Annotated in this window: 105 protein-coding genes (1 of these 105 running past the window's edge); 48 read left to right on the top strand and 57 right to left on the bottom strand. The window is 63.7% G+C overall.

Annotated elements, in window-relative coordinates; all coding sequences use genetic code 11:
- A protein-coding gene (locus NCR93_RS25090; protein WP_175980559.1) for a non-ribosomal peptide synthetase crosses the window boundary here: on the bottom strand, positions 1-8,768 show its 5' portion. 775 nt of this gene lie to the left of the window's left edge; only the first 8,768 of its 9,543 coding nucleotides appear in the window; its start codon is at positions 8,766-8,768; its stop codon lies beyond the left edge, outside the window.
- Positions 8,769-8,977: 209 nt separating this feature from the next.
- Here NCR93_RS25090 and NCR93_RS25085 point away from each other — a divergent pair, with 209 nt between their 5' ends.
- Positions 8,978-10,720, top strand: a complete 1,743-nt coding sequence (locus NCR93_RS25085) for a cyclic peptide export ABC transporter (RefSeq protein ID WP_175980557.1) — start codon at positions 8,978-8,980, stop codon at positions 10,718-10,720.
- Between the two features lie 30 nt (positions 10,721-10,750).
- On the opposite strand, the gene NCR93_RS25080 is transcribed toward NCR93_RS25085, so the two are convergent.
- The 7 genes from NCR93_RS25080 to NCR93_RS25050 form a co-directional block, all read right to left on the bottom strand.
- The gene (locus NCR93_RS25080; RefSeq protein ID WP_051996440.1) at positions 10,751-11,704 is read right to left on the bottom strand and encodes an ABC transporter substrate-binding protein; all 954 of its coding nucleotides are present in this window, start codon (positions 11,702-11,704) and stop codon (positions 10,751-10,753) included.
- Entirely contained in the window at positions 11,701-12,459 is a 759-nt protein-coding gene (gene fhuF, locus NCR93_RS25075) for a siderophore-iron reductase FhuF (protein WP_175980555.1), read from the bottom strand. The genes NCR93_RS25080 and fhuF overlap by 4 nt, the downstream gene beginning before the upstream one ends.
- A complete protein-coding gene (gene fhuB, locus NCR93_RS25070; RefSeq protein ID WP_175980553.1) occupies positions 12,456-14,540 on the bottom strand; it encodes a Fe(3+)-hydroxamate ABC transporter permease FhuB in 2,085 nt (694 codons plus the stop codon). Before fhuB ends, fhuF begins: the two co-directional genes overlap by 4 nt.
- Before the next feature lie 94 nt (positions 14,541-14,634).
- Positions 14,635-15,450: an ABC transporter ATP-binding protein gene (locus NCR93_RS25065; RefSeq protein ID WP_175980551.1), complete on the bottom strand. Its 816-nt coding sequence runs from the start codon at positions 15,448-15,450 to the stop codon at positions 14,635-14,637.
- The gene (locus NCR93_RS25060; protein ID WP_008347633.1) at positions 15,447-16,445 is read right to left on the bottom strand and encodes a TauD/TfdA family dioxygenase; all 999 of its coding nucleotides are present in this window, start codon (positions 16,443-16,445) and stop codon (positions 15,447-15,449) included. Before NCR93_RS25060 ends, NCR93_RS25065 begins: the two co-directional genes overlap by 4 nt.
- Complete coding sequence (locus NCR93_RS25055) at positions 16,445-16,690, bottom strand: MbtH family protein (RefSeq protein WP_008347630.1); 246 nt, start codon at positions 16,688-16,690, stop codon at positions 16,445-16,447. Before NCR93_RS25055 ends, NCR93_RS25060 begins: the two co-directional genes overlap by 1 nt.
- A gap of 37 nt (positions 16,691-16,727) precedes the next feature.
- A complete protein-coding gene (locus tag NCR93_RS25050) occupies positions 16,728-17,423 on the bottom strand; it encodes an RNA polymerase factor sigma-70 (protein ID WP_008347629.1) in 696 nt (231 codons plus the stop codon).
- A 297-nt stretch (positions 17,424-17,720) separates the two neighbouring features.
- On the opposite strand from NCR93_RS25050, the gene NCR93_RS25045 reads away from it, so the two are divergent.
- A complete protein-coding gene (locus NCR93_RS25045) occupies positions 17,721-18,866 on the top strand; it encodes a GGDEF domain-containing protein (protein ID WP_175980549.1) in 1,146 nt (381 codons plus the stop codon).
- 3 nt (positions 18,867-18,869) lie between these two features.
- Here NCR93_RS25045 and NCR93_RS25040 read toward each other — a convergent pair whose 3' ends face one another.
- The 6 genes from NCR93_RS25040 to NCR93_RS25015 all read right to left on the bottom strand — a co-directional run bounded on the left by NCR93_RS25040 (position 18,870) and on the right by NCR93_RS25015 (position 26,661).
- Positions 18,870-19,847 carry a peptidoglycan DD-metalloendopeptidase family protein gene (locus NCR93_RS25040; RefSeq protein ID WP_239294882.1) on the bottom strand — a complete coding sequence of 326 codons (978 nt, stop codon included), beginning with the start codon at positions 19,845-19,847 and terminating at the stop codon, positions 18,870-18,872.
- Between the two features lie 287 nt (positions 19,848-20,134).
- Positions 20,135-21,220 (bottom strand): lipocalin-like domain-containing protein, encoded by a 1,086-nt coding sequence (locus NCR93_RS25035; RefSeq protein ID WP_175980547.1) that lies wholly within the window; start codon positions 21,218-21,220, stop codon positions 20,135-20,137.
- Positions 21,220-23,763: an FtsX-like permease family protein gene (locus tag NCR93_RS25030; RefSeq protein ID WP_175980545.1), complete on the bottom strand. Its 2,544-nt coding sequence runs from the start codon at positions 23,761-23,763 to the stop codon at positions 21,220-21,222. Before NCR93_RS25030 ends, NCR93_RS25035 begins: the two co-directional genes overlap by 1 nt.
- Entirely contained in the window at positions 23,760-24,449 is a 690-nt protein-coding gene (locus tag NCR93_RS25025) for an ABC transporter ATP-binding protein (protein WP_008347621.1), read from the bottom strand. The genes NCR93_RS25030 and NCR93_RS25025 overlap by 4 nt, the downstream gene beginning before the upstream one ends.
- A 54-nt stretch (positions 24,450-24,503) precedes the next feature.
- Positions 24,504-25,079: a DUF1993 domain-containing protein gene (locus NCR93_RS25020; RefSeq protein ID WP_008347619.1), complete on the bottom strand. Its 576-nt coding sequence runs from the start codon at positions 25,077-25,079 to the stop codon at positions 24,504-24,506.
- A gap of 61 nt (positions 25,080-25,140) precedes the next feature.
- Complete coding sequence (locus NCR93_RS25015; RefSeq protein WP_235366245.1) at positions 25,141-26,661, bottom strand: outer membrane protein assembly factor BamB family protein; 1,521 nt, start codon at positions 26,659-26,661, stop codon at positions 25,141-25,143.
- On the opposite strand from NCR93_RS25015, the gene NCR93_RS25010 reads away from it, so the two are divergent.
- The 8 genes from NCR93_RS25010 (at position 26,648) to fnr (ending at position 31,319) form a co-directional block, all read left to right on the top strand.
- Positions 26,648-26,995, top strand: coding sequence for a hypothetical protein (locus NCR93_RS25010; protein ID WP_235366246.1), 348 nt, complete (start codon positions 26,648-26,650; stop codon positions 26,993-26,995). The two genes, NCR93_RS25015 and NCR93_RS25010, sit on opposite strands and share 14 nt — an antisense overlap.
- Positions 26,996-27,233: 238 nt before the next feature.
- The gene (locus tag NCR93_RS25005; protein ID WP_250532299.1) at positions 27,234-27,461 is read left to right on the top strand and encodes a hypothetical protein; all 228 of its coding nucleotides are present in this window, start codon (positions 27,234-27,236) and stop codon (positions 27,459-27,461) included.
- 94 nt (positions 27,462-27,555) lie between these two features.
- Entirely contained in the window at positions 27,556-27,783 is a 228-nt protein-coding gene (locus NCR93_RS25000) for a hypothetical protein (RefSeq protein WP_008347615.1), read from the top strand.
- Between the two features lie 84 nt (positions 27,784-27,867).
- The gene (locus NCR93_RS24995; RefSeq protein WP_008347614.1) at positions 27,868-28,098 is read left to right on the top strand and encodes a hypothetical protein; all 231 of its coding nucleotides are present in this window, start codon (positions 27,868-27,870) and stop codon (positions 28,096-28,098) included.
- A 45-nt stretch (positions 28,099-28,143) separates the two neighbouring features.
- Complete coding sequence (locus NCR93_RS24990; RefSeq protein WP_239294880.1) at positions 28,144-29,226, top strand: PAS domain-containing sensor histidine kinase; 1,083 nt, start codon at positions 28,144-28,146, stop codon at positions 29,224-29,226.
- An 84-nt stretch (positions 29,227-29,310) separates the two neighbouring features.
- Positions 29,311-29,778, top strand: a complete 468-nt coding sequence (locus NCR93_RS24985) for a universal stress protein (RefSeq protein ID WP_008347612.1) — start codon at positions 29,311-29,313, stop codon at positions 29,776-29,778.
- Positions 29,775-30,422, top strand: coding sequence for a response regulator (locus NCR93_RS24980; protein ID WP_008347611.1), 648 nt, complete (start codon positions 29,775-29,777; stop codon positions 30,420-30,422). The genes NCR93_RS24985 and NCR93_RS24980 overlap by 4 nt, the downstream gene beginning before the upstream one ends.
- Positions 30,423-30,584: 162 nt before the next feature.
- Positions 30,585-31,319: a fumarate/nitrate reduction transcriptional regulator Fnr gene (gene fnr, locus NCR93_RS24975; RefSeq protein ID WP_051078981.1), complete on the top strand. Its 735-nt coding sequence runs from the start codon at positions 30,585-30,587 to the stop codon at positions 31,317-31,319.
- Here the strand turns inward: fnr and NCR93_RS24970 are convergent.
- From NCR93_RS24970 to NCR93_RS24955, 4 genes are all read right to left on the bottom strand, one after another.
- Entirely contained in the window at positions 31,295-31,600 is a 306-nt protein-coding gene (locus tag NCR93_RS24970; RefSeq protein WP_008347608.1) for a DUF1488 family protein, read from the bottom strand. The genes fnr and NCR93_RS24970 overlap by 25 nt on opposite strands.
- 94 nt (positions 31,601-31,694) lie before the next feature.
- Positions 31,695-32,006 carry a hypothetical protein gene (locus NCR93_RS24965; protein WP_239294878.1) on the bottom strand — a complete coding sequence of 104 codons (312 nt, stop codon included), beginning with the start codon at positions 32,004-32,006 and terminating at the stop codon, positions 31,695-31,697.
- Between the two features lie 52 nt (positions 32,007-32,058).
- Positions 32,059-32,505 carry a universal stress protein gene (locus NCR93_RS24960; protein WP_008347606.1) on the bottom strand — a complete coding sequence of 149 codons (447 nt, stop codon included), beginning with the start codon at positions 32,503-32,505 and terminating at the stop codon, positions 32,059-32,061.
- A 42-nt stretch (positions 32,506-32,547) separates the two neighbouring features.
- The gene (locus NCR93_RS24955; RefSeq protein ID WP_008347604.1) at positions 32,548-33,585 is read right to left on the bottom strand and encodes a zinc-dependent alcohol dehydrogenase family protein; all 1,038 of its coding nucleotides are present in this window, start codon (positions 33,583-33,585) and stop codon (positions 32,548-32,550) included.
- A gap of 151 nt (positions 33,586-33,736) precedes the next feature.
- Between NCR93_RS24955 and NCR93_RS24950 the strand changes: the two genes are divergently transcribed.
- Positions 33,737-33,931: a hypothetical protein gene (locus tag NCR93_RS24950; protein ID WP_175980540.1), complete on the top strand. Its 195-nt coding sequence runs from the start codon at positions 33,737-33,739 to the stop codon at positions 33,929-33,931.
- Positions 33,932-33,950: 19 nt separating this feature from the next.
- Here NCR93_RS24950 and NCR93_RS24945 read toward each other — a convergent pair whose 3' ends face one another.
- From NCR93_RS24945 to catA, 7 genes are all read right to left on the bottom strand, one after another.
- Positions 33,951-35,291, bottom strand: a complete 1,341-nt coding sequence (locus NCR93_RS24945; protein ID WP_008347599.1) for an MFS transporter — start codon at positions 35,289-35,291, stop codon at positions 33,951-33,953.
- Positions 35,292-35,436: 145 nt separating this feature from the next.
- A complete protein-coding gene (locus NCR93_RS24940; protein ID WP_033536407.1) occupies positions 35,437-35,844 on the bottom strand; it encodes a RidA family protein in 408 nt (135 codons plus the stop codon).
- A gap of 19 nt (positions 35,845-35,863) precedes the next feature.
- Complete coding sequence (benD, locus tag NCR93_RS24935) at positions 35,864-36,640, bottom strand: benzoate diol dehydrogenase BenD (RefSeq protein WP_008347595.1); 777 nt, start codon at positions 36,638-36,640, stop codon at positions 35,864-35,866.
- Positions 36,637-37,665, bottom strand: a complete 1,029-nt coding sequence (gene benC, locus NCR93_RS24930) for a benzoate 1,2-dioxygenase electron transfer component BenC (protein WP_008347593.1) — start codon at positions 37,663-37,665, stop codon at positions 36,637-36,639. The genes benD and benC overlap by 4 nt, the downstream gene beginning before the upstream one ends.
- Positions 37,666-37,700: 35 nt before the next feature.
- Entirely contained in the window at positions 37,701-38,189 is a 489-nt protein-coding gene (gene benB / locus NCR93_RS24925) for a benzoate 1,2-dioxygenase small subunit (protein ID WP_008347590.1), read from the bottom strand.
- Positions 38,186-39,544, bottom strand: a complete 1,359-nt coding sequence (locus NCR93_RS24920) for a Rieske 2Fe-2S domain-containing protein (protein ID WP_033536408.1) — start codon at positions 39,542-39,544, stop codon at positions 38,186-38,188. The genes benB and NCR93_RS24920 overlap by 4 nt, the downstream gene beginning before the upstream one ends.
- A 105-nt stretch (positions 39,545-39,649) precedes the next feature.
- Positions 39,650-40,585 carry a catechol 1,2-dioxygenase gene (catA, locus tag NCR93_RS24915; protein ID WP_175980538.1) on the bottom strand — a complete coding sequence of 312 codons (936 nt, stop codon included), beginning with the start codon at positions 40,583-40,585 and terminating at the stop codon, positions 39,650-39,652.
- Between the two features lie 177 nt (positions 40,586-40,762).
- On the opposite strand from catA, the gene NCR93_RS24910 reads away from it, so the two are divergent.
- The 4 genes from NCR93_RS24910 to NCR93_RS24895 all read left to right on the top strand — a co-directional run bounded on the left by NCR93_RS24910 (position 40,763) and on the right by NCR93_RS24895 (position 44,429).
- On the top strand, positions 40,763-41,686 hold the full coding sequence (locus NCR93_RS24910) for a LysR family transcriptional regulator (RefSeq protein WP_008347585.1): 924 nt from the start codon (positions 40,763-40,765) through the stop codon (positions 41,684-41,686).
- A gap of 105 nt (positions 41,687-41,791) precedes the next feature.
- Positions 41,792-42,919 (top strand): muconate/chloromuconate family cycloisomerase, encoded by a 1,128-nt coding sequence (locus NCR93_RS24905; RefSeq protein WP_008347583.1) that lies wholly within the window; start codon positions 41,792-41,794, stop codon positions 42,917-42,919.
- A 38-nt stretch (positions 42,920-42,957) separates the two neighbouring features.
- Positions 42,958-43,236, top strand: a complete 279-nt coding sequence (gene catC / locus NCR93_RS24900; RefSeq protein ID WP_175980536.1) for a muconolactone Delta-isomerase — start codon at positions 42,958-42,960, stop codon at positions 43,234-43,236.
- Positions 43,237-43,244: 8 nt separating this feature from the next.
- Complete coding sequence (locus tag NCR93_RS24895) at positions 43,245-44,429, top strand: benzoate/H(+) symporter BenE family transporter (RefSeq protein WP_175980534.1); 1,185 nt, start codon at positions 43,245-43,247, stop codon at positions 44,427-44,429.
- Between the two features lie 376 nt (positions 44,430-44,805).
- Here the strand turns inward: NCR93_RS24895 and NCR93_RS24890 are convergent, their stop codons facing one another.
- The 3 genes from NCR93_RS24890 to NCR93_RS24880 form a co-directional block, all read right to left on the bottom strand.
- Positions 44,806-46,359, bottom strand: coding sequence for a class I adenylate-forming enzyme family protein (locus NCR93_RS24890; RefSeq protein WP_175980532.1), 1,554 nt, complete (start codon positions 46,357-46,359; stop codon positions 44,806-44,808).
- A 67-nt stretch (positions 46,360-46,426) separates the two neighbouring features.
- The gene (locus NCR93_RS24885) at positions 46,427-47,632 is read right to left on the bottom strand and encodes an amino acid aminotransferase (protein WP_175980530.1); all 1,206 of its coding nucleotides are present in this window, start codon (positions 47,630-47,632) and stop codon (positions 46,427-46,429) included.
- Positions 47,633-47,643: 11 nt separating this feature from the next.
- Positions 47,644-49,017 (bottom strand): amino acid permease, encoded by a 1,374-nt coding sequence (locus NCR93_RS24880; protein ID WP_175980528.1) that lies wholly within the window; start codon positions 49,015-49,017, stop codon positions 47,644-47,646.
- A 135-nt stretch (positions 49,018-49,152) separates the two neighbouring features.
- On the opposite strand from NCR93_RS24880, the gene NCR93_RS24875 reads away from it, so the two are divergent.
- Complete coding sequence (locus NCR93_RS24875; protein WP_175980527.1) at positions 49,153-49,626, top strand: Lrp/AsnC family transcriptional regulator; 474 nt, start codon at positions 49,153-49,155, stop codon at positions 49,624-49,626.
- A gap of 23 nt (positions 49,627-49,649) precedes the next feature.
- On the opposite strand, the gene NCR93_RS24870 is transcribed toward NCR93_RS24875, so the two are convergent.
- From NCR93_RS24870 to NCR93_RS24840, 7 genes are all read right to left on the bottom strand, one after another.
- Positions 49,650-50,447 (bottom strand): ATP-binding cassette domain-containing protein, encoded by a 798-nt coding sequence (locus NCR93_RS24870; protein ID WP_175980525.1) that lies wholly within the window; start codon positions 50,445-50,447, stop codon positions 49,650-49,652.
- Positions 50,444-51,226 carry an aliphatic sulfonate ABC transporter permease SsuC gene (gene ssuC, locus NCR93_RS24865; RefSeq protein ID WP_008347569.1) on the bottom strand — a complete coding sequence of 261 codons (783 nt, stop codon included), beginning with the start codon at positions 51,224-51,226 and terminating at the stop codon, positions 50,444-50,446. The genes NCR93_RS24870 and ssuC overlap by 4 nt, the downstream gene beginning before the upstream one ends.
- The gene (ssuD, locus tag NCR93_RS24860) at positions 51,223-52,371 is read right to left on the bottom strand and encodes an FMNH2-dependent alkanesulfonate monooxygenase (RefSeq protein ID WP_175980523.1); all 1,149 of its coding nucleotides are present in this window, start codon (positions 52,369-52,371) and stop codon (positions 51,223-51,225) included. The genes ssuC and ssuD overlap by 4 nt, the downstream gene beginning before the upstream one ends.
- A 138-nt stretch (positions 52,372-52,509) precedes the next feature.
- On the bottom strand, positions 52,510-53,496 hold the full coding sequence (locus NCR93_RS24855) for a sulfonate ABC transporter substrate-binding protein (protein WP_250532298.1): 987 nt from the start codon (positions 53,494-53,496) through the stop codon (positions 52,510-52,512).
- A 151-nt stretch (positions 53,497-53,647) separates the two neighbouring features.
- Positions 53,648-53,842 carry a hypothetical protein gene (locus NCR93_RS24850; protein WP_008347565.1) on the bottom strand — a complete coding sequence of 65 codons (195 nt, stop codon included), beginning with the start codon at positions 53,840-53,842 and terminating at the stop codon, positions 53,648-53,650.
- Between the two features lie 209 nt (positions 53,843-54,051).
- Positions 54,052-54,747, bottom strand: coding sequence for a CBS domain-containing protein (locus NCR93_RS24845; protein ID WP_033536426.1), 696 nt, complete (start codon positions 54,745-54,747; stop codon positions 54,052-54,054).
- Positions 54,748-54,884: 137 nt separating this feature from the next.
- A complete protein-coding gene (locus NCR93_RS24840) occupies positions 54,885-55,724 on the bottom strand; it encodes an alpha/beta hydrolase (RefSeq protein ID WP_033536427.1) in 840 nt (279 codons plus the stop codon).
- A gap of 540 nt (positions 55,725-56,264) precedes the next feature.
- Here NCR93_RS24840 and NCR93_RS24835 point away from each other — a divergent pair.
- On the top strand, positions 56,265-59,402 hold the full coding sequence (locus tag NCR93_RS24835; RefSeq protein WP_175980521.1) for an acetoacetate--CoA ligase: 3,138 nt from the start codon (positions 56,265-56,267) through the stop codon (positions 59,400-59,402).
- Positions 59,403-59,456: 54 nt separating this feature from the next.
- Here NCR93_RS24835 and murJ read toward each other — a convergent pair whose 3' ends face one another.
- On the bottom strand, positions 59,457-60,827 hold the full coding sequence (gene murJ, locus NCR93_RS24830; protein ID WP_008347555.1) for a murein biosynthesis integral membrane protein MurJ: 1,371 nt from the start codon (positions 60,825-60,827) through the stop codon (positions 59,457-59,459).
- Between the two features lie 292 nt (positions 60,828-61,119).
- On the opposite strand from murJ, the gene NCR93_RS24825 reads away from it, so the two are divergent.
- Both NCR93_RS24825 and NCR93_RS24820 read left to right on the top strand, forming a co-directional pair.
- Positions 61,120-62,169, top strand: coding sequence for a glycosyl hydrolase family 28-related protein (locus NCR93_RS24825; RefSeq protein WP_144403709.1), 1,050 nt, complete (start codon positions 61,120-61,122; stop codon positions 62,167-62,169).
- 144 nt (positions 62,170-62,313) lie between these two features.
- Positions 62,314-63,348 carry an SGNH/GDSL hydrolase family protein gene (locus NCR93_RS24820; protein ID WP_008347551.1) on the top strand — a complete coding sequence of 345 codons (1,035 nt, stop codon included), beginning with the start codon at positions 62,314-62,316 and terminating at the stop codon, positions 63,346-63,348.
- Positions 63,349-64,194: 846 nt separating this feature from the next.
- Here the strand turns inward: NCR93_RS24820 and NCR93_RS24815 are convergent.
- Positions 64,195-64,506: a hypothetical protein gene (locus NCR93_RS24815; protein ID WP_175980520.1), complete on the bottom strand. Its 312-nt coding sequence runs from the start codon at positions 64,504-64,506 to the stop codon at positions 64,195-64,197.
- A 498-nt stretch (positions 64,507-65,004) separates the two neighbouring features.
- On the opposite strand from NCR93_RS24815, the gene NCR93_RS24810 reads away from it, so the two are divergent.
- Positions 65,005-65,574 carry a PAAR domain-containing protein gene (locus NCR93_RS24810; RefSeq protein ID WP_175980519.1) on the top strand — a complete coding sequence of 190 codons (570 nt, stop codon included), beginning with the start codon at positions 65,005-65,007 and terminating at the stop codon, positions 65,572-65,574.
- Positions 65,575-65,578: 4 nt separating this feature from the next.
- Positions 65,579-66,343 carry a peptidoglycan recognition protein family protein gene (locus NCR93_RS24805; protein WP_175980518.1) on the top strand — a complete coding sequence of 255 codons (765 nt, stop codon included), beginning with the start codon at positions 65,579-65,581 and terminating at the stop codon, positions 66,341-66,343.
- Between the two features lie 585 nt (positions 66,344-66,928).
- Here NCR93_RS24805 and NCR93_RS24800 read toward each other — a convergent pair.
- The gene (locus NCR93_RS24800; protein WP_175980517.1) at positions 66,929-67,378 is read right to left on the bottom strand and encodes a hypothetical protein; all 450 of its coding nucleotides are present in this window, start codon (positions 67,376-67,378) and stop codon (positions 66,929-66,931) included.
- A 46-nt stretch (positions 67,379-67,424) separates the two neighbouring features.
- Here NCR93_RS24800 and NCR93_RS24795 point away from each other — a divergent pair, with 46 nt between their 5' ends.
- The gene (locus tag NCR93_RS24795) at positions 67,425-68,207 is read left to right on the top strand and encodes a bestrophin-like domain (RefSeq protein WP_008347548.1); all 783 of its coding nucleotides are present in this window, start codon (positions 67,425-67,427) and stop codon (positions 68,205-68,207) included.
- A gap of 1 nt (position 68,208) precedes the next feature.
- Here NCR93_RS24795 and bktB read toward each other — a convergent pair whose 3' ends face one another.
- From bktB to NCR93_RS24780, 3 genes are all read right to left on the bottom strand, one after another.
- Positions 68,209-69,393: a beta-ketothiolase BktB gene (bktB, locus tag NCR93_RS24790; RefSeq protein ID WP_175980516.1), complete on the bottom strand. Its 1,185-nt coding sequence runs from the start codon at positions 69,391-69,393 to the stop codon at positions 68,209-68,211.
- A 32-nt stretch (positions 69,394-69,425) separates the two neighbouring features.
- The gene (locus NCR93_RS24785) at positions 69,426-71,228 is read right to left on the bottom strand and encodes an acyl-CoA dehydrogenase (RefSeq protein ID WP_175980515.1); all 1,803 of its coding nucleotides are present in this window, start codon (positions 71,226-71,228) and stop codon (positions 69,426-69,428) included.
- A 163-nt stretch (positions 71,229-71,391) separates the two neighbouring features.
- Positions 71,392-72,396: an AraC family transcriptional regulator gene (locus NCR93_RS24780; protein WP_081851888.1), complete on the bottom strand. Its 1,005-nt coding sequence runs from the start codon at positions 72,394-72,396 to the stop codon at positions 71,392-71,394.
- Between the two features lie 228 nt (positions 72,397-72,624).
- On the opposite strand from NCR93_RS24780, the gene NCR93_RS24775 reads away from it, so the two are divergent.
- A complete protein-coding gene (locus NCR93_RS24775; protein WP_051079011.1) occupies positions 72,625-73,122 on the top strand; it encodes a hypothetical protein in 498 nt (165 codons plus the stop codon).
- 7 nt (positions 73,123-73,129) lie between these two features.
- Here the strand turns inward: NCR93_RS24775 and NCR93_RS24770 are convergent, their stop codons facing one another.
- The gene (locus NCR93_RS24770; RefSeq protein ID WP_175980514.1) at positions 73,130-74,017 is read right to left on the bottom strand and encodes a LysR substrate-binding domain-containing protein; all 888 of its coding nucleotides are present in this window, start codon (positions 74,015-74,017) and stop codon (positions 73,130-73,132) included.
- Positions 74,018-74,148: 131 nt separating this feature from the next.
- On the opposite strand from NCR93_RS24770, the gene NCR93_RS24765 reads away from it, so the two are divergent.
- Positions 74,149-74,904 (top strand): SDR family NAD(P)-dependent oxidoreductase, encoded by a 756-nt coding sequence (locus NCR93_RS24765; protein WP_175980513.1) that lies wholly within the window; start codon positions 74,149-74,151, stop codon positions 74,902-74,904.
- A gap of 7 nt (positions 74,905-74,911) precedes the next feature.
- Here NCR93_RS24765 and NCR93_RS24760 read toward each other — a convergent pair whose 3' ends face one another.
- From NCR93_RS24760 to NCR93_RS24735, 6 genes are read right to left on the bottom strand one after another with little or no spacing between them, the layout of a single operon-like run.
- Entirely contained in the window at positions 74,912-75,754 is an 843-nt protein-coding gene (locus tag NCR93_RS24760) for a class I SAM-dependent methyltransferase (RefSeq protein WP_175980512.1), read from the bottom strand.
- Positions 75,755-75,803: 49 nt separating this feature from the next.
- Positions 75,804-76,619, bottom strand: a complete 816-nt coding sequence (gene phaZ / locus NCR93_RS24755) for a poly(3-hydroxyalkanoate) depolymerase (protein ID WP_008347529.1) — start codon at positions 76,617-76,619, stop codon at positions 75,804-75,806.
- A gap of 27 nt (positions 76,620-76,646) precedes the next feature.
- Positions 76,647-78,326 (bottom strand): alpha/beta fold hydrolase, encoded by a 1,680-nt coding sequence (locus NCR93_RS24750; RefSeq protein WP_175980511.1) that lies wholly within the window; start codon positions 78,324-78,326, stop codon positions 76,647-76,649.
- A gap of 25 nt (positions 78,327-78,351) precedes the next feature.
- Entirely contained in the window at positions 78,352-78,816 is a 465-nt protein-coding gene (locus NCR93_RS24745) for a MaoC family dehydratase (RefSeq protein ID WP_033536411.1), read from the bottom strand.
- 10 nt (positions 78,817-78,826) lie between these two features.
- On the bottom strand, positions 78,827-79,198 hold the full coding sequence (locus tag NCR93_RS24740; RefSeq protein WP_008347525.1) for a BON domain-containing protein: 372 nt from the start codon (positions 79,196-79,198) through the stop codon (positions 78,827-78,829).
- Positions 79,199-79,217: 19 nt separating this feature from the next.
- Positions 79,218-80,345, bottom strand: coding sequence for a porin (locus NCR93_RS24735; protein ID WP_008347523.1), 1,128 nt, complete (start codon positions 80,343-80,345; stop codon positions 79,218-79,220).
- A gap of 257 nt (positions 80,346-80,602) precedes the next feature.
- Between NCR93_RS24735 and NCR93_RS24730 the strand changes: the two genes are divergently transcribed.
- From NCR93_RS24730 to NCR93_RS24715, 4 genes are all read left to right on the top strand, one after another.
- The gene (locus tag NCR93_RS24730; RefSeq protein WP_008347521.1) at positions 80,603-81,658 is read left to right on the top strand and encodes a beta-keto acid cleavage family enzyme; all 1,056 of its coding nucleotides are present in this window, start codon (positions 80,603-80,605) and stop codon (positions 81,656-81,658) included.
- A 71-nt stretch (positions 81,659-81,729) separates the two neighbouring features.
- A complete protein-coding gene (locus NCR93_RS24725; RefSeq protein WP_008347520.1) occupies positions 81,730-83,076 on the top strand; it encodes an MFS transporter in 1,347 nt (448 codons plus the stop codon).
- A gap of 28 nt (positions 83,077-83,104) precedes the next feature.
- Positions 83,105-83,284: a hypothetical protein gene (locus NCR93_RS24720; RefSeq protein ID WP_033536412.1), complete on the top strand. Its 180-nt coding sequence runs from the start codon at positions 83,105-83,107 to the stop codon at positions 83,282-83,284.
- Positions 83,285-83,291: 7 nt separating this feature from the next.
- A complete protein-coding gene (locus NCR93_RS24715; protein ID WP_008347518.1) occupies positions 83,292-83,567 on the top strand; it encodes a Rieske (2Fe-2S) protein in 276 nt (91 codons plus the stop codon).
- An 11-nt stretch (positions 83,568-83,578) separates the two neighbouring features.
- On the opposite strand, the gene NCR93_RS24710 is transcribed toward NCR93_RS24715, so the two are convergent.
- Both NCR93_RS24710 and NCR93_RS24705 read right to left on the bottom strand, forming a co-directional pair.
- Entirely contained in the window at positions 83,579-84,310 is a 732-nt protein-coding gene (locus tag NCR93_RS24710; RefSeq protein ID WP_175980510.1) for an oxygen-binding di-iron domain-containing protein, read from the bottom strand.
- Positions 84,311-84,450: 140 nt separating this feature from the next.
- On the bottom strand, positions 84,451-84,657 hold the full coding sequence (locus NCR93_RS24705) for a hypothetical protein (RefSeq protein ID WP_175980495.1): 207 nt from the start codon (positions 84,655-84,657) through the stop codon (positions 84,451-84,453).
- A gap of 85 nt (positions 84,658-84,742) precedes the next feature.
- Here NCR93_RS24705 and NCR93_RS24700 point away from each other — a divergent pair, with 85 nt between their 5' ends.
- From NCR93_RS24700 to NCR93_RS24690, 3 genes are all read left to right on the top strand, one after another.
- Positions 84,743-86,668, top strand: coding sequence for an FAD-binding monooxygenase (locus NCR93_RS24700; RefSeq protein ID WP_175980509.1), 1,926 nt, complete (start codon positions 84,743-84,745; stop codon positions 86,666-86,668).
- 10 nt (positions 86,669-86,678) lie between these two features.
- Positions 86,679-87,119 carry a MarR family winged helix-turn-helix transcriptional regulator gene (locus NCR93_RS24695; RefSeq protein ID WP_033536433.1) on the top strand — a complete coding sequence of 147 codons (441 nt, stop codon included), beginning with the start codon at positions 86,679-86,681 and terminating at the stop codon, positions 87,117-87,119.
- A 400-nt stretch (positions 87,120-87,519) separates the two neighbouring features.
- The gene (locus NCR93_RS24690; RefSeq protein WP_239294875.1) at positions 87,520-88,281 is read left to right on the top strand and encodes an SGNH/GDSL hydrolase family protein; all 762 of its coding nucleotides are present in this window, start codon (positions 87,520-87,522) and stop codon (positions 88,279-88,281) included.
- 15 nt (positions 88,282-88,296) lie between these two features.
- Here the strand turns inward: NCR93_RS24690 and NCR93_RS24685 are convergent, their stop codons facing one another.
- Positions 88,297-88,860, bottom strand: coding sequence for a sugar O-acetyltransferase (locus tag NCR93_RS24685; protein WP_175980507.1), 564 nt, complete (start codon positions 88,858-88,860; stop codon positions 88,297-88,299).
- Positions 88,861-89,063: 203 nt separating this feature from the next.
- On the opposite strand from NCR93_RS24685, the gene NCR93_RS24680 reads away from it, so the two are divergent.
- Positions 89,064-90,200, top strand: coding sequence for a branched-chain amino acid ABC transporter substrate-binding protein (locus tag NCR93_RS24680; RefSeq protein WP_008347507.1), 1,137 nt, complete (start codon positions 89,064-89,066; stop codon positions 90,198-90,200).
- A gap of 32 nt (positions 90,201-90,232) precedes the next feature.
- On the opposite strand, the gene NCR93_RS24675 is transcribed toward NCR93_RS24680, so the two are convergent.
- Positions 90,233-91,318 (bottom strand): tartrate dehydrogenase, encoded by a 1,086-nt coding sequence (locus NCR93_RS24675; RefSeq protein ID WP_008347505.1) that lies wholly within the window; start codon positions 91,316-91,318, stop codon positions 90,233-90,235.
- A gap of 108 nt (positions 91,319-91,426) precedes the next feature.
- On the opposite strand from NCR93_RS24675, the gene NCR93_RS24670 reads away from it, so the two are divergent.
- A complete protein-coding gene (locus NCR93_RS24670) occupies positions 91,427-92,341 on the top strand; it encodes a LysR family transcriptional regulator (RefSeq protein WP_008347503.1) in 915 nt (304 codons plus the stop codon).
- A 7-nt stretch (positions 92,342-92,348) separates the two neighbouring features.
- Here NCR93_RS24670 and NCR93_RS24665 read toward each other — a convergent pair whose 3' ends face one another.
- A complete protein-coding gene (locus NCR93_RS24665; protein WP_008347501.1) occupies positions 92,349-93,272 on the bottom strand; it encodes a LysR family transcriptional regulator in 924 nt (307 codons plus the stop codon).
- A 178-nt stretch (positions 93,273-93,450) separates the two neighbouring features.
- Between NCR93_RS24665 and NCR93_RS24660 the strand changes: the two genes are divergently transcribed.
- The 13 genes from NCR93_RS24660 to NCR93_RS24600 all read left to right on the top strand — a co-directional run bounded on the left by NCR93_RS24660 (position 93,451) and on the right by NCR93_RS24600 (position 108,095).
- Positions 93,451-94,752: an MFS transporter gene (locus NCR93_RS24660; protein WP_008347500.1), complete on the top strand. Its 1,302-nt coding sequence runs from the start codon at positions 93,451-93,453 to the stop codon at positions 94,750-94,752.
- 48 nt (positions 94,753-94,800) lie between these two features.
- Entirely contained in the window at positions 94,801-95,700 is a 900-nt protein-coding gene (ttdA, locus tag NCR93_RS24655) for a L(+)-tartrate dehydratase subunit alpha (RefSeq protein WP_008347498.1), read from the top strand.
- Positions 95,697-96,305: a L(+)-tartrate dehydratase subunit beta gene (gene ttdB / locus NCR93_RS24650; RefSeq protein WP_175980506.1), complete on the top strand. Its 609-nt coding sequence runs from the start codon at positions 95,697-95,699 to the stop codon at positions 96,303-96,305. Before ttdA ends, ttdB begins: the two co-directional genes overlap by 4 nt.
- A gap of 124 nt (positions 96,306-96,429) precedes the next feature.
- Positions 96,430-98,058 carry an FGGY-family carbohydrate kinase gene (locus NCR93_RS24645; protein ID WP_175980505.1) on the top strand — a complete coding sequence of 543 codons (1,629 nt, stop codon included), beginning with the start codon at positions 96,430-96,432 and terminating at the stop codon, positions 98,056-98,058.
- A gap of 106 nt (positions 98,059-98,164) precedes the next feature.
- Positions 98,165-100,549: a bifunctional salicylyl-CoA 5-hydroxylase/oxidoreductase gene (locus NCR93_RS24640; protein ID WP_175980504.1), complete on the top strand. Its 2,385-nt coding sequence runs from the start codon at positions 98,165-98,167 to the stop codon at positions 100,547-100,549.
- Positions 100,550-100,551: 2 nt separating this feature from the next.
- Positions 100,552-101,313 (top strand): SDR family NAD(P)-dependent oxidoreductase, encoded by a 762-nt coding sequence (locus NCR93_RS24635; protein ID WP_008347491.1) that lies wholly within the window; start codon positions 100,552-100,554, stop codon positions 101,311-101,313.
- A complete protein-coding gene (locus NCR93_RS24630) occupies positions 101,310-101,870 on the top strand; it encodes a MarR family winged helix-turn-helix transcriptional regulator (protein WP_008347489.1) in 561 nt (186 codons plus the stop codon). Before NCR93_RS24635 ends, NCR93_RS24630 begins: the two co-directional genes overlap by 4 nt.
- A gap of 10 nt (positions 101,871-101,880) precedes the next feature.
- The gene (locus NCR93_RS24625) at positions 101,881-102,732 is read left to right on the top strand and encodes an enoyl-CoA hydratase family protein (RefSeq protein ID WP_175980503.1); all 852 of its coding nucleotides are present in this window, start codon (positions 101,881-101,883) and stop codon (positions 102,730-102,732) included.
- Complete coding sequence (locus tag NCR93_RS24620; RefSeq protein ID WP_008347485.1) at positions 102,733-103,914, top strand: acyl-CoA dehydrogenase family protein; 1,182 nt, start codon at positions 102,733-102,735, stop codon at positions 103,912-103,914.
- Entirely contained in the window at positions 103,911-104,360 is a 450-nt protein-coding gene (locus tag NCR93_RS24615) for an acyl-CoA thioesterase (protein ID WP_008347484.1), read from the top strand. The genes NCR93_RS24620 and NCR93_RS24615 overlap by 4 nt, the downstream gene beginning before the upstream one ends.
- Positions 104,357-104,752: a RidA family protein gene (locus tag NCR93_RS24610; RefSeq protein WP_008347482.1), complete on the top strand. Its 396-nt coding sequence runs from the start codon at positions 104,357-104,359 to the stop codon at positions 104,750-104,752. Before NCR93_RS24615 ends, NCR93_RS24610 begins: the two co-directional genes overlap by 4 nt.
- Before the next feature lie 12 nt (positions 104,753-104,764).
- Positions 104,765-106,402 carry an AMP-binding protein gene (locus NCR93_RS24605; RefSeq protein WP_175980502.1) on the top strand — a complete coding sequence of 546 codons (1,638 nt, stop codon included), beginning with the start codon at positions 104,765-104,767 and terminating at the stop codon, positions 106,400-106,402.
- A gap of 85 nt (positions 106,403-106,487) precedes the next feature.
- On the top strand, positions 106,488-108,095 hold the full coding sequence (locus NCR93_RS24600; protein ID WP_175980501.1) for an ABC transporter substrate-binding protein: 1,608 nt from the start codon (positions 106,488-106,490) through the stop codon (positions 108,093-108,095).
- Between the two features lie 4 nt (positions 108,096-108,099).
- Here NCR93_RS24600 and NCR93_RS24595 read toward each other — a convergent pair whose 3' ends face one another.
- Positions 108,100-108,360, bottom strand: coding sequence for a hypothetical protein (locus NCR93_RS24595; RefSeq protein ID WP_175980500.1), 261 nt, complete (start codon positions 108,358-108,360; stop codon positions 108,100-108,102).
- 423 nt (positions 108,361-108,783) lie between these two features.
- On the opposite strand from NCR93_RS24595, the gene proP reads away from it, so the two are divergent.
- The gene (gene proP, locus NCR93_RS24590) at positions 108,784-110,256 is read left to right on the top strand and encodes a glycine betaine/L-proline transporter ProP (protein ID WP_175980499.1); all 1,473 of its coding nucleotides are present in this window, start codon (positions 108,784-108,786) and stop codon (positions 110,254-110,256) included.
- A 180-nt stretch (positions 110,257-110,436) separates the two neighbouring features.
- Here the strand turns inward: proP and NCR93_RS24585 are convergent, their stop codons facing one another.
- Positions 110,437-110,880: a hypothetical protein gene (locus NCR93_RS24585; RefSeq protein ID WP_175980498.1), complete on the bottom strand. Its 444-nt coding sequence runs from the start codon at positions 110,878-110,880 to the stop codon at positions 110,437-110,439.
- 230 nt (positions 110,881-111,110) lie between these two features.
- On the opposite strand from NCR93_RS24585, the gene NCR93_RS24580 reads away from it, so the two are divergent.
- A complete protein-coding gene (locus NCR93_RS24580; protein ID WP_250497433.1) occupies positions 111,111-111,998 on the top strand; it encodes a DUF7164 domain-containing protein in 888 nt (295 codons plus the stop codon).
- Positions 111,999-112,006: 8 nt separating this feature from the next.
- Here NCR93_RS24580 and NCR93_RS24575 read toward each other — a convergent pair whose 3' ends face one another.
- Both NCR93_RS24575 and NCR93_RS24570 read right to left on the bottom strand, forming a co-directional pair.
- Positions 112,007-112,633, bottom strand: coding sequence for a DAK2 domain-containing protein (locus tag NCR93_RS24575; RefSeq protein WP_175980497.1), 627 nt, complete (start codon positions 112,631-112,633; stop codon positions 112,007-112,009).
- Between the two features lie 12 nt (positions 112,634-112,645).
- Positions 112,646-113,656, bottom strand: coding sequence for a dihydroxyacetone kinase subunit DhaK (locus tag NCR93_RS24570; protein WP_175980496.1), 1,011 nt, complete (start codon positions 113,654-113,656; stop codon positions 112,646-112,648).
- Between the last annotated feature and the right edge of the window lie 658 nt (positions 113,657-114,314).

The raw sequence follows: 114,314 nt of genomic DNA, 5'->3' as shown, positions 1-114,314 counted from the left end.
TAGAGTTCGCCGATGCCGCCCGCGGCCACCGGATGAAGCGCTGCATCGAGCACATGCAGTTGCAGGTTCGCGATCGGATGACCGATAGGTACGGAAGCGGATTCGATATCGCCCGCGCTGCACGTCCAGTGCGATACGTCGATGGCGGCTTCGGTCGGACCATAGAGGTTGTAGAGCCGCGCGTCCGGCAAGAGCCTCGCGACGCGCGCGACGAGCTCGGGCGCAAGCGCTTCACCGCTCGCGACGATTCGCTCGATGCTCGCGCAGCGCTTCGCATCGCCGAACTCGTCGATATGCGCGACGAACGCCGCGAGCATCGACGGCACGAAATGCAGCGTGCTCACGCGATGCGCCTCAATGGCTGCGACGAGCCGCGCCGGATCGCGATGATCGCCGGGCGCGGTGATAGCGAGCTTCGCGCCCGTCGCGAGCGGCCATACGAACTCCCATACGGAAACGTCGAAACCGAACGGCGTCTTGTGAAGCACGACGTCGTCGCGCGTCAGGCGATAGGCGTCCTGCATCCACGCAATACGGTTCGCCAGCGCGCCATGCGTGTTGCCCGCGCCTTTGGGCTTGCCGGTCGAGCCGGACGTGTAGATGAGATACGCGAGATGCGCGTCGGTGACGTCGATGGACGCAGTGAGCGTCGCGTCGCCTTGCATGAGCGCATCGACATCGAACACGCGCGCCGTCGAAGCAACCGACTCCACGCGCGCACGCAAGTGCGTTTGCGTCAACACGACAGCGGGTTTTGCATCGTCGAGCAGATAGGCGATGCGATCCGCCGGGTAATCCGGATCGATCGGCAGATACGCCGCGCCCGCCTTCAACACGCCGAACAGTGCAACGACCATGTCGAACGAACGCTCGACGCACAGCGCGACCGCCGTGTCGTGCGCGACGCCCGCTGCAAGCAACGCAGCGGCAACGCGATTCGCGCGCTCGTTCAACTGCGCATACGTGATGCGATTCACAATGCCGTCGACCGCGATCATCTCAAGCGCGATGGCATCGGGCGCGGCGTTCGCCATGCGTTCGAATTGCCGATGCAGTGGCAGGCTTTCGATATCGCTCCATGCGCGCGCTGTCGCATTGAAACGCGCGACGTCGTCCGCGAGCGCGATCGTGCCGAGCGGCACATCGGGGTTCGTCGCAAATGCGTCGAGACATGTGGATAGCGCGCGATGCAGTGCCGCCACACGCGATTCATCCAGACGCGCCGCGTCGTATCCATAGTCGATGACGATAGCTTCGCCCGCCTCCACGACGAGCGTCAACGCGAAGTCGGTCGCTTCGATGTTGCGCAACGCGCGCATTTTTAGCGCGCGTTCGTCGCGGCCGGCCCATGCTTCATCGACGGGATAGTTCTCGAATACGACGAGCGTGTCGAACAACGCAGCGCCGCCTTGACCTGCCCAGCGTTGAATATCCGCGAGCGGCGTGTGAGCGTGTTCGTGGGCTGCGGCGTTATCCGCTTGCAATTCGCGCAGCCATGCGGACGCGGCGCGTTGCGGCAGCGGCTCGGCGATCACCGGCAACGTGTTGATGAAGAGTCCCAGTACGCCGTCGATATCGGCGAGCGAGTCCGGGCGGCCTGCGACCGTCGCGCCGTACGCCACGCTCGCCTGATGCGTCATGCGCTGCAACACTAGCGCCCACGCGCCTTGCACGAGCGTGTTGAGCGTCACGCGCAGACGGCGCGCGGCGTCGGTGAGACGCGCGGTCATCGCAGGGTCGAGCGACGCGCGCCACGAGCGATGATCGTCGAGTGTCGGCGCCTTGCTCGCTTCGCGCTGCGCGATGCGCGTCGGTTCGCCGAGGCGTGCGAGACGGTCGGTCCAGAACGCTTGGTCGGCTTGCGCATCGCGTGTCGCGAGCCATTCGATGAAGTCGCGATAACGCGCCTTCGCGTGCGCGACGAACGGCTGCGCGCGCGGCGGCTCGATGTAGTCGCGCAGGACATCCGCGAACATGCGGGCCGTGCTCCAGCCATCGAGCAGCAGATGATGACGCGTCCACACGATGCGCCATTCATCGTCGGTGACGCGAATCAGCGTGACGCGCATCAGGGGCGGCGCGGCAAGATCGAAGCCGCGCGCGCGATCGTCGGCGAGCCACGTTTCGAAGGCGGCCGATGCATCGCTACGTTCGCGCCAGTCGATTACATCGAAAGGCAAGCGCGCCTGGCGATGCACGATCTGCATCGGTGCGGCTTCATCGGCGGTGAAGCCTGTGCGCAGGATGTCGTGACGCGGCACGGAAGCCTCGAAGGCCGCGCGCAGGCGGTCTACATCGGGCGCGATCAACGTTGCGGCAAACTGATTCACATACGTCGACTGCTCAGGCGCGAACAGCGAGTGGAACAGGATGCCCTGCTGCATCGGCGAGAGGGGATAGATATCGGCGATGCTGCGCAGATCCACAGGCAGGCGTTCGAGCGCCGCTTGCGTCAAACCGCCGTCGCGGGCGAGCGGGAAATCGCCCGGCGTCGCGCCTGCGCCTTTCATCGCGATGCGCCCGGCGCATGCAGCGACGATATCGGCGAGCGTGCCCTCGAATCGCTGCGCAAGCGCCTCGATCGTCGCGCGTTCGAATTGCGTCGCGCCGTAGACCCAATGCAGCCTGAGCGTGCGCTCCGCTCCATCGGCGACATAAGCGTGAATCGCGAGCGCGTTGCCGAGCGGACCGGAAGGATCGCGCTCGCAACCCGCGCCGCCGAAGCGCGGCGTGAACGCTGCGTCGCGCGAATCGAGCGAATCGAACTGACCGAGGTAGTTGAAGGTCACGCGCGGCCGCGGCAATGCTTCGAGCGAAGCGCGCGTCGCATCGTCGCCGAAATGGCGCAGCACGCCGAAGCCGAGACCTTTGTTCGGCACTGCGCGCAGCGTGTCTTTCGCGGCTGCGAGCGTTTCGATCGGCGATGCCAGCACCGGAATCGAAACCGGATAGTGACTCGTCAGCCATCCGAGCGTGCGGCTTGCGTCGATATCGTCGAAGAGCGGTTCGCGGCCATGTCCTTCCAGCTCCATGCGGCACGTCGCGCCGGTCGCATGAGCAAGCGCCGCGATCAGCAGTTCGATCGTCTGCGTGCGATAGGCGAGGTTGGCATCGGCGAGCACGGCACGCGTGAGATCAACTTCGAGCGTCTGTTCGATGACCGCGGCGTCTGCGTTCGTTGCCTTCGCTTGCGGATGATCGAGACGCAGGTCATCGCCCGCAGCGAGTGTGGTGATCCAGTATTTCGCCTCGTCTGCGAAGGGAGAGTGTGTGTCACGCGCCGCTGCCGCAAGGCGCGCGGCCCATTGCGACGCCGTCGCGCCGGTACGCGCAAGACTCGCGGTGCCGCGCGACTGCGCCGCTTGATATGCGCTCGACAGATCGTCGAGCAGGATGCGCCACGACACGCCATCGACGATCAGATGATGAATTGCCAGATAGAGCTTCGTGCGTCCGTCCGCAAGCGATGCAACGAGCGCGCATGCGAGCGGCCCGTGCGAAATGTCGAGCGTGCGCTGAATCGCATCGAACTGCGCAAGCGCATCCGTTTCATCGTTCGCGGCGACGGCTGCGAGCGGCAGCGTATCGAATGCCTTCGATGCCCGCACGATGCGCCATGCGTTAGTCGTGCCATCGCGCTCGAAGCGTTGCCTGAAGATAGCGTGATGCGTAAGCAGCGCATCCAACGCGCGCGCAAAGGCGTCGAGATCGAACGATGCACTCGCGTCGAATTCCACCGATTGATTCCAATGCCCGCGCTGCGGAATGTCGAGTGCGAAGAAGCGCAATTGCGCGGGCGTCAACGCTGCGCTTTCATCCGCCTGTTTCGTCGCGACGACAGGCGCTTTCGCTTCGTTCGTGTCGACAGGCTTCGCGACTAGCGCGAGTTGCGCAACTGTCGCGTTATCGAAAACCTGTTTCGGCGTGACGCGAAGGCCTCGCTTGCGCAGACGCGCGATTACTTGCAGCACGAGAATCGAATCGCCGCCAAGCTCGAAGAAGTTGTCATCGCGCCCGACGTGCTTCGCCTTCAACACGTCCTGCCATACCGAGGCGATGGCTTCCTCGGTGTCGCCGCGCGGCGTATCGCTCGTTACGACGGATTCGACCGGCTTCGATGCGATGCTGCGCAATGCTGCACGATCGATCTTGCCGTTGTCGGTCATCGGCAACGCGTGGAGCATGACGATCGTCGCGGGCACCATGTAGTCGGGCAGGCGCGCGCCGAGCGCATCGCGCAACGTCGAATCGTCTTGCGCGGAACCCGTCACGAACGAGACAAGCTGAAGACGCCCATCGCGATCGACGGGCAATGTTTCGGCCTGAGCCACGCCTTCGATCGCGCGCAATGCCGCGCTCACTTCGCCCGGCTCGACACGATAGCCGCGAATTTTCACCTGATCGTCGAGACGGCCGAGGAAGGCGATACGTCCATCCGCGAGCAGACGAACGCGATCGCCGGTCCGATAAAGGCGTTCGCCGCGCACGAACGGGTGCGGCATGAAGCGCTCCGCTGTCGCCGCGGCGCGTCCGAGATAACCGCGCGCAACGCCCGGCCCGCCGATATGCAACTCGCCGATGCCGCCCGGCGGCACGCACGCGCCGGATGTATCGAGAACATAAGCCTCGGCATTGGGCATTGGGCGTCCGAGCGGCACGCTCTGCGCATTGCGTTCATCGTCGGCGAATGCAGACGCTTCGCACGCAATGGCGCCGACAGTCGCTTCCGTCGGACCATAGTGATTGATGACGCGGCACGAAGGCTTCAACGCCTTCACGCGATCGACCAGCGCCCACGGCAACGACTCGCCGCCCGTCACGAGCGCATGCGACGGCAAGACATCGGCAGGATGCTGCGCTTCGAGCAGCGCGTGCAGATGACTCGGCACGATCTTCAGCACGCCCACTTCGCGCACGCGCATTTCTGCGGCAAAGCGATCCGGATCGAACGCGCATCGAGCAGGCAACAGTTGCAGCGTGCGTCCCGAACACAATGCGCCGAAGAGCGTCGTATGACCGAGATCGGCGGCGACCGTCGAGACCATCGCCATCGATGCGCCAGGCGCGAACGCGAGTTCATCGAGCATGCCTTGCACGTAGTCGGCGAGCGCGCGATGCGGCACCGCTACGCCCTTCGGCGTGCCCGTCGAGCCCGACGTGAAGATGACATAAGCGGTCTGCGCAGGCGCAAGCTGCACGCGCTGCACGGCGGCATTCGCGAGCGATGCATCGTGCGCGAGCGTATCGACATCGAGCAGTTGAGCATTGCCGAGCGCGCGCGGCGCGTTGTCGTCGTTCATCGCGACGAGCGCGAAACGCGCGCCGCATGCGTCGATCGCGGCATCGATGCGCGCGTGCGGCATCGACGGATCGAGCGGCACCGCATAAGCACCCGACTTCATCGCGCCGATCAACGCAACGACGAAGCGCACCGAACGTTCGATGCACACCGCGACCGCCTGCTCCGCCTTCGCGCCTTTATGACGCAACGCGAGCGCGATGCGGTTCGATGCGTCGTCGAGTTCGGCGTAACTGATCTGCGTATGCGCGTCCGCAAGCGCGATGCGATGCGGCGTGGCGCTTGCGTGATGCGCGATCAACGCGAGGATATCGTCGGCTTTGAAGTTCAGTGCGCGGCCTCGTTGCACGTCGCGCTGAGGCATGCAATCGAGCGATGCGATCGGGCGCGACGGATCGCGCACCGCATCCGCGACGAGCGTCGCGAAGCTCGCAAGCCATGCGCGCGCGGTGGCTTCATCGATGCAATCGCACGCGTAAGCCGCGACGAGTTCGATGCCGCGAACATCGTCGGTGAAGTCGAGCGCGAAATCGAAACGCGCCGCGAGATCGGGGCCGGGCGTTGCAATCGCCGATGCGTTCGGCAACGTCGATGTCAACGCTGCATCGAACTGCTGCGCGAGCTTCACGCGCAGCCACTCGTCGCCACGCGCGACGGGCGGCTTCACTGCATCGAGCACGCGATCGAACGGCACGTCCTGATGCGCGAACGCATCGAGCGCATGAATGCGCGTCGCTTCCATCAGATCGGAAAACGTTTGAGCCGCATCGACGCGCGCACGCAACGCCAGCGTGTTCAGGCACAGGCCGATGACCGCCGCCGTCTCGGGCCGCTGCCGATGCGCGACCGGCGTCGCAACAACGAAATCGTTTGCGCCCGTAAGCCGATGAAGCCACGCGTCGAACGCGCTCAGCAACACGACGAACGGCGACGCGTGCTTCGTGCGTGCAAGCTCACGCAATGCGTTCGACGTATCGGCGGACAAGCGCAACGTTTCGCGTTGCCCGCGATGATCGCGTTCGGCTGGACGCGCGCGATCCAAAGGAAGCGCGAGCGGTTCAGGCGCGGCATCGAGCGCCTTGCGCCAGAAGCGAAGCTGACGCGCGCCCTCTTCACCCGCGACGAGTTCGCGCTGCCACTGCGCGTAATCCGCGTATTGAATCGGCAACGCGGCAAGCGAAGGCGTTTGGCCTTGCGCGTACGCGCTATAAACATGCGCGAGTTCATCGAAGACGATGCGCGAGCTATAGCCATCCGTTACCGCGTGGTGCGCCGCCAGCATCAGCCGGTGCGATTCATCGCCGGACGATACGAGCGTCGCGCGCAACAGCGGACCATTCGACAAGTCGAACGCTTCGCTCGCGTGACGTTCTTCATCAGCATTCGAACTGTGATTCACACGCTGAATCGTCACCGGCAAGGACTTGTGAATGCGCTGCATGACGACGCCGTCTTCGTTCTCGACGAGCGTCGTGCGCCATGCCTCGTGGCGTTCGATCAAATGATCCAGCGCGCGTTGCAATGCGTTTGCATCCAGCCTGCCGCTGATGTCCCAACGACCCGCGACGTGATACGCCGCGCCCGCGTCGCGCGTTTGCGCGAGCACCCAGAAGCGCTGCTGCGCGAACGATGCCGCGCGATCGACATAGGGCGCATCCGACGAAACCACGCTTCTCACGATGACCGGATCGCTCGCCTCCTTCTCGCTCGCATCGATCGATGCGGCCAGTGCTTGCAGCGGCGGATCGTCGAAGATCGTATCGAGCCGCAGATTCACGCGCCAGTCGATGCGGATCGCCGCCTGCAACTGCATCGCCGCGAGCGAATCGCCGCCGCGTTCGAAGAAGCGATCAGCACGTCCGATGGGCGCGGCATGGTCGAGAATGCGCTGCCAAGTTTGCGCGAGACGGCGTTCGGTATCGGTCGCCGGCTCGATGTAATCCGCGTCGCGCGACATCGACGTTGCGCGATCCGCCTGCTTCTTCAACGCATCGCGATCGAGCTTGCCGTTCAACGTATAGGGCAGGCGCGCGAGCCTCACATACCGATGCGGCTGCCAGGCTGCGGGCAAATGTTCCGCGAGATATGCCTTCAACGCGGCATCGCTTACAGCTTCATGTGCGGGCGCGAAACAGGCGGTTAGTTGCACGCGTCCGTTCGTCGAATCGGCGAGCACGGCTGCGTCGCGAATGGATGGATGCGCGCGCAAACACGCGGCGATTTCCGCAGGCTCGACGCGCACGCCGCGAATCTGCACTTGGTCATCGATGCGGCCGAGATAGTCGTAGGCGCCATCGGCACGTTCGCGCGCGAGGTCGCCCGTGCGATAGACGCGCGCGCCCGGCTCGCCGGAAGCATCGGGCACGAAACGCTCCGCCGTGAGCGCAGCGCGACCGTGATAGCCGCGCGCGATGCACGCGCCGCCGAGCAGCAACTCGCCATCGTCGATGCGCGCGACACGCGGACCGATCACGCGTCCGATGGGCAGCGACGCATACGCATCGGCATCGTCGAGATCGGGCGTGACGTGCGGCTCGACGGGCCAGAGCATCGGCGAGATGACGGCTTCCGTCGGACCATATCCGTTGATGAGGCGCTGCGCCGCGAATACACGACGCACGCGCGCGAACGCTTCACGCGACAGCGCCTCGCCGCCGAACGCGAGCACGCGCAACGAGGCCGGCACGCCTTTGCGCTCGGCAACGGAAGCGAATTCGCGCAGATAAGCAGGCGGAAACGCGGCCACATTCACGCGTTCACGTTCGATCAACGTATGCGCTGCTTCGGGCGCGAACGGCGGCGGCGCCGTGATGACGACGCGCGCGCCCACGGCCAGCGGCGCGAGCCAGCATTCGTGCGCCGCATCGAAGTTCACCGATGCGAAGTGCAGCAAGCTGTCGCCCTCGCCGATGCCGAGCGCCGCCACAAGTGCATCGCAATGCGCGGCGAGCGGGCCATGTTCGACGACGACGGCCTTCGGCGTGCCCGTCGTTCCCGACGTGTAGATCATGTACGCGGCTGCGCGCGGATGCACGGGCGCAGCGTCGTTGAGCGCGGGCGCATCGGCGATGTCTTGCTCTGCGTCGAAGCATCGCGTGAAGCGCGCGCGCATCGCATCGTCGGCGTGTCGATCGACGATGCCGTGCGCGAGGCGCGCATCGTTCGCGATCCAGTCGAGACGCGCGGCAGGATGATGCGGATCGAGCGGCACGAATACGCCGCCCGCCTTCAACACGGCAAGCAGCGCGACGAACAATTCACAAGAACGCTCGACGCATACGCCGACGCGCACTTCAGCGCCGACGCCCGCAGCGCGCAGACGCGCCGCGAGCCGCGACGCGCGGGCATCCAGTTCGCCGCGTGTGAGACGTGCGTCGTCATGTGCATTGAATGCGAGGGCGGGCGCATCCGGTTGAAGGCGCGCGAGTGCCTTGATACGAAGATGCAGCGCGGTCGGAAAACTCGTCATCGGCATGAATTCCTTCGGGTTCCGGCCGCATCGGGAAAAGCTGCGGCACGAACGTGGGCCGCTGAAAATGCGGCTTCATTCGGGATGACGATTCGCGCGAAAAAATTTTTACCGCTTTTCATGCGCTAAAGATTCGTCGTGCTGAAACGTCTCTATGTAGAGGTGCGTTCAGCGCCGCTTTCCGACTTCAGTTCAGTGATGCCCTGCCAATGACTGCTATCCACGAGCCTTTAGATTCTTCCGCCACGCAGAAGCCCGCTGCGCGCCTCATCCTCGCGCTGCTCAAGCGCTCGCGCGGCGCATTCGCGGTGGCGCTCGTCGCCTGCGTGATGAACGGCATCGCGAGCGTGATGCTCGTCGCGACGCTCAATCGCGCGCTATCGACGCCTTCATCCGCCGATGGCGCGCTCGCCTGGCGCTTTGCGTTGTGCGCGGTCATCGCGCTCTTCACGCGCGTCGTATCGGGCGTGCTGTTCGCGCGGCTCTCGCAGGACACGATGGCGCAACTGCGCGAGCATGTCGCGCGGCGCGTGGCAGCGGCGGAGTTGCGCGATGTCGAGCGCATCGGCGCGGCGCCCGTTCAGTCCGTATTGACCGACGACGCCACCAATGTCTCCATGCTCTTCTTCGCGTTGCCGAACATCGTGATGCACGGATCGATCGTGTTCGGCTGCCTCGGCTATCTCGCGTGGCTGTCGTGGCCGGTTTGCCTGCTCGCGCTCGCGGCGATCATCACCGGATCGCTCGGCTATCACCTCGGCGACAAGCGCGCGATCGCTTCGCTCGAAGCGGCCGGGCAATCGCAGGACAAGCTGTTCGGCTATCTCGGCGCGCTCTTTGCGGGCGCGAAGGAATTGAAGCTGCATCGCGCGCGCTCGCAGCAGTTCGTCGATGGACAACTCGGCGCGGCAATCGGCGAAGTGCGCGATCATCGGCGGCGCGCGTTCAGCGCCTATGCGATCGGCGTGGGCTGGATCATCTTTCTGTTCTACGGCTTTCTCGGTGCTGCGGCGTTCTGGCCATCGCTCGGCGTGCGCGCGGATGCGGGCGCGACAGCAGGCTACGTTGTCGTGTTTCTGTTCATGCTGGTGCCGCTCGATGGTCTGCTCAACAACATTCCCACGCTGAACGCGGCGCGCGTTTCGCTGGCGCGCATCGAGAAGGTGATGGCGGAGTTCGGCAGTCTGCGCGTGTCTTCTGTTTCTGTTTCCTCCGCCGATGATGCGGGCTTTCACACGCTCACCATGCGCGGCGTCGCGCACTCGTATTTCCATGAACGCGACGAGCGCATGTTCCGCATCGGTCCCGTCGATCTGACGTTCAGGCCGGGTGAACTCGTGTTCATCGTCGGCGGAAACGGCAGCGGCAAGACCACGCTTGCGAAAGTGCTTACAGGGCTTTATGAGCCTGAATCGGGCGTGATCGAAGTCGATGGCGTCGCGGTCGATGCAACGAATCGCGCTGCATATCGCGAGCGTTTCACTGCCGTGTTCAACGACTTCCATCTGTTCGATGCGCTGCTCGGCATCGTCGATCCGAACGATGCATCGCGCGCGGCCGCGGATGCCCGCGCGAATGCGCTCGTCGCGAAGCTGTCGCTGGACCACAAGGTGAAGGTCGTCGATGGCGCGTTCTCGACGCGCTCGCTTTCCACAGGTCAGCGCAAACGGCTTGCGCTGGTGGTCGCGTATCTCGAAGACCGTCCGCTCTATCTCTTCGATGAATGGGCCGCCGATCAGGACCCGGCATTCAAAGCGGTGTTCTACGAGCAGTTGTTGCCGGAGTTGCGTGCGCGTGGCAAGACTGTCATCGTCGTGACGCATGACGACCGCTACTTCTCCATCGCGGATCGCGTGCTGAAGCTGGAGAACGGAATGGTCGTGAACGAGACGCGCGGCGGCGGCGTGAGAGCGGCAACGCTCGACGTTCAGGCGAATGGCACATCGGGTTGAACGATGAACGGGGCGCAAGGCCCCGTTTTTTCAATGCTTCGGCAACGCAAGCAGCTTTTCGGTAATCATGTCGCCGAGCTTCAACGCCGACATCGGCCCGCCGAATCCCCAGATATTCGGTTCGACGAGCGTCACGCGCTGTGCCTTCTTCGCGGGCACGAAGCGCCATATCGGCGAATCGAGTGTGGCATCGACGGACGTCGCCGCATTCGATGTCGTCACGAACAGCACGGCCACATCCGGCCGCTTCAGGAAGTCCGCCGACGTCACATACACCGTGCCTTCGCGCGTGGGCTTTTCAGGCCACAGATGAACGCCGAGCGCACGCGCGACGCCCGCCGCCGTGCTGTTACCCGTATAAGCCCAGTATCGGTCGGGCAGGCCGAGGTCTTGCAACAGCGCGAAGCGCGTGCCCGTCAAACCCGCTTCCTTCAGACGCGCGGCATCGCGAGCCAGTCCCGCATCGAGCTTGGCATCGGCGATGCGCGCCTGCTCTTCGCGTCCTGTCATGCACGCGATCGTGTGAAAGATGCTGCGCGTCCATTCGAGCTGCGTGCGCGCGCCGTCGGCTTTGCCGTTCTGCACATCCGGGCTGAATTGAAACAGCACCGTCGGCGCGATGCGATCCAGCGCCGCGAAAATCGGCGCATGTCGATAACCCACGCCGATGATCAGATCCGGCCGCGTCGATGCGATCGCTTCCAGACTCGGTTCCTGACGCGTGCCGACCGCCGGCACGCCTTCGAAGCGCGCGCTGTCGTAGCCGATCCAGCCGTCGTAATACTCGGGATCGACGACACCGACGGGCGTCATGTCGAGCGCGGCCACGTCTTCGGCGAACATGAATTCGAGCACGACGATGCGCAACGGGCGCGCAGGCATCGTCTTGCTGAATTGCGACACGGTCGGATTGCCGGCGAGCGGCGCGCAGGCGAGCGCGCGCTGACCGGAGAACGCGATGCACAGACACGCTCCAAGCGCTATCGAGAGATGGCGTCTTGCAAAGCGAGTTCTTCGTCGCGCATCGTCAAAAGCAGCGGGCAGCTTGCGCACAGTTGCGTCTCTCCGGGAATCTCATAGCGCACGCAGCATACGCGGCGCGCGCGAAACGGGTTGGGCAGAAGCGTCGATCGCGGCGTCGCATCGCGGATCGGCGTGCGCAGCGGATTCGCATCGCCGGCGCGAAAGAGCCAGGCCGCGTCGATATCGGCATCGCTGAAAATCGACCGGCAATTCGCGAGCAAATAGTCCAGCACGTTGCCCGCGTTGCTCCACAGCACGCGCGGTGCGATCTTCGTCATGCCCGCGATCATGCCGATCACGCTGTCCAGATGCGCGACGAGACTCGCATAGCGGCGCGCGGGATCGGCATCGGGTGCGCGCAATGCATCGGCATCGAAATGAAGCGCGGCGGGCATGCCCTCTTTCAGCACGAGATGCGTGCGTTCGGGCGACATATCGAGCGGACGCCCGAGCAGCCTCGCCGCCGCCACGCCCGCGGGCGCCGCGAGGCCGAAGTAGTACTTGCTCCATTGCGACAGCAGCGCGCGCGCATGAAGCGCGGCATCGCCGCCATAGAGCGCGATCATCGCGGCGAGCAATGCATCGCGATGATCGGCGAGCGATGTCAGCGCGATGCGTTGTGCATCGTCGTCCGGCTTGCCGAGCCACACGTTCTGCAGATACGGCGCAAGCTCGGGCGGCGCGAATTCAGCGAAGGAACGCGCTTGCTCTGTCATCGCGCGCGACCCTTCTCGCGACGCGTTTCGATGACGAGCAGCGCCAGCATGTAAGGCGCGCCGATCAGCGCGGTCAGCACGCCCGCCGGAATCTCGCGCGGCGCGAGCAGGGTGCGCGCGGCGAGATCGGCGGCGGCGAGCACGAGCGCGCCCAGCAATGCCGCGAGCCAGAGCCGCGTGCCGTGCGTGCGCGCGCCGAGCATCGTCGCGAGATGCGGCGCCATCAGGCCGATGAAGCCGACCGGCCCGACCGCCGCCACCGCCGCGCACGCGGCGAGCGTCGCGACCGTGAGCACGAGCGGACGCAGGAGCGCGATCGGCAGGCCGAGCGCCAGCGCCTGTTCGTCGCCGAGCGCGAGCAAATCGAGCGGACGCGCGAGCAACGCCAGCACCGGCAGCGCGAGCGCGCACCACGGCAGGATCGTCGCGACTTCGCCCCGGCTTCGCCCATACGTGCCGCCGACGAGCCACACGACAAAACGCGCCGGCTGCACGCTCTGCTGCGTGATGAGCCATTGCGCGAGCGTCGTGCATAACGTGCCGATGACGATGCCCGTCAGCGCCACCGCGAGCGGCGCGTATCGATGCCGCCGATTGAAAAGCAGCGTGATGCCGAGCGTCGCGCCGCCGCCGGTCAACGCGGCCGCCGCGAGAAAGAGATGCCCGGCGAGCGGCCAGATCATCAGCGCGGCGAGCGTCGCGAGACCCGCGCCTTGCGTCACGCCGAGCACTTCCGGTCCGGCGAGCGGATTGCGCACGATGCTCTGCATCAGCACGCCGCTCGATGCGAGCAGCGCGCCCGCGAGCAACGCGCACAAAAGACGCGGCACGCGCAGTTCGAGCAGCATGCGGGCGATGTCGTCGCGGTGCGCGAGCGCATCGATCCAGCGCGCGGGGCCGAGCATCGTCGGACCGATGGATGCGCCGATCGCGAGCACCGCGCATCCGATGGCGAGGAGCAAAGCGGCGAGCGCAGGCGACGGCCACGCGGACAACGCCCGCACCGCGCCCATGCCGCGCCGCGCCGATTCGCGCGCCTGGCCCGCGTGCAGCGCGCCGGACCACGCCGCGCCGCTCCTGATCATCGCGAGCATCAGCGGCGCGCCGACGAACGCGATCGCGACGCCCGTCGACAAGGTCGAATCGAGATCGAGCGCGAGCACGGCGCTGTCGGTCGCGAGCACGAGCGCGCCGCCCGCGAGCGCGGAGAGCGGCACGAGCGCCGCGAGCTTCGACGCTTTGGCGCCGCGCAGGTGACGCAGCAGATTCGGCGCGATCAGCCCGACGTACGACAGCGGCCCCGCGATCGCCACCGCGACGCTCGCGAAGCCGACCGCGACCGTCATCGCGAAGAGGCGCGTCGCATCGACGTTCACGCCGGCGGCGGCAGCGGCATCGTCGCCGAGCGCGAACGGATCGAGCGGGCGCATCACGAACGGCAGCGCGAGAAGCGGCAACACGAGCCAGCGCAGCGCCGACATCAATCCCGTCGCGCCGGGCTGATACAGACTGCCGCTCGCCCACAGCGACGCGCCGACGACCGTCTGCTCGAAGAACGCGAGCAAGAGCGTCGAGACCGCGGAAAAAAGCAGCATGCACACGCTGCCCGCGAGCACGAGGCGCAAGGGCGTCGCGCGCCAGCCGCCCGCCGCGGCCGCGACGCAACCCGCCGCCGCGAGCCCGCAGACGAACAGCAACGGCACCGACGCCGCGCCGACGACCTCCGGCGCGATCATCGCCGCGAGCAGCCCGAGCTGCGCGCCGCCGGTGATGCCGAGCAGATCGGGCGCGGCGAGCGGATTGCGCGTCAGCGCCTGAAAGAGCGTGCCCGCGACCGCGAGACAGCCGCCCGCGACGAGCGCGGCGGCCACGCGCGGCGCGCCCAGATCGAAGAGAAAGACATGCGCGAGACGCGCGGCATCCGTGCCCGATGGCGCATCGAGCCACGCGCGCAGTTCGGGATAGAGACGCAGCGCGGCCAGCGCGAGAATCAGCGCGATCAACGCACACGCGATCGCGCCCGCGCGATTCGGCGCGGCCACGCGATGCCGCGATGCGTTTGCCGTGGCGAGCGTCGTCATGTCGTTCGGCGTCCGGCGATCAGATCGATGACGAGCGACACGCGCGCCCAGAACGAATGCGCGCGATGCAGGCGGCGGCGAGTCGCGAGCGTCGTCATGCGGCGATGCTCCGTTCTTCGACGCCATCGTAAGCGGGCACGCACATCGGCGCGCCCGTCTGCGGATGCGTGACGCGCAGCATGCGAACGCCGAAAGTCTCCAGCAAATGACGCGGATCGATCATCGCTTCGGGCGAGCCTTGCGCGACGATACGCCCCGCGCGCATCAGCACGATTTCGTCGGAGAACGCCGCCGCCTGATTCAGGTCGTGCAGCACCCAGACGATCGTGAGTCCGCGCTCGCGATTGAGCCGCCGCAATTCCCGCAGGATGTCGAGCTGATGATGGATGTCGAGGTACGTCGTCGGCTCGTCGAGCAGCACGATCGGCGCTTCCTGCGCGAGCGCCATCGCGATCCACGCACGCTGACGCTCGCCGCCGGAAAGCGCGGCGACATCGCGCGCGGCATCGTCGACGAGTCCGCTCGCGTCGAGCGCCGCATCGATCGCCGCGTGGTCCGCGCGCGTGAGACCGCGCATCCAGCCGCCGTGCGCGTAGCGTCCGTAGGCGACGAGTTCGCGCACCGTGAGTCCCGCCGGAATCTGATTGAACTGCGCGAGCATGGTGAGCGTGCGGGCGAGCGCGCGGCGGCGCATCGATGCGAGCGGCTTGCCGTTCACGTCGACCGATCCCGCGCGCGCCGGCTGCAAACCGGCGAGCGTGCGCAACAACGTGCTCTTGCCGCAGCCGTTCGGTCCGCATAACGCGGTGACGCGCCCTTCGGCGATATCGATGTCGAGGTTTTCCAGTACGACGTCGTCGCGATAGGCGACCGTCAACGAACGCGCGCGCAGCGCCACGGACAATGTCATCGCGCCTCGCGGTAACTCTGCGCCATCGCCACGACGACGCGGCGCGGTCCTTCGAACGGATCGCGCGCGTGCGCGGTCAGCATGTTGTCGAGCATCAGCACGTCGCCGGTGAGCCACGGAAATGCGATGCGCTTTTCGTCGAGCACCGCGCGGATCTCGGCGAGCGCATCGGCTTCGAGCGGCGCGCCGTCGCCGTAAAAGACGTTGCGCGGCACGTTTTCCAATCCGACGGCATCGACGAGCGCTTCCTGCATGTCGTCGTCGAGCGCGGAAAGATGAAAGAGATTCGCCTGATTGAACCAGACCATGTCGCCCGTGCGCGGATGCCGCGCGACCGCCTGACAACGCTCTTCCGTGCGCAGCAGCAGTTCGCCGTCGTCGCTGTCGCGCCACGCGCAGGCAATCCCGCGCGCCGCGCAGATGCGCTCGACCTCGCGCGGATCGTCCGTGCCGAACGCGTTCTGCCACGGCAGATCGAGTCCTTGCCCGAAGTTGCGCACGTACAGCAGCTCGCGCTTCGCGAAGCGTTCGACGAGCGCCGGACCGAGCGCGCGATACACCGCGCGGCTGTCGGCGATCGGTGTCGCACCGCCCGCACGCGCCGCGAGCGCGCAGTGGAACCAGATGCGCATCGGCCATTCGCGCGTGTACGACTGCTCGTTGTGCAGCGGAATCGAGCGATGCGGCGGATATTCCGTCGACGTGTACACCGCGCCCTCGACCTGGCTGCGCGGCGTCGAGGCGAATTCGTAGCCGATCAGCGGATCGCCGAACGACGCGGCGAATTGCTGGAACGCCTCGATCGACTCGACGCGAAAGCCGGTGAAGCGCACGCCGCCCGCGCGTTCGAGCGATTCCGCGACGATCGAATGCAGCAGCGGCGCGGCATCGGCGAGCGACAGATCGACGCCCGCGCGCGGCGATACGACGACCGGCAAGCCCGGCTCGATCCGCAGATCGGCGAGCGCGGGCGCGGTCACGGAGAGCGCGCTCATCAGTTCAGGCTCGCGCGGGCTTGTGTGGCGATGGCGTCCATGTGACGGCGCAGGCTCGCGGGGCGCATGTCGGTCCAGACCTGTTCGATGTACGCGAGGCAATCGGCCTTCGCGCCGCGCTTGCCGGCTTCGCGCCAGCCCGCGGGCACGTCGCGGAACGTCGGCCAGATCGAATACTGCTCTTCGTCGTTGATGACGACCGTGTAGACGAGATCGTCGGCTGCGTGGTTCTGCTGTTGCGACATGGTGATGTCTCTCTCTCTGCGAGTTGGCCTATATCGACTAGACGGATGAGCGGCGCGCTTTTTTACCGCCGACGAACGCCGGACACGCGACATTGCGTTCGCGCGCGTCGAGGCAAGCGGCGCAATGCTGCTGGGCGTCGCGCACCATGAAGTGCACGAGCGTCTGCGAGACGTTCAGCGCGCGCGCCGCGCTTTGCAGCGTCTCGTCGCGCAGCCGCACCATTTCGAAGGCGGCGCGATTGCGCTCGGGCAACTGCGCGAGCGCATCGCAGACGCGGTGCAGCGTGTCGCGGGCCTGCGCGCGCGCTTCGGGCGAGAGTTCGTGCGAGGGCACGTCGAGGCCGTCCTCCTCGTCCGCGCGATAGATGTTTTCGAGGCTTTGCCGCCTGCACGCGTCGATCGACGCATTGCGCACCATGCGCGCGATGTAGCCCATCGGCTGACGCACGGCGTCCTGCTGCGGCAAGTCGATGAGACTGACGAAGACGTCATGCACCACGTCCTCGGCACGGCTCGCGCAACCGACGACGCCGCGCGCCATGTTCACGAGCATCTGCCGGTTGGCGATGGCGAGATCGAGCAGGCTGCGCCCGGTGGCTTCGCGCTCGGGCGGCGCCGGACGCGCGACGGCGGGTTCGCGCCGATGCCAGTAAGCATCGAGAGGCAGATTCGAAGGCGGCGGCGAGGTCGAAGAACGCTTCGACGATGCCGGCTGTATGTGCATGTAAGCCATAAATCGTGCTCCACTTCCGTAGGAGTCGCGAAGCTAACGTAAACGCGAATCGTTCTCAATAAAGCCCTACATGACAGCAGGTGGTAAGGTTTCGCGCGATTCGGACGGATTCCCTGAGCGGATATGGGCGCGCGCGAAGCGGACAAAAAGTCAAGAACACGCCGCGAATAACTATTTTTTATCGCCTATTCCCAACCGATTGCGCGCCGTTGTTAAGCGGCGGCCTACTAAAGTTTCGATGCGAACGACCGTTATCCGCAGTGTGGTCCGGCCCGACCGTGACGCGAAAAGCCCGATATGGAACAACAAACTGAGGTGTTCACCCTGCCGCGCGGACGTGCGGCGACGTGGTTGCTGCACGCGGGAGCCGACATTCCCCGCGCGATCCGCGTCGCACTCGTCGGAAGCCTGTTCGGCACGCTGCCGATATTCGCGGGCGGCGTGCTGAACACGGTCGCCGTCGCGTGGGTGCTGGACAGCCGCCATCCGACGCCCGCTTTCCACATCTGGCTCGCGCTCGAAATCGCCGTGTGTCTCGTGCGGCTCGTCGTGCTCGTCGTCGCGCGACGCCGCGCGCGCGAGCGCAAATCGACGCTGACGGATACCTACGTGCTTCTCGCGCCGCTTTGGGGCGCAACCGTCGGCTACGGCGCGCTGGTCTCCGTGCTGTCGGGCGACTGGGTCGCCGCGACGCTGTCGTTTCTGTCCGCCGCCGCGATGGTCGGCGGCATCTGCTTCCGCAATTTCGGCGCGCCGCGTCTCGTCGCGGTGATGATCTTTTTGTCGCTCGGGCCGTGCTGCATCGGCGCGGTGCTCTCGGGCGAGCCGACGCTCTGGCTCACGCTTTTGCAAATCCCGTTTTATCTTTTCGCGATGAGCGCCGCCGCGTGGCGTCTGAACGGCATGCTCGTCTCCACGATGAAAGCAGAACAGGAAAACGATCGCCGCGCGCGCCACGACGAACTGACCGGGCTCCTCAACCGCGCGGGTCTTTTCCGGGCGGTCCGGTCGAGCGCGCCAGAGCACACCGCCCTGCTCTATCTCGATCTCGACGGCTTCAAGGCCATCAACGACGCCCACGGCCACGAAATCGGCGATACGCTGCTCGCGCTGGTCGCGCGCCGTTTGCGGCATCTGTCGGGCGAAGGATCGCTGGTCGCGCGGCTCGGCGGCGACGAGTTCGTGATCGTCACGCCGCCGCAGGCCGATCCGCTCGCGCTCGCGGATGTCATCGTGCGCGAGTTGTCGAAGCCCTTCGTCACCGATGCCGGCGCGATGCTGGAGATCGGCGTGAGCATCGGCGTCGCGATGTTCGATCATCATCACGACGAACTCGACGGCGTGCTGCGCGACGCCGACAACGCGCTCTACGAAGCCAAGCGCGCAGGCAAGAGCCGCCGCGTTCTGGCGGGCGTGCGGGAATCGGCCGGTCTCGCCGTCTGAACGTCAGCCGTTGAGCTCGGCGCTCAGCGCTTCCGCTTCCCTCGCGAATCGCTGGCGTTCTTCGCCGTGCAGACGATCGTCGCCGGGAAGATCGACGGTGAGCGGATCCATCGCGACGTCATCGACGTGCACTTCGTAGTGCAGATGCGGTCCGGTCGCCCAACCCGTTTCGCCGACATAGCCGATCACCTGCCCGCGCTGCACCGTTCCGCCAGTCCTGATGCCTTTCGCGAAACGCGAAAGATGCGCGTAGACGGTCGAATACGGCGGCGGATTTTCCAGCATGACGACCTTGCCGTAGCCCGTCTGCCTGCCGACAAACGTCACCTTGCCCTGCGCCGTCGCGTGCACCGGCGTCCCGATGGGCGCGGCGAGATCGACGCCGTCGTGACTTTGCCAGCGATGCACGACCGGATCGAACCTTCGCAGCGAGAAGTCCGACGATACCCGCGTGAACGCAACCGGATAGCGCGAGAACGCGGGTTTTGTGCTCTTGCCGTCCTTCGCGTAATAGCGCGTTTCGCCGTTCGGATCGCGATAAAGGAACACGTCGTGCGATGACGATCCGCTCGTCAGACGCACGGCGAGCGGCGGGTCATAGGCGGTTGCGCTGCCTTGCGGACGGTCATAGACCACGCTGAGCGTGTCGCCTTTTCTGAGATCGCGCCGCATGTCGACGTTGCTCGCGAACGCTTCGGTGAGCGTCGCGATCGTCCCTTGGTCGATGCCGAGGCTTTGCGCGGCATCGGAGAACGTCTCGTCGACGGTCGCGCTTTCAGTGGTGCGTGTCGGCGCGGGCGGCGTTTTCGGCGCGGCGCGCTGGGGCAGCGAGACCGCGGGCGCCTCGTCCTTATCGGCCAAAGCCGCGGTCGGACGATGCAGCGCGTTGCAGATCACGACCGTACAGATGGAACCGATCGCGCAAGTGAAAAGCAGTCGGCCTGCCTTGCCGGGCAAGGCGTTGGAAGAAGATAGAGGCATCGGCGGGAGGCGGATCGAGCGACGCGCGCTTAGGGCGCATCGGTCGAGGGATCAGAAGGCGCGGCGCGGGCCGCGAGCGTCGGGAAAACCCGCGCGTCATTCGATCTGCCGCGAAAGCGGGTAAATCGTCGGGGATCTTCGGACAAAAAGGCGCGCTGACATGGAAAGGCGAGACGGCGGAGGCGTGTCGAGCGAGACTATGAGACTTTTCTTAAACGAAGCTTAAGCTGCCCCTTTTTACGCTTTTGTACGAAGTTTCGCTACAGTTGCACGAGGATGCCGCCACTTCACCGCTTTTCGATCTCGATCGTCTTTGCGTATCCCGTCAGTTCGAGATATCCGCGTCCTTTTCCGCCGTCGCCGTCGAGCGTGACCGCGCCTTCCCAGTACAGCGCGCCGGTCGAATCGCGCGAGTCGAGTTCCTGATCGTCGATGAGCGGAGTCAGCCGCCAGTGCAGGCCGCCGACGCGCAGGTTCATCGCCACCGGATACGTCGTGCTCGTGCGTGGCGAGCGCCACTCGCGCTCGGGCGTGAATTCCACATCACCGGGGCCGAATTGTCGGGTGCGGCCGTCGCGGTCGCGCAATGCGGCGTGCGCCCAGACCGAATGGCCGTCGCGGGCGCGGACCTTGAAGGCCATCAGCGCGGAGCCGTCGTCGAGATTCGCGCCGAGCCAGTCCCAGCCGGCCGCATCGGATGGCAGCAACGTGCTCGACCATTCGTGGTCGAGCCAGGCACGGCCCGTCACGGCGACGCTCGCGCTCTCCTTCCCCGATGACGATGGCCGCACGACGCTGCCCGTCACCTTGAGCTGCGGCTCGCTGTAGTAATAGCTCGCCTGCTCCGGCGACGGCCCTTTGCGCGAGTAGCCGCCTTCGCCTTGGAACATCGGCGGCTGCGTCGGCGTGAAGGTGAGATGGAGCGCGAATCCGGCGGCATCGGCGATGACCGTGTAGCTGCCGTCCGCCGCGCGCGACATGCGCCATGTGTCGAGCTTGACGTCGGTGTTGCCTTCCTTCGCGTACGCCAGACCGAAGCCCTGCCGCGCGATGTTCTGATCGTGCGCGAGCCGCCCGTACGCGGGATCGGACAACGCCGCATGCGCGATGACGAGTTGCGACGGATCGAACGCGCTCTTGCCGTGCTTCTTGCCGGTGTTCGAGCGAAAGAACGTGATCTGAAACCCGAGCGGCTGGTGCTCCGCCGTCTCGAGCCAGCCGGTCGCGTACCACCATTCCGTGCGATACGGCGGATGCGCGCCGCTGTCCTTCGGCCAGTCGATGACGTGGCCGGGCGCGACGGGCGCGAACTTCGGCTCGCCGGCGAATGCGGTCATCGACATGAGCATCAACGCGAAAAGCAGCGCGCGCATCACCAGTCCTCCCGCACGGCGCGCACCGCATCGACCGACACGGCGCGCCGGCCCGACAGCACCGCCGTCGCGCACGACGACACCATCATCACGCACGCGATCGCCGCGATCATCGTCGACGGAATGTGCAGCGACATGCTCCAGTGAAACGACTGCGGATTCACGACGAACACGAGAATCAGGCTGATCGCGAAGCCGAGCACGCAGCCCATCGCGATGCCGAGCAGCGTGAGCCAGCCCGCTTCCGAAGCGAGCAGCCCGAGAATCTGCGCGCGCGTCACGCCGACGTGCCGCAGCATGCCGAATTCGCGCGAGCGCGCGAGCGTCTGCATCGAAAACGTCGCGCCGACGCCGAACAGCCCGATGACGATCGCGACCGCTTCGAGCAGATACGTCACGGCGAAACTGCGGTCGAAAATGGTCAGCGTGCGCGCGCGGATCTCGCCCGGTTGCGAGAATTCGAGCGCGCCGCCGAAGGGCAGCTTTTTGATCGCGTCGATGACCTGCGCCGCGCCCGAACCCGCGCGCAACGTAATGGCGATGTCGGTGGCGGCCGTGTCGCCGGTCAGCCGCCGATAGTCCGCGATACGCATTTGCAGCGCGCCCGTCTGCCGCACGTAGTCGCGCCATATGCCCGCGACGACGAAGCGCTCGCCCGCGCCGCCGACGGGCAAGCTCACGCGCTCGCCCACGCGATAGCCATACAGATCGGCCATCGCTTCCGAGGCCCAGACGGGCGTTTCGCCCGCGCGCCACGCGGATGGCGGCAACGCATCGCCGGTCATCTGCAACGTCGCGCCGGGATCGGCGGCGTCGAGCTCGCGCGCGATCAGCGCGACCGGCGGCTTCGCGGGATCGAGCGTCAGCTTCGTCGCGCGCGTGAACGCCGCGTGCGCGACGCCATCGACTGCTGCGATCTGCGTTTGCTGATCGGGCTGCAAGCCGCCCGTGTCGCCGCTCGATGCGATCCGCACATAAAGATCCGCCGACAGCAGATGCGCGAGCCAGTCTTCGACGGACACGCGAAAGCTCGTCACCATGATCGCCATCGCGACGATCAGCGTGAAGCTCGACAGCACGCCGCCCATCGCGATCGATGCCTGCCCGGGCGCATTGGCGAGACGCGCGAGCGCGAGCGTCGCGACGGCGTTGCGCGGTTTCATCGCGCGGCGGAACACGATTGCCGTGACACGCGGCATCAGCGCAATGCCGCCGACGAGCAGCAGCGCGACGGCGAGATAACCGCCGATGGGCGCATCGAAAACGGGCGGCGCCTGCGTCAGCGCCGCGCCTGCCGCGAGGCACGCGAGCGCGGGCCACGGCGTGCCGAGCGGTGCGAGCGCGGCTTCTTCGCTGCCCGCCTTCAACGCGGGCGCGGGCCGGGCGCGCGCCGCTTCGAGCGCGGGAACGAGCGTGCCCGCGAGCGCGACGCCGATGCCCAGCGCGAGAAAGATCGCGCTCGCTAGCGGATCGAAGACGACGCGCGGCTCGACGCCCGGAAAATATCCGCCGCCGAGATCGCTGCCGAAAAAGCGCAACGCGAGCGCCGCGACCGTGAAGCCGAGCGCGATGCCGAGCACGCCGCCCACCACGCCGAGCAGCGCGCCTTCGAGCATGATCTGCCGCACGAGCGATGCGCGCGTCATGCCGAGCACGCGCAGCATCGCGAATTGCGCGCGACGGCGCACGACGCCCGCGGCTTGCGTCGAGAACACGAGAAACGCGCCGGTAAACAGCGCGACGAGCGCGAGCACGTTCATATTGATGCGATACGCGCGCGACAGCCGGTCCGTCCGGCTCTCGATATCCTGCGTGCCGGTCACGACGAGCCGCGCGCCGAGTTCGCGTTGCAGCGTCTCGCGGAACGCATCGCGATCGACGCCGCGCGCGAGTTGCACATCGACGCGCGATAGCTTGCCCGCCATGCCGAAGCGGTTCTGCACGGCGGCGATATCCATCACCGCGATGCGCTGGCCGGGACGCGTTCGCGCGATGCCGCCCGCGACGCGCAACGTCACCGGCGACGTGCCGCTTTGCAATTCGATGCGTCCGCCATCGCGCGCGCCGAGCCAGGCGAGCGCAGCGGGCGAAAGAAAGATCGCGTCATCGGCGAGAACATCGAACGATGCTTCCGGCGACGGCACGCCGGTCAGGTCCGGCGCGATGCGCTTCGCGCGGAACACGTCGATGCCGAGCACCTTGAGCGGCGCGTTCTTGCCGGGCACGGCGACATCGAGTTCGAGCACCGGACTCGCGGCGGCCACGCCCGCGCGCGTCGCGAGCCGCGGATAAACGTTCTCGTCGATGAAAGGCTGCGCGCCGCGCACTTGCAAGTCGGCTTGACCGGAAAGGCTGCGCGCGGCGGCGGAAAACTCGTTGAACGCCGCGCCGTTGATGAGCTGCACCGCATAACCGAGCCCGACGCCGAGCGCGATCGTCAGCATGGCGACGAGCGCGCGTCCGCGATGGCTGCGCCATTGCGCGCCGAGCAGCCAGCGCGTGAGCGTGTCGGCGAATCCGCTTCCGGCGGCGATATCGCTCATCGGGCGAGCGTCGCGGCGTGCAAGGCGCCGTCGCGCAGAATCACGACGCGATCCGCGAACGCGGCCGCCGCTTCGGAATGCGTGACCATCACCGTCGCGGCGCGCGTCGCCTTGGTTTCGGCGCGCAGCAATTCGAGCACTTCGTGCGCGGTCTGCGGATCGAGATTGCCGGTGGGTTCATCGGCGAGAATGAGGCGCGGCCGATGCACCAGCGCGCGCGCAATCGCCACGCGCTGCAACTCGCCGCCGGAAAGCTGGCGCGGCATGTCGTCGCCGCGTCCGTCGAGGCCGACCGCCGCGAGCATGGCGCGCGCGGGCGCGGGCGGCATGCCGTTCAGCAGCAGCGGCACCGCGACGTTCTGATACAGCGTCAGATGCGGCAGGACGTGAAACGCCTGGAACACGAAGCCGAGCTTTTGCCGGCGTAGGCGCGTGGCGGCGTCGTCGGGAAGCGTCGAGATCGATGCGCCGTCGATCAGCACGTCGCCGCTATCGGCGGTGTCGAGGCCCGCGATCAGATTGAGCAGCGTCGATTTGCCGACGCCCGAGTCGCCCATGATCGCGACGAACTCGCCCGCGCCGAGCGCGAAGTCGAGCGCGTCGAGCACGATGCGGCCGCTGCCGTAGGTTTTCGTCAGGCGGCGGCATTCGAGGGCGGGAGAAACGTTCGGGTCGGCGGGTCGCATGGCGCAAGGTCGTAGTTCGTGTCTGCGCAAGCATTGTGCCGAAGTCGCGCGGATTCAGCCCGATTGGGGCAGCGTGCCGGGCCGGATATACGAGAACATGTGCGCCACGTAATCCGGCTTGCCGAGCGGCACGCCGTGGTTGCGCAGGATCGCGTAAGCGGTCATCGCGTGGAAATAGAACTGCGGCAGCGACCAGTCGCGCGCGTATTGCTCGCCGGTCATGTCGAAGACGATGCCGTTCGGCAGATCGAGCGCGATCGGCTCGCCGGTTCCGGCGTCGAGCGCATCGGAAGTGAGGTTCGAGAGCAATGCGATCGCATCGGCGATGCAGGCTTGCGCATCGGCGAACGTGCCCGGCGCTTCGTTCGAATGCGCGCCTTCTTTCCGCACGCGCAGCACTGTCTGCGGCAGGTCTTCGCCGCGCAGCCGGTACACCGGTTCCTGTGCCTGAAAGCACACGAAGCGCACTTGCGCGGCGAGCGGAAACATGTCGGGCGCGAGACGCAAGGTCATCAGCGCGTCGGGATTCGCGCCTTTCTCGTGCTGAAATGCAGCGGCTTTATCGAGCCACGCCGACAGGTTCTTCAACGTCTGCACGAACGTCGGAACAAGAAGACGGGTCAGTTGCATCGGAAGCTCCATGGGTCGAGGTAACGCGATCTTATATCGATGCGGCCCCGACCCGCGCCAGTCATCCGCCGAGCAGACCGAACACCATCACGCCCGTCTTCGTGCCGACGTAGACCTTGCCGTTCGCGACCGTCGGCGAGATGAACTTGTTGTTGCCGAACTGATCGCGCGTGCCCGCCTGATTGCTGTTGTAAAGCTCGATCGCGAGATTGCTCGCGTCGTAGGCATGCAGCACGGCGGTCGGCGTGGTGTTCTCGACGCCCCATACGATGCCGTCGGTATTGCCATTCGCGGAAATGACCGGCGCGAGGCCCGGAAAATTCCAGTTGCCCGCGGGACTCGTCGTCTGGCTCGATGCGCTCGTCGCGACCATCGCGTTGACGACGGGCAGCGCCTTCAGATGATCGCCCGCCGGGCCGACGTAGATCGTGTTGTTGTAGAACGCCGGCGCGGTGAACATCGGACCGGTGATCGTCGAGTAAAGCGGCTGATAGATGTGATCCGCGTTCGAATCGAACTTGCCCATCGAATCGCGGTTCACGACGTAGAGGACGCGCGTCTTGCCGCCGCCTATCGCGAGATGCTGCACGTTGCCGTTGATGTCGGTGACATCGGGCAGCACGAGCACGCCGCCCGAGCCGAGATCCAGATCCTGGTTCGATTCCACCACGGTGTTCGACGGCTCGAAGTAATCGTTGACCTGAAGCGCGAACGTCGCGCTCGGCGTGACCTTGAGGAAGCCGTTGCCGAAGTTGTTCCTGATCGGCATGTCCTGCGCGTTGATGGTCGCGTCGAACGTGCCGTTGCCGTCGAGGAAATAGATCGACGTGCCGTCCGATGCCAGGCCCGCGCCGCCCATCCAGATGCCGCCCATCTCGCCGTTCGGCGTGACGTTGAGGATGCCCGTCTGCTTGAGCGTGTCCGCGCTGTAGCCGATGAGCCAGCCGGTATACGGCAGCGTGTCGCAATGCGAGCTCCACGCCGTATAGACGACGCCGTTCAGCAGCAGCAGCGACGCGCGCTCGATGTACTGGCCCGGCGTGAACGGCACGACGCCGTTCACGCTGCCCGATCCGGTGCCGGGATACGAGCCGGTGATTTCGGTCGGGCCGCCGAACAGTTCGCCGCCCGTTGCGATGTCGATGGCGTGGATGCGCTGGTGATACGCGCCGCCGCTGTCCTTCGACATGCCGACGACATAGATCACGCCGTTGGGCCCGCGCGAGCGGTCGATGACCGGCGTCGCCGTGATGCCGATTTTCGGCGTGGTCTGGTCGCAGCCGTGATCGTCGCTCGGCACTTCGCCCGCGCCGAGCGTCGAGACTTGCCAGAGCACGGCGCCGGTGTCGGCATCGAACGCGTAGAGGGTCGCGTTCTCGGTCGCGACGTACAGCACGTTATGCGTGCCGCCCGCGATCGGCACGTTGGCGAGAAAGAGCGGTTGCGCATCGACGGCGCCATCGACGGCATAGAAGCCGAGCTTGCCGAACGTGGACGACTTCACGCTGGCGAGCGTGAGCCGGGTCTCGGCGAGCTGCTGCGCGGTGCGGCGGATGTCGTTGTGATACGTGGTGACATCCATCGGAGTCGATGCGGACGGCGAGTTCGTCGCGGGAGCGCTTGCGCTCGCGGGCGCGCTCGCGCCGTTTGCCGACGATGCGGCCGAAGGACTGGATGCCGACGCTGGGCTCGACGCCGACGCGGGACCGGATGCCGACGCGGAGCCGCCGGATGTCGAGGACGGATCGGAGGAACTTCCTCCGCTGCATCCACCGATGATTGCTGCGATAGCGACTGCGATCACGCCAACCGATAAATGCCCTTTCATCTGCGATCTCCGTTCAGGAGGGGCCGGCCCCGGTGCAGTCGCGATTATTGTCTGCAACGGCTTAAAAAAGTGGACGACGGTCGGCTGAACGCTAGGCTTTGGCGGAACGGTCGGCGGGCTGTATGTATGCGTCTCACGAATTCGCAGACAGCGGAAAAAAACCCGGACGATCGGGCAGCCAGCGCGGACGTGCGGGCAGGACTGCAAGCGGACGTTAAAGGCACAGTAAGGCTCAGGACGGGACCCGATTCGTATCGCTATCGCAGCACTGTGCGGTCTTGCCCGATTTCGACAGATGTTTTCGAGGTGAGACGCAGATGAAACGCTTGACCGCTCAGGTGATGTGCCACCCGCTCGTCGCGATCGCGGCGCTTTTCGCAGCCGATCTGCTGATGCGCTCCGATTCGGGGCTCTCCGGCGCGATGTACGTCGTTGCGGCGAAGTCGGTATCGAGACTGTTCAACGCGATGCGCAGAGGCGCGACCCGATGCCCGCAGGATTGGTCGGACTTAAGCATTTGCATGGGAAAAGTAAAAAAGCTTAAATCGGATTAAGCGACAAAAATTGAACGGTTAGGCTTACTGCTTACGGAATGTAGGCAAACGTCAGAATTGCCACGCCGGCAAAACATTAGAACCTGAGAGAGCAATGAATCGACCCGACGACGTGATCTACAAAGGGCACGTACTGAGCGCGACCGCCGTCCCGGAACAGGACAGATACGCGGCGATGCTCATCGTGCGAGAACCGGACGGCACGCGCCGTTCGAGCGGAATGCTCGGCGAATTCGCCAGCGAAACGGGCGCGGTGCGCTACGCGTTCGCTTACGGCATGGCCGAGATCGACTATCGACAGTCAGTGCAGAACCCGCGCTGATCCGCGCTGATCCGCGCGCATTCGCTCTCACGCCGCGGCATGCCTGCCGCATAAGCCTTTCGATCATCTCCACCGGTCAAATCTATGATCATCTATCATCGGGGAGCGGCTTTTAAGCCCTCCGCCACTCGTGTAGGCAACGCGTTCGTCGCGACCGCGTCGATTCTCGAAGAGGACGGCCATGCCACCTCGCTCGGCAATCTCGGCGCATTCGCAAGCAAGGACGGCGCGCTCGGCTTCGCGGTGCGCTGCGCGACCGCGTTTCTCGACGGCGACGAGCTGCCCTTGCCGCCCTTTCAGATGATGAAGCAATAGCGCCGCAACGCGTCGACGTTGCAAGCGCATCCGCCCATTGCAACGATGACCGACTGCTCCGCGACCGAACCCGGCAACACGCCTTCGCTGCTGACGGACGCACCTTTCCGTCTGCTGGTCGAAGCGGTCGAGGACTACGCGATCTTCCTGCTCGACGCGCACGGCCACGTCGCGACCTGGAACAACGGCGCACGGCGGATCAAGGGCTATGACGCGAGCGATATCGTCGGCCGTCATTTTTCCGTCTTCTATCCGGGCGACGATATCGCCGCGCGCAAGCCGCACAACGCCCTCTCGACGGCGGCGCGCGTGGGCCGCGTCGAGGACGAAGGCTGGCGCATCCGCAAAGACGGCAGCCGCTTCTGGGCGAACGTCGTCATCACCGCGTTGCACGATCCGTCGGGTAGTCTAATCGGCTTCGCCAAGGTCACGCGCGACATGACCGACCGCTTGCGGCTCACGGAACTGCAGCATGCGCGCGAGCTCTCCGCGCACGTGCAGACGGCGCTGGAAAACGAGCGCGCGTCGATTGCCCGCGAGTTGCACGACGATCTCGGCCAGCAGCTTGCCGCGCTCAGAATGCAGTTGTCGATTCTCGACAGCACCGCGCCGAACGCGCGCTTCAAACAGCAGGCGCTCACGCAAATCGACACGATCATCGGTTCGCTGCGACGCATCGCGGCGGGCCTGCGTCCGCCCGTGCTCGACGATCTCGGCCTTTTCGCCGCAATCGACTGGCTCGTTTGCGATTACCGCCGCCGCTACGATCTGACGATCCATCTGGATATCGAAGGCGACGAGGACGGCTTCGAGGCGACTGCGTCCACGTCGCTCTTCCGGCTCGTGCAGGAAGCGCTGACGAACGTCGTGCGCCACGCGCGGGCATCGGAAGTTCGCATCGCGATCGGCTGCGCGTATGCGCGCTGCACGCTGACGATCGAGGATGACGGCCGCGGCGCGGAGATCGAACGGCCGCGCGCGGCGGGCACGTTCGGCCTGCTCGGCATGGGCGAGCGCGTGCGGCAACTGGGCGGCGTCATCGAGTTTCGCAGCGCGCCGGGCGAAGGCTTTCGCGTCGTCGTGGACATTCCGCTTCATCGCCCCGCCGATGACCGGTCCGTTCCTTGACTTGCGTCAACCGTTTTGCATACGCCGTCCGTAGACTCGATCGCACACCCGCGACGCGCCAACACACCGGATCAGGAGATCGTCATGTACAACCGCATTCTCGTGCCCATCGACGGCAGCCCGACTTCCCTCCACGCCCTCGATGAGGCGATCAGGATCGCAAGCGCGAGCGCGGCGCAAATTCAGCCGCTCTTCGTCGTCGACATGCAGCCCGTTTCCTACGACGCCACGAGCGCGTTCTATCCTGGCCTGCGCGACGCATTGCTGGAGGAAGGCCGGCGGCTTGCTGCGACGGCCACGGAGCGCATGACGCAAGCGGGCGTCAAGGGCACGCCGCGCGTGTGCGAAGTCGAGTATCTCGGCGATGACATCCCGCAGCGCATCCGTCATTGCGCCGACGATTTCCGCGCCGATCTCGTCGTCATGGGCACGCACGGGCGGCGCGGCTTGCGGCGGATCGTGCTCGGCAGCGTCGCGGAAGGTTTCGCGCGGCTGTCGCGGTGTCCCGTTCTGCTGGTGCCGGGCCGCGAAACGGAAGAACCGAATCCATGACGACGAAAGTCCTGATCGCCGATGACCACGCGCTCGTGCGCGACGGCCTGCGCCATATCCTCGCGAACGCGCACGGCTTCGAGGTCGCCGGCGAAGCGAGCGACGGGCCGGGCACGCTCGCGCTCGTGCGCGCAACGGAGGCAGACGTGCTCGTGCTCGATCTGTCGATGCCCGGCCGCAGCGGCCTCGACCTGCTCAAGCAGATCAAGGACGAAAAGCCCGCGCTGCGCATTCTCGTGCTCACGATGCACGCCGAGCAGCAATACGCCGCGCGCGCGTTCAAGGCCGGCGCGTCGGGCTATCTGACGAAGGAAAGCGCGAGCGCGGAGCTGGTCGCGGCGGTCGCCAAGGTCGCGTCGGGCGGCGCGTACGTGAGCCTCGCGATGGCCGAACGCTTCGCGCAAAGCCTCACCGAACCTGACGATGCGCTACCGCATCAGCGATTGTCGAACCGCGAGTTCGAAGTGTTCCGGCGGCTGTGCGCGGGCGAATCCATCAGCGATATCGGCGAGGCGTTGTGCGTGAGCGCGAAGACCATCAGCACCTACAAAGCGCGCATCCTCGAAAAAATGCAGATTCCCCACGAAGCCGCGCTCGTGCGCTACGCGGTGCGCCATCAGCTTTTCGACGACGACAGCGCCTGAATCGAAGCGGCGCGTGTCGGCATTTCCCTACACGTCTTCCCGAATGCCTACGGCACGATCAGCCAGCACCGACATTTTTTCGAGACAGCGCACTCCATAATTGGACAGGTGACATGCGGGATCGCGCGTCGATGCGCGATCCGGTTCGACAGGAGGCGCAGCATGATTTCCGCGAGCGCAGACAGTCCCGGCATGCACGTCGACGCGAAGCCGCCGAGCACGCGTTGCTCGACGTGTTCGATGAAGCGCATCTGCATGCCGTCCGGCTTGTCGCCGGTCGATTATCAGCGTCTCGACGCGATGATCAGCTCGACGCGCTTCGTGCGGCGCGGCGAAACGCTTTTCCGCAGCGGCGATCCCTTCCAGAGTCTCTATGCGCTGCGCAGCGGCTGCTTCAAGACCGTCGTCATGCATCGCGAAGGACACGAGCAGGTCACGGGCTTTCATCTGGCGGCCGAGCCCCTCGGGTTCGACGGCGTGAGCACCGACCGCCACGCGTGCGACGCCATCGCGCTGGAAGACAGCGTCGTCTGCATCGTTCCGTTCGATCTGCTCGAATTGCTGTGCCGCGAAGTGAAGGCGGTGCAGCATCACGTTCATCGCATGATGTGCGGCGAGATCGTGCGCGAATCCAATCTGATGATGCTGCTCGGCACGATGACGGCGGAGCAGCGCGTCGCGGCCTTCCTGCTCAATCTGTCGACGCGCATGAAGGCGCGCGGCTATTCGCCCGCGCAATTCGTGCTGCGCATGACGCGCGAGGAAATCGGCAGCTATCTCGGGCTGAAGATCGAAACCGTCAGCCGCATGTTCTCGCGGCTGCAAAAGGCCGGCGTGATCGACGCGCGCGGCAAGGACGTGCGGATCCTCGATCAGGCGCGGCTCGAAGCAGTCTGAGCGCGCGCTTCGCGAAAGCGGAAAAATCCGCTGCGCAGCATCACCGACGTGCCGCCGACGCGGCTCAGCACATGTTCGGCGGCGCCTTCTATCGACGAGCGATGGCTCTCGAACGCCTGCTGCAGATCTTCCTCACGCCACGACGCCGCGCCGAAGTGATCCTCCAGCGCTTCGGCCGAAATGGTGCACTCGATCGGCTCACCGTCCGCGAAGGCGGCGAAAGTGAGCGAAGGGACATCGCCCTGATAGACGGGCGGCTGACTCGGAAACGTAACGATCATGCCGATACCTCGTGGAACGTTGATGCGACGCCAGCCGGCGCAGCGCATATCCACTTAGTTTTGGCCACGGTTTCGGAGCGCGTATTGATCTGGATCAAATCGCATCCGGCGCGCCGCGCTGAAGCAGCAGCTGAACGGCGTCATCGAATGTATGACGCAGCGCCGCGTTCACGTCGGCGTGTGTGCTGCGTTGCACCGTGACCTGCTCGGAATCGCGCGTGAGCAGAACCAGTTGCGCGTCGAAGACGGTGCGTCCCGCGCGATCGAGCGACGCCTTGATCGTGAGCCTGCAATCGACGATGTCTTTCGCGACGCCCGCAAGCCGCACGAGTTCGACGCCCGCTTCGCGTTCGATCGCGCTCGAGCCCGCGAAGCCGAGGCAGGCGATCTGCATTCCGAGGCCCATGTCATTGTTCTCCGGTCAGGCCATCGCGCGGGCGCGCCTCACTCGTCGTGGCTCACGCGTCTTTCGCGACATGCTTCGGTGCGCGCGTGAGCAGCACCGGACACGTCGAGCGTCTGACGAACGCTTCCGCGACGCTGCCGAGCGCGAGCCTGCGCAACCCGGTCCGGCCATGCGTGCCCATCACGACGAGATCCGCGGGCATGTGCACCGCGCGGCGCTGCAGGCACTTCGCGATCGTATCGGTGACGTTGCGCGTCTCCGCGAGTTCCGTTTCGCATTCGATGCCCGCATCGATCACGCGCGCATACGCGATATCGAGCGCGTGCCCGCCTTCCTCGCGCACGTTCACGCGATACTGCGCCGGATACGACGAAAGCGCGGCCACGTCGATCACGTACACGACATTCACTCGCGCACGCGCGCCGATGCGGATCGCTTCGTCGAGCGCGCGTTGCGAGCACTCGCTGCCATCGAGCGCAACCAGGATTTTGCGGTACATCGTTTTCCGGCCCGCACGGCTTCCCGCTGAAGGCCGCCCACTTCAGATTTCGATGATGACCTTCAGCGCGTTCGTTTCCGCCGCGCGGCCAAAGGTGTCGTAAGCGTCGAGCGCGCGCGCGAGCGTGAAGCGGTGCGTGATGAGCTGCTTCGGCTGCAGCCGCCCCGCGCGCACGGTCTTGAGCAGCATCGGCGTGCTGACCGTATCGACGAGACGCGTCGTGATGCTGATGTTGCGATCCCAGAGCGATTCGAGATGCAGATCGGCCTTCACGCCATGCACGCCGACATTCGCGATGGTGCCGCCCGCCGCGACGATCTGCTGGCACAGCTCGAAGGTCGCCGGCACGCCGACCGCTTCGACGGCGCAATCGACGCCCGCGCCATCGGTCAGACGCATGATCTCGGCGACGGCCTCTGTGCGCGCGATGTCGATGCACGCGCTCGCGCCGAACGTACGCGCGATTTCGAGCCGATGCGCGTCGCGATCGATCATGACGATCTGCGCCGGCGCGTAGAACTGCGCGGTGAGCAAGGCGGCGAGACCGACCGGCCCCGCGCCGACTATCGCGACCGTGCTGCCCGGCTGCACGCGCCCGTTGAGCACGCCGCATTCGAAGCCCGTCGGAAGAATGTCGGAAAGCATGACGAGCGCCTCTTCCTCGACATCCGCCGGAATCGGATAGAGGCTCGTATCGGCGTGCGGGATGCGCACGTATTCGGCCTGCGTGCCGTCGATCTTGTGGCCGAGAATCCAGCCGCCCGTCGCGCAGTGCGAATACATGCCGCGTCGGCACGCCTCGCACTTTCCGCACGACGAAATGCACGAGATCAGCACGCGATCGCCCGGCTTGAACGTCGACACCGCCGCGCCGACGTCCTCGACGACGCCCACGCCTTCGTGACCCAACACGCGGCCGGGCTCGCAGGTGGGAACATCGCCCTTGAGAATGTGCAGATCGGTTCCGCAGATGGTCGTGCGCGTCACGCGAACGATCGCATCGGTGGCGGCGGCGAGCGCGGGTTTCGGCCGCTCGTCGAGCGACTTGATGCCGGGGCCGTGATAGACGAGTGCTTTCATCTGCGAACTCCGTTGCGTGGCGTGACGTGAATCGACGCTCTCACTCTATCGGGACGCCCGCGGCTCCGATTGACTTGAATCAAGCGCACGCGCATATCGCGAGTAACATGAAACCACCTGATTGACTGCGTTTTCATTTTCAGGAGGCTGCATGAAAGCGGTGTGTCCGTTGCATGGACCGACGACCATCGTCCGCAAGAACGCGTACGGCTTTCCGGTCTATGCGTGCTGCTGCCACGACGTGCCTTATGTCACGCCGCCCGATGCCTGCACGCGCGCGCCGACGCAGCGCGGCGCTCCATCCGAGCCGCAGAAGGCCCGGCAACCGAAGCCCGCGAAGGAGTGACTGCCGGGCGCACGCGTCGTTACGCCGGATCGGCGGCGGCCACGGCGATGGCGTCATTGCGCGAACGACGCGCATCGATCAGACAAACGGCAAGCATCGCGATGACGCCGGGCACCGCGATGGCGACGAAGTTCTGCTGCAGCGGCAACGCCTTGCTCACGAGAAAGCCGATCACGATAGGCGCGAGAATCGCCCCGCTGCGCCCGATGCCAGACGCCCAGCCGATGCCCGTCGAGCGGATCGCGGTCGGATAGAACTGACCGGCGAACGCATACGTGACGATCTGCGTGCCGATCGTCGATGCGCCCGCGAGACCCACCAGGAAAAACAGCACGCCGACCGGCACCTTCACGCCCAACAGGCTGATGGAAATCGCGGCGAGCGCGTACATGGCGATCAGCACGTACTTGATGTTGAAGCGGTCCGCGAGCCATCCGCCGCCGATCGCGCCGATCATCGCGCCGAAGTTCAGAACGAGCACGAATGTGAGCGCCGAGCCGAGGCTGTGCCCCGCGCCAGCCATCAGTTTCGTCAGCCACGAACTCAGCGCGTAGACCATGAAGAGGCACATGAAGAACGCGATCCACAACATGACGGTGCTCATGCCGCGTCCTTCGGCGAAGAGTCGCGCGATCGGCGAACCGGGCGCGGCTTCGCGATCGGAAAGCGCGAAGCGGTCGGCCTCTTGCGGCACATAGCGCGGATCGACGCGCGAAAGAATGTCCTTCAGGCGCGCCGCGCGTTCGTTTCGCACGAGGAATGCGAGCGACTCGGGCATGTACTTGAGGATCACGGGCGCGAGCAGCGCCGGAAGGCCCGCCGCGATGAAGACGGATTGCCAGCCGTAGCGCTCGATCATCCCCTTGCCGACGAGCGCCGCGAGCATGCCGCCGACGGAATATCCGCTGAACATCAGCGTGACCATCGTGCTGCGGATCTTGCGCGGCGAATACTCGGTCATTTGCGCGACGACATTCGGCATGACGCCGCCGATGCCCAGTCCCGCGAGAAAGCGCGCGATGCCGAACGTCACGGGATCGCGCGTCAATCCGGCCGCGGCCGTGAATACGCTGAACAGCAGCAGACAAATGACGATGGCGGGCACGCGGCCGATCCTGTCGGCAATCGTGCCGAGAAACACCGCGCCGATCATCATGCCGAGCAGCGCGGAACTCACCATGAATCCGGCGCTCGTCGGCTGAATGCCCATGTCGCTCATGATCGACGGAAGCGCGATCCCGACGACCGCGAGATCGTATCCGTCGAAGATGATGATGAGCGCGCACCAGAACAGAAGCAGCAAATGAAACTTGCTGAACCGGGCATCGTCGCATAGCTTTTGCACGTCTATTTGCCGCATGGGTGTCTCCAAGGATGTAGGACTTGCTTTGATTCCGCGATTTTTAATGTATTGATCAGGCGGAACGATGAACGCGCGCGCGTTCTCCTTGCTGCGTGCATGGCGCAGCAAGGCCGGTTCTTTTTACGTTGACGTTTCTTGCGTGTTACGACGCGCTCGCCGTCACTACGGCGACCGCCTTGATTTCGACGATATAACCCGCGGAACCACCGAGCATATGCGCGCCGATCGCGGTCCACGCCGGCAGCGGATGCGTGTTCAGATAACGCTCGCGCACCTGCATGAACAACGGCAGATCGCGCATGTCGGTATGAAAGCTCGTCACGTCGACGACATCGCTCAACGAAGCACCCGCCGCTTCGAGCACGAGCTCGAGATTGTCGAAAGCCTGCACGATCTGCGCTTCGCGGTCTTCGACCAGTTGCATGTTCGCATCGCGTCCAATCTGCCCGGACACGTAGATCGTATTGCCGGCCTTGATCGCGGGCGCATAGCGGATCTTTTCGTAGACCGCTTCCATTCCCGCGGGAACGATTGCCTTGCGTTCACTCATGATTGCGTCTCCCGTGAGATCAGCCGTTATCGCCGCCGGCGACGGGCAATACCGCGCCGGTGATATAGCTCGCTTCGTCCGATGCGAGGAAGAGAATCGGCGCGATCTGTTCGTCCAGCGTGCCGTAGCGTTTGAAGAACGTCGATTCGGTGACCTGCTTCACCGCTTCGCCCATCCACACTTTTTCCTGCTCGCTGTCGCCGCTCGCATTGCGCGGCACGCGTCGCGCGGGCGCTTCGGTGCCGCCCGGCGCGGCTGCGACCACGCGGATGTTGCGCTCGCCGTATTCCATCGCGAGCGCCTGCGTCATTGCGTTGACGCCGCCTTTCGCCGCCGAATACGGCACGCGACGAATCCCGCGCGTCGCGTTCGAAGACACGTTCACGATGGTTCCGCGCCCGCGTTCGAGCATATGGGGCAACACGGCATGGCACGCGTAGAGCGTCGGCATGAGCGAGCGCCGGATTTCGGCGTCGATCTGCGCGGGTTCGAACTCGGCAAACGGACGCATGCGAATCGCGCCGCCGACGCCGTTGATCAGGATATCGATGCCGCCGAACGTGCGCGCTGCGAACGCCATCGCGGATGCCGCGCCTTCATACGTTTCCATGTCGGCGACGAAGCCGGCCGTATCCGCGCCCTGCGCTTCGGCGGCCACTTCCCCGATGAAGTCCGCGCGATCGACGAGCACCACCTTCGCGCCTTCCGCCGCCGCACGCAGCGCCACGCCGCGCCCGATGCCCTGCGCCGCGCCGGTCACGACCATCACCTTGCCGGCAAATCGTTGCGTGCTCATGCTGTCACCGGCGCGGCGTTGGGCGTGAACTTCTCGTAGTGGAAGCTGTTGGGCTTCACGCCGCTATCGTCGAAGTGCTTGCGCACGGCATCGACCATCGGTGGCGGGCCGCAGAGATACACATCGACATCGCCGTCATTCAGCGATTCGGCGGGCATGTGCTGCGTCACCCAGCCTTTGCGCGGATGGTTCGAATCCGCATCCGCGACGACGGTGCTGAACGTGAAGTTCGGCAACCGCGCCGTATAGGCTTCGATCGCTTCGACTTGCACGAGATCGAGATCGCGCGTCACGCCATAGATGAGGTGAATCTTCTGCTGCGAGTTCGCGCGTGCGAGCACTTCGAGCATCGAGAGGAATGGCGCGAGACCCGTGCCGCCCGCGAGGAACAGCAGCGGACGCTCCACCCCGCGCAGATAGAAACTGCCGAGCGGACCGGTCAGCTCGACCGTGTGACCGGCCTGCGCGGATTCGAGCCATGTGCTCATCACGCCGCCGGGAATCTTCTTGATGAGAAAGCTGATCTTCGTCGCGCCCGGCGCCGACGAGAACGAATACGAACGATGCTGTCCGCTGCCCGGGACATCGATATTCACGTACTGGCCCGGCAGAAAAACCGGCGCGGGCGTAGCGGCATCCACATCCAGTTCGAGCACGACGGCGGCGTCGTTGTGCGGCTCGATCTTCGTGACCGTCGCGGCGAACTTGCTCTGCGCGGTCTTGCATGCCGTCGACGATGCCGGGACCGCGATCACGCAATCGCTCGATGGCACCATCTGGCAGGTGAGCACGAGACCGCTTTCCTTTTCGTCGTCGGAAAGCGCGTCTTCGATGTAGTCGTCGCCGAGATCATAGTTGCCGCTTTCGGCGCGGCATTTGCAGGTGCCGCACACGCCGTCGGAGCAATCCATCGGCAGATTGATCTTGGCGCGGAATGCGGCGTCGAGAACTTTCTCGCCCGCCTTGCATTCGACAAAACGCGTCACGCCGTCTTCGAAATTCAGTGCAATGTTGTAGCTGGACATGTTGCCTCCTACTTCCTGTCTCGTCACCGCGAGTGTCAGACGTGATAGACGTCGAGCACCTGGCGGATATAGTCGTTCTTCAGCACAATCTTCTTGTGCGCAATCACCAGAATGTCGTCGACCTTGCGCAGCGTCACGAAGATCGTGCCGAAGAAATGATCGGTGATCTTGTAGCGGTGATTGAGCGTGTCGAAGTTGTAGCGCACATCCACTTCGTTCTCGCGCTCGGCCAGCACTTCCACGTTGGTGACGTTGTGGCTCGTGCGCGGCTCGGGCATCGAAGCGCCACTGCGCTCGGTCTTGATGCGGAACACGCGATCTTCGAGGCCGCCGCGATCCGGGTAATACATCAACGAGATCTGACTTTCGTGGTCATCGGTGATCTGATCGTCGTCGTCCCATGCGGGCATCCAGTACGTGACGTCTTCCGCATAGCAGCCGAGCCATTCGTCCCATTGACGATCGTCGAGCAGACGCGCTTCGCGATACAGCGTCGCGCAGATTTTCAGGTAGTCGAAGCTCATGCCAGTGCCTCCCCTTGTTCCTTCTTCAACGCGTCGCGCATCACGTTGACCCAGTATTCGTGCTGCACGACGAAGAGTCCTTCGTCTTCGCTGCGCTCGCCCGAAATGAGCGGCTTGATACCCATGTTCTGCGCGTTCTCGTCAGGACCGTGGACCCAAAGCGGCGCGCCGCGCGAGAGGTCGTTCCACATCGCCGTGATGCCCGCATAACCCGACTGGCACGCGCGAAATTCCTCGAGGTCGTCGCTCGTGCCCATGCCGGTCACGTTGAAGAAGTCTTCGTACTGACGGATGCGCGTCGCGCGATCTTCGGCGCTCTCGCCCTTCGGCGCGAAGCAGAAGATGCTGACTTCGGTCTTGTCGACGCCAAGCGGGCGCACCACGCGAATCTGCGTGCTGAACTGATCCATCAGAAAGACGTTCGGATAGAGGCACAGATTGCGCGTCTGATTGACGATGTAATCCGCCTGCACTTCGCCCACGCGCGCCTTGATCTCTTCGCGATGCTGATACACCGGCCGCACTTCCGGATTCATCGTCTTCGTCCACAACAGGATGTGGCCATGATCGAACCCGTACACGCCCGCGACCGACTTGCTCCAGCTATTCGCATCGACGGCCTTGGTGCCTTCGATCTTGCGGCGGCCCATCGTCGCGGCGTAATTCCAATGCACGGTGCTGACGTGATAACCGTCGCAGCCGTTTTCCATCTGCATCTTCCAGTTGCCGTCGTAGATGTACGAGGAATTGCCGCGCAAGACTTCGAGGCCGTTCGGCGCCTGATCGACGATCTGATCGATGATGACCTTCGTCTCGCCGAGATAGTCTTCGAGCGGCATCGAATCCGCATTCAGGCTGCCGAAGAGAAAGCCGCGATAGTTCTGGAAACGCGGCACGCGGCGCAGATCGTGCGAGCCGTGCGTGTTGAACTGGATCGGGTATTCGGTCGTCTTCTCGTCCTTCACCTTCAGCAGCTTGCCGGTGTTGGAGAACGTCCAGCCATGGAACGGACAGGTGAAGCTGCCCTTGTTGCCGTGCTTGCGGCGGCAGAGCATCGCCCCCTTGTGCGCGCATGCATTGATGACCGCGTGCAACTCGCCGGTCTTGTCGCGCGTCACCACGATGGGCTGACGGCCGATCCACGTCGTGTAGTAATCGTTGTTGTTCGGGATCTGGCTTTCGTGCGCGAGATACACCCAGTTGCTCTCGAAGATGTGTTTCATCTCGAGATCGAACAGATCGGCGTTCGTGAAGATGTCGCGGCGGCAACGGAAGATGCCACTCTCCTTGTCGTCCTGGACGGCGTTTTGCAGCAGTTCATCGAGCTGCGTGGCTTTGTCGGTGATGGCGGACATATGAGTTCTCCCTATGCGCGTTCCGGCGACGGAGCGCATGCATCGGTATCGAAGGGGTCGTACGGAGATTCGGGCGGCGGCGGGCTGACCGCCGCTGTTGCGTAATTACGCGGTGACGGATGCGCGCGGGCGCTGGACGAGCTGGTTGTCCTTGCCCTGCACGAGCGGCGTCAACTGGATGTCGAACACGATTTCGTTGTACGCGTCGGCCTTCAGCCCCAGCGCCGTGCCGCCCGTCTTTTCGACGACATGCGGAACGAGTTCTTCGCGAGTCGCATAAGCGAAGTCATCCCAGATCAGCGGATCGCCTTCGATGTTGATCTGCGTCGTCAGCTTGCGATGCTTCTCGCTCGTCGCGAAGAAGTGCACGTGCGCCGGACGATTGCCATGACGCGCGAGCGAGTTCAGCAGTTGCTGCGTCGCGCCGCGCGGCGGGCAGCCGTAGCCGACCGGCATCAGCGTGCGGAATTCGTACTTGCCGTCCGCGCCCGTTTTCACTGCGCCGCGCAGATTGAAATCGCTTTGCGCGCCGGTCGGGTCGAAGTGCGAGTAGAAGCCGTTCGAGTTGGCGTGCCAGCATTCGACGACCGCATTCGCAACCGGCTTGCCATCGTGACCCGTGACCGTGCCGCGAATGACGAGCGGGCCGGCGTTCGCATCGGGATCGAGATCGATCTTCGACACGCCCTCGCGCACCGGCGCACCAGCCACATACAGCGGGCCTTCGATGGTGCGCGGCGTGCCGCCGTGGATATCGGCTTCGCGGTCTGCGGCATCCATGCGGATGTCGAGATACTTCTCCAGACCGAGGCCGGCGGCGAGCAACGCCGCTTCGCCATCCTGACCGAGCTTGTTGAAGTAATTGACGCCGGCCCAGATTTCATCGGGCGTCATGTCGAGGTCGTCGATCGCCTTGAAGAGGTCGCTCAACAGGCGATGCGTGATCTCTTTGGCGCGAGCATTGCCGTCCTGACTCCCGATGTTCGCAGCGGCCTTCAGCAGGTCCTGCACTTCCTTCGTATCGAACACTTTGATGCTCATGTCTTCTCCTGAATCTCGCAATTTTCTGGTGGGGGTTAACCCTCGCTTCATCACCTGTGCAGATATGCTCGGAAGGTATAGTCGGGTGTTGAAACAGAGCGTGAAGGCAGGATAATGGACGTAAAGAAGCCCAGTCCAACACTGATTTAGTATCGGGCCATATCCAGGAGGTATTGAATGGAGTTGCGACACCTGCGTTACTTCGTGGCGGTGGCGGAAGAAAGAAACTTCACGCGCGCGGCCGAAAGGCTGCATATCGCACAACCGCCTTTGAGCCGTCAAATACAGCAACTCGAAGAAACGCTCGGCGTGCAACTCTTCGAACGCAACTCGCGGCCGCTCAAGCTCACGGAGACCGGCAAGTTCTTTTATTCGCATGCGGTGCAGTTGCTCGCGCAGACCGCCGAACTCGAATCGATGACGCGCCGCGTGGGCAATATCGAGCGCAGTCTTTCGGTGGGATTCGTCGGCTCGACGCTCTACGGCATGCTGCCGAAGATCATCCGGCGCTTTCGCGACGAGAACGCGACCGTCGAACTGAGCCTGCACGAAATGTCGACGATGGACCAGATCCGCGCGCTCAAGGATGGCCGCATCGATGTGGGCTTCGGGCGCATTCGTCATGAGGATGCCAACATCCGTCGCGTGATCTTGCGCGAAGAGCAACTGATCGTCGCGCTTCCGCTCGGGCACCCGCTCTCGCTCGCGAAGCCCATTCTCTCGCTGCGCGATCTCGTCAACGAGACGCTCATCATCTTTCCGAAGTCGCCGCGCCCGAGTTATGCGGATCAGGTGCTCGCGGCGTTTCAGGATCGCGGGCTCGCGCCGCGCAAGATCTACGAAGTGCGCGAATTGCAGATCGCGCTGGGGCTCGTCGCGGCGGGCGAAGGCATTTCCGTCGTGCCGAGCAGCGTCCACGGCCTGAAGCGCGACGACGTGAGCTACAAGGAACTCGACGATCCCACGCTCGTTTCGCCGGTCATCATGAGCATGCGCGCGCTCGACGAATCGCGCGACATCAAGGAAATGCTCGAACTCATTTACCGGCTGTATGACGAGGAGAAGATTCCTTACACGGCGCGCACGGATCGGGGGCGATGACGCGCGTCATACCTGGGGGGTATCGCACTAGACGCGAATGGTCTTGGACAGGCGGCAAACGGGCGCGCAATACTGCATCAACCTCTCCATTCCGACATTTCAGGTATGAACGCCCAAATCACCTCCGTCGAAGCGATTCTGGTTGATCTCCCGACCATTCGCGCGCATCAACTCGCGATGGCGACGATGCAGCAGCAAACCCTCGTCATCGTCCGTCTGCGCACGAGCGACGGCATCGAGGGCATTGGCGAAGCCACGACCATCGGCGGCCTGTCTTACGGCGATGAAAGCCCCGAAGGCATCAAGCTGACGATCGATACCTATCTCGCGCCCGCGCTCATCGGACAGGATGCGAGCAACATCAACGCGGCGATGCTGAAGCTCAACAAGGTCGCGCGCGGCAATCGCTTCGCGAAGTGCGCGCTCGAAACGGCGCTGCTCGACGCGCAAGGCAAGCGGTTGAACGTGCCGGTGTCGGAGTTGCTCGGCGGCGCGGTGCGCAAGACGCTTCCGGTACTCTGGACGCTCGCGAGCGGCGACACGCAGCGCGATATCGAAGAAGCGGAAATGCTGCTGGCCGAACGCCGTCACAACACATTCAAGCTGAAGATCGGCCGGCGCGGCGTGCGCGATGACGTCGCGCATGTATCGAAGATCAAGGCCGCGCTCGGCGATCGCGCGAAAGTCACCGTCGACGTGAATCAGGCATGGAGCGAGACCGATGCGTCGCTCGGCATCGAAGCGCTTCAGGCAGCGGGCATCGATCTCATCGAACAGCCGACTCCGCGCGAGCAGCGCGGCACGCTCGCGCGGCTCGCGGCGCGCTTCATCGTGCCGATCATGGCCGACGAAGCGGTGACGGGCCCCGAGGACGCGCTCGAACTCGTGCGTCACGCATGCGCCGATGTGTTCGCGCTGAAGATCGCGAAGTCCGGCGGCATCTACGGAATGATGCGCACGGCCGCCATCGCGGATGCGGCGGGCGTCTCGCTCTACGGCGGCACGATGCTCGAAGGCAGCATCGGCTCGATTGCATCGGCGCATGGTTTCAGCGCGTTGCCGCAGCTCGCGTGGGGCACGGAACTGTTCGGGCCGCTGCTGTTGAAGGACGACATCGTCACGGCGCGTCCGCAGTATCGCGACTTCGATCTGCACTTGCCGGAAGGACCGGGCCTCGGGCTTCAGATCGATGAAGCGAAGCTCGCGTTTTATCGTCGCGACAAGCGCGCTTGAATCATCGAATCAACGCATCAACAACGATTGGGGACATCATGCTTTATCTCGTCAGAATGGACGTTCATCTGCCGCACGACATGCCCGCCGGCAAAGCCGATGAAATCAAGGCGCGCGAGAAGGAATACTCGCAGGAACTGCAGCGGCAAGGCAAATGGCAGCAGTTGCATCGCGTGGTCGGCGAATATGCGAACTACAGCGTCTTCGATGTCGATTCGCACGATGAACTGCACACGATCTTGTCCGGCCTGCCGCTCTTCCCGTACATGACGATGCAAGTGACGGCGCTCGCGCATCATCCGTCGTCGATTCGCTGAAGCCGCGCATGTCGATTCCGGTATCGCGGGAAGGAAGCGGTTCGGTATCGGCGGTGAGCGCCGGGTTGCTTGCCGTCATCATCTCGTATGCCGGACCGCTCGCGATTCTCTTCCAGGCCGCGCACGCGGCACATGTCGGCAACGACGTGATCGCGTCGTGGGTCTGGTCCATCTCGATGGGCGCGGCCGTTTCGGGCATCGCGCTGAGTGTGTGGCTGAAGCAGCCGATCATCACCGCGTGGTCGGCGCCCGGTTCGGCGCTGCTCGTCACGCTGTTTCCGGGCATGCCGGTGAGCGAGGCGATCGGCGCGTATATCGTCGCGGGCGCGTGCATCTTCGTGCTCGGCTTGTCGGGATGGTTCGATGAGATCGTCAAGCGCATACCGAAGGGCATCGCCTGCGCGATGATGGCCGGCATTCTCTTTCAGTTCGGCACGAACGTATTCAAGTCGATTGCCGTTACGCCGTGGCTCGCGTTGGGCATGATCGCGAGCTTCCTCGTTTTTCGCCGATGGGCGCCGCGCTACTGCCTCATTCTGGTTCTCGCGTCCGGCTGCGCGCTGGCGATGGCACTCGGCCTGACGCATTTCGAGTCGGTCAGCCTTCATCTCACGCGCCCCGTATTCACGATGCCGACTTGGTCCTGGCAATCGACCGTGAGTCTTGCGTTGCCGCTCGTCATCGTCAGTCTGACGGGGCAATTCCTGCCTGGCTTTTCGATCTTGCGCGTGTCGGGTTATCAGACGCCGACGCGTCCCGTGCTCATGACGACGGGCCTCGCATCGATGCTCGTCGCGTTTTCGGGCGGCATCACGATCGTCATCGCGGCGATTACGGCGGCGCTATGCACCGGGCCCGATGCGCATCGCGACCCGGCGAATCGTTATGTTGCGGGCATCGCCAATGGCGTCTTCTATCTGATCGGCGGATGCTTTGCGGGGACGGTCGTCATGCTGTTCGCCGCGCTGCCGAATGCGTTCGTTGCGGTGCTCGCCGGTCTCGCGCTGCTCGGCGCGATCGCGGCGAACGTCGTGGGGCTGGTGCAGGATGAGGCGCATCGGGAAGCTTCGTTTATCGCGTTTATCGCGACGGCTTCGAATATGAGTTTTCTCGGGTTGGGGTCGGCGTTTTGGGGGATCGTGCTGGGGACGGTGGCGCATTTGGTGTTGGGGCGGGCGAGGGACAGGGGCTAATTCGGACTTTGCGTGTATGCCTTCAAAACGCACGGTTATCCCGAGAGCCATCCTCACGATGCGCAAGTCAGGCGGGACGCCGCTCGACTTCCAGAAGTTCACGCTTGAAGACGTGCGTATTAGCGGCGTCGATCCTATTGGATCGGGTGGCTACCATGCCGAGAATGTTTAACTCCCGTTTGCGAGCGTTAAACAGGAATACACCACTCAGAATGCGCAGGGCGGTAGCAATGGTGTCATTACGGCTGCGTTCGATCTTCGGGCACGCTCAATTCGGCAAATGCGTCGATCGTGCTCCGGAGCATGAGTAAGGGACTTGTCGATGGCGGTAGCTTTACGTCGTCGATCGGCGTGCTTACTTACCAAGGACAATATTTCAACTGACTGCAGCCGGCATCGCACCCGCTTGGCCGAATGTACACCTGGTACTTAAGGCCTCCCGACACCAGAACGCAATCGCCGCCCGATTCACCTTCCCTTGCTCGGTAAGCGGCACGCGCTGCACGGCAGCCATCCGCACGACCTTCGCCACTGCGACCCCACACGCCGATTCAAGCGCCCGCATGCAACGCGCGACATCCACACGCCTTCCTGTCCACGGCACCACTACGACATCCCACACATAACCGCGCGCAGCATCGGCCGATGCAACAGCGCGCGCATAGCGCACATCGGGCAACGCACAAAGCGGCGTTTCGATCTGCGCCGGACCGACGACGGCACCATCGATTTCGGCGACATCCCCTCCACGTCCGATCACATGCAGATAACCCCTCCCGTCGATGAAGCCGATATCGCCCGTCATGCACCAGCCATCGCGAAACTTCTGCGCCGCTTCGATCGGCTGCCGGTAATAGCCCTGCGCCACCGCCTTCGATTTCACCTCGATTGCGCCGTGCTCGCCATGACGCGCGAACGTGCCGTCGGCGCGGCGAATCCGCACCTCGACGCCCGGCCGGATACGCCCGGCGCTCTCGAGCAGACTCGCATCGACGAGATAGTCCGACGGCGTCAACACGCTCACGAGCCCCGCTTCGCTCGCGCCGTACATGTGCGTGAGCACCGGGCCGAGGCGCTCGATCGCGCGCCGCCGCAAAATCGCGGGCGCCGATCCGCCGATATGCGCGACCGAGCGCAACGAAGACAGATTGCGCCGATGAACGTCCGGATGATCCATCGTTTCGAACAGTTGCGGTTCGACGAGCAAGACGTCCGTAATGCGCTCGGCTTCGATCGTCGCGAGCGTTTCGGCGGGATCGTAGCCTGGCTTCAGCACGACGATGCCGCCGCCCATCAACGTGTTATCGACGAGCACTTGCGACAGATACGCAAGCGCGCCGTTGACGAGCTGCCGCCGATCCTCGGGGCTCGGCGCGCTCACCATCGTCGAATATGCGGCGAAGCTGCGGCGGCTCGCTTTCGGCACGCCGGTCGAGCCGCCCGATGACACCACCACGGCGAGATCGTCGGGTCGTGCGCGGCTCTCAACCGGCAGATCGTGCTGCACGCGCGCCCGGATATCCAGCCGCAAACGCGCCGGCCCCGTTCCGACATACGCGAGACGCGCGCCGCTATGCGCCGGCACGAGATGCTTCGTCTGTTCGAAGGCGATGAGCAACGTCGGCTGCATGCGCGTGACGAACGCGGCGCGCTGTTCCGCGCGCGTGATCGCGGGCAGGAACATCGTCGTTGCGCCGAGCAGGCCGGTCGCGTAGCGGATCGCGAGCGCATCGGGGCAGTTCGGCGCGAACATCGCGACGAACCCGCCGCGCGTGACGCCGAACGACGCAAGCGCCCGCGCATATCGATAGATCGATGCGCGAAACGCCGCGCCGGTCACGTCGTCGTCGAGATAGCGCAGCACCGTGCGATCGGCGTGCGCGTCGAGTTGGTCGAGCAGCCCATCGACATAAGAGCGAAACGTTTCCATGACTGCATCCCTCCTTCATCAGCGATGGATGCAGTGTGCCCGCGCACAATGAGGCGAAAATGAGCGGCTACGCGATCGCTTTCGACAGCACTTCGCCGATGGCGCTTGCGGTCGCATCGACGTTGCGCTCGTTCAGCGCCGCGACGCACATGCGGCCCGAGCGGATCAGATAGACGCCGTGCCGTTCGCGCAGCACATCGACCTGCGCGGCGGAAAGCCCCGTGTACGTGAACATGCCGCGCTGCTCGACGTAACGCGCAAGCATCGCATCGGGCACGTTGCCGGAAAGACGCGCGTGAATCGCGCTACGCATGCGCGCGATGCGCGTGCACATCGACGCCAGTTCTTCCTGCCACGATTGCCGCAACGCGGGCGTCGTCAAGACGCGCGCGACGATCCTCGCGCCATGCGTCGGCGGATTGCTGTAGTTCGCGCGCACGGCGCTCGTCAGTTGACCGAGCACGCGCGCCGCTATCTCCGCCGATTCGCAGATCACCGACAACGCGCCGCAACGCTCGCCGTAGAGCGAAAAGTTCTTCGAGAACGAATTGGCGATCAGCGCGGGCACGTTGCGGCGAACCAGTTCGCGAATCGCGAACGCATCCGCATCGAGTCCCGCGCCGAAGCCCTGATACGCCATGTCGATGAACGGAAGCAAGTCGCGCGCTTTGATGGCATCGATGAGCATCGCCCATTGCGCATCGTTCAGATCGACGCCCGTGGGGTTATGACAGCACGCGTGCAGCAGCACGACGCTCTTCGCAGGCAGATCGCGGATCGCCGAGAGCATCGCGTCGAACTTCAGGCCGCCGCTCGCTTCGTCGTAGTACGGATACGTGCCGACCGTGAAGCCCGCGCGCTCGAAGATGAAGCGATGGTTATCCCACGTCGGATCGCTCACCCAGACGTGCGACGCCGGGAAATAGCGCTTGATGAAGTCCGCGCCGACCTTGAGCGCGCCGGAGCCGCCGAGCGTCTGCACGGTCGCGATGCGGCCTTCGATGCGCGCTGCGGAATCGTCGCCGAATACGAGCGACTGCACGGCATCGCGATACGCGGCGAAGCCCGCCATCGGCAGATACGGTTTCGCAGCGGGTTCCGCGAGCAACTGCGCTTCCGCTTCGCGCACGGCGCGCATCACCGGCAGACGGCCTTCGTCGTCGTAGTAGATGCCGATGCTCAGATTGACCTTGTCCGCGCGCGGATCCTTCGCGAAGTCTTCGTTGAGCGAAAGGATCGGATCGCCGGGATAGGCATCGATGTGTTCGAACATGACCGTCTCCGTCAGACGCGCGACAAGGCCGCACTCGCGCGACGGCGATTGCGAATCGCATAGCCGACGCCGAGCACCGCGAGCCACACGGGAATCAGATAGACCGAGATGCGCAGATCGGGGATCAGGCACATCACCACGAGAATGCCCGCGAGGAACGCGAGGCACAGATAGTTGGTGAGCGGATAGCCGAGGCTCTTGAACACGGTCGTTTCGCCGTTGCGCGCCTTCACGCGTCGGAATTGCAGATGGATGAGCGAGATCATCGCCCAGTTGATGATGAGCGCCGACACGACGAGCCCCATCAGCAACTCGAACGCCTTGCCCGGCATCAGATAGTTGATGAGCACGCAGACGGCCGTCGCGAGCGCGGAGACGCCGAGCGCGGCGAGCGGAATGCCGCGCCGGTTGACCTTGAGCAGCGCGCGCGGCGCATTGCCCTGCTGCGCGAGACCATAGAGCATGCGGCTGTTGCAATACACGCCGCCGTTATAGACCGAGAGCGCCGCCGTGAGCACCACGGCATTGAGCACATGCGCGACGAAGTTGCTGTTCATCGCATGGAAGATGAGCACGAACGGGCTGCCGCCGGTCACGACCTTCTGCCACGGATACAGCGAAAGGAGCACGCCGAGCGCGCCTACGTAGAAAATCAGAATGCGATAGATCACCTGATTGGTCGCGCGCGGAATCGTGTGCGAGGGATCGTCCGCTTCGGCCGCGGTGATGCCGACCAGCTCCAGCCCGCCGAACGAGAACATGATGACGGCCATCGCCATGACGAGACCGGAGACGCCGTTCGGGAAGAAGCCGCCGTGACGCCAGAGATTGGTCACGCTCGCGTCCGGCCCGGCGCTGCCCGAGAACAGCAGCCAGCCGCCGAAGCCGATCATGCCGACGATCGCGACGACCTTCACGATCGCGAACCAGAACTCCAGCTCGCCATACGATTTCACGCTCGTCAGATTGATCGCGTTGATGATGCAGAAGCAGACGAGCGCGGAGATCCACGTCGGGATGCCCGGCCACCAGTACTGCACGTAGATGCCGACGGCGGACAGCTCGGCCATCGACACGAGAATGTAGAGCACCCAGTAATTCCAGCCCGACAGAAAGCCCGCGTACTGTCCGCAGTATTTGTCCGCGAAGTGGCTGAACGAACCCGCGACCGGCTCGTCGACGACCATCTCGCCCAGTTGCCGCATGATGAAAAAGGCGACGATGCCCGCGATCGCGTAGCCGAGCAGCACCGATGGTCCCGCCGACTTGATCGTCTGCGCGATGCCGAGAAAAAGCCCGGTGCCGATCGCCCCGCCGAGCGCGATCAGCTGAATGTGACGGTTCTTCAGGCCGCGCTTGAGCGTGCCGTGTCCCTCATGTGTCACGTGTCTCTCTCCTTGTGCTCGATTTAGGGGAATCAGTGTAAATTTGTTACGGCACAATATGATTTCCTAACGCGCGCAGACAAACCCTAGTTTGCGCGTCCGGATTTCATCGATTGGTTCATCGGAGAAAGAAAATTGCAGACTATCGAGATCGATCGTATCGACCTGCGTTTGCTCGGGATACTGCAGTCGCGCGGACGCATCTCCAATCTCGAACTGGCGGAAGCGATCAACCTGTCGCCGGCGCAGACGTTGCGGCGGCATCGGCGGCTGGAAGAAATGGGTGTCATCAAGGGCTACGAGACGCGGCTCGATGCGCAGGCGCTGGGCTTCGGCGTCGTCGCCTTCATTCAGGTGACGATGGAGCGCGGGCACGTGCGCGACCTCGCGAAGTTCAAGGGCGTCGTCGGCAAGCTCGCGGAGATTCAGGAATGCTTCGCCGTGACCGGCGATATCGATTACATGCTGAAGGTGATCGCGCGGGACCTGAAGGGCTTGTCGGAGTTTCTGCTCGACACGCTGATGCGTATTCCCGGCGTGAGCGGCGTGAAGTCGAGCGTATGTCTCGACGAGTTGAAGTGCGTGAGCGCGGTGCCGCTGGAGGGATAGTGAGGGCGGCGCTCACGCCAGGATCAGGTCGAACCTCGCTGAAGCACCCGCGAAAGCACCTGTTCCTCGAGTTCGGCAAACCCCGGCGCCGTGCGCGTGCGCGGCCTCGGCAGCGGGACGTCGGTATCGAGCGTGATGCGCCCCGCATCGATCAGCACGATGCGATCGCCGAGCGACACCGCTTCCTGCACATCGTGCGTGACCAGCAGCGCGGTGAGCCGATGTTCACGCCACAAACGCTCGATCAAGCCCTGCATTTCGATGCGCGTCAACGCATCGAGCGCGCCGAGCGGTTCATCGAGCAAAAGCAGATCCGGCCGATGCACGAGCGCGCGCGCCAGCGCCACACGCTGACGCTGCCCGCCCGACAGACGCGACGGCCAGTCCTTCTCGCGTTCCGCAAGGCCGACCTCGGCAAGCGTCGCGCGGGCTTCGTCGCGCTTCTCGCGCGGCAGGCCGATCATCACGTTGTCGAGCACGCTCTTCCACGGCAAGAGACGCGCGTCCTGAAACATGATCCGCACTTGCAGTTCGTCCGATCGCGCGGCGGCGTTGCGCTGCAGAATGCCGCCGGTCGGTTGATCGAGACCGGCGATGAGCCGCAGCAACGTCGACTTGCCGCAGCCGCTGCGCCCGACGATCGATACGAAACTGCCGCGCTCGATCGACAAGTCCAGCCGATCCAGCACCGTGCGCTCGCCGAAGCGCTTCTCCACGCCGCGCAGCGACACGGCGATATCGCGCCCGCCGAGCGGCGCGCGCGCATGTGTTTCGACGCGCCTGAACGCGGGCGTCAGCGTGTCGATATCGATCAGATTCATGATTGCGCCTTCGTTTGATACGCCGGATGCCAGCGCAAGGTCGCGCGTTCGATCGCGCGCGCGGCCATGTCGGCGAGTTTGCCGAGCAGCGCGTACAGCAGGATGCCGACGACCACGACATCGGTTTGCAGGAACTCTCGCGCGTTCATCGTCATGTAGCCGATGCCCGACTGCGCGGAAATGGTCTCGGCGACGATCAGCATCACCCACATCAGCCCGAAGGCGAAGCGCACGCCGACGAGTATCGACGGCAACGCGCCCGGCAAAATCACATCGCGATACAGCGCGAAGCCGGACAAGCCGTAGCTTCTCGCCATCTCGATCAGGTCGCGATCGACCGAGCGGATGCCGTGATACGTGTTGACGTAGACCGGAAAGAACACGCCCAGCGCGACGAGCACGAGCTTCGCTTCCTCGCCGATGCCGAACCACAGGATCAAGAGCGGAATCATCGCGAGCGCGGGGATGTTGCGGATCATCTGCACGGTCGAGTCGAGCGCGATTTCGGCGGGCTTGAAAAGACCCGTCGCGAGACCGAGCACGAAGCCGATTCCGCCGCCCATCGCGAAGCCCGCGAGCGCGCGGCCCGCGCTGACCTTGACGTTGGCCCACAGATCGCCGGATTCGATCAGCGCCCACGCCGCCTTCACCACCGCGAGCGGTTCGGGCAGCACGCGCGACGACAGTCCGCCCGTGCGCGCGGCGCTTTCCCACGCGATGAGGATCATCAACGGCACGAGCCACGGCAGCGCGCGGCGAGCAATGAATGCCAGTTTCATGATGCCGATGCGCGCGGCAATTCCGACGTGCCGATGACTTCGCCGAACGGCCCCGAGAGCGGCCCGCTCGCCTGCTCGCGCTGCTTGCGCGGCAGAAGCGGAAACACCAGTTCGGCGAAACGATACGACTCTTCCAGATGCGGATAACCCGACAGGATGAACGTATCGATGCCGAGTTCCGCGTACTGTTTCATCAGCCCGGCGACCTGCTCCGGATTGCCGACGAGCGCGGTGCCCGCTCCGCCGCGCACGAGCCCGACGCCCGCCCACAGATGCGGATACACCTCCAGCTTGTCGCGGCTGCCGCCGTGCAACGCGGCCATGCGTCGCTGGCCTTCGGAATCCATCTTCGCGAACGAGGCCTGCGCGCGGCGGATGGTTTCATCGTCGAGCTTGCTGATGAGTTTGTCGGCGTCGGCCCATGCTTCCTCTTCGGTCTCGCGCACGATCACATGCAGGCGAATGCCGAACTTGATGTCGCGCCCTTGCGCTTTCGCGCGGCTGCGGATATCGGCGAGCTTCTTCTCGACGTCCGCGGGCGGCTCGCCCCACGTGAGATACGTGTCGATGTGCTTCGCCGCGATATCGTGCGCCGCCGCCGACGAACCGCCGAACCACAGCGGCGGATGCTGCTTCTGCACCGGCGGATACAGCACCTTGCCGCCCTGCGATTGCAGATGCTTGCCGTCGAAATCGAAGCTGCCGTTGTCGTGCGACTGTTCGAGCAGGCCGCGCCAGATCGTGAGGAATTCGTCGGTGATTTCGTAGCGCGTGTCGTGATCGTGAAAGACGCCGTCGCCCGCGAGTTCGGTCGGATCGCCGCCCGTCACGACGTTGATGAGCAGACGCCCGTTCGAGAGCCGGTCGAACGTCGATGCCATGCGCGCCGACAATCCCGGCGAGCTCAGGCCAGGGCGAATCGCGACGAGGAACTTGAGGCGCTTCGTCGCGGGAATGAGGCTCGACGCGACCACCCACGCGTCCTCGCAGGAACGGCCCGTGGGCAGCAGCACGCCTTCGTAGCCGAGCGTATCGGCGGCTACCGCGATCTGACGGAAGTAATCGTAATTCGCGGCGCGCGCGCCTTGCGACGTGCCGAGATAGCGGCTGTCGCCGTGCGTGGGGATGAACCAGAAAACATTCATGTTCGTCGTGTCTGAGAGAGGGCTTGCCGCGCGCAGGAATGCAGCGGCGCTCGAACGAGTCTAACGACGCGTCGCGCGCGGCTGAACCATCGATTCGCGCTAAGGATGTGCGTGATCGTGCTAACGCCGGTCGCCGCGTCAGGCAACGTTCCAGCGCGCTTCGGTCACGTCGAGCTTCTTCGGGATGAGCTTGAGGCTCGTGAAGGTATCGGCGATCTGCTGCTGGTACGCGAGCGTGGCTGGATCGATCGGCTGCACGCCGTACGACGTGCGTTTCAACGCCGTTTCGAGGATGCCGGTATCGAGCCCGACGAGCGGCGACAATTGCGCCGCCACGGCGGAGACGTTGTCGCGCGCCCAGCGATCGACCTGATCCAGCTCTTCGAGCACCGCATGCACGAGTTGCGGCTGCGCCGTCGCGATCCTGCGCGTCGCGAGGTAGTACTGCACGTTGCGCACGATGCCTTCTGCGTCGGCCAGTTGACGCGCGTTCGCCTGCTTTTCGGCGGCGGCGAGATACGGATCCCAGATCGCCCATGCGTCGATGCTGCCCTGCACGAACGCGGCGCGCGCATCGGCGGGCGCGAGATAGACCGGTTGAATATCCGACCACGTGAGATTCGCTTTTTTGAGCGCCTCGACGAGCAGATAGTGAACATTCGATCCTTTATTCAGCGCCACTTTCTTGCCGCGCAATTCCGCGACCGAACGGATAGTCGAATCCTTCGGCACGACGATCGCCTCGGCGTGCGGCGCGGGCGGCTCGTGGCCGATATACACGAAGTCGACGCCCGCCGCCTGCGCGAAGATCGGCGGCGTCTCGCCTACCGTGCCGATATCGACCGCGCCCGCATTGAGTCCCTCGAGCAGTTGCGGCCCGGCCGGGAATTCGAGCCATTGCACCGTGACGCCTTGCGCCGCAAGGCGTTTGTCGAGCGATCCGCGCGCCTTGAGCACGACGAAGCTGCCGTACTTCTGATAGCCGATACGCAAGGTCTTCGGCGCATCGGCGGCTTGCGCGATGCGCGTGGCGAGCCCGCCCGACAGCCCCGCACCGAGCGCGGCGAGCGTGAAGAGCGTGCGACGGCGCGCGGGAATGGAAGGCGTGTTCTTGCGGTCGGACATGCGTGTTTCCTCGTTGAGCGAAGGCATCTTTACCGATGCCAATGCTAACAACGCATGCCTCGCGGGCTAAACGAGAAATCGTGATATCGATAGTGCGGTCAGGCCGATGTGTACCGACGTGACTCAGTACGTCTGCACACGTCCCGACGACTCAGTGAGTGCGCCGCACGGCGCGCAGCAGCCAATCGCCATCTTCCGTGATGCGCGGCAGTTGCGCGCCGCTCACGAGTTGTTCCATCGCGATCAGTTGACGTTCGAGAAGCGTGTCGAGCTCGTGCCGGTCGATGATCTGATCGGCGGCATCCTTGACGAGCATGAGGGTTGCGAATTCGTGTGCGCTGAGCATACCTGTCTCCCCATCGTTTGATTAGCTGATGTAGGCATGCGCTTCGGACGCATGACCCGGGGGTACCTCTGGCCGCGATAGCAGCGGGATTCGATAGTAGGACCGGATGCCCGTTCGCGGCAATTCGGGTCGTCCCGGATAGTGGGAGAAATCGGCCGATCGAGACGACTTACGCCGCGACGCGCCTGTCGTTGATCGGCTTCGGACTTTCACAGCCCCGGCATGATCGGATAAGGAATCGTGTGATCCTCGACGCGCTTCACGCCCGGAATGCTTTGCGACGCGATACGCATGGCATCGAGCTGATCCCTCGACCACACCGTGCCCCACAAATGCACGACGCCATCGCGCACGACGATATTGCGCCCCGGAAACGCCCAGCCGCGTCCCGCGAGATCGCCCATCAGCATGGCGCGGATCTCGGCATCGCTGGCGAGCGCCTCGGGCGCGGCTTCGACGGCGAGCGCCGACGCCAGCGCCTGCACCAGATTCGAGCGGCTGACGATGCCGACGAGGCGGCCATCGCGCAGCACCGGCACGCGCTTGATGTGATGGCTTTCGAGCACCGCGGCGATATCGGCCAGCGACGTGTCCTCTTTCACGCAGATGGGTTCGCGCGTCATGATCTCGCCGACCGTCGGGGCATGCGACTTGATGTAGTCGGCCGCGCCGCCATCGGAGCCGAGCATGTCGAGCCACCACGAGCGGCGGTTGCGTTTCTCGGTGCCGATTTCCTCGCGATGAAGCAGATCGCCTTCGCTGATCATGCCGACGACGCGCTCATCCTGATCGACGACGGGCGCAGCGCTGATGCGGTGCTGCACCAGGAGCCGCGCCAGGTCATGCACTCTCGTTTCGGGCGTGACGGAAACGACAGGGGAAGTCATTACATCGCGTGCTTGCATCATGTGCTCCGGAGGGTCGATGAATAAGGTCGCGCATACGCGTCCTGAATCACTCTAAGGAGCGCTGCGCGATCCTCGATTGACTTGCATCAAGCAATCCACCGGAGCACGCGTGCGGCGAACCGACGCGGCCTCGTTCAATGCGCGCCGATGAACGCGACGACGTCGGCGAGAACGGGCGAATCCTTGCGGCGCGACGCCGAGAACGTGTCGATGATCGTGTCGTGGCCGTATCCCGCGTATTTCTTCAGCACGACGGCGTCATGATGCGCGCGCAGCGCTTCCGCGAAGCGATCGCTGTTGCGCGGATCGACATCGGTGTCGGCCGTGCCTGCGGCGAGCAGCATCGGCGGTTCGTCTCCCGATATGAACGCGATCGGCAACGCACCCGCGCGCAACGCCGCCGGAAAGATCTCGTCCATGTGGGGATCGCTCGTCGGGATCGCGGCGTACGGGCCGGCGAGTCCGATCATCCCGCGCAGCGAAGTATTCGCGATGCCTTGCGTGGCGAGATAGCGCGGATCGGTTGCGAGCATCGAGGCCAAGTGTGCGCCGGAGGAATGCCCCATCAGAAAGATGCGATTGGGATCGCCGCCGTATTCGTGCGCGTGATCGCGTGCCCAGCGCACGGCGGCGGCGGCGTCATCGAGAAAGCCGGGGAAAACGGCTTGCGGATAAATGCGGTAATCCGGCGCGACGGTCACGATGCCGTGCGCGGCGAGCGCCTCGGCAATATTGCGCGAGTCCTTGCGATGGCCGCTTTGCCAGCCTCCGCCGTAGAAATACACGACGACCGGGCGATTCCCCGGCGTGCCCGAATCGGGTGCATAGACGTCGAGCCGCTCGCGCGGATCCGTGCCGTACGCGATACCGTCGGCTCGTTCGCTATCGTGTTCGAGCGCGCGCGCCGCTATGACGCCGCCCACGCATGCCGCCAGCGCGAGGGCAATGAACTTTCTTCTTGCCGGAAAATGCATGTTGCGTTCGGAGTATTTTTTCAGGCGACATGACATGATGCACGACGCTTATTGTCCGTGCTGGAAATATCGTTGCGTGCATCATCTTAGAGCAGCAGGAACCGCACACACTTACGGCGGCCTGACGAGTAGCATCACGAATCTTTCATAATCTTTCCAATTAGGAATGCGACGCATACCGGTTATTCGATTTTTATAAGCGTGTCGAATTCACGCATCGCAAATCGCATTGTTTCGGTCGCGCGAGGTCGCGAATTAACTCTTCAGCCCCTGATTAAATAATATGGCATGACCAGCCGGCGATTCGCGTCATTCCTACCGACTCCCAACGCGCTTCATTAATCAGCGAACGACTTGTGTTTCTCTCCGCACATTACCGGGCGATCTGTCTGGATACGCTTAATCGTCGATGGCACATGTCCGCCGGAATCGGACCTATTCGAGAGCGCGAAAAAGCGCCGCAGACAATCCAGAGATTTAAAAAAAGAAGGCAAACCGAGTGCCCAAAGGTATTGCCATAACTGCTGAGGGAGCCACTTCATGGATCGTTCGGAATCGCCCGGCGAGGCGAAGTCGCGTCTGCCGATTTTTGTCCAGGAAACCGTCCAAACCACACCATCGCAGATATCCGCATTCACCGCGGCGCTGCGAGCGCAATCCGGCCAGCCATTAAAAGACTTTGGCGAGTTACACGACTTCTCGATCCGCGATTACCGCGGCTTCTGGAAGTCCTTTCTGCAATGGACGCCGGGATTGACGTGGTCGGGCAAAGCCGAGCCGGTATGCGTCGGCGATAGTTGCGAACACGCGCGGTTCTTTCCCGACGTCACGCTCAATTACGCTGAGAATCTGCTCGGCTTCTCGATTGCGCCCGCGGATTCGCCAGCGCTCACCGCCTGTCACGCCGATGGCCGCCGCGTGCGCTTTACGCGCGGCGAATTGCGTGCGCGCGTGGCTCGTCTCGCCGACGCGCTCACGCAACTCGGCCTGCGCGAAGGCGACCGCGTCGCGGGCGTGATGCGCAACGACGCCGATGCGATCGTCACCGCGCTCGCCGTGACCGCGATCGGCGCGACGTTGTCCACCGCCGCGCCGGAAATGGGCATCGAAACGCTGCTCGACCGCTTCACGCAACTCGAACCGCGCTTCCTGTTCGCGCATACCGCCGCCAAGCCGTTCGACACCGGCACGCCGCTCGACAAGAAGATATCGATGCTCGCCGACGCGCTCCCAACGCTTGCGGGCATCGTCAGTCTCGATGGCGATCCGTCGGCCGTGCACGCCGCGCCGCCCGTCAACTCGCTGGACGCGCTGCTCGCGGCCGGCGATCCGGCGCGGGTCGACTGGAAGCGCTTCAACTTCAATCACCCGCTCTTCGTGATGTTCTCGTCCGGCACGACCGGCAAGCCCAAATGCATCGTGCACGGCGCGGGCGGGAGCCTCATCGAGCATCTGAAGGAGCATCGGCTCCATTGCGATGTCCGGCCGGGCGACCGCATGTTCTTCCACACGAGTTGCGCGTGGATGATGTGGAACTGGCAGTTGTCGGCGCTCGCGTCGGGCGTCGAAATCGTTACCTATGACGGGCCGATCGCATCGGTCGATACGTTGTGGCGGCTCGTCGCCGAAGAACGCGTCAACGTGTTCGGCACGAGTCCCGCGTATCTGAAGATGTGCGAGGACGCCGGGCTCGTGCCGTCGCGCGAATTCGATCTGGGCGGCCTTCACGCGATGATGTCCACCGGCGCGATCCTCTTCGACGCGCAGTTCGAATGGGTCCGCGACAACGTGAAGCCGCTGCGATTGCAGTCGATTTCGGGCGGCACCGACATCCTCGGCTGCTTCGTGCTCGGCAACCCGGACCTGCCGGTTTATGCGGGCGAGGCGCAATGCAAGAGCCTCGCGTTCGATGTGCAGGCGTGGCGCGACGGCGCGCGCACGCAAGGCGTCGGCGATCTGGTGTGCGTGAACCCGTTCCCGTCGCGCCCGCTCGGATTTCTCAACGATCCGGACGGCGAGCGCTTTCACAAGGCGTATTTCAGCGCCAATGCGGGCGTGTGGACGCACGGCGATCAGATCGAGTTTCCGCCGGAAGGCACGGCGCGTCTGCACGGACGCAGCGACGGCGTGCTCGTCGTGCGCGGCATCAATGTCGGGCCGGGCGAGATCTATCGCGTGCTCAACGACATTCCCGAGATTCGCGAGGGCATCGTCGTTCAGCAGCGCGTGCGCGCCGCCGATGCCGATGCCGATGCGCCCGGCAATCCGGTCGGCGAACGGCTCGTGCTGCTCGTGACGCTGAAAGCCGGCGCGCGGCTCACCGGCACGCTGATCGCGCGCATCCGGCGCGATCTCGTGAGCCGCACGTCCGCCGCCCATGTCCCCGACGTGATCGCGGCCGTCGACGATCTGCCGGTCACGCATAGCGGCAAGCTGACGGAAGCCGCGGTGCGCAATGCCGTCAACGGGCTCGATGTGACCAACGCCGCCGCGCTGCGCAATCCGGCATCGCTCGATGCGATCCGTCATCATCCCGCGCTCCAGCCGCGATCCGGCGACGTGCCGCAGAGCTACGCGACGCGCGAGGAACTGGAGCGGCTGTTGCAGACGAAATGGGAGCAGCTCTTCGCGTTCGCCCCGATCGCTCGCGACGACAATTTCTTCGAGCTCGGCGGACATTCGCTGCTTGCGGCGCGCCTGCTGGCGGAACTGCAACCGATCATCGGACGGCCAATCCCGCTCTCGACGATGTTGCGCGCGCCGACCATCGCGAAGCTCGCCGATGTCATCGACAACGGCGCGCTGCCGCAGACATCGGAAGTGCTCGTGCCGATGCGCGAAGGCGAAGGCGTCCCGCTCTTCCTCGTGCATAGCGTGACGGGATCGGTGCTCGAATGCACGCGCCTGATCGGCAACATGCGCAAGGAGCGCCCGGTGTACGGCCTTCAGGCGCTCGGGCTCGATGGCGAGACGGCGCCGCAACGCCGCGTCGAGGACATGGCGAAGACTTACGTCGAGCAGATTCGCAAGGTTCAGCCGAACGGCCCGTATGCGCTCGCCGGATTCTCGTTCGGCGGACTGGTCGCGCTCGAAATCGCGCAGCAGTTGTTCGGCGCAGGCGAGCAGACAGAGTTCGTGTGTCTGCTCGACACCTACGTGCAGGAACGCTGGCTGCCGTGGTTCGCGCTGCTCGAATTCCGCCGCGATTACGCGAGCCGTCTATGGAAGACGCTCGCGGGGATGTCGCCGCGCGAACGCGTCGGTTTTGCGGGCGCGAAGTTGTCGGCCGCCGGGAACAAGCTGGCGATGCGCCTCGGCCGCGTGCCGCAGACGCCGGCGCAAGTCGCATCCGCCGATCCGATGCCGCCGGTTTTGCGGCGCATGCGCGACACGTTCCGCGCCGCGATGAACAACTATCGGCCGAAGCCGTACGAAGGCGGCCCGATCGTCTACGTACGGGCCGCGTCGCGCGAGGAAGACCGGGGCGATCCGCTGCCGCTCTGGCGCAAGATTGCGCGCCGTGGGCTGACGGTCGCGGAAGTGCCGGGCAACCATGCGGGCGTCATCGAGGAACCGGGCGTGTATGCGGCGGCTGCCGCGCTCGACCGCGACTACAGCGCCGAGGACGACACCGAAATGCAGCGTCGCGGTCATGGCGTGATGGTGCGGGGCGCGTAGGACTTGCCAGCGGGTCAGCCGCTCGCGCGAACGGAGCGGCTGACTGCCGATGAATCACTGGCTATCGGAACGCGGTGCGGTAGCGGTCGGCGCGAAGCTGGTGAGGAAGAAGTAGCAGATGAAGACGCTCGCCGCGCCCACGCCGGTCCCGAGCAGCACGCCCTGCGATCCGAAAAAGCGGATCAGAATCGCCGTGGCCGCTAGCTTGGTCGCGAATCCCAGCACGGAAATGACCGTGATCGCCTTGTAGCGCGCCTCGCTCGCGAACGACTGAATGAGCACGCACATCCCGAACGAAAACGGAATCTGCGAAAGCCCGCAGCGGAACAGGCTCGTGACCGCGATCGTGTCCTCGCTCGTGAACGCGCCCTTCTGGAACAGCAGCTTGATCGCGTACGGCGCAAGCGCATAGGCGATCATCGCGCCGACCGTTCCCACGCCCAGCATCACGAACGACCATTTGCGCGCCGTGCTGCGCGCCCGCGCGTGATCGCCGCGATGCAGGATTTCCGAAAGAATCGGCAAGGTCGCCCGACTGATCGCGATCGCGCCCATGCTCACGAGCAGCGACAGCAGCCGGTTCGCGTAGCCGAGCGTCGCGATGGCGCCATCGCCCATATGCGCCATGAAGTATTGATCGACGGGAAGCCACAGGTTCGCCACCACCGAGCCGATCAGCAACATGCCGAGCGAGCGCGTCATGCCCGGCCAATGCGGCGCGCGCACGGAGAGACGCGGGCGCGCGGGCACGCCATCGGCGCGCCGGGCGAGGATGCGCAGCCACACGGCCTGAATCACGATGCCGATCGTCGTGCCGACGATGAGCGGCATGATCGACGTGTTGTTGCGCGCGCTCAGCACGAACACCAGCAGCGCGATGGCCGGCACGCATTCCAGCAGCGTGTTGATGTGCCTTTCGGATGCCTGGAGCCGCGCCGCCGAAATGCAGATCGTGAAGGCCAGCACGCCGACCGGCGTCATCCCGACGACCATCTGCCGGCACATTTCGCGCGTCGATTCGGAGAGCGTTCCGGCGAAGAGACCGACCATGTGCGGCCACAAAAAATACAGCAGCAGCGATACCACGATGCCGATGGCAAGCCCCGCGCCCTCGAGCTCGCTGAGAAGCTGGTTCTGCCGGTGCTTGTCGTTCCTGAGCGCGACGAGCGCGGGCACGAGCAGCACGCTCAACTGATTCGTGATCGTCGCGGGCAGCCAGGTGATGATCGTGAGCGCGAGCTGATAGGCATCGACGGTGCCGCTGACGCCGTATCGATACGCGATCGCCATTTCCTTCGATGCGCCGATCAGCTTCCCGGCAAGAACGAACAGCAGCAGGACGAAGGCGCTCCTCGCGATGCGCTTGTGATCCTGATGAACCCCGAGCAGACGTTCTCTTAGCGATTGCACTGTTGCGGTCAGCACTCTCCCTCCGGCAAATTGACCTCGATCCGCGCAAGACGGATGCTTGCTTGCGCACCGGGGGAGAGTGCATCAAACGGCATGCGCGAACTGTTCGCCACAGCACGGCGCGCGCCGATGCCATGCGCGAACCCCGCGATTCTGCACGGTCATGCTGGCACGCCCGGGCAGTTTGCGCGCTTGCCGGGTGCGCTACCGTGCAGAAGTCCACGTTCATAACGTGCGAGAGTGGCGGCTGCGCGCGGCGTCATCGGAGCCTCGTCATCGTGAATCTCAATGCGCGTACGGAAGGCAAATGAAGAAATCCATTTGGGTTGTCGTAATAATGATTGTTGTTTCCGTGCTCGCGATAAACACGCCACGCGTGACGCAGCATGTGCAGACGGTCTACGCAGTCTGGGACGATGGCCGGGTTCTGAACCGGCTGAACTGGCAAACCTTCGTGCGCTGGTGGCATCGGCTGAGGAACGAGAACTACGGCGGCGCGCATCGCGCCACGCTCACGAGTTCGCCGGTCCCGGCGACGCCGAGTTGCCCGCTGACGTCGTTCACGCCGCCGAAGCTCGTCGATCCGCGCAGCCCGAAGGATTTCGGCGCGGCCGGCGACGGCAAGACCGACGACACCAAGGCGTTCCAGGCCGCCATCGATGCCGGCGATGTGCTGGTGCCCGCCGGCACGTATCTGCTCAATCACACGGTCGTCGTCACGGCCAGCAACCGGCATCTACAGTGCGAGCCGGGCGTGACGCTCAGGAAGACGATCCGCAACAACGGCAACATGTTCAATTACGAAGGGCCGTCGACGGGCAACAGTCTCGTCGGCTGCAACTTCGTGGGCGCGAATCCGACGCGTATCCGCGAATGGGATCGCCCCGGCGAATACGACATTCCCGTCCAGACCAATGGCGCGGTCGACAACTTCGTCCTCGCGGGCAACAGCTTCCGCGATTTCTTCGGCCAGTCTATGTTCCAGACCGAAGGCCAGGGCGGCGGCACCGGCGCCGTGCTGATGTTCAACTCGTTCGCCAACTGCCCGCTGTACGGCATCGCGCTCGTCGGCTCGGTGAACGGGCGCGTGGCCTATAACCTCGCCGACAACTGCCGCATGGGCCCCGAGAACAACGACGCCACGCAGGACACCGGCGGCAACGTGCTCGAATGCAACCGCATGGTCAACGGGGGCAACATCACGGGCGGGGCGAATGGCGAAGGCGGCGTCGACTATAGCGGGAACGTCGTGCGTCACAACATCCTGGATGGCGGCTATATGCAGATCAGCCCGCCCACGCACGGCAAACCGGCGAGGTACATCGACAACACCTGCAACGACTGCGGGACGGAATAAGCGGGTTACTGACGCTGGAGTGGGAAGCGCATCTTTCTTGCTTGACGTTGCCATCGATACCCGGAGCCGCGAGTTCTTCCTCGCCGGCCGACATTCCGTCGACGCGCGCGAAGCCGCCCCGGACAAGGATGAGACGGAGGAGCGATGCGCCAGATCGGAATCACGCCCGGCATTCGCCGCGCAATTTCTGCCGTGCTGATTGCACTGCTTACCTCATGCGGCGGCGGCAGCGGCAGCGATAGCGACTCGGGCGGAACGAGTCCGTCCGCGCCGGCGGGCGGCGTGAAGCTGCAGGTCGTCGCGTTCGGCGACAGCTTGTCGGATGTCGGCACGTACGCGCCCATCGCGAGCGCGGTCAAAGGCGGGCGCTTCACGACCAATCCGGGCCAGGTCTGGACGCAGAATGTCGCGCAGTATTACGGCGACACGCTGACGGCGGCATTCACGATCGACCTCGGACACGAGTTGAAGCCGCAAAGCGGTTTGGGCTACGCGCAAGGCGGTTCCACGGTCGCCACGCCGGCCGATCAGAACCAGTTCCTGACCGATGTGATCGGCGATATTGAAATGCCGGTCAATCAGCAGATTTCGAGCTATCTGTCGTCGCACGGAAGTTTCAATTCGAATCAGCTCGTGCTCGTTTGGGCCGGCGCGAACGATGTTCTGCGCGCGGGCACGCCGCCCGCCGCCAACACGACCGTGCAGACCGCCGCGACGACGCTCGCGCAACTCGTCGGCAAGATCGTGCAGAGCGGAGCCACGCATGTGGTGGTGGTGAACGTGCCGAATATCGGACTCTCGCCCGATGGCCTCCGCCAGTCCGATGGCGGCGGCAACCTCACGCAACTGTCGCAGCTTTTCAATGCGACGCTGACCTCGGCGTTGCAGACGAACGGGCTGCAAGGCAAGGTCATCGTCGTCGATTCCTATACGTGGACGACGCAGACCATCGCGAACTATCAGGCCAACGGATTCACCGTGTCGAACACGGCGCAGGCGTGCGATCCGTCGAAGACGCCGCACGATACGTCGCTGCTGTGCTCGCCGGCGACCTACGTGACGTCGAACGCGGACCAGACGTACATGTTCGCCGACGAACTGCATCCGACGACGCGCATGCACGCGCTCTTCGCGCAGTATGTCGAGCAGCAGATCGCGGCGAGCGGGCTCGGGCGGTGAGTGGGTCCGCCCATTTGCATTCCATGCTTTTGCACATCGATCCAAGAATCCCTTATACATCAATTAAATAGAGCGAAATGCGAACCGCATCAATCCGCACCTTTCCGCGCGAATCCGCTATTATTTTGTGGGTCGATATGTGGGTTCAATCATGGCAAACGCAATCAATCGTCTCTCTCAGGCGTTCGCCAACAAGACTGCCGCGCCGGGAACTACTGTGACGGGAACGGGCTGTACTTACAGATTACAAAGAACGGCGTCAACGTGGCTGTTCCGCTACATGCGGCAGGGCCGCGCCCGATACATGGGTCTCGGGCCACTCCACACGATCGGACTCGCCGACGCCCGTACGCGCGCTCGAATGTCGGCGGCTCCTGCTCGACGGGATTGACCCGCTCGACGCCAAGCAGAAAGACCGCGCCGCCGACGAAACGGCCAAAGCGAAAGCGATCACGTTCGACGAATGCGCCAGCGCCTATATAGAAGCGCATCGCAGCGGCTGGAAGAGCGCGCCGCCTAAACAAATTTCTGCGCGAATGCCGAGCGCGACTGGCGAACAACACATGACTCGCATCGACACCCCATGCCCCGAAATGCGCTTCGCACGGGGGGTGGTTGAAAAACGGCGGCGCGGGTCCTTCCTAAATCAGAATCGCTATGCGGGCGCGATGACGCGCAAATACTCAGTAGCTAAGTATTCGCAAAGGTGTACGCATGAACGAATGCACTCATGCTCATTTAGACTGGCACGTTCCGACGCAGGTGCGAATTGGTGCGGACAATGCGAACGCCTCACGCGAACGTTCGCATGTCAATTGCGGACATTCGAGCGATAGACGGTTCCCTTTATGTTCGCGCGCTGGTCTTTGACACGACGCCGCATTTAACAAGCTCATCGAAAAGCTGTTGTTCGGCGGCGTCCATCGGTCGAAGCATGGCGCGCACCGATTGGAAAAGCTGTATTGACAATCTGGGATTTGCCAATGCCGCCAACAGACTGGACTCAACGGCATCCAGCTTTGCCGCCTGTTCAGCGCAAAGCGTCTGCTTCTGTTGTGCGATGATGTCTTGCGTCCGTTTGATAGTCACGGCTGTCTGACTCAGCCGATGCTCGATCCTGACTGTGCCTGTGACAGAATGGACGCTTCGATTACCCATGTCTCACTCCTGTGTGAAGCCCGGAGCCGCGCCCTTCGATGGAAGGGGCGGGCGGGAACAGTGACAAGGGTGGCAGACCGGGTGAGTACAACCATTACCGGCAACCCTTTCGGATTCCCTGCCACGTCCCGCCCATAGGCGTGCCAAAGCACCATGCGTCAACGGTCATTTTGGCGCTTGGGGTTCTATCGCTTCGCTCGCATTGCGCGACCGTCGCGGGTTGGAAAACTCACTAAAGGCTGCCAAGCCCGTCCCTGCGCAACCACGCGCCAGATTTCGCCGAATACGACAGAACCCCGCAGCGCTGATTTTATGATGCCGTAAAAATTCGTTGATTTCGCCGTGTCTATGTCGTCGGCTGCTTGCGCGTGGTCGCTGCCTTCGTATGCTGACGATGCCGCTCAAACCGGGCGAGCATTCACGACAGGGATAGAAATAAATGCCAAAAAGCAAGCATAACGAATCAATGATCCTTGCCGATAGAGCGGCGAGCATTGCATGACTGACAAGCTGGTTGGAAAAGGCGATTGGACGACTACGCGAGGCCGAGTTCTAGGCGGCTCTTCGTCGTTCTTCGCGGAGAACGGGCGAACGCTCTCACGCCGCAACGACATTGCTAGTTGTGGGAATTGTGAAGGTGGTTTTCCGATATTGGGCACTGCCGACACGATGCTCGACGAAGGGCTACCGCTCGTCAGGCATATGGATCGAGTGCTTTGTCCGTGTGGGCAGAATCGCGTGCTTTCGGGGCATCCCGAGTTCTTGATAAGGGACGGGAAAGGAGACGGGACTCACACATCAACAGATGGTGGAGCTCCAATTGCAGCGCCACCTACACAGGCAGCCCGCGAAGGCAAGCATACGAGTTGGTTCTATGTGCAGGACAGCGTTACCGGTGAGCCGCTACGCGATCAGAAGTATGTTGCGCGCGTGTCCGGCGTCGAACAATCCGGAAAGACAGACGCCAACGGCTACGCAAAAATTGAGACAGATGGCGTGAGTGCTATCGATATCCACGTCTCGTTCTCGTCACCCAAACGGGAGCTAAACCCCGGAAGAGGAGCTTAAGCACATGAGCACGGATTACAAGATCGAACACTGGACATCGAGTCGTTCAGCGCTGGGAAGCAGTAAAGATGATGCGATAGCCATCTCTGTGAATAATCGTGCGGCGACCCGGCAGGCGATCATTAATGCGCTTTCAAGAAAGGGCTACAAGCTGATCGAGCGATCGGAATGGCACGCAAAACCGCCGCGAAAAGTATTGAAGGATAGTTATTGGGACTACCAAGATATTGTTTTGCATCACGCTGGCCGAAGTTATTCGTGTGGCGCGCCCTCTATTGAGGAAATGCAGCGCGTTCAAGCAGAAGACATGGGTAGAAGCCCGCCATTTGATGATGCCGGATACCACTACGCTATTTCGTGCCAAGGTGAAATCTATGAAGGTCGCGATATACGGTTCACCGGCGAGCACGTCGCCGGCGATAACACGGGTAAGATAGGAATAGTTTTTCTTGCCGATCTTGTGCAAGCTGGTGAAGCGTATCAGGAAGAATATAGCCGCTTATCGTTGGTTGATAAGATTAAGAATATTCGCGGAATTTTAACGGACCAGGTTGTTTTGTGGCATGACAAACCAACGCTTGAACAAATAAAGGCAAGCAAAGCGTTGTGTAGCGTGCTCGTGGAATTCTTCGATATTCAAAGGTTAGGCGGGCACCGTGAATATCAGCAACTCGCAACAAAAAAGGGACGCGCGTGCCCCGGAAATCTCGGAATGGATATTGTTAAATTGCTGCGCTCGGAACTGTCACTTGCCGATCCGGGGAAGTAATTTCTATGAATAGAAAGAGAAACGTTGCTGCTATTTTTATGGTTTTTGCTTTGCTCACGCTCGGATTTTGGTTGAGCATCGGATATTACCATTCCTATATCGATCATGAGGATAACGTCATCTACTTCTTGAAAAGGAGGCTGACGCTTCGAAGAGAGTTCGTCAATCCGTTCGCAAATGAGGGAAATCCTTTTCCTGCGAATGAGCTATCACCTGACATCCAAAAAGAGCTTTCTGAATATTGCAAATATGCGTATGGAATAGCGCAGACTGACGAGAAGTCTATCGAAGGTTGCAGAAAGCGGATTGTTCGCGAAGTTCAATAGCCAGAAATAGCTAGCGTCATATTGATGTCGGGTAAGTCCCGCTCTCGCTTGCTCCCCGCTTGCGAGAGCATTCCAAGTCGTGCGAGTTAGCGATGCGTCAGGACGTGTCGCTCTTCGCTCCGACACGCCACAAGAAAGATGTGAGGACCGTTTGTATCAATTCGAACGGCAACGCTCAATGTCAGACCAACGGCACATCAAAGGCCGTGACAGACGTGGGTCATTTTGTGGGTCGCCAAAACAAAAATCCCGCAAGTCATTAACTATACGGGATTTTTTTATGGTGCTTTGGCGGTGAATCGGGCGATTTTGGGCGGAATCGCGTTGCTACGGGACTGAATATGGTCGAGATTCGGTTGTTCATTCCTTGACTGAATTGACCGTGAACATAGCCGACCCCATGAAACCGACGATCAATCTTGAGAGCGAAGCGGCGCAAAGCGGCGCGACCGCGCAAATAACGAACGCGCTCTTGGATATCCTTGCCATCGGGCATACGCAAATCGATCGCGCTGACCACGTCGACGGCGACGAATTCTTCGCGAACCTCGGCGAACTCGACCGCCAACAGAAAATTCGCTAGCGCGTGGCCCGCACTCACCGCCGCGTCGATTTCCGCGCGCCGCGAATGTGCTGACGTTCGGAAGCGGCTATCACCCGCTATCAGCCCAGCGGCGAAATGCGCACGGGCACCTTCGAAGCCCCCCATCGACTGTGATTTAATGTGCTCCGTTCGGGTCCACGGAGCGCATCCGATGACGAGCACCTGGTTGCATAACCTTCCGCTTTGGCAGATGACGCTCGTGGTATTCGGCGCGACGGGCGTCGCGGGGGCGGCGATCCACTTCGTAACGGGCCGGCTCGCGGCCAGCGCGCATCGGCGCGCCTTCACGACGCTTTCGCCGGGCCTGCTTTCGCCGATCGGCGTCATCTTCGGCTTGCTCATCGCGTTCACCGCCGCGCAGGTCTGGAACGACACCGCGCGCGCCAACGGGGCCGTCGATGCCGAAGCCGGCGCGCTGCGATCCGTCGTCGTGCTATCCGCCGCTTTTCCGCCAGACGCGCAGATCCAGTTGCGCAAGCTGATCCGCGAATACATCGAATACACCGTCAATACGGAATGGCCGATGATGGCGCAAGGCGCGGTCACGCTGAAAATCAGTCCGCCGACGCTGAACAAGGCGCTTCAGTTCGCGCTCGCCCTGCCCGCGATAACCCCCGGGCAGCAGACCGCGCAGCGGCAGGTAGCGGTATCGCTGGAACGGGCGCTCGAAGCGCGCCGCGAGCGCATTCTGGTGAGCCGGTCCGAAGTCAGCGGCATCAAATGGCTGTGCCTCGGCTTTCTCGCCGTGTGTCTCGTCTTCGCGATCGCGCTCGTTCATGGCGAAAACCGGCTGACATCGGCCGTCGCGATCGGGCTCTTCTGCGCGAGTCTCGCGACGACCATGCTGCTGATTCTCTCGCACGACCGCCCATTCTCCGGCGAGATCGCGGTGAAGCCCGAGCCGCTCCTGCAGGTCGTCCCCGCGTTCGGCTGATTCACTGAAGATTTTCGAAGATCGCCGCGATGCCCTGACCGCCGCCGATGCACATCGTGACGAGCGCGTAACGCCCGCCGATGCGCTTCAGTTCATAAAGCGCCTTCACCGTGATGAGCGCGCCCGTCGCGCCGACCGGATGCCCGAGCGAAATGCCCGAACCGTTCGGATTCACCTTGCGCGGATCGAGTCCGAGCTCGTTCGTCACCGCGCACGCCTGCGCGGCGAACGCTTCGTTGGCCTCGACGACATCGAGCTGATCGACGGACAGACCCGCCCGTTCCAGCGCCTTGCGCGTCGCGGGCACGGGACCGATGCCCATATACGCCGGATCGACGCCCGCGTGCGCGTAGGACACGAGCCGCGCGAGCGGTTTCGCGCCGCGCCGCTCGGCTTCGCCACGCTCCATCAGCAGCACGGCCGCCGCCGCGTCGTTGATGCCCGATGCGTTGCCGGCCGTCACCGTGCCGTTCTCCTTGACGAACACGGCCTTCAGGTTTTCGAAGTCGCTCGGGCGCGCATCGTGGCGGACGTGCTCGTCGGTGTCGAAGACGGCATCGCCTTTTTTCGCGCGCACGGTGATCGGCAGAATCTGCTCGCCGAAACGGCCTTCCGCGATCGCACGCGCCGCACGGCGATGCGATTCGAGCGCGAGCGCGTCCTGCGCCTCGCGGGAAATGCCGTATTTGCGCGCCACGTTTTCCGCCGTCACGCCCATGTGGATTGTCTGAAAGGGATCGTGCAGCGCGCCGAGCATCATGTCGACGAGCTTGCCGTCGCCCATGCGCTGCCCGAAGCGCGCGCCCGGCAACGCGTACAGCGCGCGGCTCATGGATTCCGCGCCGCCGCCGATCGCGACGTCCGAGTCGCCGAGCATGATCGTCTGCGCAGCCGATACGATGGCCTGCAAGCCCGATCCGCACAGCCGGTTCACCGTCAGCGCCGGAACGTGCTGCGCGACGCCGCCGTCGATCGCCGCGACGCGCGCGAGATACATGTCCTTCGGTTCCGTATGCACGACATTGCCGAAGACGACGTGACCGACGTCGTCGCCCGCGACGTTCGCGCGCTGAAGCGTTTCGCGCACGATCATCGCGCCGAGTTGCGTCGGAGAGAAATCCTTCAGGCTGCCGCCGAAGTCGCCGATCGCAGTTCGCACGCCGCTTGCCACCACTACTTCACGCATTGCATCGCTCCTGTTGATTTCGCGTGCAGGCGTCAGAATTGCGCCTCGCTCAATGTGAACAGCGGATCGTCGCCGTGCGCCGAGACGATCGCGGTTTCCAGCGCGCGCGCCTGCGTCAGCACGTATTCGGAGAAGCAGTGCGCGGTCGCGATCTTCGCGCCGTGGAACGCCGGATCGTCGGCCCGTCTGGCTTGCGCGACGAGCAGCGCGCGCGCCATCTGCCAGCCCGACAACACGATGCCCGCGAGCTTCAGATACAGCACGCTGCCCGCGAACACCGCGTTCGGATCGCGCTTCGCGGATTCGAGCACGTAGGCGACGACGTTCGCGAGCGCGTCGCGGCCATCGGCGAGACGGCGATGCATCGAATCGAAAACGCGCGCGGCATCGCCGGCATCGACGGATTTCAGAGCGTCGAGCGTCTCGTCGATCTGCGCGAGCAGCACCTGCGCCGTCGCGCCGCGATCGCGCAGCGTCTTGCGGCCGACGAGATCGTTCGCCTGAATCGCCGTCGTGCCTTCGTAGATCGCGAGGATGCGCGCGTCGCGATAGAGCTGCGCCGCGCCGGTCTCCTCGATGAAACCCATGCCGCCGTGAACCTGAACGCCGAGGCTCGTCACGTCGTTCGCCATTTCGGTGCTCCAGCCTTTCACGACCGGCACGAGGAATTCGTTGAGCGCGAGATGGCGGGCGCGCGTGTCGGCGTCGTCGTGATGATGGGCGATATCCGCGTGCGCGGCCGCGACGTAGGCGAGCGCACGCGCGCCTTCGGCCATCGCGCGCATCGTGCCGAGCATGCGCCGCACGTCGGGATGACGGATGATCGCGACGGAACCCGCGCTCGAACCATCGACGGGACGGCTCTGCACGCGTTCCTTCGCATAGTCGGCGGCCTTCTGATAAGCGGCGTCGGACAGCGCGATGCCCTGCAAGCCGACGCCGAAGCGCGCCGCGTTCATCATCACGAACATGTATTCGAGGCCGCGATTCTCTTCGCCGACGAGATAGCCGGTCGCGCCGCCGTTATCGCCGTACTGGAGCACGGCGGTCGGGCTCGCCTTGATGCCGAGCTTGTGCTCGATCGACACGCAATGCACGTCGTTGCGCGCGCCGAGGCTGCCGTCGTCGTTGACGAGGAACTTCGGCACGACGAACAGCGAGATGCCTTTCACGCCTTCGGGCGCGTCCGGCGTGCGCGCCAGCACGAGATGGACGATGTTCTCGGCCATGTCGTGCTCGCCCCAGGTGATGAAAATCTTGGTGCCGAACACCTTGTAGGTGCCGTCGCCCTGCCGTTCGGCGCGCGAACGCACGAGCGCGAGATCGGAGCCGGCTTGCGGCTCGGTCAGATTCATCGTGCCGGTCCAGACGCCTTCGATCAGCTTCGGCAGATAGCGCGCCTTCAGTTCGTCCGAGCCCGCGAGCAGCAACGCTTCGATGGCGCCATCGGTGAGCAGCGGGCACAGCGCGAAGGAAAGGTTCGACGCGTTCAGCATTTCGATGCACGGCGACGCGATCAGTTTCGCGAGCCCTTGTCCGCCGAATTCGGCCGGATGGCTGATGCCTTGCCAGCCGCCTTCCGTGTATTGACGGAAGGCATCGGCGAAACCGGGCGTCGCCGTCACTTCGCCGTCGCGCCACTCGCTCGGCTGCTGGTCGCCGCGCGCATTCAGCGGCGCGATGACTTCGGCGGCGAGTTTCGCGCCTTCCTCGAGAATGGCAAGCGCTGTGTCCGCGTTCGAATCGGCAAGTCCGGGAAGCTGGCTGATGCTTGCAATATCTGCCAGCTCTTCCATGACAAACATCATTTCCTTGACGGGCGGCGTGTAATTCATCGATGACTCCTGGGCCCACAGCCTTTCGACGAAACGCGCGCTGTGGCAAACAAACGTTGATGTGTTGCGATGCATGATATCAACGCCGCCGAAATCCTTAGCTACCGGAATCTGCCCTTTCACTGACAAAATCTGCCAAACGCGCCGGCCGCTTTTGGGCGCGTCACTCGCCTTTTCTTTGCCGGTACGCCGCGGGCGTGCTGCCGGTCCAGTGACGGAACGCGCGATGAAACGCGGTCGGATTATCGAAGCCGACGTCGTATGCAATGGCCGCGATGGCATCGTTCGAACGGGTGAGACGCTGGATCGCGATGTCGCGGCGCACTTCGTCCTTGATCGCCTGAAAGGTCGTGCCCTCGGCTTCGAGACGTCGGCAGAGCGTGCGCATCGAATAGTGCAACTGCTGCGCGACGGCATCGACGGTCGGCGTCGACGGCAGGCCCGTCGCGATGCACTGCCGCACGCGATGACACACCATCTCTTCCGTGAACGACACGAAAATCCAGTCCTCCGGCGCGCGCTGAAGAAACGCGTCGAGATCGGATTTGCGCTGACGGATCGGGCGGTCGAGATAGCGCGCATCGAACGCGATGAGCGTGCGGTCGCGGCCGAAACGCACCGGCCCCGGAAACAGGTACAGCAGATCGCCGGACTGCGCGGGCCGCATGAATTCGAACGCCGCTTCGATGAGTGGAATCTTCGCGCGGATCAGCCACGACGCGACGCCGTGCACGAGCTTCAGCACGAGTTCCCGCGCGAGCGCGCTCGCGGGCGGTCCAGCGGGATTCGCGACGAATTCGACGGTCGCATACGGTCCCTCGCGGCGCGACACGAGCTGGAATTCATCGAGCACCAGATGGAAGAACTGCCCGAAGCGATGCAGCGCGACCTCCAGACGCGGCGCGTCGAGCAGGCTCAAACACAGAAATTTGAGCGTGCCGTTGCGCAGCGGACGCGCGAAGATTCCCGGCATCTCGTCGTCGAGTTCCATCGCAAGCAGGCGATAAAGCGTCGAAAACTGCTCCTGTGTGACGCGCGCGGCTGGCATGCCGAGTAATTCGTGCGGAATGCCGGAATGTTCCGCGAGCCGGATGACCGCGGCGCGGTCGGCGCCCGAAAGGAAGCCGTTGACGACCGAGATGGGAACGGTTGGGGAAGGAGGCCTCATGAGGCCGATTTTGTCATAGCCGCCGGGCGGCGTAGCGCGGAACGCGTACGTTCGTGCTTCATCGCGAACGTCCGGAGCGGTGCGGACGAATCGCTGGACCTTTCAGATTGAAACTTCTATAACGGGATGTGCAAGCGCCGTCCGAAAGGCATCCGTCCGCGACGAAGCTCGCTCGAATTAGTTAGGAACTCGAACCATATGTTCTGAAGAAAATTTCGGAGGTTGATCATGACCCGTTTCCCCTGTTCAACGAAACTCCTTGCGTTGCCGGTTCTGAGCCTGATGGCAGGCGCATCCGCCGCTTGGGCGCAGACGCTTCCGAAGCAAGGCAATATCGAAGCCACGTACACCGCATCCGGCGCGGATGTGCGCAATATCAGCGTGAGCGGCGATGACGCCGTGTATCTCTTCGAATCCACGCTCCTGATGACGAACAACAAATCGCCGCTGATGCAGAACGTCACCGCGCGCTGCGTCGAAGCCGGCTTCAGCGCGGGCACGGCGACCGGATATTGCGTCTATTCGGACAAGGACGGCGACAAGTTCATCGAGTCCTACACGTATCAGGGCGGCACGCCCAAGGGCAAGGGAACGATCGGCTCGGGCACGGGAAAATACAAGGGCATCGAAGGTCAGTTCGACTGGCAGCAAGTCGTCGCCCTGCCCTCGGACAAAGGGACATATAACTACGTCGGCAAGAAGACCGGCAGCTATCGCATTCCGTGAGCGAGATTCAAAGCTGAAAGATGGACGCCACATGATCGATGAACGCGCGGACGACAGGCGGCAGCCCGCGACGGGTCGTAAAGACGAGGTGGACGATCCCGGTTTCGGTTTTCCACGACGGAAATACATGCACGAGCTCGCCGCTCGCGACCTGCTCGCGACAGACGTGATCCGGCAGCAAGGCGACGCCGAGCCCAGCCATCGTCGCATCGCGCAGTGAGACATAGTCCACGCACGTCATGCGCGGCTCGCTGCGGATCGTATGCGACGCGCCATCCGGTCCGGTGAATTGCCATTCGATCTCGCCCATCTGATCGGTGGTCGCGAGCGTCGGCAATGTCGATAACACCGCAATGTCGCCGCTCGTGCAAAGCGACGCGACGACGGGCGCGGCCACCAGAATGCGGCTCGAATGCCCCAGCGTCCGCACGATCAACGACGCGTCCGTGTCCAGCCTGACGCGCACGCGAATGGCAATGTCGATGCGTTCCTCGATCAGATCGACGGGACGATCCACGGCGATCACCTGCAAGCGCGCCTTCGGAAAGCGCGTCAGAAACGTGTTGTATGCCTTCGACAAAGTCGGCATGAGACCGAGCGGACAACTGCAGCGGATCACGCCGCGCGGTTCGCTGAGCGCTTCGGAGACGACCGAATCGGCTTGCTGCACGTCGAGCACGATCGTCCGGCAACGCTCGTAGAACGCCTGTCCGACGTCGGTCACGCGAAAGCGGCGCGTCGAACGTTCGATCAGGCGCACGCCGAGCCGCGCTTCGAGCCCGGCGATGCGTCGGCTGATCGTCGATTTAGGCGTGCGCAGGACGCGGCTCGCCGCCGCGAAGCCTCCATGCCCGACGACTTCCGCAAATAGAACGTAATCGTTGATGTCCGCCATGCCGAATGCCTCGATTGACCCATTTTTGGAACTATCAAACCCAGTTTCGCAGTCTACCGCGCCGATTGTCTCATCGGCATGATGTCTTCAACGCGACGCAACGTGCGACGCGAAACCAACGGAGAACTCAAATGACTGGCAAATTCGAAAACAAGGTCGTGGTCGTGACGGGCGGCACCAGCGGAATCGGCTATGCAACGGCGGCGCGTTTCGCGGCGGAAGGCGCGTCGGTGTTCATCACCGGCCGTCGTCAGAAGGAGCTCGACGCGGCTGTCGAGTCGATGAAGGGCCGCGTCGTCGGCATCCGCGCGGACATGTCGAACCTCGCGGATATCGACCGCGTCTACGATGCCGTTCAGCAGAAGCACTCGCACATCGACGTGCTGTTCGCCAACGCCGGCGGCGGCTCGATGCTGCCGCTCGGCGCGATCACCGAAGAGCACTACGAAGACACGTTCGGGCGCAACGTGAAGGGCACGATCTTCACCGTTCAGAAGGCGCTTCCGCTGCTGCGCGACGGCGCGTCGGTGATCCTGACCGGGTCGACGGCGGGCAGCGTGGGCACCGCCGCGTTCAGCGTCTATAGCGCGTCGAAGGCGGCCGTGCGCAACCTCGCGCGTAGCTGGACGCTGGACCTGAAGGAGCGCGGAATTCGCGTGAACGTCGTCAGCCCGGGGCCGGTGAAAACGCCTGGTCTCGTCGAGCTGGCCGGCCCCGATCAGGCGCAGCAGCAAGGCCTGCTCGACTACATGGCGTCGAACGTGCCGCTCGGACGCGTCGGCGATCCGGACGAAGTCGCGAAGGTCGTGCTGTTCCTCGGATCCGATGAATCGAGCTTCGTCGCGGGCGCGGAATTCTTCGTCGACGGCGGCATCGCTCAGGTCTGAGACGTCACTAAGGCTTGACGAACCTGAGCGTCATGCGATCCGACTCGCCGATGGCGGCGTAACGCGACCGGTCGACATCGCCGCCCCGGTAAGTGGGCGGCAAGGACCACACGCCGTTCGGATAGTCCTTCGTATCCTTTGCATTCGCGTTGATCTCGCTGCGCGCAACCAGCACGAAACCCGCTGCTTGCGCGTGCTCGATCACGAATGCTTCGGTCACGTAGCCGGAATCGATCATTTGCTGCACGGTCGCTCCCGGCCGCGCGCGATGCTCCTCCACGCCGAGCACGCCGCCATGCTTGAGCGCGTCATTGAACGCGCGCAGGTTTGCATCGATCTGGCCGTCCTTGATCCAGTTATGGATGTTCCTGAACGTGAACACGCGGTCGAACCGCTCATGCGCGTTAAAGCCGATGAAGCGCCCCGCGTGCAACGTGCCGACGACGACGTTTCCATACACCGCGGGCGCAGCCGCGAGCTTGCGCCGATAAGCGGCGTCGGTATCGCTGTCCTCGGCGGCGAGATCGGCGGATATGCTCAGATATTGCGCCTCGTAAAGCTGACCCGAATCGTGCAGATAGGGCGCGAGTATGTCCGTGTACCACCCGCCGCCCGGCGCGATTTCGAGCACCGCCTGGGTCGGAGTCAGCTCGAAGAACTGCAGCGTTTCTCTCGGATGACGATAGACGTCGCGCGCCCTCGCCTTGTCGCTGCGTTGCGATCCGTTAATCGCGGCATCGAGCGACGATTGCGCATCGCGTGAAGAAGACGCGCATCCTGTCAGCGCGAGCATGAAGCTGGCGGCGGCGATGACGATCGCGCGCCGCATGTCGAGGCGAATGAGGTTCATGAAGCACGATGCGAGTCCGAGGTATCCGACACGATACGCGTTTCTTTCGCTATTCGCTCGCCAGGAAACTGCGCACCAGCGGCCCGACTTCGCATGTTCGCGTGATGAGAAACAGATGCCCGTCCTCGATGACATGCAGCGTCGCGCGCCGGATGCGGCGTGCAAGGATTTGCGCGTTGACGAGCGGAACGATGGGATCGTCGTCGCCGTGCATGACGAGCGTCGGCTGGCGCAGGGAGCCGAGCCAGAGCAGGCTGCTCCATCCGCACGTCGCGAGCAGTTGATACATGTATCCGCGTCCGCCCGGCGCGCGAATGTGACGGCCATGTTCCGCCAGCAGCGCGGGATCGCGCCGGTAAGCGCCGCCGTAAATCTCCGCGCCCACTTCCCGCAGATAGTCCGGATCGCGGTAACGCCGCGCGCCGACGAGCTTCGACAGCACCGATAGCCGCCCCGGCACCATGATGACGCCCGGCGATGTCGCGGCCAACACCAGCCTGCGGCAGCGATACGGATACATATACGCGAACTGTTGCGCCAGCGCGCCGCCCCACGACACGCCGAGAATGTCGACCGGCCCTTCGTAGCCGAGCTTCCCGAGCAGCTTGTCGGTCATCACCGCGAGCGTCGCGAAGCGATACGGCACGAGCGGCGCGGGCGATCCGCCGACGCCGGGAACATCGAAGACGACGACTTCGACATCGCCGAGCGCATCGGCGAATGGCTGAATCAGTTCGAGATTCGCGCCGATGCCGTTGAACACGACGAGCGGCGGCGAAGTCTCGTTGCCACGCCAGATGCCCACGCGAAGCGTTTGGCCATCCAGCGAAACAGTCTGTATTTCCGGTGCGCGCACGTTTTTCATCTTTGTTTTCCGTTTGGACGCTTCGCTTCAGGCCTCGCTGACATACGTTCCGGGCGCGTCGGCCAGTCGCTTGTGACGCCGGTTGCCGAGGGCTCGCGGCGCGGGACGCAGTTCGCCCGAGCGTTGCGCAAGCCAGTCGCGCCAGTCGTTCCACCACGAATCCGCTTCGGGGCGCGCGCCGGCGAACCACGCATCGGCGTCTTCGGGCAATGCGTCGTTACGGAAGAACTTCGCCTTCGGATTGCCCGGCGGATTGATGAGACTCTGGATATGCCCGCTCGAACTCAGCACATAGCGCGTCTTGCCGCCGAACGCGCGCGCCGTGTTGTAGACGCCCTTCCACGGCGTGATGTGATCGGTCATGCCGGCCATCACATACGTGTCGCACTCGACCTTCGACAGATCGACCGGCGTGCCGAGCACCGTCAGCTTGCCCGGCTCGCTGAGCAGGTTGCGCGTGAAGATGTCGAGCAACTGGCCGTGCAGCTTCGCGGGCAGGCGCGTCGTGTCGTTGTTCCAGTAGAGGATGTCGAAGGCCGGCGGCGCCTCGCCCATCAGATAGTTGTTGACCCAGAAGCTCCAGACGAGATCGTTCGGCCGCATCCATGCGAACACGCGGCCCATTTCCTCGCCGGGCAGCACGCCCTTCGCGCGGCTGTTGCGCTTGGCGACTTCGATGGCTTCGGGCGTCGTAAAGAGACCGAGTTGCGAATCGGCGCTGCTGTCGAGCACGGCGACCATCAGCGTGGCCGCGTGGACCGTCTTGTCGCCGCGCGCCGCCAGATGGCCGAGCAGCGCGGAGATCGTCATCGCGCCGGAGCACGCGCCGTGCAGGTTCACATCCGCGTGACCGGTGATGTCGCGCACCGCGTCGATCGCTTCGATGAGCGCGGCGACATACGTGTCCATGTCCCAGTCGCGCTGCGCCTCGGTCGGATTGCGCCAGCTCACGGCGAACACCTGGAACTCGCTCTGCACCAGATATTCGACGATGCTCTTCCCCGCCGACAGATCGAAGATATAGAACTTGTTGATCTGCGGCGGCACGATGAGCTGCGGACGCGCGCGGACGTTCGGCGTCGCCGGCGCATAGTGGATGAGTTCGAGCACTTCGTTGCGGAAGACGACCGCGCCCGGCGTCGTCGCGAGATTCCCGCCGACGCGAAACGCGCGCTTGTCGACCTGCGAAGGCATGCCCTTGTTGTTGAGCGTATCGGTGAGCATGTTGCGCATGCCGGCGACGACGCTCGCACCGCGCGTGTCGACGAGCTTGCGCAGCGCCGCCGGATTGCCCGCGAGCGTGTTGGTCGGCGCGAGCGCATCGGTCAGGAGCGACATCACGAACTGCGCGCGCTCCTTGCTGGCATCGTCGAGCGCGGACCGATCGATGAATCCGGCGAGCGCATCGCGCCATGCCAGATACCCCGTCAGCGTCGTGCGATACAGCGGCTGTTCGCGCCATGCCGGATCGGCGAATCGCTTGTCGCCTTGCTGCGGCGAAGGCGCGTGAGCGCCGTTGACCGCCGAGCTCAGATCGCGGACGAGCGCCGCGGTCTGTCCCATCAGCAACGCGGGATGCAGCATCGCCTGAGCGCCGATCTGTCCCGCAGCCGCAAACATGTCGACCGCGCGCAATCCGACGAACGGGTTGGGTCCGAGCATGCCGTCGGCGGCGCTGGCCGTGAGGCCTTCGTTCTCGTTGATCATTTGAAATTCCTTCCACGCGCCGCCGTTACGCGACGAGCATTGCGAGCGTTTGTGCGATCAGCGCCGGCTTCGTCTCGCCTTCGATCTGCAATTCACTGTCCGTCTTCACGAGGATGCGTCCGCCGTCCTTGCGCTCGACCGCACTGAGCACGACGCGGCATCGCACGCGCTTGCCGGATCGCACCGGCGTCATGAAGCGCACCTTGTCGAGTCCGTAATTCAGCGCGGCGGATGCATCGGGCGGAATGAGGCCGACTTCGATCGCGAGCGTCGCCAGGAGCGACAGCGTCAGATAGCCGTGCGCGATCGTTCCGCCGAACGGGCTCTCGCGTTTCGCGCGTTCCTCGTTGACGTGAATCCACTGCATGTCGCCCGTGCATTGCGCGAATGCCTCGATGCGCGCCTGATCGACGATGACCCAGTCCGACACGCCCAATTCCTGGCCGACGAATTCATCGATCGTCGCCATGCTGTATTCCATCGTTCTCATGCAATCTCCGTTATTGCGCGAAATTGCGCCGGACGGTCAGCTTGTTCGTGACAGACGTCACGCCCGGGACGCCTTTCGCCAGCGTTGCAGCCTTCTCGATCTGCGCCGCGTCGGCCGCGGTGCCCGTCAGCGTCACCGCGCCGTCTTTCGCGCTCACGCCGATATCGCCCGCATCGATGCTTTTGTCCTTCGCGAACGCCGCGTACACGAGCTTGCGCAGCGCGCGATTCTCCTTGCGCGTCGCGACAGGCGCGCTCGCGGCCGAGGCCATCGAAGGCGCGCTCGCCGCCGCGATCGACTGGCTCGATTCGAGGCCGGCGCTCATCGACGCCATCACGATCGCTGCGCCGCCCACCGCATTGCGTGACATGATTTTCTTCATGGTTGCTCCGTTTATCGTCTTAGAAGTTGTGCCGCAGGCCGATCATCGCCGCGGTGGTCGACTCGCCCGGAGCCACGGGTTGCCCGTAGACGATCGTCTGGTTCATCGTGCCGTGATTGTCGACATAGCCGACTTGCGCATAAGCGAGCGTGCGCTTCGACAGGCTGTACTCCGCGCCGAGCGCGAATTCGCTCGAATGATTCGTCGAGTTGTTGTTGTCCTTCAGGTAATAGAAGCCCGAAGTCATCTTGAACACCGGCGAGAAGCGATAGCCGAGGCCCGCCGAATAGAGGTCGTAGTCCGCGCGGCCCGCGTTCGCCGGATTCTTGCCGTGGCTGTACGAGCCGGACACCGAAATGTCGCTGAACGTGTACATCGCGCCGAAGTAGACGAGCCGGTTGTTGTTGAGGCCGGTCGCCGCGACGCCGGGCAGCGGGTTCGCATCGTGTCCGTTGTAGTAGACCGCCGCGAGGTTCAGGCCGAAGTTCGAATACTTGACCACGGCGGACTCGCGCGTGCCGCCCTGGAATTCGCCCGGTACGCCGCCCGGCGCGTATTCGAGCGCGAGCGACGCGCCATAGAATTTCGGCGATTCGTAGACGAGCGCGTTGCTGTCGTACAGCGCGCCGATCGGACCGTTCGTGCTGGTGCCCGGCCAGCCGGCGGCCTGGTTCATGCCGAGCCACGCGGTGAGAATGCTGCCGAAGTACTGCGCGCCGCGCACGTCGGTATCGAACATTGCGTAGACCATCGGCACGATCTGGCGGCCCGCGTTGAACGTGCCGAACGGGCCGGAAATGCCGAGCGTCGCGAACTGGTTGAACTGCGCGGGCACGCCGGGTGTATCGGACAGACCGAAGCGGCCGCTGCCCGAATCGAAGGTGCCCTGCAGCCTGAAGTTGACGCGATATCCGCCGCCGAGATCCTCGTAGCCTTTAAGGCCCCAGTAGCTGGCGTAGATGCCGCCGTCCTTGTAGCGATACACCTTGCCCAGATTGGGCGCGTTCGGCGCGAACGACGCGGCCGACGTGCTCTGATAAAGCAAGCCTGCATCGACGACGCCGTAAAGCGTCACCGAACCTTGTGCCGCCGCAGCGCCTGAGCACGCTAGCAACGCGGCGAAGCATGGAATTCTTCCGAGTTTCATAAGGTCTCCGTATATTGTTGCTTCCGGACGTCGTGATCGAAAAGGCAGCCGCGTAATCGGCCGCTTCACGGCGCGTGAAGTCATGTTGCAAGAATACGGAAAGCGCGCGGTCAAAACCCCTCTCGCGGCGGGAGGGGCAACGGCTGCAGATCGCGCCCTCAATATCGCGCCCTCCCCTCCCGACGCGAGAGGGTTGCACGAGACATCTCTCCACTACGATGGGTTCAGGTCAACGAATCCAATTCACAGGAGCGAACATGCAATTCCTCGACGATTCCCTGCACCCCGAAAACCAGGACAAGGTCGTAATCACCGTTGCGCCTTACGGTCCCGAGTGGATGCCGGAAGATTTCCCTGAAGATATCCCCGTGACGATGGAAGAGCAGGTGCAGAAAGCCGTCGACTGCTACAACGCGGGCGCGACCGTTCTCCATCTGCATGTGCGGGAACTCGATGGCAAGGGCAGCAAGCGCCTCTCGAAGTTCAACGAGCTGATCGCCGGCGTGCGCGCGGCGGTGCCGGACATGATCATCCAGGTCGGCGGTTCGATCTCGTTCGCGCCGGAAGACGACGGTCAGGCGGCCAAGTGGCTCTCCGACGATACGCGTCACATGCTCGCCGAACTCGATCCGAAGCCCGATCAGGTGACCGTCGCGATCAACACGACGCAGATGAACATCATGGAGCTGCTGTATCCGGAGTATCTGGCGGGCACTTCGCTCTCCAACCCGGCGTTCATGGCCGCCTACGCGGAAATGACGGTTCCCGCCGGCCCCGCATGGGTCGAGGAGCATCTGCGCCGTCTGCAGGCGTCCGGCATCCAGCCGCATTTCCAGTTGACCGGCATCCACGCGCTGGAGACGCTCGAACGCCTCGTGCGCAAGGGCGTGTACAAGGGGCCGCTGAATCTGACGTGGATCGGCATCGGCGGCGGCTTCGACGGTCCGAATCCGTTCAACTTCTTCAACTTCGTGCATCGCGCGCCGGACGGCTGCACGCTCACGGCGGAGTCGCTGCTGAAGAACGTGCTGCCGTTCAACATGATGGCGATGTCGATGGGCCTGCATCCGCGCTGCGGCATCGAGGATACGATCATCGATCAGCACGGCAACCGTTTCACGTCGGTGCAGCAGATCGAGCAGTGCGTGCGCGTGGCGCGCGAACTGGGACGCGAGATCGCGAGCGGCAAGGAAGCGCGCGAGATCTATCGCATCGGCGTGCAATACGAAACCATCGACGAAACGCTCGCCGCCAACGGCATGGCGCCGAACCGCAAGGCCGGCCAGGTCAATCTGCCGCTGCGCGCGGCCTGACATCAACACTCCACGGCGATGGCGGGATGCTCACGCGTCCTGCCGGAAGCCGGACATCGGAGGAGACAATCTTGGATATTCATTGCATCGAGCCGGCGAAGTGTGACGACAACACCGCCACGGCCAAATCACGCAAATACGCGTGGATCGTTTTCGCGCTGACCTTCGGTCTGCTTTTATCGGACTACATGTCCCGGCAAGTGTTGAACGCGGTGTTTCCGCTGCTCAAGCAGGCATGGGGCCTTTCCGACACGCAGTTGGGCTCGTTGAGCGGCGTCGTCGCGCTGATGGTCGGCCTACTCACCTTTCCGCTTTCCGTGCTCGCCGACCGCTGGGGCCGCGTGCGCAGCCTCGTTCTGATGGCGACGCTCTGGAGTCTCGCGACGCTCGGCTGTGCGATCGCGACCAACTACGGCGAAATGCTCGTGGCGCGCGCCTGCGTCGGTCTCGGCGAGGCGGCTTACGGCAGCGTCGGCATCGCGCTGATTCTCAGCATTTTCCCCGCGCACTTGCGCTCCACGCTCACCGGCGCGTTCATGGCCGGCGGTGCGTTCGGCTCGGTGCTCGGCATGGCGCTCGGCGGCTTCGTCGCCATGCACTTCGGATGGCGTGCCTCGTTCGCGGCGATGGCGATCTTCGGCATCGTGCTCGTGATCGTCTATCGTCTGACGGTTTCCGACAAGCGCATCGCCGCGCGATATGGCGACGCGCAACCCGCCACGCGACAGGCGGACGGCATCCGCACGAGTCTGCGCGCGCTGCTGGCCGGACTCTTCTCGACGGTTTCCGTCGTCTGCGCGTACGTCGGCAGCGGCTTGCAGCTTTTCATCATGGGCGCGGTGATCGCGTGGATGCCGAGCTTCCTCAACCGCTACTACGCGATGCCCGCCGACAAGGCCGCGGCAGGCGCCGCCGTCTTCGTGCTGCTCGGCGGCATCGGCATGGTCGCGTGCGGTGTCGTCACGGACAAGATTTGCCGCAACGCGCCGTCGCGCAAGTGGATCACGGCGCTGGCCTATTGCCTGATCTCGATCGTGCTGCTGTCGATCGGCTTCCGCGTTGCTCCCGGCGCATTGCAGCTCGTGCTGCTCGGCGCGGGCATTCTGGTCGTCGCGGGTACGTCGGGGCCGGCGGGCGCGATGGTGGCCAACCTCACGCCATCGACGATCCACGCCTCCGCATTCGCGACGCTCACGCTCGCCAACAACCTGCTCGGCCTCGCGCCCGGCCCGCTCGTGACGGGCGCGATCGCCGACCGCATCGGTCTGTTGGGCGCCTTACAGGTGATTCCGCTCGTCGGCGTGGCGGCAATGGTCGCATTCGCGCTCGGCAGAGCGAGATATGCACGCGATCTCGACAAGATCGACGCGCTGCGCGGACGTGCATCAGAGCAGCAAGCAACCGAAATCAGCCGATAAATTCACGCCACTTCAAGGAGAAACAGCAATGACCGATCGCCTGCACACGGCTTCGTCGACCGAAACCGCCGACACCGTCGAACAATCGAAGCCGGAGGTCCCGTCGACCTCGACGTCCACGCGGACATGGGCGTGGGGAGCGTCATACGGCCCCTACGACTGGATGGACGCGCACACGCCGTGCGATGACCTGAGTCCGTGGCATTGAATCCGCGATGACACACAAACTATCGATTGCGCCGGAGAACGTGCCGCAGACCGGCGCGCGCACGCTCACGTTCGTCGATGGACGCAGCGTCGTGCTCTTCAATATCGAAGGCGTCGTTCACGCGATCGACAATTCATGTCCGCACAACGGCGCTTCGCTCGCGAACGGCCGGCTCGACGGACATATCCTTCAATGCCCCGCGCACGGCCTGCGTTTCGATGTCGTGACGGGCTGTGTCGTCGGGGCGAAAGGAATGTGTCTGACGAAACTCGTTATCGAATGACGTCGGACGTTTCATTGCTTCACGCTCTGCGCCAATGCGCGCAGCAACGCAGCGCCGTCACCGCTCCACGCGCTGCCGTGCATGCAGGCGAGCGTGGTCGGAGCGAGTTGCGCGAGGCGCTCGAACATCGCGTCGGCGTTACGCGTGTGAGAGAAGTAATCCATGCTGCGCCGGAACGCTTCGCTCGGGCCCAGAATATCCCCGGTGGTCAACGCGGGCAGCGTCGCGCCGCCTTGCGTGAACAGATCGCCGCATAAGAGCGTGCGCGTGCTGTCTTCCATCATGAAGCCGCACTCCCAGGCGTGCGGCAGATGCGGCGTGTCGATCCATCGCACGCGATGACGTCCGAGCGGGATCGATTCTCCGTCGCCGAGCGCGACGGGCGCGCGATCGGCGAGATCGGTGATCGACACCATCGCCGCAACCGTGCCGCACAGCGGCGTGGCATCGGGCGACGCCGCAAGCCACTCGTTGAGCGAACCGCACTCGTCCGCTTCGACGTGCGAGAACGCGATGTGCCGCAAGCGCGCCGGATCGATCACGCTCGCGAGCGCTTCCCGCACGAGCGGGAACATCTTGCGCGGACCGGTATGAAAGAGCAGCGGATCGTCATCGACGATCAGATACTGGTTGAAGGAAAAACCGCCCGCATCGCCGGGCAGCGTCACGGGCGTGTTGATGCGATACACGCCAGCGGCGATTTCCTCGACGTTCGTGCCGGACTGCGAGTTCGTGATGACCATGGATGCCTCCTTGGTTGATCGTTTCCCGCCGCACGCGATTCCTGCGAACCGGTCGCGTTTTCGGATGACGGCGTCATCTCATACTTCGCCCGCGGACGCAGCAGGAAAGTCTGCGTGCGCTGCTCCATCACATGCGCGGCTCAGCCGCCCGTGCGGCTGACGATCCAGATCGCCGTCGCCGATCCGAGCGAATCAGATGTACGAGCCGATCGCCCGCCGCCACGCAATTGAATATATCCGCATTCGTCGATGCCGCCACGCGCGCAGAACGCACGCTGCGGCCCGAGCCAGCCGACGCAACCCGCCATGCTTTGCTGCACGAGACGCGCCGATCTAGGGGTAAACATCCAGTTCGTCGGAATCGCTTTGATATAGTTGGTGTACGGAGTATATTTCAGGCCATCGAGACATCCAGTCAAAGAGGGAGACACCATGCAATTTCATCTCGACGGTTTCCGCGTCGGCGATCCGACGATCGAACCTGCCGCCAGCGACGCGCCTCGCGTCGACATGCCCGAAACGGTCGATGTCCTGATCGTCGGCAGCGGGCCTGCGGGACTCGTGCTGGCCGCGCAACTCTCGCAGTTTCCGACGATCGATACGCGCATCGTCGAGCGCCGTTCCGGACCGCTCTTGATGGGCCAGGCGGACGGCGTCGCGTGCCGCACCGTCGAGATGTTCAATGCGTTCGGCCTGAGCGATCGCCTGCAGCGCGAGGCGTACTGGGTCAACGAAACGGCTTTCTGGCGGCCCGATGCCGAAGATCGCGGCGCGATCAGGCGTACCGGCCGCGTTCAGGATACCGAAACAGGTTTGTCGGAGTTTCCGCACGTCATCGTCAATCAGGCGCGCGTGCAGGACTATCTGCTGGGTGTGATGCGGCGTTCCGCCTTGCGTCTCGAACCGGACTACGATCTCGAAGTCGTCGATGTCGAGCGCGACGACGACGGCGACGGCGACGGCGACGGCGATCATCCGGTGAAAGTCACGCTGCGGCGCACCGATGCGGCGCGGCTCGACGAGACCGTCACCGTGCGCGCGCGTTATGTCGTGGGTTGCGATGGCGCGCGCAGCCGCGTGCGGACGGCCATCGGGCAAACGCTGCGTGGCGATGCGGCCAATCACGCGTGGGGCGTGATGGATGCGCTCGCTGTCACGGACTTCCCCGACATTCGTCTGAAGGTCGCGATTCAATCCGCGAGCGAAGGCAATCTGCTCATCATTCCGCGCGAAGGCGGGTATCTGGTGCGCTTTTACGTCGATCTGGGCGAGGTCACGGCGGACAATCGCGACACCATCAAGCAGATCAAGGTCGATCGCATCATTCAGACCGCGCAACGTATCCTTCATCCCTATTCGCTCGACGTGAAGGAAGTCGCGTGGTTCTCCGTGTACGAGGTCGGGCAGCGTCTGACGGACCGTTTCGACGATGCCATCGCCGCCGATGGCACGAGTCGCGAGCCGCGCGTGTTCATCGCGGGCGATGCCTGCCACACGCATAGCGCGAAGGCCGGCCAGGGCATGAACGTCTCGATGCAGGACGGCTTCAATCTCGGCTGGAAACTCGGCGCGGTGCTGCGCGGACTCGGCGACGCCGACCTGCTGCGCACCTATTCCGACGAACGTCAGCCGATCGCGCAGGAGCTCATCGATTTCGACAAGGAATGGTCGGCCATGATGGCCGCACCGCCCAAAGACCCGAACCGGCCCGAAGCGGGCGGCGTCGATCCCGCCGAGCTTCAGGCGTACTTCGTGCGCGCGGGCCGCTACACAGCGGGCGTCGCGACGCGCTACCGTCCGGCCATGCTGACGGGCGAGCCGACGCATCAGGCGCTCGCGAGCGGCTTCGCGATCGGCACGCGCTTTCACTCGTCGCCCGTGATTCGTCTGGCCGATGCCAAGCCGATGCATCTCGGACACGTCGCGCGCGCCGATGGCCGCTGGCGTCTGTATGCGTTTGCTGATGCGAACGGCCGCGCGCTGCATGCGCTGTGCGAACATCTTTGCGCTTCGCCCGATTCCGTTCTGCGGCGCGTGACGCCGGAAGGCGCCGATCCGGACAGCGTTCTCGATCTGCGCGCGGTGTTGCAGCGGGATCATCGGGACGTCGCGTTGAATGAACTGCCGGGCATTCTCCTGCCGCGCAAGGGGCGCTATGGTCTGGTCGACTACGAGAAAGCATTTACCAACGATGCGGCGACTGATATTTTCCACGAGCGCGGCATCGATCGCGAACGGGGCGCGATCGTCGTGGTCCGTCCGGATCAATACGTCGCGCATGTCCTGCCCCTGGACGCGTACGCGGAACTGAACGCCTTTTTCGATCCGATCTTTCCGCGTGCTTCAACCCGCTCATGAACTGATCAAATTGCCGAATAAAGAAGATGACCGCGCGCTGTCGCGATACACGGGCAGCCTCGTGCGTCGCGCGCAGCAGCGCCATGTCGCGGTGTGGCTCGCCGAGGTTTCCGCCGAGATTACGAGCGTGCAGTACGCGGCGCTCGAAGTCCTGCACGAAACGCCCGGCGTCAATCAGCGCCAGCTCGGCGATGAACTCGATGTGGACCGTTCGACGATCGCCGATCTCGTCGCGCGCATGGTTCGCAACGGTCTCATCGAACGCTCGGACGATCCCGTCGACAAGCGCAGTTACGTGCTCTTCCTGACGCCGGCCGGAAAGAAGCAACTGGCGGCGCTGCGTCCGCGCGTCGAGGAAGTCGAGCGCATTCTCACCGCGCGGCTGACGAAAAAGGAATGTCTCGAGTTACGGCGGCTGCTTGCGGCGTTGCTGCCCGATCGCGAAGTTTGAGTAAGCAGTTAGTCCCAACGCGACATGCGGATGCGCGCGCCGGACAGGTTCCAGGCCGACAACGTCTTGGCGATTTCCGTCCGGCCGGCATGTCCCCGGTTTCATGACAGTACCCTCGCAGGCAATGACAACGACGTCCAGTCGACTTGGGGGAGACATGAACCGGATTCAGGCACTCTTGGCGGCATTGGCCGCCACTTCGTTGCTGGCGGCTTGCGGCGGCGGCGACAGTTCTTCGGGCGTTCAAAGCACGTCCACCGCGACCGCGCCTACGCCGGCTTCAGAGCCTGCTCCCGCTGCCACGCCCGCGGGTTCGTCGCCGAATATCGTTGCCATCGGCGATAGCCTGACGCAGGGAGTCGGATCGGATATCGGCGGCTACCCGGCAATTTTGTCCGGCATGCTAAATAATCGGACCTTTGCGAATCTCGGCATCGGCGGGCAGACATCGACGCAGATCGCGGCGCGCGTCGGAGCATTGCCATCGACGGTCACGGTCGATGGCGACGCCGTGCCGGCGGGCAACACGGCGGTCCATCTTTCGAGCGTGTCGATCGACATGCTGTCGACACCCGCCGATGACGTCGCTCGGAGCAAGCCGGGCACGCTCTGCTCGGTGCATGGCGCGCTCCAGCGCACAGCGGACGGCGGGCCGCCATCGACGACCGAAACCTATACGTTCGTGCGGGACAGCGCCGGATCGGCAGTGCCTTGCGCCGCCGGATCGGCATTCCTCGGCGATTCGGAAGGCTATGACACATGGACCGCTATCATCTGGGTCGGCCGCAACAATGGCTATGACGCACAGACCGTCCTCGCGGACGTGAAGTCCATCGTACAGTGGCTCAAGCCCGCGGGCGCGCACTTCGCGGTGCTTTCGATCATCAAGGGCGATTTCACCGGCGAGTATGCGGGCGGAGAAGTCGCGAAATATCTCGACGATCTCAACGCGTCCCTGAACGCGGCGTATCCCGACAATTTCATCGACGTCGAGTCTGCGCTCGTCAATGCCTACAATCCGAGCCTTCCTCAGGACGTCATCGATCACAGCCACGACATTCCGCCGTCTTCACTGCGCTCCGACGCGATCCATCTCAACGACGCCGGCTATACCATCGTCGCCGGACAGGTGAAGGCGCTGCTCGCATCGAAGAACTGGTAACGGCGATCGGGACTTCTAGTCGCGGACAGCAGGACGAACGCGCGCCGGATTCCCGACCGCCGTGGCGCCGGCGGGCACATCGCGCGTCACGATGCTGCCTGCGCCGATCAGAGCGTCATCGCCGATCGTCACGCCCGGCAGGATGATCGCGCCCGCGCCGATCCACACATTGCGGCCGATCCGCACGGGACGCCCCAGTTCGAGGCCCGTCGCGCGCACGGCAGGATCGCGCGGATGATCGGCGGTCAGAATCTGCACGCCCGTCGCGATCTGCGTCATGTCGCCGATCTCCACGGCGACGACATCGAGAATCGTGCAGTTGTAGTTCAAGAACACGCCCGCGCCGAGCGTGATGTTGTAGCCGTAGTCGCAATGAAACGGCGGCCGGACCATCGAGTCCGGACCGATGGCGGCGAACCGTTCGCCGAGCAACCCGTACCGCTGTGCGAGCGGCATGTCCATCGCGCCATTGAAGCGCGCCATCCATGCGCGCGCCGTTGCCTGATCGGCCTGAATTTCTGCGTCGTTGGCCGTGTACAGCTCGCCAGCCAGCATCTTTTCTTTCTCTGTCCGATTCATCTGCAAATCCTCGACTCATGATGGGCGGGCCGCAGAACAATCGTTCGCTCGCGGAGAAATCAGTATTTTCCCCCGAATACGAACCGCCGGAATTCGACAGAAAATAAGTCCCGAAACGATACGACAAGCCGAATGACGGCCTTCGCCCGCGTTAAGCGAACGCCCGAACCGCGTATGACCTTCACTTGATGGAGTGCCCTGTCATGAAAACGTTCGTTTCCCTCTTCGCGGCGTCCGCGCTCTGCCTGGCTCCGCTCATTGCAAGCGCGCAGCAGACCGTCAAGATCGGCCTGTCCGCGCCGCTCACCGGCATCAGCGCCGCGAACGGCAAGGATCTGGAAAACGGCGTGCGGCTCGCGATCGAAGAAGCCAACGCCCAGCACATCAGCATCGACGGACAGCCGGTCCAGTTCGAGCTCGCATCCGTCGACGATCAGGGCGATCCGCGCATCGGCGTTCAGGTGGCGCAGAAGCTCGTCGACGATGGCGTCGTTGCGGTCGTCGGCTATTACAACTCCGGCGTCGCGCTGCCTTCCGCGCCCATCTTCGGGAAGGCCGGCATTCCGCTGCTCGATCCCGCGGCGACGAATCCCGCGATTACGCGTCAGGGCTTGAACAACGTGTTCCGCATCATCGCCACCGACACGCAGAATTCCGGCAACGCCGGCACGTATGCCGTGAAGGTCACGAAGGCGAAGCGGATCGCGGTCATGGACGACCGGACCGCCTTCGGGCAAGGCGCGGTCGAAGAGTTCAGGAAGGCGGTGCAGGCGGCGGGCGGCCAGGTCGTGTCGGAGGAATACACCAACGACAAGGCCGTCGAATTCAATGCGCAACTGACGAACATCAAGGCCGCCAACGCCGATCTTCTGTACTTCGGCGGACTCGATGGTCAGGCCGGGCTGATCGTCAAGCGGATGAAGCAGCTCGGCATCCGCGCGCAGTTCGTCGGCAGCGGCGGGATTGCCGACAGCGTGTTCATCAGTTCAGCGGGAAACGCGGCTGAAGGCGCGATGGCCTGGGAATACGGCCGGCCCGTCGATTCATTGCCCGAAGGCCGCGCGTTCGCCGCGAAATTCAAGAAGCGCTTCGGCGCGGAGACGCTGACCTACGCGCCGTTCGCGTATGACTGCGCGTGGCTCGCCATCACCGCGATGAAGAAAGCAAATTCCGTGAAGCCCGCCGCGATCATCGAGACGCTGCGCACGATCCAGTACAACGGCATCACCGGAAATATCTCGTTCGACAAGTTCGGCGATCTGAACAACCCGACATCGACGCTGTATCAGGTCAAGTCGATGAAATGGCAGCCCGTGACGACCATCGGCGCGGAGAAATAGACGCGCTCGCGGAACGTCATCGGGCAACCGATTCAGGCCGCGTTAGCCGCCTGCTTGTCGACCAGCGCGCAGACGGCGGCCGTCACTTGCGCCGTCGTCGCGGTGCCGCCGAGATCGCCGGTGTGCAGCGACTTGTCGGATGTCACGGCTTCGATCGCCTGCATGACGCGTTTGGCCGCGTCGAACTCGCCGAGATGTTCGAGCAGCATCACGACCGACCAGAACGTGCCGACGGGATTCGCCAGGCCCTTGCCCATGATGTCGAACGCGGAGCCGTGAATCGGTTCGAACATCGACGGATAGCGGCGCTCCGGATCGATGTTGCCCGTCGGCGCGATGCCGAGACTGCCCGCGAGCGCGGCGGCGAGATCGCTGAGAATGTCGGCATGAAGATTGGTGGCGACGATCGTATCGAGCGTCTGCGGACGATTGACCATGCGCGCGGTGGCGGCGTCGACGAGTTCCTTGTCCCATTTGACATCGGGGAATTCGGCGGCGACTTCGTTCGCGATCTCGTCCCACATGACCATTGCGTGACGTTGCGCGTTGCTCTTCGTGATGACGGTCAGCAGCTTGCGCGGACGCGACTGCGCGAGGCGGAACGCGAACCGCAGAATGCGCTCGACGCCCGCGCGCGTCATGATCGACACATCGGTCGCGGCTTCGATCGGATGACCTTGATGCACGCGCCCGCCCACGCCGGAATATTCGCCTTCCGAGTTTTCGCGCACGATCACCCAGTTCAGGTCTTCGGGCTTGCAGCGCTTCAGCGGCGCGTCGATGCCCGGCAGGATGCGCGTCGGACGCACGTTCGCGTACTGGTCGAATCCCTGGCAAATCTTGAGACGCAGGCCCCACAGCGTGATGTGATCGGGCACGTCCGGATCGCCCGCCGAGCCGAAGAGAATGGCGTCCTTGTCCCGGATCGCATCGAGTCCGTTCGCGGGCATCATCACGCCATGCTGACGGTAATAGTCCGCGCCCCAGTCGAAATTCTCGAATTCGAAAGCGAATGCCTGCGTGGACTCGGCGAGCGCTTCGAGCACTTGCTGGCCCGCCGGAACCACTTCCTTGCCGATGCCGTCGCCGGGAATCGTTGCAATGCGATAGGTCTTCATGTCTCCGTCCTTCGATGTTGTCGGGTATGGGCGAACTTTAACCGCATTCCGGCTCCAAAACCGGTGCTAGACTCAAAGCATCTTTAACCTGAAGTTACGAATGAACCGATGCCCGATGCCGTCCAGCCCGCCGATCTGAGCTTCTTCTCCACCCTGTCGGCCGCAGGCAGTCTGAGCGCGGCCGCGCGCGAACTCGGCCTCACGGCGGCGGCCGTCAGCAAGCGTCTTTCGCAGATGGAAGCGCGCGCCGGCGTGGCGCTCGTCAATCGCACGACGCGGCGGATGATGCTCACGCCGGAAGGCGAGCTGTATCTGGAACACGCGCGCCGGATTCTCGACGAGATCGACGAACTCTCCGAACTGCTCGGCGCCGCCAAGCAAAGCCCGAAAGGTCTGCTGCGCGTGAACGCGACGCTCGGTTTCGGGCGCAGTCACGTCGCGCCGCTGATTTCGCGTTTCAGCAGGATGTATCCGCAAGTGTCGGTGCAGTTGCAGTTGTCGGTCACGCCGCCGCCGCTCACCGACGACAAGTTCGACGTCTGCATCCGGTTCGGCGAACCGCCCGATACGCGCGTGATCGCGCGGCGTCTCGCGGGAAACCGGCGGCTGTTGTGCGCCGCGCCGTCGTATATCGAGGCGCATGGCATGCCGCTCGTCCCGCACGATCTGACGCGGCATAACTGCATCGGCATTCGTCAGGGCGACGAAGCCTACGGCGTGTGGCGGCTCACGTCCGGACGCGGCGCGTCGCGCAAGACGGAAGCGGTGCGCATCGACGGCACGCTCACGACGAACGACGGCGAAATAGCCGTGAAGTGGGCGCTCGAAGGCCACGGCATCCTGATGCGCGCCGAATGGGACCTGAAGCCGTATCTGGCCGATGGCTCGCTCGTGCGCGTGCTGCCCGACCACGAAACGCCCAACGCCGATATCTTCGCGGTCTACTCGCAGCGGCATCAGATGTCGAACCGCATTCGCACGTTCGTCGACTTCATCGCGCAGGAGCTGAAGGGCGACGCGTGAAGCGCCGCTACCACGGCGAGCCGGCGGGCGACGGGCCGTCGGCGTGCTGGCCGAGATAGTGACGCAGATGATCGACGAAAACCGCGACCTTCGGCGACAGATTCAGCCGTTCGGGATAGACCGCGTAGATATCGGCGGGCGGCGTGTCGTATTCGCTCAACACCTGAACCAGCCTTCCGCTGCGCAGATACTTCGCGACGTCCCATTCCGCGCGCATGAGAATGCCGCGCCCTTCCAGCGCCCAGTTCAGCGCCACTTCGCCGTCGTTGGTGCTGAGCTTGCCGTGCACTTTCACGGTCTCCGTGCGCCCGCTGCGCGTCAGACGCCAGTTGCCATAGGCGGCCTCGTTCTGACGCAGCACGATGCATTGATGCGAAGTCAGATCATGCGGATGCGCCGGCTCCCCGGCCACACGCAAATATCCCGGCGACGACACCAGAAGCCGCCGATTCGACGCGATCTTCTTCGCGATCAGCCGTGAATCCGGCATCTCGCCGAAGCGCACGGACACGTCGATGCTCTCGTCCGGCAGGCTGATCGGCCGATCGGTCAGATGCAGTTGCACTTCGACATCGGGAAACGCCTCGCTGAATTCCGAGATCGCCGGACCGATATACGACCGCCCGAATCCCAACGGCGCATTGACGCGCAACAGTCCTTTCGGCGCGGCCCGGCTGCTGGAGACCGTCCGCTCCATGTCGTCGATGTCGCTCAATATTCGCTGGGCGTTCGCGAAATACACCTCGCCTTCGCTCGTCAGGCTGATGCGCCGCGTCGTGCGGTTGAGCAGGCGCACGCCGAGCCGGTCTTCGAGCGAAGAGAGCCGCCGCGAGACCGCCGGCGGCGTCAGATTCAGCTCTCGCGCGGTCGCGGCCAGACTGCCTTGCTTCACCAGCAGGCAGAAGAATCCCAGTTCCGAGTCGGTGCCCATTCGTGATTTTTTTGCAATGATGAATTAAGTTTAAGTCGATTCATACGCGATTCCAACGGTTTTAACCTAGGCGTCAGCTCACGTAAAGGGCGACCCGCTTCGAGCCGACGTTCGAAGACGGCATCAAAACCGCACCAGACGGTTTCGAACCCTATCAATCGGAATCAGGAGACGTTCCATGGAAATGGACATCGAGAAGCGCACTCTGCGCAAGGTCAGCTGGCGCATCGTGCCGTTCATCATGCTGCTGTACTTCATCGCGTATATCGACCGGGTGAATATCGGCTTCGCGGCGCTCACGATGAAGACCGACCTCGGCTTCACCGCGTCGATTCTCGGCTTCGGCGCGGGCATCTTCTTCTGGGGCTATTTCCTGTTCGAAGTGCCGTCGAACATCGTGCTGCACAAGGTCGGCGCGCGCATCTGGATTGCGCGGGTCATGGTGACGTGGGCGATCATCTCGGCGGCGATGGCGTTCGTCACCGGGCCGACGAGCTTCTACATCATCCGCTTCCTGCTGGGCGCGGCCGAAGCGGGCTTCTTCCCCGGCATCATCCTGTATCTCAGCTACTGGTTTCCCGCGCGGCATCGCGCTGGCGTCGTCGCGTTCTTCATGGCCGCCGCGCCGCTTTCCACCGCGCTCGGCTCGCCGCTGTCCGCCGCGCTGCTCGAAATGGACGGCGTAATGGGACTGCACGGATGGCAATGGCTCTTCATCCTCGAAGCCGTGCCGGCGCTCATTCTCGGTGTGGTCGTCTTCTTCTACATGACCGACAAGCCCGAGAAGGCCAAATGGCTGAAGGACGACGAGCGCAACTGGCTGGTCGATGTCATGAACGCCGAAACCGCCAGCCGCGCGACCACGGCGAAGCACGGCATCATCAGCGGCCTTGCGAATCCCCGCGTAATCGCGCTGTCGCTGATTTACTTCGGCACGTCGGCGGGGCTGTACACGCTCGGCATCTGGGCGCCGCAGATCATCAAGCAACTGGGCGTGTCGTCGATGACCGTCGGCCTGCTCAACGCGATTCCGCCGATCGTGTCCGTCATCGCGATGGTGCTGTGGTCGCGCCATTCGGATCGCACCGGCGAGCGAACCTGGCACGTCGTGCTGGCGTGCGTCGCGGCGGCGGTCGGCCTGATCGTGGCGGCGATGGCCAATAGCGTCGTCGGTCTGATCGCCTCGCTGACGCTGGTGAACATCGGCATCAGTTGCGCGAAGCCGCCGCTCTGGACCATGCCGACGATGTTTCTCTCCGGCGCGGCGGCCGCCACCGGCATCGCGACGATCAACTCGATCGGCAATCTGGGCGGCTTCGCCGGTCCGGTCGTCATCGGCTGGCTCAAGGAATCGACGGGCAGCTATGCGGGCGGCCTCTATTTCGTCGCCGGTCTTCTCGTGATGTCCGCCGTGCTGACCTTGCTTCTCGCCCGCTCGCAGAAGCCTTCGGTATCGACCAGCAACGCCGCCGCACACTGAAAAAGCACGCGCGCGTCCCCCAACTCAACACGTCGTAGAGGAATCAAGATGGAAAAGGAAGCGGCCATTCAGTCCGTCACGGACACCATGGCGAAGTTCACCGCCTATATCGGCAAGCGCCTGCCGAAGGATGTCAAGGCGAAGCTCGCGGAATTGCGCACGATGGAAACCAATCCGCTCGCCAAGTCGATTTACGATTCGATGGACAGCAACCAGGACGCCGCCGACAAGCTGAACCGTCCGAGCTGTCAGGACACGGGCGTGATCCAGTATTTCGTCGAGGCGGGCGCGAATTTTCCGCTGCTCGGCGAGCTCGAGGAAATCCTTCAGGAAGCCACCGCCGGCGCGACGAAGCTCGGGCCTTTGCGTCACAACGCCGTCGAAACGTTCGACGAGAAGAACACGGGCACGAACACCGGCACGCAGATTCCGTGGCTCGACTGGCGCATCGTGCCGGAGAAGGACAGCTGCACGATCGACGTCTACATGGCGGGCGGCGGCTGCACGCTTCCCGGCGCGGCGAAGGTTCTGATGCCGGGGCAAGGCTATGAAGGCGTCGCCGAATTCGTGATGGACGTCATCACCGAGCGCGGCGTGAATGCGTGCCCGCCGCTGCTCGTCGGCGTCGGCGTATCCACTTCGGTCGAGACTGCCGCGCGACTGTCGAAGCTGGCGATCCTTCGTCCGGTCGATTCGAAGAGCGCGAATCCGCGCGCCGCGCTGATGGAAGAGTTGCTCGAACAAGGGCTCAACGAAGTCGGCATCGGCCCTCAGGGGCTCACCGGAAACAATAGCGTGATGGGCGTCAATATCGAATCGTCGGCGCGGCATCCGTCGACCATCGGGGTGGCCATCAACACCGGATGCTGGGCGCATCGCCGCGGCAAGATCCGCATCAACGCAGACATGTCCTACGAAGTGCTCTCGCATGAAGGAGTCGTACTGTGAAGAAGGTTCTGACAACCCCCATCAAAAGCGAAGACCTCGAGGATCTGAAGGTCGGCGACGTCGTCTATCTGACGGGGCGCCTGGTGACGTGCCGCGATGTCGCGCATCGTCGATTGATCGAGCAAGGGCGCGAGCTGCCCGTCGATCTCAACGGCGGCGCGATCTTTCATGCGGGCCCGATCGTGCGCAAGAAGGACGACGGCGCGTTCGAGATGGTGTCCATCGGACCGACGACGAGCATGCGCATGGAGAAATTCGAGCGCGAGTTCATCGAGCAGACCGGCGTGAAGCTGATCGTCGGCAAAGGCGGCATGGGACCGGAAACGGCCGCGGGCTGCATGGAGCACAAGGCGGTTCATGCGATCTTCCCGGGCGGATGCGCGGTGCTCGCGGCGACGCTCGTCGAGGAAATCGAAGGCGCCGAATGGCAGGATCTCGGCATGCCCGAAACCTTGTGGATCAACCGCGTGAAGGAGTTCGGCCCGCTGATCATCTCGATCGATACCAAGGGCAACAATCTCATCCAGGAAAACAAGGCGGTCTTCAACGAGAGAAAGAAGCCGATCCTCGAAAAGATCAGCAAGGAACTCAGCTTCATCAAGTAGCGGCTTTAGACGAGCGCCTCGCGTTGCCGTCTTCGGAATTCGGGGTTCGGGCATACTACTCGGCGGCAGGTTTGCCGAACAGCGTCGATCTGCGACGCCCTTATCCCGAACCACGGACAGAGAGATGAACGCAAGCAACCGCAGCGCCGGCGAACGCTACGTCGTTGGCGTCGACGTCGGCACCGGCAGCGCACGCGCCGGAATTTTCGATACCGCCGGCAACATGGCCGCATCGGCGAAAAAGGACATCACGCTGTTTCACGAAAGCGGCGGCATCGTCGAGCAATCGAGCGGGGAAATCTGGAGCGCCGTCTGCCACGCCGTAAAAGCGGCGCTCGCGCAGGCGGCAATCGCGCCGGAGTCCGTCGCGGGCATCAGCTTCGATGCGACCTGCTCGCTCGTCGTGCTCGGCGATGGCGGCAAACCGCTGCCCGTGGGACCGTCGGAGCAGGCGGAACGCGACATCGTCGTCTGGATGGATCATCGCGCGATCGGGCAGGCGGAGCGCATCAACGCGACCGGCCACGCGGTGCTGAAATACGTCGGCGGCAGGATCTCACCGGAAATGGAGACGCCGAAGCTGTTGTGGCTTCTGGAAAACCGTCCGCGCGTCTTCGACGCCGCATGGCAATTCTTCGATCTCACCGACTTCCTGACATGGCGCGCGACCGGCGATACGTCGCGGTCGGTCTGCACCGTGACCTGCAAGTGGACCTATCTCGCGCATGAACGGCGCTGGGACGAGAGCTATTTCCGGACCATCGGTCTCGGCGCGCTGGCGGACGAGGGCTTCGCGCGCATCGGCCAGCAGGTGGTCGAACCGGGCACGCGGCTCGGCAACGGGCTGACCGAACGCGCCGCCGCGGAACTCGGGCTGATCGCGGGCACACCGGTCGGCGCGGGCGTGATCGATGCCCATGCGGGCGGCATCGGCACCGTGGGCGCACAGGGCGATCCGGAGTCGTGCCTCGCCTATGTGTTCGGCACGTCGTCATGCACGATGACGACGACCGCCGAGCCGGTCTTCGTGCCCGGCGTCTGGGGCCCGTACTTCTCGGCGATGGTGCCGCAGGCGTGGCTCAACGAAGGCGGTCAATCGGTCGCCGGCGCGGCGATCGAGCGCCTGCTCGCGATGCATCCCGCCGCCGCCGAAGCCACGCTTCGCGCGAAAGAGCGCGGCGAATCGCTGCCGGCCATGCTCGCCGGCTTGGCGGCTCAGGCCTCCGGCAGCCTGTCGGACGCGGTGAAGCTCGCCGATGGCCTGCACGTCGTCCCGGAGTTTCTCGGCAACCGCGCGCCCTTCGCCGATCCGCACGCGCGCGCGGTCATCGCCGGTCTCGGCATGGAAGCCGGCCTCGACAATCTGGTCGCGCTGTATGTCGCCGGCGTGTGCAGCATCGCTTATGGTCTGCGGCAGATCATCGAAGCGCAGGCGGACGCCGGCGCGCCGATCGAGCGCGTGATGATCAGCGGCGGCGCGGGCCGGCTCGATCTCGTCCGGCAGCTGCTCGCCGATGCGACCGGCAAGCCGGTGCTGGCCACGCAGGTCGATGAGCCGGTGCTGCTCGGCGCCGCGATGCTCGGCGCGGTGGCGGGCGGCCTGTTCGGCGACGTTCGATCGGCGATGAGCGGCATGGCGCGCGTCGAAAAAACCTACGCGCCGGCAACGGGCGATCTCGCGCGCCTTCACGACGCGCGGTATCGGGCATTCATCCGCTTGCAGCGTTGCGCACGGGAAATCCGCGAAGACTAGCGGGGAAAAGTACGGACGCGCGGTGCGCTCCGTCGTCTTTTTACTTGACATCTAAATTATCCAAACCTAAATTATCACGAGGAAAGACACGAGTCGGAGAGCAAGCATGCGTATCGTCTGCATCGGCGGAGGTCCGGCGGGCCTGTATTTCGCGCTTTTGATGAAGCGCCGCCATCCCGCTTACGACATCACCGTCGTCGAACGCAACCGTCCTTACGACACGTTCGGCTGGGGCGTCGTGTTCTCCGACCAGACGCTCGGCAACCTGCGCGCGGCGGACCCGCCAAGCGCCGATGCCATTCTCGACGCCTTCAATCACTGGGACGACATCGACGTCCACATCGGCGGGCGCACCGTGCGCTCGTCGGGTCACGGCTTCTGCGGCATCGGCCGCAAACGTCTGCTGAATATCCTGCAAGCGCGTTGCGAAGACCTCGGCGTGAAGCTCGTCTTCGAAACGCAAGTCATGAACGACGAGGACTACGACGCCGACCTCATCATCGCGAGCGACGGATTGAACAGCGCGATCCGGCAGAAATACGCGTCGACGTATCAGCCCGATATCGACATGCGCGATTGCCGCTTCGTGTGGCTCGGCACGCACAAGTGCTTCGACGCATTCACGTTCGCGTTCGAAAAAACCGAATGGGGCTGGTTTCAGGCGCATGCTTATCGCTTCGATGAAGACACGTCGACGTTCATCGTCGAGGCGCCCGAACGCGTATGGCGTGCGGCCGGCCTCGCCGACATGAGCAAGGAAGACGGCATCGCGTTCTGCGAAAAGCTTTTTGCGAAGCATCTCGACGGCCACGCGCTGATCTCGAACGCCACGCACTTGCGCGGATCGGCGCAATGGATCCGCTTTCCGCGCGTCGTCAATCGCGAATGGGTGCATTGGCGCGAATCCGCGAATGGCAAACGGACGCCCGTCGTGTTGATGGGCGATGCCGCGCATACCGCGCATTTTTCGATCGGATCGGGGACGAAGCTCGCGCTCGAAGATGCGATCGAACTCGCGAACAGCATCGACACTGCGTTCGCGATGAAGAACGGCGATCTCGAAGGCGCGCTCGCGCATTACACGCAAGTACGCAGCGTCGATGTATTGCGCATTCAGAATGCCGCGCGCAATTCGACGGAGTGGTTCGAGCATGTGGATCGATACGCGTCGTTCGAGCCCGAGCAGTTTGCATACTCGTTGCTCACGCGCTCGCAGCGCATTTCGCATGAAAACCTGCGCGAGCGCGATGCAGGATATCTCGCCTCATTCGAAGACTGGCTCGCCGCGCGTGCGGGCATCGAGCGCAACGCGCGGCAACGATCCGTTCCGCCGATGTTCACGCCGTTCACATTGCGCGGCGTCACGCTGAAGAATCGCGTGGTCGTTTCGCCGATGGCGCAGTATTCCGCCGTCGATGGCATCGCGGGCGACTATCACCTGATGCATCTCGGCGCGCGCGCGATGGGCGGCGCCGCGCTCGTGATGACCGAGATGACCTGCGTGTCGCCCGAAGCGCGCATCACGCCGGGATGTCCGGGCATGTATGCGCCGGAGCATCTCGCGGCGTGGAAGCGCATCGTCGATTTCGTGCATGCGCAATCGGATGCGAAGATCGGCATGCAGCTCGGCCATGCGGGCGCGAAGGCATCGACGCGCGTGAGCTGGGAAGGCATCGATCAGCCGCTTCCCGATGGCAACTGGCCGCTGGTTTCCGCATCGCCACAACAGTATCTGCACGGCGTGAGCCAATGGTCGCGCGAGGCATCGCACGACGAATTGCGCGAGATCGAAACGCAGTTCGTGCGCGCCACGGAAATGGCCGCGCTTGCAGGCTTCGACTGGCTCGAACTGCACTGCGCGCATGGCTACTTTCTGTCGAGCTTTCTCTCGCCGCTGACCAATCATCGCACTGACGAATACGGCGGCTCGCTCGAAAATCGCCTGCGTTATCCGCTCGAAGTATTCAAGGCGATGCGCGCCGTGTGGCCGCAAGACAAGCCGATGTCCGTTCGCATCTCCGCGCACGATTGGGTCGATGGCGGGACGACGCCCGACGACGCCGTCGAGATCGCGCGCGCATTCAAGGCGGCCGGCGCGGACATGATCGACGTCTCTTCAGGGCAAGTCAGCAAGCAGGAGAAGCCTGTGTTCGGGCGCATGTTCCAGACGCCGTTCGCGGATCGCATACGCAATGAAGCGGGTATCGCGACCATCGCGGTCGGCGCGATCTCGGAAGCGGATCACGTGAACAGCATCATCGCCGCGGGACGTGCGGACTTGTGCGCGGTGGCGCGCCCGCATCTCGCGAATCCATCGTGGACATTGAACGAGGCCGCGAAGATCGGCTACTTCGATATCGCGTGGCCGAAGCAATACGCGGCCGCCAAATCGCAACTGGAACGCAATCTCGAACGCGAGCGCGCACTGGCCGCCGACAATGCGCGCCTCACGCCGCAAGAACGCGCGCAACGCGCTGAAGGAACGGTCTGATCATGACGACTCTCGCCGACAAACACGCGGTCGTGACAGGCGGTGGCAGCGGCATCGGCGCATCGTGCGCAGAGGCGCTCGCGCATGCCGGCGCACGCATCACGCTGATGGGCCGCGATCTCGCGCGCCTCGAGGCGCAGCGCGACGCGATGCGCGATTACGCCGACGTCGCGTGCATACGCGTCGATGTGACGAATGAAGCCGCCGTCGCCGAAGCCTTCTCGCGCGCCGGTCCGGCCGATATCCTCGTGAACAACGCAGGCCACGCGCAAGCCGCGCCTTTCACGCAAACCGATGCGGCACTGTGGCAACGCATGATCGACGTCAATCTCACCGGCGTGTTCTTCTGCACGCGCGCCGTGTTGCCGTCGATGCTGGAGCGTGGCTTTGGCCGCATCGTGAATGTCGCGAGCACGGCGGGACAGATCGGTTATGCGTATGTCGCGGCGTATTGCGCAGCGAAGCATGGCGTCATCGGTCTCACGCGCGCGCTCGCTCTCGAAGTCGCGACGAAGGGCATAACCGTCAACGCGGTATGCCCCGGTTATACCGAAACCGAGCTGCTGCGCGCATCGCTGGATCAGATCATGTCGAAGACCGCGCGCAGCGAACAGGACGCACGCGATGCGCTCGTGCGCAACAACCCGCAACGCCGTTTCGTGCAGCCGGAAGAAGTCGCCAACGCCGTGCTATGGCTGTGCGCGCCCGGTTCCGATGCGATGAACGGCCAGTCGATATCCGTATCAGGTGGAGAAGTAACGTGAGCAACATCGCAGGCAACAAGAAGACGAACGCCGCAACCGAGCAGAAAGCGCCGCGCAAGGGCGTGGAGAAACCGGCGGACAACGTCGTCGATCTCGAGATGAGCACCGGCGCCGACAGCCACATGGGACTGCGCTTATGGCTGCGCATGCTGACCACGACGAACCTCGTGCAAGCCGAACTGCGCAAGCGCCTGCGCACCGAGTTCGATACGACCTTGCCGCGCTTCGACCTGATGGCCCAACTCGAACGTCATCCCGAGGGCCTGAAGATGACCGAGCTATCGCGCCGCATGATGGTCACCGGCGGCAATGTGACGGGCATCACGGATCAGCTCGAAAAAGAAGGACTGGTATCGCGTTATGCCGATCCGAACGATCGCCGTTCGACGAGCGTGCGTCTCACGCCGCAAGGCCGCGCCGCGTTCGACAAGATGGCGACCGCGCATGAGCAATGGGTCGTCGAAATGTTCGGCGGTCTCGAACTGAACGAAAAATCGCAGACGCATCAGCGGCTCGGCAAGCTGAAGCAGCATCTGCTGAAGACGCTGAAGGACTAAGGAGACACAGATGAGCTCATCGAGCGCCGATGCGCTTCTCGCCGGCAATCGCGTAACGCTCGCGGACTATCGCGCGACGCACTTCGGATGGTCCGTCACGAACGATGTCGCGACGATCATGCTGAACCGGCCCGAACGCAAGAACCCGCTGACGTTCGAATCGTATGCGGAGTTGCGCGATCTGTTTCGGCAACTCGCCTATGCGACCGATGTGAAAGCCGTCGTGATCCACGGCGCGGGCGACAACTTCTGCTCCGGCGGCGACGTGCATGAAATCATCGCACCGCTGATCGATCTACCGATGCCCGAGCTATTGCTCTTCACACGCATGACGGGCGATCTCGTCAAGGCGATGCGTCATTGCCCGCAGCCGATCATAGCCGCCGTCGATGGCGTCTGCGCGGGCGCGGGCGCGATCCTCGCGATGGCGTCCGACATGCGTCTCGGCACCGCGCGCAGCAAGCTCGCATTTCTCTTTGCGCGCGTCGGTCTCGCGGGCTGCGACATGGGCGCGTGTTCGATTCTGCCGCGCATCATCGGTCAGGGACGCGCTGCCGAATTGCTCTTCACGGGCCGCTCGGCAAGCGGCGAAGAAGGCTATCACTGGGGCTTCTACAACCGCCTTTGCGCACCCGAAACCTTGCTCGACGAAGCCGCGAAGCTCGCGTCCGAACTCGTCGCCGGGCCGACCTTCGCGCACGGCATCACGAAGAAGATGCTGCATCAGGAATGGAGCATGAGCATCGACCAAGCGATCGAATCGGAAGCGCAGGCGCAAGCCATCTGCATGAGCACGCGCGATTTCGAGCGCGCCTATCGCGCGTTCGCGGGGAAGACGCGTCCCGTGTTCGAAGGAGACTGAATGAACGCCGATCCACACAGCGCGCTCGCATGGCCCTTCTTCGATGAGAGACATCGCGAACTCGCACGCGATGCCGATGCATGGGCGAACGAGCATCTGAAGCATGTCGATCACGCCGATACCGACGCGGCCTGCAAGCGCCTCGTGCGCATGCTCGGCGATGCGGGATGGCTCAGGCATTGCATCGGCGGCACCCGATACGGCGCATCGAACGATACGATCGACACGCGCGCCGTGTGCCTGCTGCGCGAAACGCTCGCGAAACACGACGGCCTCGCGGACTTCGCCTTCGCGATGCAAGGGCTCGGCTCGGGCGCCATATCGCTCGCCGGCACCGATGCGCAGAAAGAGCGCTATTTGCCGCGCGTCGCGAACGGCACTGCATTGGCGGCGTTCGCGTTGTCGGAACCGGAAGCGGGATCGGATGTCGCGGCGATGTCGCTCGATGCGCGCGCCGATGGCGACGCCTACGTGCTGAACGGCGACAAGACGTGGATATCGAACGGCGGCATCGCGGACTTCCATGTCGTGTTCGCGCGCACAGGCGAAGCGCCGGGCTCGCGCGGCATCAGCGCGTTCATCGTCGATGCGGATACGCCCGGCTTGCAGATCGCCGAACGCATCGACGTGATCGCGCCGCATCCGCTCGCGCGCCTGCACTTCGAGAACGCGCGCGTGCCGCGCAGTCAGATGCTGGGCGCCGCGGGCGAAGGCTTCAAGATCGCGATGCGCACGCTCGATATCTTCCGCACGTCGGTGGCGGCGGCATCGCTCGGCTTCGCGCGTCACGCGATGCAGGAAGGGCTCGAACGCGCCGCATCGCGCAAGATGTTCGGCCAGACGCTCGGCGACTTTCAGCTCACGCAGGCGAAGCTCGCGCAGATGGCGTTGACCATCGACACGAGCGCGCTGCTCGTGTATCGCGCCGCGTGGCTGCGCGATCAGGGCGAGAGCGTGACGCGCGAAGCCGCGATGGCGAAATGGCACGCGAGCGAAGGCGCGCAACAGGTCATCGATGCAGCCGTGCAGTTGTGGGGCGGCCTCGGCGTGAAGAGCGGTACGGCGGTCGAATCGCTGTATCGCGAGATACGCGCGCTGCGCATCTATGAAGGCGCGACGGAAGTGCAGCAGTTGATCGTCGGACGCGACTTGCTCAAGGCGCACGGAGCACATCAACGATGACACAACGCTTCGACATGCCGATGCGAATCCGCTTCGCGCACTGCGATCCGGCGGGCATCGTGTACTTTCCGCAATACCTGGTGATGACGAACATGCTCGTCGAAGACTGGTTCGACGATGCGCTCGGCATCGACTACGCGCACATGATCTCGCGGCGCCGCGTCGGACTTCCCATCGTCAAGCTCAATTGCGAGTTCTCGCGACCGAGCCGCATGGGCGAAACGGTGACGCTGTCGCTCGCGGTCGATTCCGTCGGACAGCGCTCGATCCGCATCGACATCGTCTGTCATTGCGACGGCGAAGTGCGCTTTCGCGCGAAGCAGGTCCTCGTGACGACATCGCTCGACGATGGCCGCTCGATCGCCATTCCCGGCGACATCGCCCTCGCGATCGAACGGTTCGCGCCGGGCACGAGCCGCGCACTTCAAGAGGAATCACGCTCATGAAAAAGACCCTTCAGCCTTCAGACTGGATCAAGCCGCGCGGTTACGCGAACGGCGTCGCGGTGCGCGGCACGCAGGTGTTCATCGCGGGGCAGATCGGCTGGGACGAAGAGGCGCGCTTCGTCAGCAACGCATTCGGCGCTCAGGCCGCGCAGGCGCTGCGCAATATCGTGGCCGTGCTGCGCGAAGCGGGCGGCAAGCCGGAGCATCTCGTTCGCATGACGTGGTACGTGACCGACAAGCGCGCGTATCTCGCGGCGGCGAAGGAAATCGGCGCGGCGTTCCGCGAGCTGATCGGCGATTACGACATCGCGATGAGTGCGGTGCAAGTCGTCGCGCTCATCGAAGACGATGCGCTGGTGGAGATCGAAGCCACGGCTGTTATCCCCGACTAAGCGGAGGACACGATGGAACGCTCGGCACACATCGATACTTTCGCGCGCGAACATTTGCCGCCGCAGGAACAATGGCCGGTGCTCATGCTCGACAATGCGGACGTCGCTTATCCGGCGCGCGTGAATTGCGCGACCGAATTGCTGGATCGCGCGATCGAAAGCGGACATGGCGATCGCACGGCGATCTGGTCCGATGCGAACGGCGAGCCGCACGCAACGACGTATCGCGAGTTGCGCACGCTCGTGAATCGCAGCGCGCATGTGCTCGTCGATGAAATGGGTTTGCGTCCGGGCAATCGCGTGTTGTTGCGCGGGCCGAATACCTTGCAGATGGCCGTCGCGTTCTTCGCGGCGCTGAAGGCCGGTCTCGTCGTCGTGCCGACGATGCCGCTGCTGCGCGCGAAAGAACTGAAGCAGATCATCGAGAAGGCGCGGATATCGGCGGCGCTATGCGATGTGCGTCTCATGGAAGAACTGCAGCGCTGCACGACGAAAGGCGACGACTTCCATTGCGAAGCGCTCGCGCAAGTGCTGACGTTTCACGACGATGCACCCGCGTCGCTCGAATCGCTGGCTCGAAGCAAGCCCGATCATTTCGATGCCTGCGACACCGCCGCCGACGACGTGTGCCTCATCGCATTCACGAGCGGCACGACCGGCGCGCCGAAAGGCTGCACGCACTTTCATCGCGACGTCCTTGCGATGTGCGATCTGTTCCCGCGACACATCCTGAAGCCCACGGCCGACGATGTGTTCTGCGGCACGCCGCCGCTCGCGTTCACGTTCGGCCTCGGCGGCCTGCTGTGCTTTCCATTGCGCGTGGGCGCGTCGACGATCCTGCTCGAAAAGCTCACGCCCGAAACGCTCCTGCAAACCGTGCAGCGCTTTCGCGCGACGATCATGTTCACTGCGCCGACGTTCTATCGGCAGATGGCGCCGCTCATCGAAGGCTTCGATGTGTCGAGCCTGAAGAAGACCGTGTCGGCGGGCGAAGCGTTGCCCGATTCCACGCGCGCGTCATGGCGCGAAGCGAGCGGCATCGAAATGATCGACGGCATCGGCGGCACGGAGATGATCCATATCTTCGTTTCGTCGGCGGGTGCGGACGTGCGCGAGCACGCGATCGGACGCGCGGTGCCGGGCTATATCGTGCAGGCCGTCGACGATGCGATGCAGCCGGTGCCGCCCGGAACCATCGGCAAGCTCGCGGTGCGCGGCCCGACGGGTTGCCGCTATCTCGCCGATGAACGTCAGTCGAAATTCGTGCGCGACGGCTGGAACTTGCCCGGCGATTCCGTCGTGATCGATGATGACGGTTACGTGTTCTATCAGGCGCGCGCCGACGACATGATCGTATCGGCGGGCTACAACATCTCCGGGCCGGAAGTGGAAAGCGTGCTGATGCAGCATGAAGCGGTGGCGGAATGCGGCGTGATCGGCGTGCCCGATGAAACGCGCGGGCAAGTGGTAAAGGCGTTCGTCGTGCTCAATCCCGGTTTCACCGGCGACGATGCGCTCATTGCTGAATTGCAGGCGTTCGTCAAGCGCACTGTCGCGCCTTACAAGTATCCGCGCATCGTGACGTTTCTAACGGCGTTGCCGCGCACCGAGACGGGCAAGCTCAAGCGCTTCGCGTTGCGCTCGATGTAGCAAGCTCGAAAAACGTTTGCTTGGTAGAGTATGGCTCACGCCCGCCGCGAGGCGGCTTGCCCACTCTTCCGAGCAAACAAGAAAAATGGTTCTGACGCATCGACTCCTTGCCGTTTCCCTCTTTGCCGCATTCGCATTGACGTCGCAAGCCACATCGGCGGCGAACAAGACGCTCGTGTTCTGTTCCGAAGGCAGCCCCGCCGGTTTCGATTCCGCGCAATACACGACGAGCACCGACTTCGATGCGGGCGCGCATGCGGTCTACGATCAGCTCGTCGAATTCAAGCGCGGCACGCTCGATCTCGTGCCGGGTCTCGCCGAGAAGTGGGATGAGTCCGCGGATGCGAAGACCTTCACGTTTCATCTTCGGCGCGGCGTGAAGTTTCAGTCGACCGCCTGGTTCAAGCCGACGCGCGACTTCGACGCGGACGATGTCGTATTCACGTTCAAGCGCATGATCGATCCGAACGAGCCGTTTCAGAAGGCGCATCCCGTCAGCTTCCCGTATCTGACCGATCTCGGCTACGACAAGAACATTGCATCCGTCGACAAGCTCGACGACTACACCGTGCGCTTCACGTTGAAGACGCCTGATGTCGTGTTCGTGCGCAACATCGCGATGGAGTTCGCATCGATCGTATCGGCGGAATATGCCGCGCAACTGCTGAAGCAGGGCAAGCCGGAAGACCTCAATCAGAAGCCAGTGGGCACGGGCGCGTTCGTGTTCCGCGACTATCAGAAGGACGCGACGATCCGCTACGACGCCAATCCGACTTACTGGAACCGCAAGGACGTGCATATCGACAAGCTGGTTTTCTCGATCACGCCCGATGCCGCCGTGCGTCAGCAGAAGCTATCGAGCGGAGAATGCCAGGTGACGTCGTTTCCGCGTCCCGCCGACATTGCCGCAGCGAAGCAGGATCCGAAGCTCACGGTGCTGTCGGGCGTCGGCTTCAACGTCGCGTATGTGGGCTACAACACGACGCACAAGCCGCTCGATAACGTGAACGTGCGCCGCGCGCTCGACATGGCGATCGACAAGCAGGCGATCATCAAGACGGTCTACGAAGGCGCAGCGACCATCGCGACGAATCCGATGCCGCCGTCGCAATGGTCGTATAACAAGGCGCTGAAGGACGCACCGCGCGACCCCGCGAAGGCGAAGGAACTGCTGAAGGAAGCGGGCTTTCCAAACGGCTTCACGATCACGCTATGGGCGATGCCGGTGCAGCGCGGCTATAACCCGAACGCGCGTCTGATGGCGCAACTGATCCAATCGGACTGGGCGAAGATCGGCGTGAAGGCGAACATCGTCACTTACGAATGGGCCGAGTACAACAAGCGCGCGAAGACGAACGGCGAGCACGACGCGATTCTTTACGGCTGGCTCGGCGACAACGGCGATCCCGACAACTGGCTCGGCACGACGCTCGGTTGCGACGCGGTTCACGGCAGCAACATGGCGAAGTGGTGCAACAGGCAGTTCGACGATCTGCTCGCGAAAGCGCGTCTCGTCACCGATCAGAACGCGCGCACGAAGCTCTATGAAGAAGCGCAAGTGGTGTTCAAGGATCAGGTGCCGTACACGCCGCTCGCGCACGCCAACATCTTCCAGCCGATATCGAAACGCGTGCATGGCTATCTGATCAGTCCGCTCGGCGGACATCGTTTCGACGGCATCACGTTCGATTGAGCGATCAGCCGCCGCGATACCACGCATCGATGCTGTCGTGCTGCTCGTGTTCGATTGGCGGCGTCTTGGCAGCGTCGGGCATTTCGTGTCCGGTGCTCTTCGCGCGCATCCCATGAACCGCCCGCGCGCTGTTCTCCTTGTGCGATACATGCTTCACCGCGCTTTCGCACTGCATGTTCGCCGCGCCGCAATCGTGCGCGAACGCAGGCACGGCCGACGACGCCGCGCTCGCGGCGAGAAGAACGGCGATGGTCTCCGCTTTCATGGCAACCCCGTGAATCCGTCGATAAAAAGAGGCGCGATCCGTCGACACGGTTCCCGGAATGAAATCATCGTGCCGGCGGCATCGCGCCCGCTTCATCAAATGCATGGCTCGTGCCAATGACGCGCTGAATCGCTGTGAGCGTTGCGCGTAAAGGGATTGGCGCGTTGAGCGATGATCGCGTCAAGGCGCTCCTGTCGGACCGAGGCCAACGCTTGCGCGTCGCGTGTGCGATGCAATCCGACATTGCAATGATGCGAGTGTCGTTTTCTGCCGATTCAAGGACGCGTGAGCGAAGGCATGCACGCGCCGCGACCCGCACACTCTGATCATTCATCGTGCCGAGGGCCCCGCGCCCCATCGGCGGCCTTCCGCGCGAACGCAACGCAGTCCCTCGCGTTCGCCGCGAAATCAGGAGTGAGACAATTGAGCCTCTCGCACGAGCGCAACGCCCGAAGCAAAACGTCGCCGCATCTCACGCTGGGCGATATCACGGTAGTCGACCATGCCTTGCTGAAGCGTGCCGTCGGCGCGATGGCGCTCGGCAACGCCATGGAATGGTTCGACTTTGGCGTGTATAGCTATATCGCCGTCGTGCTGGGGAAAGTATTTTTTCCGTCGAGCAGTCCGTCCGCGCAGTTGATCGCGACCTTCGGCACGTTCGCCGCTGCGTTTCTCGTGCGTCCTGTCGGCGGGATGGTCTTCGGGCCGCTCGGCGACAGGATCGGCCGCCAGCGCGTGCTCGCAATGACGATGATCATGATGGCCGTCGGCACGTTCTGCATCGGCCTGATTCCGAGCTATCACTCGATCGGCATTCTCGCGCCCGTTCTCCTGCTCGTCGCGCGTCTCGTGCAAGGCTTCTCGACGGGCGGCGAATACGGCGGCGCGGCGACGTTCATCGCTGAGTTCTCGACCGATGCGCGGCGCGGCTTCTATGGCAGCTTTCTGGAGGTCGGCACGCTCGCGGGCTATATCCTCGGCGCGGGCACGGTCGCGTTGCTGACCGCCCTGCTCCCGCACGACGCGCTGCTTTCATGGGGATGGCGCGTGCCGTTCATGATCGCGGGTCCGCTCGGGCTGGTCGGCTTGTATATCCGCATGAAGCTCGAAGAGACGCCCGCGTTCAAGAAGGAAGCCGAGACACGGGAGGCGCATGAACGGTCGCGTCCGAAACAATCGTTGGCCGAACTGCTGTCGCGGCAATTCAAGCCGATGATGCAATGCGTCGGCCTCGTGCTGATCTTCAACGTTACCGACTATATGGCGCTGTCGTATCTGCCAAGCTTTCTTTCGGCGACGCTGCACTTCGATGAAACGCACGGCCTGTTTCTCGTGTTGCTCGTGATGATGCTGATGATCCCGATGACGCTCTTCGCGGGCCATCTCTCCGATCTCATCGGCCGCAAGCCGGTGATGATGATCGGCTGCATCGGGCTTTTCGCGCTGTCGATTCCCGCGTTGCTGCTCGTTCAAACGGGCGCGATGCTTCCGGTGTTTCTCGGCTTGCTGATACTCGGCGCGCTGCTATCGACGTTCACCGGCGTGATGCCTTCATCGCTGCCCGCGCTCTTTCCGACGCGCATTCGTTATGGCGCGCTCGCCATCGGTTTCAACGTATCCGTGTCGCTCTTCGGCGGCACGACGCCGCTCGTCACGGCGTGGCTCGTCGATGCGACCGGCAATCTGATGATGCCCGCGTATTACCTGATGGCGGCATCCGTGATTGGCGTGGTGTCCGTGCTCGCGTTGCGCGAGACGGCGCGTCAGCCTTTGCTCGGCTCAGGGCCGTGCGTCGCAACGAAGGCCGAAGCGCTCGCTCTTACGCGCAAGAAGTTGAAGGTGGTGCCGGCGGGCAAGCGCGAGCGTGAGGTCGTGGTGCAGAGGAAGCGAGCGTGAAGGCGTTGGCCGCGAGGACGCACCCCGTTTTCACCTGATTGGAGCGCGCCGGTAGAGACGTAGAGCCCCCATATGATGCCTTGGGGGCGGGGGGGGTTTCGGCGCGGTCAATGAATCATTGCAATCCTAACGGCTGTCTTTCGATGAAACATTCGTATAGGACGCGTCAGGTTCATGCAATCATTGCTGAACGTATTCGAACAATAGGTTCGTCGAAAGCGATCTGAAGTTCCTGCTGACGTAGAACGTGAACTTGGGCCAGGTCGTCAAGACGAGATGACCCGAGAAAGGCAGCGTCGTTCTTCCGCCGACGTTCTTCGTTTGCGATCCGAAGTAATAAGGATCCGGATAGCTTGGATCTCGCTCCAATTGATCCGGCGGGAGGTTGATATACGCGCGAACCAGGTCGTTATCGCCTGTCGATGGAGCCGCGATTCCAGTGATCAGGCCGGAGACGCGGTACAAACCCTTTGTCTTTATGGCGATAGCACCATCGTTTGCGTCGATCGTGACTGGGTCACCGCCTTGGTTGTTGAGGCCCCAACGACCGTTCCAAACGTTGAAAGTCGAATCATACTCAACCATTTCATCGTCGCGCAGACCGACAAAGAAAATGCAAGACATGGTTATTATCCTTGTGTATCTAGATGTGCATATTGAGCGTCCGCCTCAACAAGACGACAGACGCGAGTAAGCTTAGATATCGATTCGCACGGCGTCGATTGTTGCGAATGAGTTTTTTACAAAAGGAGAAGAGTAACGAAACAAGAATGATCGATGTCAAGCTTTCATGCGGCGGTCAGATCACGAATGGTACACTTCGGCATCCGTAATATTTATGGCAGGGGAAATACGTGAAAAACCACCGCACCGGCATACTCGTCTACGTAGACAATGCTGCCACAATGCTCGAGGAATTCTCGTGGCTGTACAAAAGCTTGATCTTCTCGGGTGCAACTGCGACGTGTGATCTCATCGCCGTCTGCCACCCTGACGCCCTGAAGAAACTTCCTTCAAACGATCGAATTCGATACATCACCGCGCTACCCTTCGCGGACGAGCATGCCGCGTGGTCGGACTATAAGTTCATCAATTCGGTAGCAAATCTAGTCAGCCCCGCTGTATTCGACCTCTGTCGTGAGTACGAATACATCCTCAAAACAGATTGCGACACGTTTGTGACTTCTGCGTTAGTCGAGTTTGAGCCATCAGGTCTTTGCCTCGGATTCGGCGCATATGCTTATTCGGAGTCGGTCCGTCGAAAACTAGCCGAATGCAGTGAGCGATGGGGGTTCCCGCATAACGGCACGCACAACGTGGGCGCGTCGGTTCTCGGCCCTACGGAAATGGTGCTGAACTTTTTGGCTTCTCAGATGGAAAATTGCGAACGTCTTCTGCAAGAAGAGTTCGCCGACTTTACGGGCGAGTGGCCGGGCTGGAGCAAGCAGGTTTTGACCATGTACGCTGGCGAACTTGCCCTGCGCCTCACGTATCCGCAACGCTGTTCGCTTGGCTTACTTGATCACTTCACCTCGGGAGATCGAAAAATTGCAAGCGATGTCCTGCACATTCACGCGTGGCACACGGACAGTTATTGGTCGAAGCACGACTTTCGAGCGGGAAACTATGGAACGATCGAACTGGGGCACATTGATCGAACAACCTTGGGTGGCTATTGTCATTGGCTCGCCGCGGCTACATTAGACGAAGTTAAGGCCGCGGCACGAACGTTATCACGCTAGGGCGGCATTCATCCCCCGACCGCATCTCTCAACGCCTCTAGAAACCTGACATAAGCCGTCGCACCGGGATCCGCGTGCCCGATGCTGCGCTCCTGCACCCATGCCGCGCGGCCCTTCTTCGACTGCATCGTGGCAGTCGCGCTGACCTGCTCGCGTGCCTTGGCGATCATGGCATCGAGCGTGTCCGTCGCGCTGCCTTGCGATGCGGCCAGCACATCGAGACTCGGCACGAGCGCATCGAGCACGGTCTTGTCGCCGACCTGACTCTTGCCGCGTTCGATGATGCGCGCCGCCACCGCCTGACCGATCGCAAGCGCATCTTCGCGGCCGATCGCGTTCTTGTCCTTCACCGTCTTCGCCGCTGCGATCAATCCGCCGCCGACGAGCGCCGCGAACGTCGACGGATTCGCCGTCGAGAATGCCTTGGCCGCGGCCAGCATGATGTCGTTCAACGTCGCCTCGTCGGGCAATGCGTTCAACGCTTTCACGACTGCCGTCGATCCCGCCTGCACCGTGATGCCGAGATCGCCATCGCCGAGCGCCGCGTCGAGATCGCGCAGTTCATCGGCGTGTGCGGGAAGCGCGTTCAGCGCGCGCGTGAGGATGTCCCGCAGTTCCTTGCTCGTCACACTCATTGCACGCTCCTTTCAGGATTCGGTGCCGTCGCGGAAGAACGGCGAACGCGCGGGCGCTTCGAGCAGCGCCTCGAGTTCGTCGTCGAGCAGCATGATCGTGATCGATGCGCCCGCCATCTCGAGACTCGTCACGTATTCGCCGACATACGAGCGCGCGATTTTCAGGCCTTCATCGGCGATGAGTTTCGCCGAATGCCGGTACAGCAGATAGAGCTCTTCGAGCGGCGTCGCGCCGAGGCCGTTGACGAGCAACGCGACGCGCGAGCCTTTCGGCGCGGCGAGATCGCCGACGATCTGCTTCGTGATGCGCTCGGCGATGGCATCGGCGGATTCGAGCTTGCCGCGATGCGTGCCGGGTTCGCCGTGTATGCCGATGCCGATTTCCATCTCGCCTTCGGGCAGCGTGAACGTCGGTTTGCCTGCGGCGGGCAGGATGGTCGGCGAGAGGCCGACGCCCATCGTGCGGCAATTCGCGTTGGCCTTGGCGCAGATGCGCGCGACGTCGTCGAGCGAATCGCCGCGTTCTGCTGCGGCGCCAGCGCATTTGAATGCGAAGACCATGCCGGCGACGCCGCGTCGGTCGGCGGCGCGGTCTTTCGGTGCGGAGGCGACATCGTCGGTCAGCACGACCGTTTTGATGTCGATGCCTTCGGCTTCCGCGAGGTCCGCGGCGAGATCGAAGTTGAGCACGTCGCCGCCGTAGTTGCCGTAGACGTAGAGCACGCCTGCATCGCCGTTGACTGCTTTCGTCGCTTCGAATATCTGTTCCGATGATGGCGATGAGAAGACGTTGCCTACTGCCACGCCGGCGCATAGGCCCTCGCCTACGTAGCCGAGGAAGCCGGGCATGTGGCCCGAGCCACCGCCGGTGACGATGCCTACGCGGCCTTGCGTCGGGGCGTCAGCGCGGACGAGTGCGCGTTTGTCTCCTGTCGCGGGTTTGATCCATTTTGGATGCGCTATCAGCAGGGATTCGATGATTTCATCGACGAAGGCTTCAGGGTTGTTGATGATCTTCTTCATCTCTTTGTTTGCTCCTTGTTTCGGTTCGGTTCTGTTCGCTTGCGTTTGTGTGGAAGCCTGATTTCGTGTCGGTCTATTAGCACTGCCCCTGTGCGGGGCGGCACTCACTTTCTTTGCTGCTGCAAAGAAAGTAAGCAAAGAAAGCAGCTACTGATACGCCCGCGGTCACACGCAATTTGGGTAGTCCTCTCGTCCTTCGTGGGCTGCCTAAAGAGTGCCCTCATAGGCCCCATCGGACTTGGCTCGCGCACGGTCTGTCTCATCGCACCACACGCCAAACGGGTTCAGCACCAAATAGCTCCGGCCCGCTTCGCGGCCGACCGGTCAATCGGGAGTGCATGTGCTTCTCTGCTAACGTCTCCATCTCACTGCAATCGCCGCCCTTTGGTTTCCCTTGCATACCCGGCGGCAGCGCGTAGCGCTGTGCCGGAGCTGTTTCGTGCTGAACCGGCGCGCTCGAAGTTATTGGGCGGCGGACCGTGCGCGAGCCAAGCCGGATGGGGCTTATGAGGGCACTCTTTAGGCGAGTGCCGCCGTGGACGAGAGAACTACCCAAATTGCGTGTGACCGCGGGCCTGAAAAGCTGCTTTCTTTGGTTACTTGTATATTGAATCTGGCGTCCGGAAGCTGATCTCTCCCGTTCGCTCGAAGCGGTAGC

The sequence above is a fragment of the Caballeronia sp. ATUFL_F1_KS39 genome, from assembly GCF_023630985.1.
Classification (GTDB): Bacteria; Pseudomonadota; Gammaproteobacteria; order Burkholderiales; family Burkholderiaceae; genus Caballeronia; species Caballeronia zhejiangensis.
This window is presented reverse-complemented; position numbering and strand designations above follow the sequence as displayed.

What these genes read in the sequence shown, in the direction of transcription:
- NCR93_RS25085 (WP_175980557.1), top strand. Translation starts at nt 8,978, where the DNA reads ATGACTGCTATCCACGAGCCTTTAGATTCTTCCGCCACGCAGAAGCCC.
- fhuF (WP_175980555.1), bottom strand. Translation starts at nt 12,459, where the DNA reads ATGACAGAGCAAGCGCGTTCCTTCGCTGAATTCGCGCCGCCCGAGCTT.
- fhuB (WP_175980553.1), bottom strand. Translation starts at nt 14,540, where the DNA reads ATGACGACGCTCGCCACGGCAAACGCATCGCGGCATCGCGTGGCCGCG.
- NCR93_RS25065 (WP_175980551.1), bottom strand. Translation starts at nt 15,450, where the DNA reads ATGACATTGTCCGTGGCGCTGCGCGCGCGTTCGTTGACGGTCGCCTAT.
- NCR93_RS25060 (WP_008347633.1), bottom strand. Translation starts at nt 16,445, where the DNA reads ATGAGCGCGCTCTCCGTGACCGCGCCCGCGCTCGCCGATCTGCGGATC.
- NCR93_RS25055 (WP_008347630.1), bottom strand. Translation starts at nt 16,690, where the DNA reads ATGTCGCAACAGCAGAACCACGCAGCCGACGATCTCGTCTACACGGTC.
- NCR93_RS25050 (WP_008347629.1), bottom strand. Translation starts at nt 17,423, where the DNA reads ATGGCTTACATGCACATACAGCCGGCATCGTCGAAGCGTTCTTCGACC.
- NCR93_RS25045 (WP_175980549.1), top strand. Translation starts at nt 17,721, where the DNA reads ATGGAACAACAAACTGAGGTGTTCACCCTGCCGCGCGGACGTGCGGCG.
- NCR93_RS25040 (WP_239294882.1), bottom strand. Translation starts at nt 19,847, where the DNA reads ATGCCTCTATCTTCTTCCAACGCCTTGCCCGGCAAGGCAGGCCGACTG.
- NCR93_RS25035 (WP_175980547.1), bottom strand. Translation starts at nt 21,220, where the DNA reads ATGCGCGCGCTGCTTTTCGCGTTGATGCTCATGTCGATGACCGCATTC.
- NCR93_RS25030 (WP_175980545.1), bottom strand. Translation starts at nt 23,763, where the DNA reads ATGAGCGATATCGCCGCCGGAAGCGGATTCGCCGACACGCTCACGCGC.
- NCR93_RS25025 (WP_008347621.1), bottom strand. Translation starts at nt 24,449, where the DNA reads ATGCGACCCGCCGACCCGAACGTTTCTCCCGCCCTCGAATGCCGCCGC.
- NCR93_RS25020 (WP_008347619.1), bottom strand. Translation starts at nt 25,079, where the DNA reads ATGCAACTGACCCGTCTTCTTGTTCCGACGTTCGTGCAGACGTTGAAG.
- NCR93_RS25015 (WP_235366245.1), bottom strand. Translation starts at nt 26,661, where the DNA reads ATGGATGTCACCACGTATCACAACGACATCCGCCGCACCGCGCAGCAG.
- NCR93_RS25000 (WP_008347615.1), top strand. Translation starts at nt 27,556, where the DNA reads ATGAATCGACCCGACGACGTGATCTACAAAGGGCACGTACTGAGCGCG.
- NCR93_RS24995 (WP_008347614.1), top strand. Translation starts at nt 27,868, where the DNA reads ATGATCATCTATCATCGGGGAGCGGCTTTTAAGCCCTCCGCCACTCGT.
- NCR93_RS24990 (WP_239294880.1), top strand. Translation starts at nt 28,144, where the DNA reads ATGACCGACTGCTCCGCGACCGAACCCGGCAACACGCCTTCGCTGCTG.
- NCR93_RS24985 (WP_008347612.1), top strand. Translation starts at nt 29,311, where the DNA reads ATGTACAACCGCATTCTCGTGCCCATCGACGGCAGCCCGACTTCCCTC.
- NCR93_RS24980 (WP_008347611.1), top strand. Translation starts at nt 29,775, where the DNA reads ATGACGACGAAAGTCCTGATCGCCGATGACCACGCGCTCGTGCGCGAC.
- fnr (WP_051078981.1), top strand. Translation starts at nt 30,585, where the DNA reads ATGATTTCCGCGAGCGCAGACAGTCCCGGCATGCACGTCGACGCGAAG.
- NCR93_RS24970 (WP_008347608.1), bottom strand. Translation starts at nt 31,600, where the DNA reads ATGATCGTTACGTTTCCGAGTCAGCCGCCCGTCTATCAGGGCGATGTC.
- NCR93_RS24965 (WP_239294878.1), bottom strand. Translation starts at nt 32,006, where the DNA reads ATGGGCCTCGGAATGCAGATCGCCTGCCTCGGCTTCGCGGGCTCGAGC.
- NCR93_RS24960 (WP_008347606.1), bottom strand. Translation starts at nt 32,505, where the DNA reads ATGTACCGCAAAATCCTGGTTGCGCTCGATGGCAGCGAGTGCTCGCAA.
- NCR93_RS24955 (WP_008347604.1), bottom strand. Translation starts at nt 33,585, where the DNA reads ATGAAAGCACTCGTCTATCACGGCCCCGGCATCAAGTCGCTCGACGAG.
- NCR93_RS24950 (WP_175980540.1), top strand. Translation starts at nt 33,737, where the DNA reads ATGAAAGCGGTGTGTCCGTTGCATGGACCGACGACCATCGTCCGCAAG.
- NCR93_RS24945 (WP_008347599.1), bottom strand. Translation starts at nt 35,291, where the DNA reads ATGCGGCAAATAGACGTGCAAAAGCTATGCGACGATGCCCGGTTCAGC.
- NCR93_RS24940 (WP_033536407.1), bottom strand. Translation starts at nt 35,844, where the DNA reads ATGAGTGAACGCAAGGCAATCGTTCCCGCGGGAATGGAAGCGGTCTAC.
- benD (WP_008347595.1), bottom strand. Translation starts at nt 36,640, where the DNA reads ATGAGCACGCAACGATTTGCCGGCAAGGTGATGGTCGTGACCGGCGCG.
- benC (WP_008347593.1), bottom strand. Translation starts at nt 37,665, where the DNA reads ATGTCCAGCTACAACATTGCACTGAATTTCGAAGACGGCGTGACGCGT.
- benB (WP_008347590.1), bottom strand. Translation starts at nt 38,189, where the DNA reads ATGAGCTTCGACTACCTGAAAATCTGCGCGACGCTGTATCGCGAAGCG.
- NCR93_RS24920 (WP_033536408.1), bottom strand. Translation starts at nt 39,544, where the DNA reads ATGTCCGCCATCACCGACAAAGCCACGCAGCTCGATGAACTGCTGCAA.
- catA (WP_175980538.1), bottom strand. Translation starts at nt 40,585, where the DNA reads ATGAGCATCAAAGTGTTCGATACGAAGGAAGTGCAGGACCTGCTGAAG.
- NCR93_RS24910 (WP_008347585.1), top strand. Translation starts at nt 40,763, where the DNA reads ATGGAGTTGCGACACCTGCGTTACTTCGTGGCGGTGGCGGAAGAAAGA.
- NCR93_RS24905 (WP_008347583.1), top strand. Translation starts at nt 41,792, where the DNA reads ATGAACGCCCAAATCACCTCCGTCGAAGCGATTCTGGTTGATCTCCCG.
- catC (WP_175980536.1), top strand. Translation starts at nt 42,958, where the DNA reads ATGCTTTATCTCGTCAGAATGGACGTTCATCTGCCGCACGACATGCCC.
- NCR93_RS24895 (WP_175980534.1), top strand. Translation starts at nt 43,245, where the DNA reads ATGTCGATTCCGGTATCGCGGGAAGGAAGCGGTTCGGTATCGGCGGTG.
- NCR93_RS24890 (WP_175980532.1), bottom strand. Translation starts at nt 46,359, where the DNA reads ATGGAAACGTTTCGCTCTTATGTCGATGGGCTGCTCGACCAACTCGAC.
- NCR93_RS24885 (WP_175980530.1), bottom strand. Translation starts at nt 47,632, where the DNA reads ATGTTCGAACACATCGATGCCTATCCCGGCGATCCGATCCTTTCGCTC.
- NCR93_RS24870 (WP_175980525.1), bottom strand. Translation starts at nt 50,447, where the DNA reads ATGAATCTGATCGATATCGACACGCTGACGCCCGCGTTCAGGCGCGTC.
- ssuC (WP_008347569.1), bottom strand. Translation starts at nt 51,226, where the DNA reads ATGAAACTGGCATTCATTGCTCGCCGCGCGCTGCCGTGGCTCGTGCCG.
- ssuD (WP_175980523.1), bottom strand. Translation starts at nt 52,371, where the DNA reads ATGAATGTTTTCTGGTTCATCCCCACGCACGGCGACAGCCGCTATCTC.
- NCR93_RS24855 (WP_250532298.1), bottom strand. Translation starts at nt 53,496, where the DNA reads ATGTCCGACCGCAAGAACACGCCTTCCATTCCCGCGCGCCGTCGCACG.
- NCR93_RS24850 (WP_008347565.1), bottom strand. Translation starts at nt 53,842, where the DNA reads ATGCTCAGCGCACACGAATTCGCAACCCTCATGCTCGTCAAGGATGCC.
- NCR93_RS24845 (WP_033536426.1), bottom strand. Translation starts at nt 54,747, where the DNA reads ATGCAAGCACGCGATGTAATGACTTCCCCTGTCGTTTCCGTCACGCCC.
- NCR93_RS24840 (WP_033536427.1), bottom strand. Translation starts at nt 55,724, where the DNA reads ATGCATTTTCCGGCAAGAAGAAAGTTCATTGCCCTCGCGCTGGCGGCA.
- NCR93_RS24835 (WP_175980521.1), top strand. Translation starts at nt 56,265, where the DNA reads ATGGATCGTTCGGAATCGCCCGGCGAGGCGAAGTCGCGTCTGCCGATT.
- NCR93_RS24825 (WP_144403709.1), top strand. Translation starts at nt 61,120, where the DNA reads ATGAAGAAATCCATTTGGGTTGTCGTAATAATGATTGTTGTTTCCGTG.
- NCR93_RS24820 (WP_008347551.1), top strand. Translation starts at nt 62,314, where the DNA reads ATGCGCCAGATCGGAATCACGCCCGGCATTCGCCGCGCAATTTCTGCC.
- NCR93_RS24815 (WP_175980520.1), bottom strand. Translation starts at nt 64,506, where the DNA reads ATGGGTAATCGAAGCGTCCATTCTGTCACAGGCACAGTCAGGATCGAG.
- NCR93_RS24810 (WP_175980519.1), top strand. Translation starts at nt 65,005, where the DNA reads ATGACTGACAAGCTGGTTGGAAAAGGCGATTGGACGACTACGCGAGGC.
- NCR93_RS24805 (WP_175980518.1), top strand. Translation starts at nt 65,579, where the DNA reads ATGAGCACGGATTACAAGATCGAACACTGGACATCGAGTCGTTCAGCG.
- NCR93_RS24800 (WP_175980517.1), bottom strand. Translation starts at nt 67,378, where the DNA reads ATGGGGGGCTTCGAAGGTGCCCGTGCGCATTTCGCCGCTGGGCTGATA.
- NCR93_RS24795 (WP_008347548.1), top strand. Translation starts at nt 67,425, where the DNA reads ATGACGAGCACCTGGTTGCATAACCTTCCGCTTTGGCAGATGACGCTC.
- bktB (WP_175980516.1), bottom strand. Translation starts at nt 69,393, where the DNA reads ATGCGTGAAGTAGTGGTGGCAAGCGGCGTGCGAACTGCGATCGGCGAC.
- NCR93_RS24785 (WP_175980515.1), bottom strand. Translation starts at nt 71,228, where the DNA reads ATGAATTACACGCCGCCCGTCAAGGAAATGATGTTTGTCATGGAAGAG.
- NCR93_RS24780 (WP_081851888.1), bottom strand. Translation starts at nt 72,396, where the DNA reads ATGAGGCCTCCTTCCCCAACCGTTCCCATCTCGGTCGTCAACGGCTTC.
- NCR93_RS24775 (WP_051079011.1), top strand. Translation starts at nt 72,625, where the DNA reads ATGACCCGTTTCCCCTGTTCAACGAAACTCCTTGCGTTGCCGGTTCTG.
- NCR93_RS24770 (WP_175980514.1), bottom strand. Translation starts at nt 74,017, where the DNA reads ATGGCGGACATCAACGATTACGTTCTATTTGCGGAAGTCGTCGGGCAT.
- NCR93_RS24765 (WP_175980513.1), top strand. Translation starts at nt 74,149, where the DNA reads ATGACTGGCAAATTCGAAAACAAGGTCGTGGTCGTGACGGGCGGCACC.
- NCR93_RS24760 (WP_175980512.1), bottom strand. Translation starts at nt 75,754, where the DNA reads ATGAACCTCATTCGCCTCGACATGCGGCGCGCGATCGTCATCGCCGCC.
- phaZ (WP_008347529.1), bottom strand. Translation starts at nt 76,619, where the DNA reads ATGAAAAACGTGCGCGCACCGGAAATACAGACTGTTTCGCTGGATGGC.
- NCR93_RS24750 (WP_175980511.1), bottom strand. Translation starts at nt 78,326, where the DNA reads ATGATCAACGAGAACGAAGGCCTCACGGCCAGCGCCGCCGACGGCATG.
- NCR93_RS24745 (WP_033536411.1), bottom strand. Translation starts at nt 78,816, where the DNA reads ATGAGAACGATGGAATACAGCATGGCGACGATCGATGAATTCGTCGGC.
- NCR93_RS24740 (WP_008347525.1), bottom strand. Translation starts at nt 79,198, where the DNA reads ATGAAGAAAATCATGTCACGCAATGCGGTGGGCGGCGCAGCGATCGTG.
- NCR93_RS24735 (WP_008347523.1), bottom strand. Translation starts at nt 80,345, where the DNA reads ATGAAACTCGGAAGAATTCCATGCTTCGCCGCGTTGCTAGCGTGCTCA.
- NCR93_RS24730 (WP_008347521.1), top strand. Translation starts at nt 80,603, where the DNA reads ATGCAATTCCTCGACGATTCCCTGCACCCCGAAAACCAGGACAAGGTC.
- NCR93_RS24720 (WP_033536412.1), top strand. Translation starts at nt 83,105, where the DNA reads ATGACCGATCGCCTGCACACGGCTTCGTCGACCGAAACCGCCGACACC.
- NCR93_RS24715 (WP_008347518.1), top strand. Translation starts at nt 83,292, where the DNA reads ATGACACACAAACTATCGATTGCGCCGGAGAACGTGCCGCAGACCGGC.
- NCR93_RS24710 (WP_175980510.1), bottom strand. Translation starts at nt 84,310, where the DNA reads ATGGTCATCACGAACTCGCAGTCCGGCACGAACGTCGAGGAAATCGCC.
- NCR93_RS24705 (WP_175980495.1), bottom strand. Translation starts at nt 84,657, where the DNA reads ATGTTTACCCCTAGATCGGCGCGTCTCGTGCAGCAAAGCATGGCGGGT.
- NCR93_RS24700 (WP_175980509.1), top strand. Translation starts at nt 84,743, where the DNA reads ATGCAATTTCATCTCGACGGTTTCCGCGTCGGCGATCCGACGATCGAA.
- NCR93_RS24690 (WP_239294875.1), top strand. Translation starts at nt 87,520, where the DNA reads ATGCTAAATAATCGGACCTTTGCGAATCTCGGCATCGGCGGGCAGACA.
- NCR93_RS24685 (WP_175980507.1), bottom strand. Translation starts at nt 88,860, where the DNA reads ATGAATCGGACAGAGAAAGAAAAGATGCTGGCTGGCGAGCTGTACACG.
- NCR93_RS24680 (WP_008347507.1), top strand. Translation starts at nt 89,064, where the DNA reads ATGAAAACGTTCGTTTCCCTCTTCGCGGCGTCCGCGCTCTGCCTGGCT.
- NCR93_RS24675 (WP_008347505.1), bottom strand. Translation starts at nt 91,318, where the DNA reads ATGAAGACCTATCGCATTGCAACGATTCCCGGCGACGGCATCGGCAAG.
- NCR93_RS24670 (WP_008347503.1), top strand. Translation starts at nt 91,427, where the DNA reads ATGCCCGATGCCGTCCAGCCCGCCGATCTGAGCTTCTTCTCCACCCTG.
- NCR93_RS24665 (WP_008347501.1), bottom strand. Translation starts at nt 93,272, where the DNA reads ATGGGCACCGACTCGGAACTGGGATTCTTCTGCCTGCTGGTGAAGCAA.
- NCR93_RS24660 (WP_008347500.1), top strand. Translation starts at nt 93,451, where the DNA reads ATGGAAATGGACATCGAGAAGCGCACTCTGCGCAAGGTCAGCTGGCGC.
- ttdA (WP_008347498.1), top strand. Translation starts at nt 94,801, where the DNA reads ATGGAAAAGGAAGCGGCCATTCAGTCCGTCACGGACACCATGGCGAAG.
- NCR93_RS24645 (WP_175980505.1), top strand. Translation starts at nt 96,430, where the DNA reads ATGAACGCAAGCAACCGCAGCGCCGGCGAACGCTACGTCGTTGGCGTC.
- NCR93_RS24640 (WP_175980504.1), top strand. Translation starts at nt 98,165, where the DNA reads ATGCGTATCGTCTGCATCGGCGGAGGTCCGGCGGGCCTGTATTTCGCG.
- NCR93_RS24635 (WP_008347491.1), top strand. Translation starts at nt 100,552, where the DNA reads ATGACGACTCTCGCCGACAAACACGCGGTCGTGACAGGCGGTGGCAGC.
- NCR93_RS24625 (WP_175980503.1), top strand. Translation starts at nt 101,881, where the DNA reads ATGAGCTCATCGAGCGCCGATGCGCTTCTCGCCGGCAATCGCGTAACG.
- NCR93_RS24620 (WP_008347485.1), top strand. Translation starts at nt 102,733, where the DNA reads ATGAACGCCGATCCACACAGCGCGCTCGCATGGCCCTTCTTCGATGAG.
- NCR93_RS24615 (WP_008347484.1), top strand. Translation starts at nt 103,911, where the DNA reads ATGACACAACGCTTCGACATGCCGATGCGAATCCGCTTCGCGCACTGC.
- NCR93_RS24610 (WP_008347482.1), top strand. Translation starts at nt 104,357, where the DNA reads ATGAAAAAGACCCTTCAGCCTTCAGACTGGATCAAGCCGCGCGGTTAC.
- NCR93_RS24605 (WP_175980502.1), top strand. Translation starts at nt 104,765, where the DNA reads ATGGAACGCTCGGCACACATCGATACTTTCGCGCGCGAACATTTGCCG.
- NCR93_RS24600 (WP_175980501.1), top strand. Translation starts at nt 106,488, where the DNA reads ATGGTTCTGACGCATCGACTCCTTGCCGTTTCCCTCTTTGCCGCATTC.
- NCR93_RS24595 (WP_175980500.1), bottom strand. Translation starts at nt 108,360, where the DNA reads ATGAAAGCGGAGACCATCGCCGTTCTTCTCGCCGCGAGCGCGGCGTCG.
- NCR93_RS24585 (WP_175980498.1), bottom strand. Translation starts at nt 110,880, where the DNA reads ATGTCTTGCATTTTCTTTGTCGGTCTGCGCGACGATGAAATGGTTGAG.
- NCR93_RS24575 (WP_175980497.1), bottom strand. Translation starts at nt 112,633, where the DNA reads ATGAGTGTGACGAGCAAGGAACTGCGGGACATCCTCACGCGCGCGCTG.
- NCR93_RS24570 (WP_175980496.1), bottom strand. Translation starts at nt 113,656, where the DNA reads ATGAAGAAGATCATCAACAACCCTGAAGCCTTCGTCGATGAAATCATC.